The following is a 115343-nucleotide window of genomic DNA, read 5'->3' as shown; positions in this document are numbered from 1 at the left end:
CGCTCAAAATACAGGGAAAGTGTTTTTCCTCCTACTCCCTCTGCATCAAGCGAGGGATATCCAATTTGATTTCTAAATCGAGTACTTGCATCAAGTTACGGCCTGCATCTAAAATCGATTAGCTACAATCAGATATGGACGCATGGCAGACCTCACACCCAATTCCAGTTTTAGTTTAACCATTCGCCTCGAAATTCCCAATCGGGTGGGAATGTTGGCAAGTGTCACCCAAGCGATCGCAACTAGTGGTGGTAATCTTGGCCAAATTGATTTAATTGAGCAAACCAGAAATATTTCCGTGCGGGATGTGACAGTTGATGCTTCCAGTACAGAACATGCGGAGATGATTGTGGAAGCGGTGAAGGCTTTACCACATATCCATGTGAAACAGGTTTATGACCGTACTTTCAATTTACACCGAGGTGGCAAAATCAGCATTTGCAGTCGGATTCACCTCAAGAGTGTGTCGGATTTAGCAATGGCCTATACTCCGGGTGTAGGTAGAATTTGTAAAGCGATCGCTCAAGACCCAGAGGAAGTTTATAATCTGACAATTAAACAAAATACGGTGGCTATTGTTACTGATGGTAGTGCGGTTTTGGGTCTGGGTAATTTAGGTCCAGAAGCTGCTTTACCAGTCATGGAAGGGAAGGCAATGCTATTTAAGGAGTTTGCCGGAATTGATGCGTTCCCCATTTGTTTAGCTACCCAGGATACGGATGAAATTGTCCGTACCATCAAAAATTTAGCTCCCGTATTTGGAGGGGTGAATCTGGAAGATATCGCTGCACCCCGTTGTTTTGAAATTGAACAGCGATTACGCCAAGAGCTAGATATTCCCGTCTTCCACGATGACCAGCACGGAACAGCCATTGTCACCCTTGCAGCCTTATTTAACGCTTTGAAGGTGGTTCATAAACCTATGGAGAAAATCCGGATTGTGATTAATGGTGCAGGTGCTGCGGGAGTTGCGATCGCCCGTTTATTACGTAAAGCGGGTGCAGAAACCATTATCATGTGCGACTCGAAGGGGATTCTGTCTACCCAGCGTACCGATTTAACTGAGGAAAAGCAAGAATTTGCCGTCAAAGCCCAAGGTTCCCTTGCTGGTGCGGTTCAAGGTGCAGATGTGTTTATTGGAGTCAGCGCTCCGGGGGTATTAACGCCGGAAATGGTAAAATCAATGGCAAAGGATGCCATAGTGTTTGCAATGGCGAACCCCATACCGGAAATTCAACCGGAATTAGTGAGGGATGATGTAGCAGTTATTGCTACTGGACGCAGTGATTACCCTAATCAAATTAACAACGTATTGGCTTTTCCAGGGGTGTTTCGTGGTGCATTAGACTGCCGTGCCCAAACGATTACAGCTTCCATGTATCTAGAAGCTGCTAGTGCGATCGCATCTCTAGTTAAACCCTCTGATTTAGATAAGGAACACATTATTCCCTCCGTATTTGACGAACGTGTATCCACCGCAGTTGCAGCTGCAGTTCAACGTGCAGCACGTCAAGATGGTGTTGCTCGAATTTAAATCGATTTTGGATTACCCTTCGGTCAATCCGCTAGCCTAAAGGCATGGCTTTCACCAACGCGTCTATGGATTTTAGATTTTGGATTATTATTCCGGGACTTGCAAATCATAAAATCCTCCATTTATGGGGTCGGTTGAAACCACTATCCGTAACCCACCATTGTTTATGAGGTAATTTGTTTCTTGGTGTTCTATGAACACAGTTAATTAACGTGAGTTCGATGATTTATAAAGCCTGAAACTCCTGTCCAGTAACATTCGTAGAAAATAGAAGTTTTTAAAAACCTCCAAGTATGATGTTGAGAATAAAATCATTAAACCTGGAATCAGTCATTTATTGACTTTGTTCTCAACTAATGGATGAGGTTACTTTAAACTTTAACTTTCAAAATCATTGATTCACAGGGATTGTAGCGTTTATAATTCGTCGAATTCACGTTAATTAAGGGGGTATAAATATTTATCACTTGTTTGTAGTTGCGTGCATAGCGCTATAACATAAGCGTTCACCCGCTTTTGCAGGAAGCAAGCTACGTAAAGTAGTGCAACTACATTCATCAACTTTTAGCAATGCGACATCTTCTTTTGTGGTGATAAAACTAAAAAAATATCCGCCTTCAACTAAGTTGAATATGATAGATTTTAAATGATGGGAGAGAATACAATAAATTTTACCAATGGTACAGATAAAATTCACCCAAATCGAAGTTCCAACTGGACAATCTGTATTATTTCATAATATTAGCTGGACGGACTTTGAAAAGATTTTGGAAGAGTTAGGAGAACATAGAGGAACTAGAATCACATATAACCAAGGTACTTTAGAAATCATGGCTCCCCTTCCTGAACATGAATTTGATAAAGAGTTACTCAGTGATTTTGTCAAAATTATTTTAGAAGAATTAGATTTAGAACGAGAATGTTTTGGTTCCACAACTTTTAAAAACCAATCAATGGCTCAAGGAATAGAACCAGATCAATGCTTTTATATCAAAAATCATTTATTGATGAGGGGAAAAACTAGAGTTGATTTAACCGTAGATCCCCCACCTGATTTAGCAATTGAGATTGATTTAGCATCGAAAACGCAAATTTCCACCTATGCAGCTTTAGGTGTACCAGAATTATGGATTTATGAAAAAAATCAGTTGCAAATATATACCCTACAGGATGGAAAATATATTCAATCCGTGATGAGTCCCAATTTTCCTGATTTACCTATAGTCGAAGTTATTCCCGAATATATACAACGTAGCAAAACTGAAGGTGCAAGCGCGACATTGAAAAGATTTCGACAGTGGTTAAGGAAACAAATTCATGACAAAAATTATATCTAAACTAAACAGGATTTACGCAAGAACAAAGCAAACACCGTCAGATGATAGTATTGCGATCGCTACACCATCTGTGCAATCAACTCAAGTCACCCTAACGATTCCAGAAACCATTAAGGAAAGGTATTTAGAAGTGCGTCGAGTAGAAACCAAAGAGGTAATCACTGCAATTGAAATTTTATCTCCTAAAAATAAACGTATTATCTTCTCGACTTCCACCAATTCCAAATAAATTTAATCCCCTTCACCAGTTTAGCTTCTAACCATGCCATTAATTTATCTAACCATTCCAATAGCTGTTCTAGGGGATGTTTTTCATAACTAACGGTACTAGCGTTGATTTCAATCCAGTCTGTAAATAGGTCAAATTCATCATCATTCCCTGAAATATTCATATTATCTAATTGCTTACTAAATTCGTTAGAAGCACGGTGGGTATCTTGAATTTTACTTGTACCAAAAAGGGAGATGGGTGTGAGGCTTTTTTCCCTTTGGGGACGACGGGAGGAAAGGATTTTTCTGCTAGTGGGAATTTGGGAAACTGATGGGGTAGAATTTGCAGATTTAACGATTGCGGTTGATTGCTGGGATTGAAGTAATTTATCTGCTGTTGGTTGTCCGTTAATTTGCGGGGTTGGTGCTGATTGTTCAAGCGATTCGACGATTCTGGTGGTTTCGACTGGAATCACTTCTCCAAATAATTCATGGACTGTCAACCACGGGTCTTCTATGGTTTCATCTGCTGCTAATACCTTTTGGTTGCTATGGTTAAATCTTTTCTGGGGGGATGGATTACCGTTGAGATGATGGTTAATATCACCTTGATGATTAATCTGAGAATTCCCAGTTCTACCAAAAAAGTAATGAATTGCTGCGAGAATAATCTGTTTAATCGGGTTTGTGTCTGTTTGAATTTGCTGATTAACTGTAATATTTTGATTGTTTTGATTTTCCCAAGTTGCTAAATTAGTGTTAGTAGTATTAGTATCTGTATTGTGATGATTGCCATATACGAAAATCTGGATTTTTTCCGCGATTTTGTGAATCAAGGAAGTTGTTGTTTCCGCAACCGGAACTATGGCTGTATTCTCAAATTTGGCTAGAGCTGCATCAATCAACTCTAAAGAATGGGGAGATAAGGGGATTTTTGGGCGATTTTCGGCTGGTTTTTCCGCAATTGTGGTGCTATTTTGGTCTTTAGTATTACCAGAATTACCAGTTAATTTTCCTAATATCTGGTCAATTTCTGCTAAAGTACATTGGTGCTGTTGAATTCTGGCTTCAAATTCACGCCGTGCAGCTTGATAATCAGTGGTTTCGCTGATAATTTTATCTAGTAACTTTTGTTGCTCTTGAGGTGTTAGTATATTTAAAATTTCGTTCACAGAATTAACCAATACTAATGCTCTATCTGTCAACTGACAGGCAATTCCTCGCAGATGAGGAACGTACTGGATCGAAGCTGCTGTAGTTTGTGTCACCATACCCGTTGCTCGCGCATGGTGTTTGTAACTAGGGAAGGTTCTGGCATTACCTAAAACATTGGCAATCGGTATATCCACATCTGGGACAATTTCATCACTGTTTCCATGTAACTGTCGGCTATTTGTTTGACTGGGTTCACCAGCAATTTGTTTACCTACGTTTTGCAGTGCTTTTTGGATTGGTGCAAGAATTGTAAACAGCAAAGTTTGTAAAGACCAACCTGCGGAAACTTTGACATGACGTAAAGTTTCACCCATGCGATCGCTCAAACGTTGTGATTGGCGATAGATAAAGTTAAATAAACGACTTTGATAACGTCCTGATGCCGGTGGCATGATATTTTGGGGTTACTAAAGGATGTTTTGAGGGAAAAGTATTTACAGAGTTAAATACTATTTGTGTTCGCTAATCTGAAGCCTTACACCAAGAGGTAAGGTCGCGAAAGCGCAAAATGGTAAAGGTGTAAAGAGCCATTTTATTATTTTTTATGATTTTGGTAAAAAGTGTGAATTTATACTCTCGGAACACCTAATATTTCCTAAATATTTATTGGTCCATCTCTGCTATCTCCTGTATCCTGTATTCTGACGACCGTATCCTATCTCCTACAAAATCTTAGCGAAAATATGACTGAGCAATTGTCTCTCAACGATACAAAATCCATTGTGGATGCAATTAATACTTTGCGTGGTTATGTACAGGTGGATCTTCAGTCGGGTTGGAGGTTAACCACGGAAGATATTCTGATTACAGAGATTATCCCTGATATGATGTCAACTTGGCCAAAGGGGGAAAAAAATGACAAGGGACATTTGGCTTGGGGTAGTGGTCGGGAGGTGAGGATTTTTGCCCAGGTGATTAAAATTCCCACTGATTTGCAAGGGTATCAGCTAAGGGGGCTAATTGCACGGGTGGGTTTGGTATGGTGGGCGGATAGTGCCCAAGTTTATGTTAATGGAAAATTGGCCGCAGAGGGAGATTTATTTGATTTTGCACCACGGATATTGTTAACGGAGAATGCTATCCCTGGGGAGGAATTTTGGGTGGTGGTGCGGTTGGTGAGTCCGGGTCATGATGGGGGGGCTTTAATGCGATCGCAATTAATTTTTGAGTCTGCTGACCCTCGGTCTCCGGAACCGAGTTTGATCGCGACGGAAGTGGCGGTTTTGCAAGGATATTTACAACAGTTTGCTCCCCATCTATTGCCAAGTTTAGCTAGTGCCATTACAGGTTTTGATTTAGATCCCACCAGTGGCTTTTTTCCCCAAACCCTACGGGAGCTACGCAATTCCCTGATTCCCTACAAAATTGAGCCGATGGATGGGAAAATATATTTGACGGGTCATGCCCATCTAGATATGGCTTGGTTATGGCAGGTGGCAGAAACTTGGCGAGCTGCCGAAAATACTTTTAAATCGGTTTTGGCTTTACAGCAGGATTATCCCAATTTAATATTTTCCCATTCTACACCAGCTTTATATGCTTGGATCGAACAAAATCGTCCCGATTTATTTATCCAAATTCAAACCCAGGTAAAAGAAGGAAAATGGGAGGTGACGGGGGGATTTTGGGTGGAACCGGAATTAAATATAATTGCCGGTGAGTCGATTGTGCGGCAATTGTTGTACGGACAGAAATATACCCAAGCCAAATTTGGTCACATAGCCACCGTTGTTTGGGTTCCCGATAGTTTTGGCTTTTGTTGGACTCTACCCCAATTCATGGTGCAAGCAGGGGTGGAATTTTTCGTCACCCAAAAGCTGCGTTGGAACGACACAACTAAGTTTCCCTACGGTATATTTAAATGGCGATCGCCAGATGGTAGCGAAATCACTAGCTACATGTCTGCACCCATTGGGGAAGGGATTGAACCGGTCAAATTAGCTGCTTATCACCGGGAATGGCAAACCCAAACTGGGATCAAAGATGCTTTGTGGTTAACTGGTATTGGCGACCACGGGGGTGGACCAACCCGTGATATGTTGGAAGTGGCTGCAAGGTGGAACAATTCCCCTGTGTTTCCAGAGATGACATTTACCACGGTGGAAAATTACCTGCGGCAAATCCTTTCTCAACCAACAACATCCCCTCTCCCAGTTTGGAATGACGAAATTTACCTGGAATTCCATCGTGGTTGCTACACAACCCATGCAGACCAGAAACGCTTAAATCGACGTTGCGAAACCCTGTTATTTACAGCAGAATTATTTGCCTCCCTCAGCACCATTCTCACCTCCAGCGATTATCCCCAAACTCCACTGGAAACCGCTTGGAAAAAGCTATTATTTAACCAATTCCACGATATCTTACCCGGTTCATCCATCCCCGAAGTTTACAGCGATGCGGAACCGGAATGGGAAGCAATTCAAAGCATTGGCAATCAAGTTTTACATCAAGCCTTACACCAACTTTACCATCATATTCCCCTCCCCCCACCTCCAACAACCGATGCGATCGCCATAATTGTGTTTAATCCCCTCAACTGGACTCGCTCCGAAGTGGTGGAAATTTCCCTTCCTAACCACATTCACCATCCCTGTATCTCCACCACCGACGGTCAAACCCTACCAATTCAACAGCAAAATCCCCACCAAGTCCATTTTATCGCCCCAGATATCCCCCCCATAGGTTACAAAATCCTTTGGCTATCCCCCGGTCAACCCCCAACCACCATCTCCCCACCCTCAGAATTCATCCTGGAAAACTCCTATCTACGGGTAACTGTTGACCCAGAAACAGGAGACCTCACCAGTATATTCGACCTAGTCAACCACCAAGAAATCCTCTCCGCACCCGGAAACCAACTACAAGCCTTTGTCGATGCAGGACAATATTGGGATGCATGGAATATCGACCCCAATTACCATCACCATCCCCTTCCCCCACCCCAACTCCAATCAATCAGTTGGTCTGCATGGGGAGCAGTGCAAAATACAATTCGCGTCATCCGCAAAATTGGGACATCAGAATTTTGTCAAGATTACACCCTTCCAGCCAACTCTCCCATTCTGAAAATTCACACCACCGTAGATTGGAAAGAACGTCATGTCCTCGTCAAAGCTGCATTTCCCCTCACCATCAGTAACAATTTTGCCACCTACGAAATCCCCTGCGGTACAATTCAACGCTCCACCAATCCCCAAACTCCCCAAGAACAAGCAAAATGGGAAGTTCCAACCCTACGCTGGGCAGATATTAGCCAAACCAATTACGGTGTCAGCCTCCTGAACGATTGTAAATATGGCTACGATGCCACACCTAACCAACTGAGAATCACCCTCCTACGGGGTTCAACTTGGCCTAATCCCCATGCAGACCTGGGTTTACATGAATTTACCTACGCCATCTATCCCCATCTTCATAGTTGGGAACAAGCCAACACCGTCCACCGTAGTTATGAATTGAACACACCTTTATCCGTCCTTGTCGGAGAAACACCTTCATTCCATCCTCCGGATTCAATCACAAACACACCACCAGATAGCCAAAGCTTCATCCAGCTATCGGCAGAAAATATCATCATCATGGCATTTAAAGCAGCCGATTCTGCTGTGGATACCACACAAGACCCAGCCCATCAAAACACCTTTATACTACGTTGCTACGAATGCCACAACCAAACCAGCAACTTCAAAATCACCAATAACCTCGGCTTAACCTGTACTCAAACTGTGGATATTTTGGAGCGTCCCACATCCATACCAGAATTTTCATCCGTGCAACAAAATTTAACCATTCAACCAGGAAAAATCTACAGCTTGAAATTACAGGGGAAACCATCACCAAATTTAAAGAGGAGATAAATATTTTCGCTGATGAATCAAAAAACACTTGTCACAAACCCGATTCCGTATTATAGGATGTACAGAGTGTTGCAAGGCGTGGAAATTCTATGGCTCGGTATACCTGTTCATTTGTCCTTTCTATTTCTTTAGATGACCTGCAACCTGCACTTGTAGACCTGTTGTACAATTGTGGGTTAGATGTGAAATATCATACCATTGATTACATTATGGCACGGGAGATTCCCGGCAATGTACCCTTTTCCAAATTGGTGACAGTTGAAGCCTTAATTGATAAAACAACTGCAACTGAGTCCGAAACACGCATGACGATTGTGATTAAAAATGAAGAGTTACCACTCCAGATTGACAATCACTGCCGACAAGTGTTTGATTTTATTAAGCAAGAGATTGAAGTTAGTCGTTACTGGAATTTAATTGAAAGCATCGCTGGTTGATGTGATATTTTTCACAACTAAGCAAAAAGGAATTTAGTACAGACGACCCGTAGACACGTGCAGCATGACTTTTCGTAGAGATGGGTCGTTTATGCTGGGGTGAGGGCATATATATTCAGGTAGTCCGTGTCCAAAAATGCGATCGCATTTTTCACTCTAACACTTGACATACTCCCCGTAATAGAATTGCGGGGATTCTGGGGTCAAACAGCGATAGCAGGTACTGTCCGTCTGACATCACCTAACCCAACAGTTGAAATGTTAGATTTGTAGAAGTTCAAACATTTATCAACCAAGGGAGAAGTTAAGTTGTTTGGATGCCTGATGCAAGAATCTGCGTCTATGCATGGGTACAGAGTGTCAACAGGAAATACTCCAATTCAGGTGTTTGATATAATTTTAATGGGATGCAAAGTCTAACCGGATAATGGAATGAAATCAAATTTGATCACCGAGTTACCCAAAATCAATGCCTTAAAAACTCCCACCAGTTCTGCGTGGGTTGAACAAGCCATATCCAACCTAGACACCATACTCCTCGACCATGCTCAATGTGAACGCAAAGCTGCTGGAGTTGCACTCAACCTGATTTTCCGCTACCCTTCCAATGCCAAAATGGTACGGGAATTAACGAAAATCGCTCGTGAAGAGCTGGAACACTTTGAACTGGTTAATCAATGGTTAGACCGACGTAACATCCCCATGCGTCCCCTCCAACCACCTCCCTACGGTGCTGGTTTAAAGGCACAAATCCGTTCCCAAGAACCCCAGCGTTTCTTAGATTCTTTGTTGGTCAGTGGGTTAATTGAAGCTCGCAGTCACGAAAGGTTGGGATTAATCGCAAATTATTGTCCAGAACCAGAATTAGCCAAATTTTATCACAGTTTGATGGCTTCGGAAGCACGTCATTTTGGGGTTTACTGGATACTCGCTGATACCTATTTTGACCGAGAATTATTCCTCAGTCGGTTGGATGAATTAGCCGTGGTTGAGAGCGAATTGCTCGCTCATTTACATCCGGAACCACGGGTACATAGTTAAACGAAAACCGATCGCAGTCCGAGCAGGAGTTTTAAAATCTTATATGTAGGGTTGTTGACTGTTAACGGTTGACAGTAAACAGCCATAGACGCATACAACCGTAGCGCGACTTCTCTAGGAGAAGATTTCCCGTGGGGTACAGCCAAACCAATATTTTTCACTATGTAAATCCGATGGACATAACATAAATTCTGTACAGTTAACAGTCAAGGGTTAACTGTCATTCGCCACATTATCAGTGAATATAAACTCCTATCAACAAGCATAAATACTAGTTGTTGATGTAGATTTTATGAAAAGAGGTAAATTCCTCAATATAGTTATTAAAAATAATTAACACATCTTCATCTCAACTTGAATATTTACTAACTAATGAGCCAAAAATCCAGACGAAACAAGGATTAGAGCAATAAACAATAGATAAGTACACAGCGAAAATCAAATATTTTCTCAGCAGAAAATCCAAAAGCATATACCCACTCACAAAAAATAGTGCGATAATAGGAATGTGAGGAAAATAACGGAATAGGGGGTAAAACATATGTTGAAAAAACTATTGGTTGCATTAACCCTGGCGACTCCCTTGGTTTTGGCTGCTAGTGTGGCAAATGCCCAAAACCCAGAACATATTCGACAGCTACTAGAAACTCGTGAATGTATGGGTTGTAATTTAGCTGGAGCGAATTTAAGCGGGATGCACTTGATTGGTGCAGATTTACGTAATGCGAACCTTCAAGGTGCAAATTTACAAGGAGTTAATTTAGAAGGTGCAGATTTGACCGGTGCAAATCTCAAGGGTGCAAATCTCACGGAGGCATTCTTAACAAATGTAAATATGAAAGCCGCTAATTTAGATCGTGCAAACCTATCACGTGCAACGATTCACGATTCTAACGTCTACCAGGCTTCCATGAAAGACATGAATATTACTGATGCTGATATTTTCTATACAGGAATCGGTATCGGTGGTGATAGTGCTGAAATTCCTGATTGGGATTAAGTAATAAATTCAATACTTGTTTCAGACTTTTGTTAAATATTGCAGTTGCGAAGTCAATTTAAATTAACTCAGCTAGGGACGGGTGGGTTTCCCATTCGTCATCTTTTTTGATTTTTATCCTTTAGTTTCAAACAAATTTTGAATATTCAAATTGGATTCCTATATAGCTGATACTGTTTCACAAAAATTTTGATACATTCCCACTCCCTACTCCCTATTTTCCAGTGACAAAACATGGTGTCAACATGAAAATAGTAACCCTATATTTGATATTCCATACATCATCAGGATTAGGAAATAGCCTCTATTAATCATTCTATAGATAGTCCTTATTTTCATAATTATTTATCACAATGGAGGTAATAGGATGACAAGGAAATTAATAGAGAAATATGCAGAAAAAATCTTGGAATTACACTCATACTTTACTAAGTTTTGTAACTATCATCGCAGTTGGTAGTGCCTTACCAGTTCGTGCAGAAACAATTAATTCTACTACTGCAAATACACCTACTTCTACATCTGATTTAGAAATTAAAACAGCATCTACACAGATAGCTCAAAGCTTCCAACCAGGAAGAGCAACCCGTTCTGGTTCCAGCTATATCGGTGTGGGTGGTAATCTTGGTCTAACTGGCAATACGAGAGTTGGTGAAGGTTCATTTGCGGTATTTAGTAAGGTAGGACTGACCCGCAATTTGTCTGCACGTCCTGCTGCTTTAGTGGGAGATAATACGGTATTTTTGGTTCCCCTAACCATCGATTTTCCCCAGGAAAATCTGGAAATTACCCAGTTGAGTGTAGCACCCTATATTGGGGGAGGTGTGGCAATTTCTACAGGTCGAGATAGCACTGTCGGTGCATTAATTACTGGTGGTGTAGACGTTCCCCTATCATCACAAATTACCGCAACTGGTGGAGTGAATGTTAGTTTTATTGATGAGACTGATGTGGGAATTCTTTTAGGTATTGGCTACAATTTCTAGATTCCTATTTATCCCATATCGATGCAAAAAACGGTTCTATATAGCTTCACCGTAAATGTTTGCAATATGTTCAGAATATAGCAGTCCTAAATGATACGTGAGAATAGATCAAGGTGAGAATGCTTGTAGACTGAGGATTTTTCTTTGAGTGTTTTCTCACGAATGCTTCTGGATTGCTATATGAGAACAGTACTCTTGAGTTCTGCTTCCTGATTTGAGGCAGTAGCCCTCGTGAAATGCGTCCCTACGCGGAGCATAGGGACGAGATAATCATAAAAACTGTGTGTCCCCACGCGGAGCATAGGGACGAGATAATCACAAAAACTGTATGAACTAAATGTGGGTAAATTCCCACAAAATCAACAGCCTAGTTCTATACTAATCTAAGACTAATACCCGGAAGGATAATCCCTTTGGGGTGGAATACCAGCGCTACCTGCTTCCACAAATCCACCAGCCGAACCAGCTTCTTTTAAGAATCCACTGTAGGCTTCCATACCGTGTTCGCCAATGTCCAATCCTTCCAGTTCTTCCTCTGGAGTTACACGGATGCCAAGGGTGAATTTAAGTACATACCAAAAGATTGTACTGACTAAAACGGTCATTCCCCCAACGCTAATCACACCGATAAATTGGTTGATTAACTGTTCGATACCACCACCAGCAAGTAAGCCTTTAAGAGGACCAGCACCTTCACCGTACCAGGAATAGACACCTGGACCAGCTGAAAATAGACCAACAGCGAGGGTTCCCCAGATACCACAAACTAGGTGAACTGAACTTGCACCTACTGGGTCGTCGATTCCCAAGCGGTCAATAAAGGTGACAGAAAAGACTACGAGAATACCCGCAATTAAGCCAATCAGAAAGGCGTGACCGAGGGAAACGTAGGCACAACCGGCGGTAATTCCCACTAACCCCGCAAGGATACCGTTGATAATCATGGAAAGGTCTGGTTTGCCTAGGTAAAACCAAGCGGTAAATGTGGCGGCAGTTCCACCTGCTGCTGCTGCGATGTTAGTTGTGAGGGCTACATGGGCAATTCCCTGGGGATCTGCTGCCATGAAGGAACCGGGGTTAAATCCAAACCAGCCTAACCAGAGAATTAAACAACCAAGGGTGGCAATACTCATATTGTGTCCTGGTAGTGCCACGGGTTGGCCGTCTTGATATTTACCGAGACGGGGACCGAGAATCGCTGCACCCATTAGAGCTGCCCAACCACCAACGGAGTGGACAACCGTTGAACCGGCAAAGTCCCAAAACCCTCTTTTTGCGAGCCAACCTCCACCCCAAACCCAGTGTCCGGTGATGGGGTAGGCAATACCGACGAGTAATAAGCTAAAAATCAAAAAGTCAATAAACTTGATCCGTTCGGCAACTGCACCGGAGACAATTGTGGCCGCAGTTCCAGCAAAGGCAAGTTGGAATAAGAATTTGGCACTCAAAGGTACATTAGCCCATTTTAAGGAGCTAAATACTCCTTGATATTCCTTGGCTGCTCCGGTTGCTACTTCCAGAGTGTTATCTGCTCCTTGCAATAAAAATCCGTTCAAGCCAATAAAACTATTCCCGTCACCAAACATAAAACCAAATCCAACCACCCAAAAGGCGATTGTTGCTAACGCAAAGACGATGAGGTTTTTTGACAAAATGTTGACTGCGTTTTTCTGACGACAAAACCCTGTCTCCAACATTCCGAAACCCGCGTTCATGAAAATCACTAAAAACGCCGCGATCGCAACCCACAATGTATCTAGGGCTATCTTTAATTCAATGTTGCTAGGTCCGGTTGGTGCTTGAGCAAATGCAGCATAACCCCATGCTAATACAATTAAACTTGCTAGGGGTATGGAAGCTTGCCAACTTGGTGTCAACTGCTTGATACCTGCAAAGATTCGCGCCATGAGTGAAGCGTTGATCGATGACTTGACCTGTCGCCGATTTCTTCCTCTCGATTTCCTGTTTGGTTTCAGTTTCAATTTCATTGCAATCTAGACCATATGAAACAATAAAAAACGCGTCAAATCAACATCCTCACGCCATGATACTAATCACAGGAATCATGGACAATGGCAGTTTGATGGGTTTAAACTTGTCAATATATTTGTTTTGACTGCTTTTAGCCCCTTACCTCCCTACCACATTGACTGAGGATATTTACTGACAATTTGTGGTTTTTTCTGTGTGTGTGTCAATTTCCGCCCTAACCCAAATTGTTAATGACCCGTTGGTTAATCAACTGTTGGAACTACCTCTTCAAAGTAATCAAATCTTAAACTTTAATTATTATGTAGTTTGAACAACAGTCAAGCTCCTTCACAAAGTTTTTAACATTTACTTGGGCTAGCAATCACATCGATACTTTCTTGTCTATGTGACCGCAATCTCACTCAAAACAAGTGATGCAATTTTGTCAACAATTGCCTATAAAATTCTGTAACAATTAATACCGTTTGCCAGAGGAATGGTCAAAATTTTTCCTTTGAGGATAGCTTTTGTCCCATTATTGGTAGGGGTTTAGGCAAAATCAGTTTTTACTTGTAGAATGATTTACCTTCATAAATTTAAACTCTATCAAGTGATGATTTTATGGTATGATTGTTAATATTTTTGCTGTTTATTTCCGAGTAGACATTCGTATACTTTGCACAGCAATAAACTGAGTTTTTACTTAGGTAAAGTAGGGAAGTGTTAACTGTTGACTGTACAACCGTCAATAAACCTAAAGGGGAATATATTACCGTGGGAAGTATAAACTGTTTTACTAGGTTGAAACCTACAAAAAAAATAACAGCTATCAAGAAATAACAAGTTTGGTCATATGTAGAGATTGTGTTACATTTTTTAGCAAGTTAAATGAGAGGTTGTTTAAAAAGTTATTTTTAATACTTGAATTATTGTTGTTGGGAGCAGGAAGAGACGCGACATGTCACGTCTGTACGGCAATAGGGAGAGATGCGACATGTTGCGTCTGTACTCTCGAAGGAAAAATCTGCTTTATAACCCCATGTCCAGAGTCAGGACGGTAGTCAAAATTAGTGGTAATTAATACTTGGCAAACATCCTCTGAGGTTGATTGCTAACCCATTTGTTGGAGGTATTGACTATAACCTAATGTTTCCAGACTTTCTTGCTTTTTCATTACCATATCTTGAAGATTTTGACGATATTGTTCTACCTTTTCCAGTAACTTCGGGTCATGGCTAGCCAAGATACGGACTGCAAGTAAACCAGCATTTTTCGCATTGCCAATTGCCACAGTGGCGACGGGTATACCCGCAGGCATCTGTACAATGGAGTAGAGAGAATCCACTCCGTGTAATTGACGAGTGGAGACAGGTACACCGATGACCGGAAGGGGGGTCAGGGAAGCCACCATCCCTGGTAAATGGGCTGCACCTCCAGCACCAGCGATAATGACGCGAATCCCGCGATGGTGGGCGGTTTTAGCGTATTCAAACATCCGTTCGGGGGTACGATGGGCACTGACGATTTGGACTTCGTGGGGAACAGCGAAATCCTCACAGACAGCGATCGCATCTTGCATGGTTGGTAAGTCGGAATCGCTACCCATGATGATACCGATGAGGGGATTACTAGGCATGGGAGGAAGATTGGGGGAGGGTGATATTCAGGATTATCATACAATAATTCGTAATTCGTAATTTGTAATTCGTAATTCGTAATTTGTGATTAAATTGGGTTTTCGGGTGGGATAAACACTACTTCCTACTCCCTATTTCCTACTCCCTCGTTTAAACAAATGTCTACCAATCTAATTAGTCTCATTAATGCTCGTATTCCTGGGAAAAATGGTTTATACCGTTTGCTGATTGATAAATGTGGCCTATTGGTTGATGTCTCTGAGGTGTCGGTGGAGATTGATTCACACATTATTGATGCCAACACGATTGATTTGGCTGGTGATTGGATTTCTAGTGGTGGTGTGGATTTGCAGATTAATGGTGGTTTGGGTTTGGCGTTTCCTGATTTAACTGCTGATAATGCATATATGTGCGCCAATATTTGTAAATATTTGTGGAGTTGTGGTGTGGATGGATTTACACCGACTCTGGTGACAACTAGTGTAGAGAAGATTCAGTCAACTTTGGCTGTAATTGCAGCATATATGGATCATGCTACTTCCGATGGTGATCAAGAGTCTGCGCAAATTTTGGGGGTGCATTTAGAAGGGCCTTTTTTAAACCCCCAAAAACGGGGAGCGCATCCAGAGGAATATCTTTTACCTCTGACGCAAGCTAATATCCAACGGGTTTTGGGTGATTATGCTCACATTGTCAAAATTATGACCCTGGCTCCGGAAATGGATGAAACTGGAGATGCGATCGCCTATTTACGTTCCTTGGGTATTACGGTCAGTTTAGGTCATTCCTTGGCGACTGCGGAACAAGCAATGACAGCCTTTGACCAAGGAGCAACAATGGTGACCCACGCTTTTAACGCTATGCCGAGTTTACACCATCGTCAACCAGGTTTATTGGCAGCAGCGATTACCCATCCCCAGGTGATGTGTGGATTTATTGCTGATGGGGAGCATGTGGTACCGATGATGGTAGATGTATTATTACGAGCAAGTAATTATCAAGGGGGTTTATTTTTAGTTAGTGATGCTTTAGCTCCTTTAGGTTTGGGTGATGGCATTTATCCCTGGGATGAACGCCAAATTGAAGTTAAAAATGGTACAGCCCGTCTGCTGGATGGTACATTGTCAGGAACTACTTTACCTTTGCTGGTGGGGGTCGAAAATTTAGTCAAATGGGGGATTTGTAGTCCAGAACAGGCGATTTTGATGGCAACGGTTGCTCCCCGACGGGCAATTGGTTTGCCAGAAATGGTCATTAATCATATTTCTGCTCATAATTTGTTGCGTTGGCATTACGATGCAGATACCCAGGAAATAAGCTGGCAAAGATTGGTGCGTAATTTATCGGTTTGAATCGGTATTTAGTGGGGAAATGGGTGGAGAGGGAATTTAATGCATATCGTAGAGAAGACCCGACAAGTCGTCTCTACCCCTTCCCCGCTCCTGTATCCTGTATTCTGAAAATTATATGAAATTAATTGATGTTTTCTGGGCTTATATAATTATTGGGATTTTAATACTGGTAGGAAGGTTGATTCGTCAGCGTATTTGGGTTGTGCGATCGCTGTATATTCCCAGTTCCGTGGTGGCAGGTATTATTGGTTTATTACTGGGACCAAGTGCTTTCGGAGCGGTGGTGAAAGCGAGTAATCCCACCTCTGCTTTGGCTAATGGGATATTTGCACCGAATATTATCGATGTTTGGAAACAATCGCCTAGTATTTTTATTAACATTGTGTTTGCGACTATTTTTATTGGTCAAAGTATTCCCAGTTTGCAGATGGTATGGCGAAAAGCTGCACCACAAGCGGCGTTTGGGCAAATACTGGGTTGGGGTCAGTATGTGATTGGTCTATTACTCGCTCTTACCGTGTTAGTACCGGTGTTTAAGTTACCGATGATATCTGGGTGTTTAATTGAAGTCGCCTTTGAAGGTGGCCATGGAACAGCAGCAGGGATGGCAAAAACCTTTGAGGAATTACAATTTCCGGCTGGAGCCGATTTATCATTAGCATTAGCAACGGTAGGATTGATATCGGGTGTAGTCGCTGGAACCGCGATTATCAATTGGGGATATCGAAGTGGTAATTTACAGGTGATCCGCGAACTCAAGGATGAGCGCAAACAAGACCAATCAGCAGAACCATCAACGGAAGAAACACCAGAAATTCAAGCTGCACGAGCGAACTTATTGCGCGATTTATTAATCGATCCCCTGTCATTTAACTTTGGTTTTGTGGGATTAGCGATCGCATTTGGTTGGTTGCTTTTGGAAGGTTTGCGTGCATTGGAAGCCGCAACTTGGGGGGTAAACGGGTTAAAGTTAATGACCTATGTACCCCTATTTCCGATGGCATTAATTGGCGGTGCAATTGTCCAAATTATCATTGAACGCACTCGACGCAGATATTTAATTAGTCGAGCTTTAATTGAAAATATCGGCGGTTTAGCCCTGGATGTGACAATTGTCACGGCAATGGCAACAATTTCTTTGGCTGCGATTGGTGATAATTTGATTCCCTTTCTATTATTAAGTGCTGCGGGAATTATTTGGAATGTTTGCGCCTTTATTTTCTTTGCACCGCGTATTTTTCCGACTTTTTGGATTGAGCGGGGTATCGGTGATATGGGACAATCTATGGGGGTGACAGCGACGGGAATTCTTTTAATGCGCATGGCTGATCCCGATAACCATTCCGGTGCATTTGAGGCTTTCGCTTACAAACAGCTATTTTTTGAACCCATATTAGGGGGAGGTTTATTTACTGCTGCTGCACCACCGTTAGTTGTGAGGTTTGGTGCTGTACCGGTTTTATTCTCTGCATTGGTAATTGTGCTACTTTGGTCAGTATTTGGAATTATTAATTGTCGTCGGATTAAGTCTGCTGATTTTAGATTTTAGATTTTGGATTATTGGGATTTTAGATTTTAGATTTTGGATTTTGGATTTTCCTTCATGCGATCGCAATCTCCTGTAGCTTAGGTCGGTTGGGAAACCAATACGTTCGCGGGTTAAACCGCTTGAAGTTAAGTAGGGTTGGAAGACAGTGGAACTTACGAATTTCATGGTTTTCAGTTCTAGCAGGACTACATGGTAGAAGTACGACGCTTCTCTACCACAAGTCGCGCTACGCACGTCTACAAAGCTTAGAGTCAACCCTTTGAAATCACGGGTTTAAATGCGATCGCAATTCTCGTGGCATCAGCTTTAGGAGTCCGTTTGCTAGTGCAGATTAAAATCGGAGCAGGGGAAAAAGCCCCAACTTTGTATACAATTTTCGAGAAAAATATCTTAGTCTTAGCTCCCAAGGTTAATCCCTTGAATGGCTCACTGTTATTTGCAACAATAACTTTACTAATTTGGTTAATGGTAGCTTGGGTAATGTATCGTCAGCGTTAGTTTACTAAAATCAAGAAAATCCGATTCTGGGATTTTTACTGGTTTGGGTGCGAACCAGGGGGTGTAAAAATAGAATGAAGGATTTTTTAGCTAAAAATGCTTACTGGATAAGGGTTTCCCGGCTTGGGAACCAAAAGGAGGTTCGCACCATTCTTGAAAACCTTACTATGAATGGTTTTGAGCGTTTTTTCTCTGCCTTCCCCTTGACAAGTCAGTGGCTGAAAGAGTATTTTAAAGGAGGTTCGCACCTCAGCACCTTGAAAATCAGATATACTAACGATTCCAGCTCTGGGCGTTACAATTTCAAATAATCCCTATTAGGGATTGAAACAAGGAATCCGGAAGCAAGATATCAAGGGAAGCCTTGGAGTTACAATTTCAAATAATCCCTATTAGGGATTGAAACTAATTAAATAAAACCTCTCACACACAATAATCAATAGAGTTGAATTCAGACCACAACAAGTAAACTTTTTCATAAAATAATTTTTACTGCCTATTCCCTACTCCCTATTCTCGCTTACCGATAAATAATTTTGTGAATGTGTTCTGCTTCTGCGAGGACTTTTTCCATTCCTGCATCTGTAATTCCTTTGACGTAATTAATTTTGATTTCTTCGAGCATATCAATCAATAAAGATTGTATTTCTTGGATATTATGGGTTTTTCGTAATTCCGTTTCTAGAGCATCACGAAAGTTGGTGATTAAACGGGAAGTTAATTCACCACCCACCGGATCGGAAATTGCTTGTGCAAGCTGATCGGATACTGATTGGGAGAGGTCACGGGCTAATTTTTCCGTAAGTTGCTGGGGTAAATTCCCTAAACCAGGTAAATTCTGGATTTGTTGGTAAAGGGGAGATTGATTCAGGGTGCTGGTGAGACTATGGTGTACCCAAGCTTCTAAATCAGGTTGGATTTTTGGTAAAACATCATAAACACTGACGTTAACTAGACGTGTGGCGATCGCTTTGACTTCGTTAGTTCCGTTGACTTGAATGTAGGGTTTGCGACTTTCTGGATGAAGTAACCACCGGGTTAAATCACCTTTGCGAATGGCGTTCTGCAATTGGTCAATTACTTGGATACCAACCATTTCTGTGATTTCCCCAGCAAAATTCACCGCGAAATCGTGGTTCAGTTGCGATCGCAATGGTTGCAGGTTGAGTAATTGGGTTTGGTAAAGACGAATACTCAGGGGGATGATACGTAACCATCGCCAAAAAGGAAGTAACAAAAATAGGTCATACCAACGTTTGAGTATGGCTTCTAACCAATTTAAATCGGGACGATGACGACTGATATAATAGGTGCGTGCGAGAAATTCCAGGGCAAAAATTGCGATAAAGGGCAGATCGATTAACCAAAACCAGTCAATAAAGTTACCAAATCTACCAATATCACGGTAATAGTTACTATGAATTAGGGGTCGAATTTGGGTATTAAAAAAGCTAATTTCCGATTGCCAACCCCTCTGGGATAGGTAATCTTGACTCCAAAAGGTATTAAAGGCTGCTCTTGCTGATGTTTGATTGGTACGTAGACGTACTTCATGTTTGATTTTCGCTAGTGTTCCACTTTTATTGGCGACATCAAAGGGATTATCGCCAATCATTTGATTACTTAATAATCGCAGTTTATCTAATAAATTTGCGACAGAATCTGATTTTAAACCAGTCTGCAACACCTGCTCTTCTAACTGGTTAACTATGCGCAGATAATTTTGGGTTTCTGGATGGGGTGTGATACCTTTAACGGGGTCATAAACTTGGGTAATCTTGGGCAATACTTGTAAATAAAAATCACGACCAGGTATATAACTCAAATCAAATAAGACTAAGGCAAAATTAAGTAGGGCAATTAGGGCAATTAATCGTTCAAACCAATAATTGCGACGTACTGTTTTTTTTACTTCTATGTTGGAGACCATGCTATTTTGGGTATGACACTATACAACTTCTCCTCCGACTACGACATTGCGGATGCGTAAACTAGGACCACCACAACCGACGGGTAAACCGTTTTGTCCACCTTTTCCGCAACCTCCCGATTCATCCCAGTAAAAATCATCGCCGATTGCTTCAATATCAGCCAAGGTTTGAAACACATTTCCCGATAGGGTGACATCTTTGACTGGTTCGGCAATGCGACCGTTACGAATCATCCATGCTTCCCCCGCACTAAAGGTAAACATTTCCCCGTTGGTCATTCCTCCTAACCAATTACGGGCATAGACACCCTCTTTGATGTCGGTAAATAAATCATAAACCGGAGTGGAACCCCTTTCAATCCAGGTATTGGTCATCCTGACAATGGGTGAATAATGGTAGTTGAGACAACGAGCATTTCCAGTCGGTGCTTCCCCTAATTTACCTGCTGTTTCTCGGGAGTGTAAGCGACCAACCAGGATACCATCTTGAATTAGTTGGGTTGTCGTTGCAGGTGTACCTTCATCATCGTAAAAGTAACTACCACGGTGTCCGGATAGTGCAGCACCGTCAAAGATTTGTAATTCTTTACAGCCAAAACTGCGACCAATGGTCATCACCGCTAATAAATCGGGATTTTCATAGGCCATATCGGCTTCGGAAAGGTGTCCAAAGGCTTCATGCACGAATAAACCTGTTAAAATAGGGTCAATGACGACGGTGTAGGTATCGCCGCGAACAGAAGGTAGGGAAAGGGCTGAGACCGCGCGTTTAGCTGCACCTTGAACTTGTTCATCCAGTTTGATCAAATCCTCATAGCCGTTGCGGGAACCGATTGTTTCTCTTCCTGTTTGTACTGTTTCTCCGTTGCGAGCTGTTGCTGCAAACCGCATTTCCATATCTACCCAACTTTGCTCAATATCGGTTCCCTCATTGGTGAGAATGATTACCTGTTGACTACTATCACCATACCGCACTGATGTGGTGGTAATTTGCGGATGGGTGCTTTTGAGTAAATCCCTATAGCGATCGCATAATTCTTTTTTCTGTGCAAGGGGAATTTGCCGTGGATCTGTACCCACTAAGGGTAAATGACATTGGGTCTGGATCGGTTCAATCTCTGCTAACATGGTTTTTTCTTCCCCAACCATACGCGCAGCACTAATGGCTTCGGTAAATCGTTCGGGAATGGTTTGCACGTCGTTAAAACAGCTTACCCCCCATCCACCTTTGTAACACGCACGTACATGACCGCCAATGGATATGACTTCGCTAAGACTTTCCAGTTTATCACCCCTAATCAGTATATTTGTACTTTGAGATACTTCTAAGCGAATCATCAGGTAATCAACATGGTGACTATGTTTGCGAATTAAGTCAGAGGCTAAATTTTTAATATCAGTTGATAGAGTTGTCATTGGGTAATTTCGATGGGAGTTGATATGAATGCAAATGAATATTTTATCTGTCTGTGGGTTAAATTGGATTTTGGTCAGCAATGATTTGGGCGATCGCTGTTTACGGTTAAACCTGGATTTCTCACGAGTAAGTTATGAGTCTTGGGTGACAGATTGATTTGCCTTCTACGGACTATCCCTACTCCCTTTAAGTTTTAGGGTTTTGTGAGAAATGCGGTTAAAGTTAAAATGGCATCACTTTTAGTCCCACCTTCCTTTACCCATGTGAATCCATGAGACAAACCACCCTTGGGTCTGCTAACTTGATTTTGATGGATATTTAGTACTGGAAGCATCCTACCCGCGTTGGAGTCTTCACCCTGAATATATCCGTCATTGTGATTTTGACAAGACCAATTAGGACCAATTTTATAGTATAAGTATACTAAAAAGATAACTAGGACAATGGATGTGAAAGTGGAAGCACGGGTGAAGGAATTGCGCAAATTGTTGCAGCAGGCTAGTTATGCCTACTATGTCCTCGATTGTCCCATCATGGAGGATGCGGTTTATGACCAATTGTATCGGGAGTTACAGAATTTAGAAAATCAATACCCCCAGTTGATTACCAGTGACAGTCCGACTCAACGGGTAGGGGAAAAACCAGCAACCCAGTTTTTTTCAGTACGCCATCACGTTCCCCTCTACAGTTTAGAAAATGCCTTTAGTGTGGAAGAACTGAAGGCTTGGGAGGGTCGCTGGTTGCGTCAGTTGGGAAGTGAGGTGGAAAGGGAATATGTGTGTGAGTTAAAAATTGACGGTAATGCTTTAGCCCTCACCTACGAAAAAGGTGTGTTGGTGCGGGGAGCAACGCGGGGTGATGGGATAATGGGGGAGGATATTACCCAGAATGTGCGCACAATTCGTTCTATTCCCCTGCGTTTGAATTTGGAGGGTTTGGAGACCTGGGAACGGATTGAAGTGAGGGGGGAGGCTTTTTTACCCTTGGATGTGTTTGCACAAATCAATGGCGAGAGGGAAAAAAATGGTGAAACACCCTTTGCTAACCCTCGGAATGCAGCAGCTGGGACTCTGCGTCAACTGGATTCCCGTATTGTCGATAAACGTCGTCTGGATTTTTTTGCCTATACCTTGCACATTCCCGGACAGGATGATGCAATGATTGCCAATACCCAGTGGGAAGCTCTAGAATTGCTGTCAAAATTAGGTTTCAAGGTTAATCCCCATCGTCGGCTTTGTGTTTCCATTCAAGAGGTGGCTGACTACTATCGGTATTGGGATACAGAGCGGCTAAATTTAGCCTATATGACCGATGGAGTTGTGGTCAAGCTCAATTCCTTCAAATTGCAAGAACAACTCGGTTTTACGCAAAAATTCCCCCGTTGGGCGGTAGCATTAAAATATGCTGCGGAGGAAGCACCAACGGTGGTGGAAAATATTTCCGTCAATGTGGGGAGAACAGGAGCATTAACGCCCTTAGCAGAAATGCGTCCCGTGCAGCTAGCGGGGACGACTGTATCAAGAGCGACATTACATAATAGCGATCGCATTGCCCAGTTGGATATTCGGATTGGGGATACGGTGATTGTGCGCAAAGCGGGGGAGATTATTCCAGAGGTAGTGCGTGTACTGAAGGAACTACGTCCAGAAATCACTACACCCTTTGTGATGCCGACCCATTGTCCAGTGTGTGGACAACCAGTGGTGAAGGAAAGGGATGAAGCGGTGAGTCGGTGTGTAAATATTTCCTGTCCAGCGATTCTTAAGGGTGCAATTGAACATTGGGTGAGTCGGGATGCGTTGGATATTCGGGGAGTCGGGGAAAAACTGGTTCATCAGTTGGTTGATCGGGGATTAGTGCATTCGGTTGCGGATTTATACGAATTAACTGTAAGTCAGATTGCAGGTTTGGAACGGATGGGACAAAAATCCGCCGAAAAATTAGTAGCTGCGATCGCCCAATCAAAAAATCAACCTTGGAGTCGGGTATTATATGGTTTAGGAATCCGTCATGTTGGTAACGTCACAGCCCAAATATTGACGGAAAAATTTCCCACGGTGGCGGATTTGAGTCAGGCTTCAACGGCAAAAATATCGGCAATTTACGGAATTGGGGCAGAAATTGCTGATAGTATCTATAATTGGTTTCAAGTCGATTCCAATCAGCGATTAATCGCTCGTTTACAAGCTTTAGGATTACAATTAGCAAACACTCAAGAGGAGTTAGCAACAAATACTACAAATCAAGTTTTGAGTGGTAAAATCTTTGTGATTACCGGCACTTTACCCAGTTTAAAAAGGGATGAAGCTAAGGCTTTAATTCAAAAAGCTGGCGGGAAAGTTACGGATTCTGTGAGTAAAAATACAGATTTTCTTGTAGCTGGAAGTGAAGCCGGTTCTAAATTAAAAAAAGCTGAATCTTTAGGAATTAAAATTATTGATGAAGCTCAATTACTGGCAATGCTACCAGATAGGAATTAAAGTCGTGGGATTGAAGAAAATTTTGGATTTTGGATTATTCTAGTTTGTTTACACTCTCCACTCCCCTTTAACGTGAGTTCGATGAGTTATAAAGCCTAAAACTATTGTCCAGTATCATTCGTAGGAAATGGAAGTTTTTAAAAACCTCCTATGTTGAGAATAAAATCATGAAATCTGGAATCAGTCAGTTATTGACTTTGTTCTCAACTAATGGATGAGGTTGCTTTAAACTTTAACTTTCAAAATCATTGATTCATAGAAATTGTAGTGTTTACAATCCGTTGAATTCACGTTATTTTATCTGGATTTTATCTGGTGACTATGCTCTGCGTAGTCATCCAGTGCGTGAAGGCTCCGCCTTCATTCACGAGGTTTTAGCCCCCTTGAGTTCCTACGCGGAGCGGGAGCTAGGGACTCCCGACTCCCATTCCCCACTCCCTATCTCACCGTATTTATCTTGAAAGCGTTGTCGGTAGGCTTCGTATACCATTAATGCAGTCGCGATCGCAACGTTGAGGGATTCGACTTGGTTCGCTAGGGGTATATTGACTGCCATATCTGCGGTCGTTGACAGCTGATTAGATAAACCAGCTCCTTCGTTCCCTAGGAGAATTAAACTGGGTTTACGCCAATCCACTTCCCAGAAGGTTTTTTCAGCTGTGGGTAAGGTAGAAATGACTTGCATTCCCGCAGTTTTAGCCTGATTGACCGTTGTCAGCAAATCGGGACTTACCTGCATTGGTAAACGAAACCATTGTCCAGCACTTGCTCGCATGACCTTGGGATGGTCTAAATCAACGCTATCCTGACTAATCCATAATCCAGATACATCTGCTGCTGCTGCGGTTCGGATAATTGTCCCTAAATTTCCAGGGTCTTGGATGGTTTCTAGAACTAAGACTATACCTGTAAAAGGTATCTTGTGTGTGACAACAGATCGGGATGCGATCGCCACAACTCCATCTGGATTAATTGTAGTGGCGATCGCGCTGATGATTTCCTCACTGACTAATTCGGTTCGACATTGCTGAGATAACTGATTCCACAAGGATAGATGATTTTTCTGCCAACGTTCCGTACAACATACTGTTTGCAAAGGGAAAGCGACTGCAACTGCTTCTGTGACTAGGTTGGTTCCTTCTAGTAAAAATAACCCCTGTTTATGCCGTTCTTTAGCTGTATGTAGCTTCCGGAACTGCTTTACTAGAGGATTTTGCAAACTTGTAAGCACAGATTTTTCCCTACATTCTTTCCCTATACCCAATTATACTTTCCACCTTCATCAACTCAGCTTTTTGTTTCGACTGTTAATCCTCCATTGGGAGCAAATCTCTAAAGTTAAAAGGGAGTTGGGAGTTGGGAGTAGTAAGAGGATGTTGGGAGTTGGGAGTAGTAAGCTCGACTTTATCCATTAGGCAACATAGCAAAGCAGCTCTAAGCAAGTCTCGACGATCTTGCTAGGGACTTTAACAGAGGTGGGGTCTGAATCCGATATCAGAAAATAGTAAATAGTATGGCTTCCTACAACTAATGCGATCGCAGATTCCCAAACTGGCTTGGAAAATGCAGCCGCAAACGGTAGCATGAAAACAAGAAGTTCTTCCCGTAGCAAGTTCATCAGAAACATTCCAAACTATCTTATTTCTGATCTTGCTACCATTTCCTCTTCAATAAAATGGATAAAGTCGAGCGGAGATGGGAGTGTTTTTTCTTACTCCATACCTACTTTCAAGTCAAGGAAAAAAATATTTGGATTTGTGCCCACACAGATTGTATCTTAAGTGATTATACGGGATATCAACTAATTAGTATAGGATGAAGTGCTTGTTGTTCTCAGCTAGCGATGCTGATTGGGTTGCCTAATTGAATCCCATTAACTGGGAATCAACGAAAAATCAAAACTGGTTCACTGTAAATCCTATGCTTTACTTGTGACTCCTTTACCCTTTAATCTAACCCTATTGGGATTGAATTCCCCTTCCCGAAGTAAAATCAAAACCGCGTTTACCGTGAAATCTAGAGTTTTCAGCAAACAGGTTAAATAATACCATTAACTCTGCTGAATTCCGAAAACTCCTGCTTTCCATCCAGACAAGGTTGAATATTTATACTTTACACGCTCAATCAGTGGGCTTTTCGTAATTCGTAATACCCGCTACGCGGGAAGCAAGCTACGTAATAGCCTGCGGCAACGCTTCGCGTACGTAATACCCGCTACGCGGGAAGCAAGCTACGTAATTCGTAAGTAGCAATGCTACGCTTACACTGTCAACTGTCAACAAACCAAAGGGCAAATATATCATTGTGTAAAGTATCACTCACAATACCAATTTTTTATTTTTATCTTTAATTTTTATTTGACAACACCCAATGAATCCGTTTTACTGTTCTAAAGGTCACGAAAACCCAACTGGTAGTAAATTTTGCCTTCACTGTGGGGAAAAATTGGACATGTTTGGCAATGTTCCTAGTATCCAACCTGGTTTGACCCTGGGGGAAAGATATCTAATTGTACGTCAACTCGGACAGGGTGGGTTCGGACGCACCTATTTGGCTGAAGATATTAACCGATTTCGAGAGTTATGTGTTCTCAAGGAGTTTTCTCCCCAAGTTCAAACAGCCTACGTACTACAAAAAGCCGAGGAATTATTCCAAAGGGAAGCAACGGTTCTCTACCAACTCCAACATCCCCAAATACCCCGTTTTCGTGAGCTTTTTCGCACTAAACAAGCTGATAAGGAATATCTATTTTTAGTCCAGGATTTTGTTGAGGGACAAACCTACAATACCCTATTACGTCAACGTCTGAGTCAGGGATTGCGGTTTTCCGAAGCCGAAGTGAAACAATTATTACAACAAATTTTACCCGTACTCGAATATATTCATGGAGTGGGAGTAATTCACCGCGATATCTCCCCCGACAATTTAATCCTACGTTCCAGTGACCAATTACCCGTCCTCATCGACTTTGGTGGAGTGAAACAAGTTGCAGCTACCGTCGTTGCTCTCCAAAACGCCAACCCCGATGGTAGCGTTTCCTCCTCCCCCGGCACTCGCCTAGGTAAAATTGGCTACGCACCCCCAGAACAAATGCAAACAGGGATTGCGGAACCCCACAGTGATTTGTATGCCCTAGCGGCAACGGTGTTAGTATTACTGACTGGTAAGTCTCCTCAAGAACTAATTGATACCTACAATCTGCGGTGGCAATGGCATAATATCATCGATTTAAGTCCGAGTTTCACGGCAATTCTCGACCGGATGCTATCCCCCATCCCCACTGACAGGTTTCAATCAGCACGTCAAGTCATCCAAGCCCTAAATACACCCCTGACCTCTCAACCGGTTGCACCCACCCAAGCTGTCAACCCTTCTCCACTGCCAATTCCCACCCAACCAGCCTACCCACCAGTTACCAACCCACCATCACCAGTCAGTTTACCTTCAACCTCTCCCTCCTGGACAGCAGGTAAAATTGCTCTATTTGTATTAGGTGTTGGTTGTGCGACAGGTATTGGTATCTGGGGTCTGAGCAGTATTCTGTCCGCCAACAAAATTGACGATGCCAATCCCATTGGTTCAGTCACCGAATCACCCACACCCGTTCCCACCCAAACCCAACCGACCGACCCCTTGGCAAATTACTCACCAGTGGAAAGAGCACGCAAGGAAAGATTACGGGAACGCCGTCAGCAATTAGGTGTCGATTTTAACTTTTACGTAAATTTAGTTAACCAAATATTTTGGGATAAAAACCCTAGTTTCCGGGGAAGAAGTTTAAGTGATGGTTCAGCAGATGAAACAGCACGGGCTGAATGGGATGCAACAGCTGCGGAAGTTCTGGAAAAATTATCCCTACTGAGTAATGAATCCCGTCGTCGTTTAGGTAATTATACATCCGCAGACCGCGATCGCTGGAAAGTTCAGGTCAATAATATTAACGTTGGTAGCCGTTCTTTATTTGATTTGGGAGATGCAGCTTTTTTTCATCACTTTCCCGAACAACGTGGTAAAAACTTTATTGACCAACCCATCGGTCAGGTGTGGCATGGATTTGTTAATGATAGACTAGTTGCCATCCTGGGAGGAACAGCTTTCCGTCGCTTAGAATTTTCCCCAGGAGCAACGGGAGTCACCACAAGAGGAGTCCTCAAACCCGGTGATGGCATGGTTTTTATCGCTAGGTTAAGCGAGGGTCAAGACATGCAAGTCAAACTCACCGCCAACAACAAGGTTTTATTATCCATCTACTCCCCCAGTGGCAAATTGAGATTTCTGGAGGATTCCACCCAACGGGAGTTTTTCCTCAACCTACCCGAAACCGGTTTCTACGAATTCGTCATTGCCGCAACTGGAAACAGTGACTATAACTACACTTTAGAAATAACAGCCACCAACCCCACACCGACACCCACAGAAACACCCACACCCACCCCAACACCGACACCCACAGAAACACCCACACCCACCCCAACAGCAACACCAACGGAAACACCCACACCCTAAAAATCAGTTGTAGACGCAATATATCACGTCTCTACATTTCAATGTATATCTGGATGCAGCAACACCCATTTTTTTATACATTTCTAATACCAGCCCCAGTATAATCTTTGAGAAAAACCCGGCTTTTTATCCAGAAATTAAATTTTTACTCGTATATTTATACACTTTGACCTACTGCCCTTGACCTCCAGCCTTTTGTAAATAAAATTCGACCCGCGATCGCAATTCTGGTATGGTTAAATTCTGGGTGAGGTATTCCACATAGGCATGACCGAAAGCAGCAGCATTTTCATCGGGGGAAGCGGGATTTTCGGTAATAATTCCCCATAAACTTAGTAAATCAAATTTGCGGGAACTGTCATTATTTAACAAAGAAAATAAATCATAACCCATTTGGATTTTACCAATCACCACTGGTAATTGTTCCACGGGGATTTTTTCTGCTAGGATTTTCGCTAGGGCTGGTGAACCTGTGGAGAGGGTGGAAATAAACTGTAGTATCGGACTTTTGAGTAATGCCGTTAATCCCTGGGTCGTGGTCATTTGGAATGTATAATGGTCTATGACCTTGGCTGCGGCGATCGCTTTTGTATCTAAATCCCGTAAAAATCTAGCCAAGCGCAGTTGTTTCGCAGGATTAATTTCCCCATATAAGGCGATCGCTAGTTCATCCACCCCCCATTTCTGTCTACCCGTTTGTCCATCTTCGGTGACAACGGGAATCACGGCATGGCATAATTCCCCCAGTACCTGCACACGGTATTCACAAGCAGCACGAATTGCTACCTCCTTGGGACGTTCCCCCCATTCCCAATCGTAGGGTGGTTCCCACTCCCGCAATGGTCGGAGTTTATCCACCTGGGTAACCACTGCTAAACAGGGTAAATCTGGATTTTCGGCTTTAATTTCCTGCAAGAAATCCACATCCATTTGCAAGGCTGGATCGAGTGCAGGTGTCACTAATACCAATAAATCGGCGGTACGAGCATAATTTAACACTTGCTCCCGTAAATCGCTCCGCTTTACCTGTTCGTATCCCGGTGTATCCCACAGGTTTAAAGCTTCCATTCCCTGACTTTGCCAGTGATAACACTGGATAACATCCGTAGAAGGTAACACATCTACTGCTGCTAAATCGGCTTGGAACAGGGTATTAATTAAACTACTTTTACCTGCACCTGTACGTCCTACCAATAACAAATTCACAGGCTTTGCTTCGACAGTGGTGAGGGGTTCGGCTGCGGTGAGAATATCCCGCAGAGTTTGGGTTTTTACAGATGTCGCAGCATTGCTATCCGTCACCAAATTAAAGCTTGCAGGGAGGGTATTACCACTGTACAAGATTGCCGCTTGTCGAGACAAGTTACGCAGGGTTACTTCCCGCAACAATTGGCTGAGATTGATCAGAAGTTGCTGATTAGCCCTTTCACTGTAACGCTGGGTAGTTGTGTTGGCGATCGCAGCTACAGGGTTGAGTAACCACTGGGCTAAATTTAAGGCTTTTAATAGTTTACGGGCTGAAGGTTCTAATTTTTGATAAATTTCGTAGGCTTCATACACCTGACCAATACTAACTTGATTAAGTACGGGTGATATTTTTTGCATCCATTGGTCAACATCGTCAACCGTTCCCCGCATCAATCCGTAGGCTTGGGGTATATAAATGTTGAGTAGGGGATATTTAACTTCTGGGTGATAAATACGGGCAATTTCTGTCACCAAACTTTGACAGCGTTGCCAAAAGGTTTGTAAATCTTCCCAGATGGGTGCATCCTGTTGGGAATCGTGCAAAATCTGCTGTAAAGCAGCTTCCACCCGACTTGCGGTATCTGGAGGTAGGGAAGTTACCGATGTCAAGGAATCCTGGGAAGCTTCTAATTCCCGTTGTACCTCCTCCACCACCGCATTTACCTGTTGTAAGGTCGGTTGGGTCCAACGTACCAATAACCAACGCCAACCCAAAAATACGAGGGTAAATACAGCCCAAATCCAATTTAAACCCCAAGCATGGATTTGACTGGCAGCCGCCACCAGCATAAAACCAACTATAGCAGCAAAGGGTAGAATTAAAACCAGCGATCGCCAACTTTGCCAACGCACCATCATTTTTACCCAAGTGGAATTATAGCTTGAAAAATATTCCTGTACAGACACGACATGTCGCGTCTCTTTTCCGCAAACCCTAAATACATATACAATTGTGCTGTAGATTAATGGGAAACGGACAGGAAGAAATACAAAAAAGCGTTGCTGAATTTGGGTATGAATTATGATTATTTACATTTTGTATTGAAACCACAATCGTCTCTTCGAGAAGCCACGCTACGCGCGTCTACGTAGAGACGTAGCGATGCTACATCTCTACACTACGTCAAATTTTCAATTCATATTTGTATTCAGCAACGCCTACAAAAAAGACCAGTTGGAAAAGCCTGGCCTCGTTTCTGTTGTCTCTGTTTAACTATCTTCTCTATTTGGTTACTTCCAAACTGTGCCTTCCGAATACACAATTTGTCATAAATCTTAATACGTCTATTGTAGCAGCAAACACAAAATTTTCAGCAGCATTCACAAAAAAATATTATGTGCCGCTTAAATAAGTCTTATGGAAGGGAGTCGGGAATTGGGAGTCGGGAATTGGGAGTCGGCGAAAAATAACCAAAATCCAAAATTAAATTATTCCCTCGTGTCAGACAAGGCTGTATATACACATGAAGAAAATCCAAAATCCACAGACGCACGTAGTGCGGTTTCTCGAAGAGTAATCCAAAATCTAAAATCAAATCATTCTTCCAGCCAAATACCATGAAAACCGTAGGGAACCCGTTGAGGTAGAATAACCCTGGCAACAGGTTCACCAGTCATATCTTGAGCATTAACCACCAATAATTCCGAACAATCTTGATGGGAATCGTAAACAAAAGTAATTAACCATCCTTCATCCTCCTGGGTTGCACCGGGACGGGGAGCAAACACAGCCTCACCACCAAACCGTCCGGAACCAAACTCATGGATATACTGACGATTTTGCTGCAAATCATGTTTAATAATACCAGTAAATAAGGGAAGGCGATCGCCTGCCATCTTGCTAGTATAACCATAACGATTTGGTCGTCCTAACCAGTTTTCATTAATCCGGGGAAATTCGGAAACATGGTCATCCAATGGTTCTTCCTGGGTTGTACCACTAGGTAGATGAAAACGCCAACGGTGTAAACGGGGGATATCCCCTTGGGGGTCAGAACTTTCACCGAGGACGCTGGTGGAACTCATCCGACAAGCAATCAAAATCACCTCATCACCCTGTTCGTAGGCATTGAGGGTATGGAAAATATAACAGGATGGAGCTTCAAACCAACGAATGCTGCGATTATCCCCGTGTCGAGGCATAATCCCGAATCGACTCGGTTTATCCGCTTCAAACATCATCATCGGTTCACCCCGTTGTATTCTTTCCATACTGAAGGTCAAGGGTAAATCCAGAAAAATTGTATAATTGGCAGTGATGGCAAAATCATGCATCATCACCCCCATCGGTAAATCAATCGGGATAGTGCGTTGAATTTGACCTTGAGATGAAACCACACTTGATTGCAAATAGGGTGGGGAAAAAGAATAACCAAAAAACATCATTTCCCCAGTCACAGGATCAACCTTGGGATGGGCTGTAAATGCAGATTTTAACTGCTGATTGTAAGTGTATTCACCGATGGTATCCAATTCCGGAACTTGAATCGCGTGGGGTACACCACCCTCCCACAAAGCCAATAATTGACCAGCGTGCCATACTAAAGCCGTATTGGCAACATTTTTGTAGGGACCATAGGGATTATTAATTTGGGGAGGTTCTAGTAACCCAGACCAAATAGCTTTCCCCTCCTTACGTTCTATTTCAAATCCTTGGGTACGGATATAGCGGTTGCGATAACTAGCTTGACCACCTTGGATACGCACACCATGTAACATTCCATCTCCATCAAACCAGTGGTATGCACCGATGGGGGGAAACTGGGGATTCGGACCATTACGAACAAACATACCCGATAAATCGGGGGGTAATTCACCGATTATTGACTGAATCTCTGTGGTAACTTCCTCCTGTACAGGGGCAAAATTACCATCCAGATAGGGATTTATCCCAGTCGTCACCATCTGAAGTTATTCCTTTTGATTACAGGCAAATATACTCACCCATCATAGGCGAAATGCGGTAAAAAACATCTTTGCTTAATTCCGCAAAAGTTAAAACAGCAAAAGGTTGAATCATACCAGCTAGGGAAATGGGAAATTTTGTCGCGGATTGGACCACCATACCCCATTACCATAATATCAGCAATAGTGCGATCGCCTACATGGAAGATGGTTATTTATCCCACGCAGGATGGGCAAACAAGGCTGCAATTACCCGCACACCTCGCAATTGATTCGACAAAGGCAAATGACCCTTGGGTGCAGTTAAATCCCAAGTAAACCCATTGGGATAACGCGTCCAATTATTGCCGTTTTTCCAGCCGATCTTCGCCCACAGATTATCCCAGTTCTTACCCAAACCCAACCATAATTCCCGTTGTACCGAAAATCCAAATTTGCCCTCGGAATACACTACCCACAAATTATTGATAGTTTGTAAATCGGTTACAGGAAAACTATCCACCTCTGTAAAATACAACCATTTCCGTTGTATAGCCGCTTCACCTGCCAACTCACACATTTTCTGCATCGTCAAGCGATCGGCAGCTTCAAAATCCTGATTGACCAATAATTCCTGTAAAGGTTGGTAATCAATCCCCACCTCACTCAACAACGGCACCACACCCTGGGGAAAATGGGTTTGTAAAAAAGCCTTGACCCGTTCAGAATTGGCAGTGCGGAGAATTTGGTACACTTTACCATCAATCCACTTCGGTGGATTGCCACTGCGCTTTAAGAGAAATTCCATGAAAATATCATCCCCAGCCTCACCTAAGCCAGTAATTTGCGGTAGTAGCTGTTGTTGGACTCGTTCAGACCCATCGATTAGCTGGACGCGAACAGCATCGAGTTCATTTGCATTGCCTGATAATGTCATAGGGTCTGTCATGATGATCAATGTGGATTCACTAACTAAGTTAATTTAAAGGGAATTTAAGTCGGATTTTTCTGTTTCACATTTTAGATTAACCCATACAAGCCATTGATATCAAAACCCGAATCGAAAATTACCCATTTTCCCGTCTGCGTCTATTGGTCTGACACCATTTCACAAAAATGTTGATACATTTTCTGACACCGCATCCCCTGTTTGCTTTCCCCCGTCCGAATTGAGTTGACAAACCACTATTCCCTCTGCATCCAGATTCCTATATAATGCTTTCAGGCTGTAAAAAGTATCTTAAACCATACGTTTGCTGCCACTGGGCGATATCTCTGCGCTTCATGGCTGTGTCAAATGGGAATTTGGCAAGTTTCACTTGGGCAAAATCAATCTCAAACTCTACTGCGAGTGGTTAGCTATACCCTGACGGGAAGACTTGCGTTAATAGCTACATAGCCCAATCTCACAGTGATTATTACCAAGATGATTGAGATACAATTTCTTAGCTCCCACGTGCCAACGATTTGGGAAAATTTTGTGTTGCAGCGAAAATATTAGGAGCATAGTTAATGTACGAAAAAATTACTCCCCCGACGACGGGTGCAAAAATCACCTTTGAAAATGGTGAGCCTGTAGTTCCCGATAACCCCATTATCCCCTTTATTCGCGGAGATGGTACAGGTATAGATATTTGGCCAGCAACACAAAAGGTGTTAGATGCAGCGGTGGCAACTGCCTACCCAGGTAAACGACAAATTCACTGGTTTAAGGTTTATGCTGGGGATGAGGCTTGCGAGTTGTATGGAACCTACCAGTATTTGCCCCAGGATACCTTGACGGCAATTGAAGAGTATGGTGTGGCCATCAAAGGTCCCCTGACGACTCCCGTGGGAGGGGGAATTCGTTCTTTGAATGTGGCTTTACGACAAATTTTTGATTTATACGCCTGTGTGCGTCCCTGTCGTTATTATGCTGGCACTCCTTCTCCCCATAAATCACCGGAAAAACTGGATGTGATCGTCTATCGGGAAAATACGGAAGATATTTATTTGGGGATTGAGTGGAAACAGGGTAGTGAGGTGGGCGATCGCTTAATTAAGTTGCTGAATGAGGAATTAATTCCCGCGACTCCAGAACATGGTAAAAAACAAATTCCCCGAGATGCGGGAATCGGCATTAAACCCATTAGTAAAACTGGTTCGCAACGCTTGGTACGACGGGCAATTAAACATGCTTTAACTTTACCTAAAGCCAAGCAAATGGTCACTTTGGTGCATAAAGGTAATATCATGAAGTACACCGAAGGGGCTTTTCGGGACTGGGGTTACGAATTGGCGACGACGGAGTTCCGCAATGAGTGTGTGACGGAGCGGGAATCCTGGATTTTAGCTAACAAGGAAAAAAATCCCGATTTAACTGCTTTGGAAAATGCGCGGATGATTGATCCGGGTTTTGATAACCTTACCCCCGAAAAACAACAGCAAATTGTCCAAGAAGTGGAAACCGTTTTACAAACAATTTGGACAAGCCACGGGGATGGTCAATGGCAAAATAAAATCATGGTCAATGACCGGATTGCCGATAGTATTTTCCAACAAATTCAAACCCGTCCCGATGAATATTCCATTTTGGCCACCATGAATTTGAATGGGGATTATTTATCGGATGCAGCTGCGGCAATTGTCGGTGGTTTGGGTATGGGACCAGGTGCAAACATTGGCGATCGCTGTGCAATTTTTGAAGCTACCCACGGCACTGCTCCGAAACATGCTGGTTTGGACAAGGTTAACCCCGGTTCGGTCATCCTCTCTGGTGTGATGATGTTAGAGTACCTCGGTTGGCAAGAAGCGGCTGACTTGATTAAACAAGGTTTAGCTAGTGCGATCGCTAAAGGTCAAGTTACCTACGATTTAGCCCGTCTTATGGAACCACCAGTCCCCCCATTGAAGTGTTCTGAGTTCGCCAACGCGATTATTCAGGGTTTTGTCCAGTCCTAATTAGGGTCTGCAGAAAAAGAGAGACGCGACATGTTGTGTCTGTACAGGGAATAGTTTTAAAGTCAAAATTCCACTTTTGCTTGGCTCTAAAAAATTACAAATGCAAGGTTTTTGAGTTCCATACACCTATTTGATTGAAAAGCACTTTTTGCGACTAAAATCCCCTCTAAATTCTTGTGATATATCGAGACGCGATATATCGCGTCTTTACTATTTTTCAGCAAGCCCTAATTACGCTTGTTTGTGAGGACTTAATACCATTTTAGATTTTGGATTTTAGATTTTGGATTACCCACCCAAGGCTCAAGTTACATACCTAGCTGTTTCCTACCTAACTATTACGTACGCGAAGCGTTGCCGCAGGCTATTACGTAGCTTGCTTCTTGCATAGCGAGTATTACAAATTACGAATTACACTATTTACCCATTTTGCGTTTTAATTGTTCCAACTCATCATCAGTTTCCAAGCGTCGAAACTGTTCTTCTAACTCATCAACACCACTATTAAAGCTGGTGGTGGGACTCCACCAACCTTGACTTTCAATTCGTTGTTGTTTCTGTTGGGTTTGAGCGCGTGTACGTTGTGCTTCTGCGGCTTTAGCTTGAACTTCTTGACGACGCACTTGAATTTTTTGTAACAATTCTTGAGCTTTGACAATCCGTTCCTTGACACCTTGCATCTGTCCCCATTGTTGATTACCTTGACGTAGGAGAGATGCTTCCCGTTCTTGAGCAGCATTGGCTAAATCCTGTCTTCCCGATGCTTGAGCTTTTTCGACCCGTACATGCCATTTTTGGATTTCTTGAGCGGTAGCAAGTACATCATCTTGACAGCGTTTTTCCTGTAATTTGAGTTCGGCAATCAGTTTGAGGGTGTCTTCTTCTTGTTGACGTAACTGTTCGAGAATCGCTTCTAATTCGAGATGCGGGTTATTACGCAGAAATTCCTCTAAGCGGTTTTCTAAAAACCGACTAAAATCGTCAAATAAGCCCACGCGGTAAACTCCCAGGAAACATCTTCTCCATTGTATTCCTTTTCTAGAGGAGCAGGGGAAGAGAATCCGATTTGAATTTTCGTGAAATTACTAAAAAACAGGGTCTAGAGTAAAGTTATAGTCGATGGGAATTGATTTGCCAAATTCGTTCTAAATAGGCACGTTGACGAGCGATCGCAGTTGTGTGAATATGGTGATGCAGTTTCGATGCGATCGCAATTGTTAAGGTGACAGCTAGAGGTAAACCTGTAATCAAAAATGGTAAAGTCAAAAACCAGTTTGCACCTACAGGATAGTTAGATATACCTATTTCCGTGCGGATTTGTGCAGGAGATGGGGACGGGGAATTGGGATATAGAGGAATGGATCGCATAGGAGTGTTCGGAGCATATACGAAAGCTTTATAAACCACACAAACTCTAACTTATGCAGTTGCTCATCTCTCCAATTTAAAGAAAAATTTACCTTCCCGTTGTTAATTGGTAACAATTGAGACGCGATATATTGGTAACAATTAGAGACGCGATATATCGCGTCTCTACCTCCTCATCATCTCTCCCGTATCCTGTATTCTGTCTCCTATTTTACATTTTCCGTTTTAGGCTATCAATCGCATCACCTAAAGCCGTTGTTAAACTTTGACGAGTTTGAGCGTGACTTTCTTGTTCATGTTTGAGTGCATGTTGCAAGCGATCGCATTCCTTCATCACTGCTAGTAATTTTTTCTTGACCGCCTCAATGGAATTTAACTTTTCTATCTCCGTATTCATACTTAAATTAGTATCGGCATCGGGAAGCAAACCATCTTGGATACCTTTTAACTCCTTAACTTCACGCTTCAGCTTCTCAATACTTTGCTGTGCCATTTGAATATCACTGCGTCGCTGTTCGCACTCCGTGTTATAGAGTTTACGCCACTTTTCAGCACTTTCCCAAGCGCGATCGCGTTCTTGCTGTACCTGTGCAAGTTGCTCCTGTAGGGTTTGGATTTCACCTAACCATTTTTGGGTTAAATCTTCGGTCATATTTTTGACTGAAAAACAATCTTCGATTTTAGAGCATGTTTGCTAGTTAGAAAATAGGGAATAGGGAACGGGGAATAGACAATAGGAAAAACACAAACACTAGATGTCGGCTATTCTCTATCTACGCAAGCCATTTTCAGATCCAAATTGGATGGCGACAAAATAGGCGATCGCAAAAATCAAAAATTAAAGATATCCTGATTATTACAGACCCCTCAACAACAAAAATTTTTCCCACCTACCAACTTATGTACGCTGTCATCTCCCGTCAACAAATTCAACTCCCCCCCGGAACCGTAGTCAGAATGCCCGGAACCTGGCAAGATTATTGTACGCTACGGGATAGCCGTGGTGATGGTTCTATTCCCAGGGTTAAGTATCGTCATGGTGAAATTTTACTGATGAGTCCCTTACCCAGACATGGCCGTGAAGCCCATTTACTTGCAAGAATTGTCGAAACCCTTTTAGATAGCGAATCCCGTAACTATGAAGCTTTCACCCCCATTACAATGGAGATTCCGGAAGCAGGTGGAATTGAACCAGATTACTGTTTTTATATCGATAATTGGCAAACTGCGGTCGGGAAAGACCGAATTAATTGGCAAATTGATCCACCACCCGATTTAGTTATCGAAATTGATGTGACTTCCTATACTGCTGCTGAGGATTTTTTACCTTATAAAGTTCCAGAAGTTTGGTTATTCAAAAAAAGCGGTTTAAGCATCTATAGTTTATTAGAAGATAATTATCAAGAACAATCCTTTAGTCGCTATTTTCCGAATATCGATGTCCGTCAAATGATTGATAATGTACTGCAAATTGCATCAGCACAAGGTACTGGAGCAGCAATCAGGAATTTACGTCAACAGTTGAGTTAGTCATAAATTTCATTGAGATGGCTATTCCTGGAGAAAAAAATAACTACCGCACTCAGGAACGATAGTTATCAATTTGAATGAAATTCCGCCATTAAAAATTAAGTTGCTTTCTTGTTGTCACAATTACCAACAATCTACTTTTTGGAGATATTTATCTACGCTCAACAATGTTATCCTCCACTGCGAACACAAACAAGTGAAATCAAAAACAAAAACTAGCGATTTTACCACTCTTAAATCCAATCCCTGGAAATTTGATTCTGAATTCACACTTTTCTCTGCATATCCAGATGGCTGATTAATTGTCGTTTGGCAATATCAAACGCATCATGGAGTGCTACATATAGATTTGTATGACTTTGGTTTTGCGATGGATTCCGATTGATTACAAGCTCACCCTGCGGAACTGTTAAATCAATTTGAACATGGTAGAGTTTGCCTTTATTTTGATTGCGGTGGGGTAAATCCACGACGACTCGACAACTTGTAATTCGATTGTATAGTTTGTTGAGTTTTTCCACATATTCACGAATTTTTGATTCAACAGTTGCTGATGACTGCACGTTGCGAAAAGTCACTTGCAGGGGAGTTTGCATACATCCTCCTTACTGTCCTCGAATTGGTTTTCTATACCTTCCAAAATACAACAACAATTGTGAGGAAGTTGTGAGGATATATTTTTACCTCCGTGTGGAGCAAATTCATCAAACTTGCTCCTCAGTGGTCTACATGTACTACTTCCCCATTCTCTACTCACTCTATATTACGAGTGGACGATCGCATGATTAAACCAACTTCAGCCAAAAAAATCCACAGACCCTATTTACTGTATCCTGATCCTATCTCCCTTATTCTCCCGTTATGACCATCTCCCACCCAGACCTATCCCTCCAATTACCTGCAAATTTGCTGCAATGGGGAATTCTCATCCTCCCCTTTTATCCAACTGTTGGTGCAATCATCCTGGGTTTCGCTGCGCTATTAGCATGGTTACGCAAATATCCCATCCTTATCCATCGTCCCTTAAATTGGGGATTTGCTGTTTTCAGTATTTTCCTGATTATTAGTGCCATATTTGCGTGGCAAAAACAGGATGCTGTTTTCGGTCTTTTCAATCTGATTCCATTTTTCTGGTTGTTTGCAGCGACCAGCATCATTGTCCAAACACCAACCCAATTACGTCGAATTGCACAAATTCTGGTTTATGTATCCCTACCAGTTTGTCTACTCGGCTTTTTACAACTTTTTTTGCAACTGCAAACACCACCGATTTGGGAACAAATTTTTGGCTGGTCAATTATAGCTGGTGGAAATCCTACTGGTCGGATGTCATCTCTATTTATCTATGCAAATATTTTTGCTGGTTATACCGTAACTGTATTTATTTTCGGATTGGGATTATGGATTGAACTGTATCACAAAATCCGTTGTCGCTCGATCCAACCTAATTTAAATTTTATCCTCCTCACCCTGATAGTTATGATTAATTTTGCATCTTTAATTCTCAGCAATTCCCGCAATGCTTGGCTAATTGCAATTCTCACCTGTATCGCCTATGCACTATACCAGGGTTGGCGAATAATAGTAAGCGTCACCCTTGGTATTGGTACAAGTATGCTATTAGCAGCCTATGCACCCCTATCCATTGCCAATTTTTTTCGACGCTTTGTTCCGGAATTTTTTTGGTCAAGATTAAACGATCAGCAATTTCGCGATCGCCCTGTGGTGACTATGCGTAAAACCCAATGGGATTTTGTCTGGGGAATGATGCGCGATCGCCCGTTGACTGGGTGGGGATTACGTAATTTTACACCATTGTATGAAAAGAATACTGGTGTTTGGCTGGGACATCCCCACAATTTATACCTGATGTTGGCTGGTGAGGTGGGAATTCCAGCAACTTTACTGTTTATTACCCTACTCATGGGGATTTTGATTAGTAGTATTCAAGCTCTGCGGATAGGCAAAAATCTGTTTTCGGAAGATGATATGATTATTTTTACCTACATCCTTGGGTTTCTCGGTTTCCTCCTATTTAATACTTTTGATGTCACCCTCTTCGATTTTCGTTTAAATGTGCTTTTTTGGACTATAATGGGGGCATTAACCGGAAATATTTACTACCTCAAATCCCTTGACAAAAAATCCCTTCACAACTGATTTGGAAACCTCCCAGTTTTGAGTCACTCCTCCCTTTGAAAGTATTTTTATTGTGAATAAATATTAAATCTATTGACGTATTTAATTAGTGGATATACACTATCGGATGTGTGTGAGGAGCGAACCAGTGAGAGTACCGAGACGAAACACGGCCAGTCGTCGGTACTCTTTCTGATTTTTATGGTATTGGAATTGTCAGTATGGCGATCGCGCGAATCAACAGAAGAGGTTTTATGGGCGATAAAGTATTACCAGCAACCTAAATAAGTAGGGAGTAGGGACAGACGCGACATGTCGTGTCTGTACAGGGAATAATTTTAGCCCAAAAATTCTACTTTTTATTGACTCCTAAAAATTGCAGATGCAGGTTTTTTCGCTCCGTGCGCCTATTGGTGATGAGAGTAATTAGTGATACACTGCAATTAGTTCAACAGTAAAAACTTTTCAATAGCGATCGCAACTCCATCTTCTTCAACGCTAGGTGCAACCCAATCAGCTCTTTGTTGGACTTCCGGTGGTGCATCCCCCATTGCCACTCCAATACCCGCATATGCAATCATTTCCACATCATTAAAATTATCGCCAATAGCCATGACATTTTCCGGTCGCAGTTGCAAAATTTCCTCAGCTAAATAACGTACTGCTCCCCCCTTATTCACCTGGGGATGAGCAGCTTCAAAAAAGGTGGAAACGGATTTGGTTAAATAAAGTTGACTGGGATGATAGCGATCGCGCAATGATTTGAGGAGGTAATCTGTGATTTTCGGGTCGGGTGTCAAAGCGAGAATTTTCGTCGGTTCGATTTCCATCACTTGACGCAAATCCCCAACTGCTATGGGTTTAATTCCCGAACGTTCGGCGTACATTTCTGTATCTTTGGTAATTTGCCGCACGTAAAGTTCATCATTAATGTAAAAATGCACCGACAACAGAGACAGTAAATCCGGTTGTTCCAGATAGTCCAGGACTTCCTCAACCATTTGTCTTTCCACAGGTAAATGACGATGTCTGTGCTGACTAATTGGGTCTTGTATCCACGCTCCCTGATAGGCAATAATCGGTAACTGGGAAGCAATTTGTTGATGGAAACGAAGGGCTGAACGATACATTCTCCCCGTCGCTACAGCAACTTGAATTCCCTGAGCTTGAACTTGTTTGATTGCAGTTTGGACTGCTTCGCTCACAGTATTGTCATGACCAGCAATGGTTCCATCTATATCGACAACCAACAACTTGATGTCCATCGATGGGGGTAGGGAAGGATTTTGCATGGGGATTAACTATCGGTATGCAGTATTAAGTACCTATAGTGAACATAAATATCAAACAACACACCCACAAAGCTACAGGTCAGACAAATAATACCTATACCCCATATAGGTGTACCACTTCCAAAGGTGGTCAAAAACGCCATAATCCCATCTGCGATCGCCCCACTCAAGTTAGCCAATCCCGGTAGATAACCGATTAAAGTTGCCACACCCAGCACCAGCCCAAAAAATAATAACGGCGCTAGGGCACAGAAAACAACCGTCAACACTAACGAGCGCAGAAAATTCGTAAATACACTCATCCGAAACTCCGTTAGGATTCGATATTAACGCCCTATATTTTGATTATTACTTTCCACAATAAGCGCAATAATCCATTAATATACATTTTGTCAAAAATCTTAAGTTTTTATTAAAGCACATTTGGAGGTTAATTAGAAACTTTTATCAATAAAATTCTAGGAATTTACAATGAAAGCACATCTGGGAGTCAAAGCGGAGTATACTCCTGACGAAGAATGCTAGTCAACCCAGAGTAATCCAAAATTTATGAGTAATGATACCCAATTTACTTTAGCTAACTTAATCAAGCAGCAGATTCGACAAAATCCTCGACAACGGATTACCTTTGCGGAATTTATGGAGATGGCCCTATATCACCCCGAATTGGGTTACTATTCAAGCCGAGCCGGAAATTTGGGGAAAGAGGGAGATTTTTTTACTTCGGTGCATTTAGGGGCAGATTTTGGGGAAATGATTGCCAATCAATTACTGGAGATGTGGGAAATTCTCCAACGACCTGCAAATTTTACACTAGTGGAAATCGGAGCTGGACAGGGTTTATTGGCGTTGGATATTCTGAAGTATTTACAAGCCAAACATGAAGACTGTTTTGCAGCAACAAAGTATACAATCATCGAACAATCACCCAAATTGCAACGGGAGCAGCAACAGCGTTTGCAGGGTTGGTCTGTGACTTGGTGTGATTTAGGGGAAATACCGGAAAATAGTTTGGTGGGGTGTATTTTTTCCAACGAGTTAGTGGATGCTTTACCGGTGCATCAATTTGCGATCGCCTCTGGTGAAGTTCAGGAAATTTTTGTCAGCGTTAGAGAAAATCCTGGGGTGAAGGGGGGTTTTGAGTTCGTAGAGGTGATGGATGATCCTTCCACCCCGGAGTTAGTTAATTATCTACAATCTTTTGGTTTTGATATTAGTAATTTTCCGGATGGATACAGGAGTGAAATTAACCTTGCTGCACGGGATTGGTTAGGGAACGTCAGCAGATGTTTACAACAGGGTTATGTGATCACAATTGATTATGGCTACCCTGGACACCGCTACTATAACCCACGACGAACAACGGGGACATTACAATGCTATTTTCGCCACCAACGTCACAATAACCCCTATATTAACGTGGGATACCAAGATATAACCAGCCACGTCAACTTTACAGCCTTGGAAAAATGGGGTGAACAGTACCAATTGCAAACATTAGGCTTTACCCAACAGGCCTTATTTTTAATGGCATTGGGATTAGGTGATCGCCTAGTCCAATTACCCTACACAAATCTTCCCACAATGGAGGTGCTTCAACGACGGGATTATCTCCAGCAACTCATCGATCCGATGGGTTTAGGTGGATTTGGTGTATTGATTCAAGGTAAAAATGTCCCCAACCAGTTACCCACGGGATTAAAGCAACCTTCAAACCCTTGATTCTAAACTTGTAGAGGGTGCTGGAAAAGATTGGGGTCTACTCCAGTCTGGACGGAGGTTAGCCGCATTACGTAAATAAATGTGATGGATTGGCATATTCACAGGTAAATAGGCATGGATCAAAAACCGAATACATCGTTTTAAACTACCTTGCACATGCATTTGTTGTACATCCAACATGGGAACCGAATCCCACAAAGGTCGTTTGCGAGCGATCGCCGCAGGGAAAATCGCATCTAAATCGTTAGTCACCGAAAACATTACGCTGACGAAATCATGGGGATTTAGTTGATTGCGGTTTTCCAACTCATCTAACAATTCCATCACTGCTTCATGCATGGCATCAACTGTATTTTCTGATACTGTCGTTGCACCACGAATTGCCCGCATCCGCCACTCTGCATCCACAAAAATTCTCCTAATTATAGATTATTTACCACTTTTGATTCTATTTTTACTCTAAAATCAACTGATTTTAATGTTTTGATATTGCTTTTAATGTATTTGGTTTTGTTGATAATTAACTGCGATCGCATTAGAGAATAAAGGATACAGGAGAAATCAGTCATAGGTCTACTTAATATTTTCCTTGGGTTTTGTTGACGGTTAAGGGATAACTGTTTTTGAGTCGGAGAAAAAAGTGTAATAGTTGGGTTGGAACTATTCCCTCCCACTAAAACCCAGATTTCTCACAGGTGAACGGTAAACCTGAAATAACGGCTGAATTTTCTTTCTACTCCCTAATCCCTTCACGGACTATTCCCTCAAAGTTGGGGGGATTTGTGAGAAATCCGGGTAAAAGACTTTTTCCGCCAATCCTAGTAGAGACGTAGCAATTCTACGTCCCTACAACACAACGTCAAATTTTCAATTCATATTTGTATTCGGCAACGCCTCCAATGGATAATACAAAAACTAGGGACGATATAGCCATAGCGGTAAACCACTGGTGGAGACTTCAAATTCTAGCCAATCAATTCCGCTCGCTATGATATTTTTATTGGTATTGTTCCCCGGTAAAATCCGACTAATGAGGGATTTTGGTTCTTCAAAGGTAAAACACTTGGTTTTTTCCGGGTCTAATTCTACCAATTCACAAGCCCAGCGTCGTGCATCTTCTTCCGTACCCAAACGATCGACAACACCCAATTCTAAAGCCTGTTGTCCAGTGAAAATCCGACCATCGGCAAAACTTTTCACGGTTTCCACTGGAAGGGAACGACCTTCAGCAACGGTTTGGACAAATTGCTGATAACTAGTATCTATTAATTCTTGCAAAATAGTTTGTTCTGGGGGGGTCAATTCCCGGTCAAAAGCCAAAATATCTTTGTAGGGACCTGACTTAATTACCTTGAAAGACACTCCGATTTTTTCTAACAATCGTTCCAAATTATTGCCGCGCAAAATCACACCAATGCTTCCGGTAATCGTTCCCGGATTGGCTACGATATACTGCGCACCCATACCAATATAGACACCACCAGATGCAGAAATATTCCCAAAACTAGCAATTATTTTCACCTTGTCCCGCAATCGCTTGAGAGCTGCATAAATTTCCTGGGAATCTCCCACCGTTCCCCCAGGACTATCAATGCGTAACAACAAAGCAGGGAATTTCCTCTCTTCAACCGTTTTCAGCGCTTCCAATACCCGCTTTCGCGTAGCACTTGCGATCGCACCCGTAATTTCGATTCGAGCAATCTGTTTGCGGAATTTCGACTGAAAAGGCCAAACCATGAGCAATAAAATAACCTTAATGAATTTTTTGATCTCAATATCAATACTAAACTATGAAGGGTGAGGGAGCGAGAGAGCAGTAAATCCAAAATCTCAAATCCACCTGGGAAAGTTTTCTGGATTGGTTTCCCCCGGTTATAGTAGGTGATGTGGTGGAGTCGGTTTTTCGCCAAAGTTTGTCAGAAGAATAAATCTTCCCTCAACTTTCCGCAAAATCCACAAGACCCACGTAGTGCGGATCAACCGAAGAGTAATCCGAAATCCAAAATCCACAATCACATTACTCCCAAAGAATAAATCTTCCCTCAACTTTCCGCAAAATCAACAGATCCACCTAGTGCGGATCAACCGAAGAGGAATCCAAAATCTAAACTCACATTACAAGAAGCTCGGTTGAAAGCCCTTGTCTTTTAAGCAGGGTATGAAAACGCACTGCGGGATTAATGCCGCCAGTATCTTACAGAGTTTGTAAAATACACTTAGATAATAACCCAGGTTGCGGGTTACTTGAGAACGCGATCGCTTCCATCAGTAAAATCCCCTCCAGGAACAAAAACGGAGGGGATTATGCTAAATGAAATAATTACTGTCTATTCGTCACTATCACTATATTGAAACCGTATTTAGCCCTATTGCTAGTATGTATCCAAAATCAATTCATGCTGTGACTTACGAAGGATTTTTACTTAAGTTACAAGCATTTATTTTTGTGTTTACTGTAAAACAAGCATTTATGTAGCTAGTATCGTTTGGCACTTGCAATGATTAGTATCTATTTCGGTTACTTACTGTGTAACCGAAGTCTTTTTTCGTGCGATCGCATAGCTCTCCGGGTGCTTCGCACCCGGAGTCGCGTAACCCGCAACTTGGGTTATTAGGAGGCTCCGCCTCGTGGTAATCTGGAGGCAGAGCCTCGAGGTCGGGATTCCCCCGCAGAGCAGGGGAACTAGAGGCTAGGAAGGATTGGCAATCTTCCAACAACAACAACAGGATCAAGGCTGTGGATTTTCCAGAACCGGGACGACCAGTTAATAAAGTTAATAAAACGTGTTCTGGTGCATATTTCCGCAATCCTTCCAGTACGTTTAATATTTCCCATTTTTCCCCTGCTGTGGATAACAGTTCTCTGTCGGATTGAATTTTTAAGGTCTGTAATTCTATCAATAGGACTTTTGCTGCTGGTTTGTCGCGATTTTTACTCACCACATCGATGATGGTGTAGCTATCCCACCATTGAGCGTATTTATGGCAAATTGATTGCAGATAGGGTTCCCAGTCAATCACCGCAATTATCCAGGCACGAAAATACTTAGAAACTAATATAGCGTAGCGGTTTGTATTTGGTGGATTTACTTAATCAAAACACAGGTTCGCTAAATTTCTACATATTTACATACTCGACATCACATACCGCAGTCCTATAATCTGTTGTGAAATCTTACATGTAGGATTGTTAATCGTTGACAATTGACAGTTGACGGTTAACATTCACCAGTCATCAGTCAACGGCACGCTATTTTAATCGGATTGCTATAATTTAGCCTGAAGAAAGATGAAATATTCGGAACTGGAGATATACACCCTGATAATTTTATTCTCCATCCTTCCGCTAGAATAACACTTTTAGAGTAATTTTACTCAAAAAAATCTTGGAAATAAAAATATTCTGTCTCATTCACGCGCAAAAAACCTACTAGTACAAGTCGCCGGAAATACGCCTATCATTTTCCTAGCTCCCATGCTCCGCGTGGTCACCAGATAAAAAATCTTGGAAATAAAAATATTCTGTCTCATTCGCCCGCAAAAAACCTACTACTATTGGTCTGTCCCATTAATTTTGATGAGTAAAAAAAGGCACGTATTAGCGCTAGTCTACGACAACCCTGCGGGTATAGCGCCTTTATCATAAAGCTTTTTCGAGGCTAAAGCCACTACAATTCAAGGTTCAAAGCTCTAATGGAACCGTATTGTGTTATAAGTTCCTTGTCTCATTAAAGTTTTCAAGGATACTAACATGTCAATGATTTTAATCAAGGGTACATACCGTATCCTCAATACTGCACCGGATGGGGATTCCATTCGTTTTTATCCCCACAATCCCGAATTGTGGAAAAAGTTACCAAGACGAGTCCGTAGTAACTTTGCAGGTGGTGCTCAGTTACGCTTAGATAGTATCGATGCACTGGAAACCCATTATCAACCACAAGGTAATATTACCGGAATGGTTCATCAACCCCTAGAATATGCCCATGCAGCAACAGATGAACTGTTGAAATTTCTCGGTTTTCAAGAGTTTACCCGTAATAACAAGGAAGTCATTACCGCAGTGACACCAGAACAGGTTCCGGGTTATATTTTGACTCGTTCTGCGGATGTATACGGTCGATGTGTCGCTTTTGTGTTTGCAGGTGACATTGACCGCGAAGATGGTGACAGCATCTTTTTTGATGGGGAATTATTACAAAAAAGTGCTAACTACCATCTAATTCAAACAGGGTTGACCTACCCAACTTTTTACTCTAAGCTTTACCCAGACATTCGCAAAGAGTTAATTATTGCTACCCAAACAGCACGTCAAGCAGGGAAGGGGTTATGGTCATTGGATCAAACGACGGTTGGTTTTGAATTGGAAAATTTGCAAACCCTTACGGAGCAAGTTGTTATTTTACCGAAATTATTTCGTCGTTTGTTAAGTTATTTAGCAATTAATGACGGTAGTTACTCCCTAGATGGATTTATGGATTTTTTAGAATCGCAAAATGACCGATTAATTATTCTTCCGGAAGGACATGTAACGGGATTTGATTTTGTCGTCACCGTCGAATCTCAAAGGGTGAAAATGAATTATTCACCGGAGGATTTAGTATTTATGGAAAAATGATGCGATTTTGGATTTTAGATTTAATCTGCTCGCTTGTAAATCGGGTGAGTCGGGAGTACAGACGACCCGATGGGTCGTCTGTACAGGGAGTGGGAATGAGTTATTTGTAAATCGGGTGAGTCCGGGTCGTCTGTACAGGGAGTGGGAATGGGTTATGTGTAAATCGGGTGAGTCGGGAGCGGGGAAAATCACTTTCATCTCAATAGAGAAGTTGCGCTACATGCATCTACGGTTCTGGTGTACGTAATTTATGTTGACTACTCCCTATTCCCATACAGACGCGACATGTCGCGTCTCTTCCTACTCCCTATTCACAAGCAAGGGATTATTAAGAAATTTCGGTATATTTTCCCTACCGGAATACTTAGGTAATTGGTCATCTTAAGAATTGTCTTGACAAATTATCGATACCATATTCAATTCCTATGATACCTCCAGCTAGTTCCTCCTCGGCTTCCCTACCCCACATTGCTGGTTATACCCTGTTTGAGGAAATTTATTCTGGTTCCCGTACCTGTGTGTATCGAGGGTGGGATAATCAGACCCAGGGTCGGGTGGTAATTAAGCTGTTGCGACGGGGATATCCTAGTTTTGAGGAATTGGTACAGTTTCGGAATCAGTATGCGATTACGAGAAATTTGCCGATTCCTGGAATTATCAAACCGGTGAGTTTGCTATCTGTGGGGAATGGTTATGCTTTGGTAATGGAGGATTGGGTAGAGGAATTGGGTGATGGGATATACCCGGTGGCTTTAAATCGATATCTGCGGGAAAATGGTTCTTTGCCGGTGGGGGAAGTATTAGAGATTGGGATGCAGTTGACGGATATTCTCCACGGTTTAGGTCAGTGTCGGGTGATTCACAAGGATATTAAGCCGGGGAATATTTTGATACATCCGGTGACGAAGCAGGTGAGGTTGATCGATTTTAGTATTGCTTCGTTGTTACCGAAGGATTGTCAGGAAATTCAGAGTCCCAATGTGTTGGAGGGGACTTTGGCTTATTTGGCTCCGGAACAAACTGGGAGGATGAACAGAGGTATCGATTATCGCACTGATTTTTACAGTTTAGGTGTAACTCTGTATGAGTTGTTGACGGGGAGATTACCGTTTGTTTGTGATGACCCTTTGGAATTGGTGCATTGTCACATTGCGAAAATCCCTCCTGCTATGAGTAATGGGGAAATTCCTGGGGTTGTGGATGGGATTATCCACAAGTTAATGGCGAAAAATGCGGAGGATCGATATCAAAGTGCTTTGGGATTAAAGTATGATTTGGAGAAGTGTTTAAATGAGTTAAGGGAGACGGGGACGATTAAATCTTTCCCTATTGGACAACGGGATATTTGTGACAGGTTTATTATTCCGGAAAAGTTGTATGGTCGAGAACGGGAAGTTGGGGAATTACTGACAGTATTTGCAAGGGTGTCCCAGGGAAGTTGTGAGTTGATGTTGGTTGCTGGTTTTTCTGGGATTGGTAAAACTGCGGTGGTAAATGAGGTGCATAAACCCATTGTTAAACAACGGGGTTATTTTATCAAGGGTAAGTTTGACCAGTTTAACCGGGATATACCTTTTTCGGCTTTTGTACAAGCGCTGCGGGATTTGATGACACAATTATTATCGGAGTCGGATGCGCAGCTGGCAAGATGGCGTAAGGAAATATTAGCAGCAGTAGGGGAAAATGGACAGGTTTTAATTGAGGTGATTCCGGAGTTGGAAGCAATTATCGGTTCCCAACCCCCCGTTGCAGAATTATCGGGGAGTGCGTTACAAAATCGGTTTCAGGTGGTATTTCAACGGTTTATTAGTGTATTTACTACCCCAGACCATCCTTTGGTGATATTTCTCGATGATTTGCAATGGGTTGATGCCGCTTCCCTAGAATTGCTAAAGTTGTTGATGGATAGTCATGGTTATTTATTAATTTTGGCAGCCTATCGGGATAATGAGGTATCTCCCATCCATCCTTTTATTTTGACAGTAGGAGAACTGAAAAAATCTCAAGTGATGGTTAATGGTATTACTTTGACACCTTTAAAGTTTGCGGATGTGAATGATTTGGTGGCAGATACTTTACATTGTCCAGGGGAATTAGCCCAACCGTTAACAGAATTAATCTTTCGCAAAACCCAAGGAAATCCCTTTTTTACCACTCAGTTTTTGAAAGCACTACAGGAAGATGGATATATTCGCTTTAATATCCAACGGGGTTATTGGGAATGTGATATTACCCAGGTAAATGCACTGTCACTCACCAATGATGTGGTGGAATTTATGACATGGCAGTTGCAAAAGTTACCGCCACAAACCCAACGTGTACTGAAGTTCGCCGCTTGTGTTGGGAATCAGTTTGATTTAGAAACTTTAGGGGTTATTTGTGAAGAGACAGCAACAGAAGTTGCAACAGCACTGTGGAAAGCGCTACAGGAAGGGTTGATTTTACCCACAACTCAAGTTTATAAGTTTTTTCAGGATATCGATTCCGTTGCCGCAGAAATTCCCAACCCCCAATATCGATTTTTGCACGATCGCGTTCAACAAGCTGCCTATTGTTTAATTCCGGAGGGGGAAAAACAAACCACCCATCTGCAAATTGGTCAGTTACTGCAAAGAAATCTTTCCGATAGTGTAAGGGAAGAAAAATTATTTGAGATAGTCGGTCATTGGAATTTAGCTGCGGATTTGATTACCGATCTTCAGGAAAGGGAAAACTTGGTGCGATTAAATCTTGCTGCTGGGAAAAAAGCCAGAAATTCCGCAGCTTACGCAAGTGCAAGAAACTTCTTCCAAACCGGGATTAAATTACTATCTGGTGATTGTTGGGATAATCAGTATGAATTAACACTGGATTTATATATATCGGCTGCGGAATCTGCCTATTTGAATGCAGATATCGCAGAAATGGAATTAATGGCTAATCAGGTGTTAAATTCAGCTCGTACCCCTCTGGATCGGGTGAAAATATATGAAATCCAAATTAACGTCCTGACAGCACAGGGTCGGATGTTAGAGGCGATCGCAACGGGTAGGGATATTTTAGCCCAGTTGGGGGTGGAGTTTGCTACCACATCGGATCAAAGTTTGCTAAATCAGATTTTACAAACCCTCTCGCAGCAGTTACATGGTAAACAAGTGGAGGAACTGGCAAATTTACCATTGATGGAGGAACCCCGAGTCATTGCAGCTATCGACATTTTAAGTAAATTGTTTCCACCCACAATTCAGGGAGCGCCCCATTTACTTCCCCTGTTAGCATTAACGATGGTAAACCTATCGGTGCAATTTGGCAATACATACCTTTCTGTGGTTGGGTACGTGCTTTATGGTTTGGTATTATCTGCCTTTAACAGGGAGGTGGAAACGGGTTATCGATTTGGTAAATTGGCATTGACCCTGTTGGAGCGATTTCATCAAAAGACAGCTAGTGCAGCAGTTTTATCAATTTTTGGGTTCTTTATCCAACATCATAAGGAACACCTACGAACGACCATATCCATCTTTCAACAAGGCTATCAAGCAGGGATGGAAACGGGGGATTTCGTTTATGTCAGTTATAATATTCTGAGTTACTTTGATTGCAAACTATTTGCCGGTGTAGAATTAGATAGTTGGTATGGGGAAATTGCTGCTTATCAGCAAGTTTTAAGGGAGGTCAAACAAGATTTAGCCCTAGCTCATTTAGGTATGAGGGTACAGACCGCTAATAACTTGCTGCACCTGGTTAAACAACCCGATTGTCTACGGGGTGAAGCCTATGATGAAACCGTGATGATTCCTAAATCTCGGCAGAATCAAGAACTAACCGCGATCGCTTTTGTTTACACTTTTAAATTATACCTTGCCTATCTCTGGGGTAATTATTCTGCCGCCGTTGAATATATTACTCAAGTTCAGCAGTACATACAAGCCATATCCGGGATGGTCTTTGTTCCTGTCTTCCATTGCTATGCAGCTTTGACGTACTTGGGAATGATTTTGGAACATCCCCCAACAGACTTTGAAGAAATACTGGGGAAAGTGGAAAGCCATGCAGAAGCGCTTGCAGAATGGGCAAAACATGCTCCCATGAACCACCAACATAAACTCGACCTGGTTACAGCACAAAAAAGCTGGATATTAGGGGAAAAAGCAGCAGCTATTGAATTATACGACAAAGCGATCGCAGGTGCAAAGGCGAATGCATATCTGCACGAGGAAGCTTTAGCCAATGAACTTGCAGCCAAATTCTACCTGGATTGGGGTAAGGAAAAAATTGCTGCTGATTATATGCAACAAGCCTACTATTGCTATGCACGGTGGGGTGCAAAGGCAAAAATTTACCATTTGGAACACAATTATCCCCAGTTACTGATACCGATTTTACAATCCCAAGCTGTATCCATATCAGCGACGGAAACCGTTTTAAGTACAAATACCCTCAGTCAAGTCAGTGGAAGATTAACAGGAGAAGATACCCTATACCCTTCCACTTCCGCTAGTAGCAGTATTTCCGCAACCCTAGATTTAACCACAGTCCTTAAGGTATCCCAAATTCTTTCCCAGGAAATTGAACTGGATCGGTTACTTGCAACCCTATTACAAACGGTTTTTAAAAACGCAGGAGCGGATCGGGGAGTTTTACTCATGTTCCAGGACGGACAATGGTTTGTGGAAGCAACTGCAACCCTAGACACTTCACCAGAGATTGCATCCATACCCCTGGATAACTATCCCCATATTCCCCATTCCCTCATTCACAGGGTCAAACGCACCTCCCAACCCGTCGTCATTGATAACGTCCAACTAGATGTAAATTTACAACAGCAAATCCCCCACCCACCCAAAAGTGTATTATGTACTCCCCTTTGCCAACAAGGAGAACTAGTAGGCATATTATACCTGGAAAACCATGCAGCCATCGGCGCATTTACCAGCGATCGCGTCCAGTTAATTAATTTTCTCTGCACCCAAGCAGCGATTTCCCTGAAAAATGCTCGCCTTTACCAAACTTTACAACAAAAAGAATTATTCCTGCGTAGTATCTACGAAGGTGTAAACGAGGGTATCTGCGTCATTGATGTCACCGAATCGGGAGATTTTTTGTATGCAGGATGGAATCCAAGTCTAGATCGATTGGTTGGTATTTCCAGTTGTGATGTTGCTGGTAAAACACCGGAAGAAGTGTTTGGAGTGGTTCAAGGTGGAATACTACGACAAAATTACCAATCCTGCTTAAACTGCGCTACAACTATTTCTTATGAGGAATTTATCCCCATCCAAGGTCAAGATTTCTGGTGGTTTACAACCCTCAATCCCCTCCAAGATGACACTGGACGCATTCATCGTATTATTCTGACAACCATTGAAATTAGCGATCGCAAACAAGCAGAAATCGCTCTGCAAGCGAGTCAAAGTCAATTACAAAACTTAGCCAATAATATCCCCGGAGTTATCTCCAGATATCAAACAGATACCCAGGGAAAAACCATCTGTTTATATATTAGCGATCGCTCCACAGATATTTTCGGTTTCCCACCCGCTCAAATTCAAGCAAGTGAAGATTGTATATTCAGACATATCGATCCAGCAGATCAAGAATCCTTCCAAATAGCTGTGACTCAATCCATCCAAACCCTCCAACCCCTCATCTGGTCTGGACGCTACAACCTCCCCACCGGAGAACAAAAATGGATCGAATCCAATTTTATCCCCACCCCCCAAGCAGATGGTTCCGTCATCTGGGATGGTTTTACCCTTGATATTACCCAACGCAAAATTGCAGAACGGGAACAGCAAAAACTCCTCACCATCATCAATGCTACATCTGACATTGTGGGAATTGCTGATGCCCAAGGGAATAACCTCTATATTAACCCAGCAGGGCAAACCCTATTCGGACTTACAGACCCACAGGCAGAATTTAATATTGCCACAGTTCATCCCCCCCATATTCACGAAAAAATGTTTCACCAAGCCATACCAACAGCTATCCAACAGGGTATCTGGATGGGAGAATCTATGATTGTGAATTCCCAAGGGGAAGAAATACCCATCTCCCAGTCCATTATGGTACACAAAGATCCATCTGGCAATGTTGAGTACTTCTCCACCATTATCCGGGATATTCGTGACATTAAAATAGCAGAAAAATTAATTCAAGAAAAAAATCAAGTTCTAGAGCAAACCCTAATCCAACTGCAAAAAAGTCAAGCCCAGGTGGTACAATCAGAAAAGATGTCCGCACTAGGTAATCTCGTCGCTGGAGTTGCCCACGAAATCAATAACCCCATCGGCTTTATCAACGGCAGTATCAACAACGGCAAAGACTACGTGCAGGACTTACTTTCTCACCTCGACCTTTACCAACAATACTATCCCCAACCCGTTACAGCCATTAGCGACCACGCAGAAGACATCGACTTGGAATTCCTACGGGAAGACTTACCAAAACTACTCGATGGGATGAAAGCAGCAAGCGATCGCATTAAATCCATCAGCACCAGTTTACGCACCTTCTCCCGTGCTGACACCGAAAACAAAATAGCTGCTAACATCCACGAAGGTATGGATAGTACCCTCCTAATTTTAAAATACCGCCTCAAAGGCAACGAAAATCGACCAGCCATTGAAGTCATCCAAAACTACGGTAATATCCCAGCCATTCTCTGCTTCCCCGGACAACTTAACCAAGTATTCATGAACATTCTCGCCAACGCCATCGATGTCTTCGACGAAGCAGCACAGGAATCAACCTTTACCGAACTCAAAGCCAAACCTCAACAAATTACCATTCAAACCACCCTCATAAATCCCAATCAAATCCAAATCCGTATCCGTGACAACGGTAAAGGAATGTCCCCAGAAACCCAAGCACGCATCTTCGACCACCTATTTACCACCAAAGCCGTCGGTAAAGGAACCGGACTAGGACTAGCCATTGCTCGGCAAATCATCGTTGATAAACACAATGGTACCATCGAAGTGCGATCGCAATTAGGGAAAGGAACTGAATTTTGTATTTGTCTACCCGTGAATGGATAATTTGTTAACAAACACAGAATGTTTTTTGCAAAACATCCAACGTCATATCATCTAGAGACGTAATATATAACGCAATATTATGTAGAGACGTAATATATTACGTCTCTACGATTGTTCTAAATGAATATTCTGCTACCATCAAGTAGCTAGAATCATCTCACCATCATGCAATTTAGACATAGGTTGATACACAAGTTCTTACCATTACTTCTTTTCCCTATTTGCTGCGGTTTGTCATTACTTGCTTGTCAATCGCAACCAGAAATTGCAACTAGACGGGAAAATCAACCATTATCAACTCCCCAATCAACTCCGACTCCCCCACCCCTTTTTCAAACCTCCCCACCACAAGACCCAAACTATTTCATGGATGATCAAATTTGGGGGAAACCTGGAGACAAACAAAATTTGATTGCAGCAATCGACCATAGTTTAAGCTACTTACAGAGACCAACCGCAAAGAAAGCTTACGAAAATTATATTATCCCCGAAATTACCCATGCTAGAGTGGAAAAAAGCCTGAAAAGATTTCGAGAATTGCTCATCAAATCTCAAAATCCCCAGGAATTACAAACTGCTGTCAATCAAGAATTTGTATTTTATAAATCTATTGGCTCTGATAAAAAAGGTTCCGTTTTATTCACAGGTTACTATAAACCAATCTATCTCGCTAGTCGTCAACCAACAAACGAATATCCCTACCCCGTCTATCGCTTACCGGATGATTTTCAAACCTGGAGTAAACCCCATCCAACCCGTGTGGAATTAGAAGGAATAGATGGTCTCCAAGCTGCTCAAGGTAAACTCAAAGGTTTAGAATTATTTTGGTTAAAATCGCGGATAGATGCTTTTATTGCCCAAGTTCAAGGCTCTGCCGTCCTGAAATTTCCCGATGGCACAACCACAACAATTAATTATGCTGGAAATACCGACCATGATTATGTCAGTTTAGGTAAGGAATTAATTAAAGACGGTAAATTACCCTCAGAGGGAATCACCCTTGAAAAAGTTATTAACTACCTCGAAAAAAACCCCGAAAGCCAAAATATTTACTTACCCAGAAACCCCCGTTTTATCTTTTTTAAAGATACGAAAAATGCTCCTGCAAGTGGTAGCATCAGTGTCCCCGTCACCCCCGAAAGGTCAATCGCCACAGATAAATCCCTAATGCCTCCCGGTGCATTAGCCATTATTCGCGCTCCCTTGCCATTTGTCAATCAAGGTAAAATCGAACAGCGTCTTGTCAGTCGCTACGTCCTTGACCAAGATACAGGGGGTGCAATTAAAACCCCAGGTCGAGTGGATTACTACATAGGTGTTGGCAAAGAAGCAGGCGATCGCGCAGGTGCTATCGTTAATCAAGGTGAGTTATACTATCTGCTGTTGAAAGATTAGAGGTTGCTGATGGAAATGAATTCTATATTTCCCCAAAATCGATTTAAAAACCACATTTAATATCAATTTGCCAAAAAAATACAACAGAATTTTGTTTGTAGTAGAGACGTAATATATTACGTCTCTACAAACAAAAAATACCCCCGGTATCCCGGAGGGCATTTTCGCTATTTACCTAACTTGTAGCTAAATCCAAACCAAAACCTGGAATTAACCGTTGATTGCAGGTGCGCTCAATGCAACAGGTGCAGCTTCACCAGCAGCCAAGTCGAGGGGGAAGTTGTGAGCATTACGCTCGTGCATTACTTCCATACCCAAGTTGGCACGGTTGATGATGTCTGCCCAAGTGTTGATTACACGACCTTGGCTGTCAATCACAGACTGGTTGAAGTTGAACCCGTTCAAGTTGAACGCCATGGTGCTGATTCCCAATGCGGTGAACCAAATTCCTACTACTGGCCATGCTGCTAAGAAGAAGTGCAATGCACGGCTGTTGTTGAAGGATGCGTATTGGAAAATCAAACGACCGAAGTATCCGTGTGCTGCCACGATGTTGTAGGTTTCTTCCTCTTGACCGAATTTGTAGCCGTAGTTTTGGCTTTCGTTTTCGGTTGTCTCACGTACTAGAGAGGAAGTTACCAAGCTTCCGTGCATTGCACAGAATAAGCTTCCACCGAATACTGCTGCTACTCCCAATTGGTGGAAGGGGTGCATCAGAATGTTGTGTTCTGCTTGGAATACCAACATGAAGTTGAAGGTTCCGGAGATTCCCAAGGGCATTCCGTCGGAGAAGGAACCTTGTCCAATGGGGTAAATCAAGAATACTGCGGTTGCTGATGCTAATGGTGCAGAGTAAGCAACACAAATCCAAGGACGCATTCCTAAGCGGTAGGATAATTCCCACTGACGACCTAGGTAGCAGAAGCATCCAATTAGGAAGTGGAAGATTACTAATTGGTATGGACCGCCGTTGTATAACCACTCATCTAAGGATGCTGCTTCCCAGATGGGGTAGAAGTGGAGTCCGATGGCGTTGGAGGAGGGTACTACTGCTCCGGAGATGATGTTGTTTCCGTAGATTAAGGAACCTGCTACTGGTTCGCGGATTCCGTCGATGTCTACTGGGGGTGCTGCGATGAAGGCGATGATGAAGCAGGTGGTTGCTGCTAACAGGGTGGGAATCATCAATACGCCGAACCAGCCGATGTATAACCGGTTGTCGGTGCTGGTGATCCACTCGCAGAACCGCTCCCATACGTTTGCGCTTTCGCGACGTTGTAAGGTTGTGGTCATGATTTTATGAGTGCAGTTAATGAATGATTGAATGAAATAATGCAGGGTTTTGTTTTCCCTTATTTACAAATATACATGATTACTTTCAGAAAATGAGCATTTACTCTCATATTTTTTAAATATTATTAATATAATAAAAAATTATATAAGAGTGGGAGTAGGGAGTAGTGTTGATCGGCGCATCGTAACCAGTCCTGCGATCGCACTTGAGGGAGTAGGGAGTAGTGTTGATAGGATTTCTGATTTTTGGATTTTAGATTTTGGATGAGGTTTATAAGCGGTTAGATCGATTCCCTTGTACTTTAGAACTAAATGAAACTACCATAATTAATGGTTGCAGTTCTTAAATATGTAGCGACCATTGGCGTAGACGATATTACAGTGCATAAGGCGAATCATATTGCCGTTTATTAATTCGGTGTACCTACACTCAACCTAGAATTTCGGAGTTTTCAGTTCTAACAGGACTATATTTTATATATTTTATAGGACGTTTCTCTACGATCGACCGTGCTACGCAGGTCTACAAAGCTTGAAGTCAAAGGTTTGAATAAAAAAGGGGTTTAAATGCGATCGCAACACAGGAGTAGAGAGGGGAACTTACTGGCGCTGACGAGTTTGAATGAAAAAGGGGTTTAAATGCAATCGCAATTTTCGTGGCATCAGCTTTATTTCAATGCTGATATTTTGGCTGATTTGGGTGCGAACCAGGGGGTGTAAAAATCGGATGAAGGATTTCTTCGCTGGAAATGCTTGCTGGATGAGGTGCGAGGGATAATACCCTCCATCGACCCAACCAGCGGCTTTACCATTTATTTTTAATCTATTCTTTCGTTACTATTCCAAATAATCCCTATTAGGGATTGAAACGATAAATTCTGACTCGATATCCACACCTTCAACCTTCTACTATTCCAAATAATCCCTATTAGGGATTGAAATACGTAGATTAACAAGACAGTGAAAAAGTCTCGGTCACGAGTTACTATTTCAAAAAATATTCGCTTATTACCTATCGCATACAGAATTACTTCCTGGTTCAAAAGGCGATCGCAAGACCCAAAATTTAAATTTAATGATGGCGATCGCCCTTGCGTTTGAACACAGTCGCGACAATTATCTACTTTAAGCAGTGTGAGTATACATTGCAGCTATTTATAAATTACGTATATAACTAAAATTTTGGTTGGAAATTCACGCCTGAAGTCCTTACTAGATAAGCAAAAAAACTCTCCTCCTTCACTACCAGTACGTTAATTACTTTTTACTTTAATTTCCTACTTTTCTCATTGCGTAAGTCAGTAATTACCGAGGTAGTTGAAAAAAATGTCATTTCGTTTTTCCAACAAAACAGTCTAACGTGATTATTTATACTTTTCAGTCTTTGCACAAAAATCAAATACCTGTTATTTGAAAAGCTTACTAGTAAAGCATCACAGCTATTGCAGGTTGACAAAATTGGGGGTTTTATGTTTGATAATAATAACCATTATCATGAAAAGGGAAATAAGAATGGGCAAAACCCTATGGGAAGAAATATAACTTATCCCCAAATTGACAACAATAAAACTGAAACTTTTCGTAACAATTATTGTAAATGTATCACCGTTACTTGAAAACACCTGCCAATTAATCCCAAGATAACTTTCGGTTAACGCAGGACTTGACTACAGACTAGCTTGTAAATGAGGAGTGGAAGGGGGGAAACATTCACGAGGTAGGAGCGGCTGATTCTGCTTCCACGTGGAGCATAGGAGGGAGGGAACAGGAGTATATCCATCAAAATCGTCCTGTCTCCATTTCAATCCAAAACCCATAGTAGACAGGGTTTCCAACGCTGCTCCAAATAGTAGAGACGACCCGATGGGAAAATTAATAGTAGAGACGACCTGACGGGTCGTCTCTACGGTAATCCAAAATCCAAAATCCTGTGAGGAGGGAACAATGTTGAACTGGAACAAATATTTACTTATTAGTCCAATTATGGCTCTGGGTAGCTTTGTGGGGACAGCATCGGCAGAGCAAACTATTGCCCAGGAACCACTTCACCAACAAGCTAGTCCGACCTATCAACTGGACGCAAGCAAAACTCAAGAAAATACAGAAAACCCGTCGGGTAGTTTTTCCCTAGCCCAGGTGACATCCGTATCCCAGTTATCAGACGTTCAACCCACCGATTGGGCATTCCAGGCATTGCAATCTCTAGTGGAAAGATATGGTTGTATTGCTGGATATCCCAATGGAACCTATCGGGGGAATCGAGCCATGACCCGGTATGAGTTTGCCGCCGGGTTGAATGCTTGTTTAGAAAGGGTGAATGAGTTAATTCGGGTGGCGAGTCAAGATTTGGTGACAAAGGAAGATTTAGCAACTTTGCAGCGTTTACAGAAGGAATTTAGCGCTGAATTAGCGACACTGCGAGGACGTGTAGACCGGCTGGAAGCGAAAACAGCCGAATTGGAAGCGAATCAGTTTTCCACCACAACAAAACTCCAGGGGGAAGTGGTGATGGTAGTTTCTGGAGTTGCTGGGGGTGAAACGGTGAATGATGTAAATATCAAAGATAATAACGTCACCTTGGGAGCCAGAGCGCGGGTAGAATTAGTCACTAGTTTTACTGGAAAGGATACCCTATTTACCCGGATTCAGGGAAATAGTATTTTGGGACCAGAAATTGGCACACCGGAAGGAAGTTTATTTTTTGCTGGGGAAACAGGTAACTTGAATGCCGAATTAGATGCGCTGTGGTACAAATTTCCCCTTGGTCGGAGTACGGAAGTGATTGCGATCGCCAGTGGAGGTGCGGCAGATGATGTCGCCGAAACGATTAATTTGTTTGATGGGGATGGGGGTTCAGGAGCGATTTCCACCTTTGGGACACGCAATCCGATTTATTACAAGATGGATGGAGCGGGTTTGGGGATTACCCAGAATTTTGGGGATAGATTGGCTTTGCATTTAGCATATTTAGCTGGTGATGCCAATAATCCCAATCGCAAAAATGGTTTGTTTGATGGCAGTTACGGAGCCTTAGCCCAATTAACATTTAAACCCAGTGATGCGATCGCGGTGGGTTTGACCTACATTAATGCCTATAATCAGGAGTTGGGGACGGGTAGTAGTTTAGCGAATCCGAAATCCTTTTTGAATGATAGCTTGGGGGTAGATACGCCTTTTAGTAGTAATTCCTACGGGATACAGGCATCCATTGGGTTAAGTGAAAGGTTTGTTATTGGTGGTTGGGCTGGTTATACAAATGCTCGCAACCTATCTACGGCTGGTGGTAGTATCGATCGAGGTAGTGTGGATATTTGGAATTGGGCTGTCACCTTGGGTTTCCCTGACCTGGGTAAAAAAGGTAATTTGGCAGGGATTATTGTGGGGATGGAGCCAAAGGTGACTAATTCCAGCATTAATGAAATAGCTAAGGATAGGGATACTTCTTACCATATTGAGGCTTTTTACCAGTATCAGGTCAACGATAATATTGCAATTACTCCGGGAATTATTTGGTTAACAGCACCCGACCATAACAGCAATAACAAGGATGCGGTGATTGGTGCATTACGGACTACCTTTAGTTTTTGATTGCTTCCCTTGATGCAGAGGGAGTGGGGAGTAGTGAGTAAGGAGTGGGAATGAAGCTCTGTTCCTGTTTGGTTGTGTCGCAATGAGATGGGGATCTACTTGTCATCGGGAAGGAAGTCAAGCGATCGCCATATACCTGGTGACTCTCTGGGTAAACAAATTCTGGATTTTGGATTTTCCTGGTGTCGAAGACAAACACGAAAATCACAAATATGTTGCTGATTTTCATGGGTTTTCGGCGTTCTTTAGCGATAAATTGATTCGCCTTTGTCTTTCCTTCGTGAAGAATTTACCGTAATTACACCGTAATTAGATTGACTTAATTCTGGCTGTGTAAGAACATAGTCAGCGTCTTCTATTTTTTAATTTTACTTGAATGTACCAACTAGTTATTTTTCTCCTGACAATTAGTCAAAAAATATACAAAAATACCTAACCTCAACCGATTATCCGGTGCAGAGCATCAAATACTTGAATCCCGGATTTCTCAAAAACTCCTAAAACTTTTAGGAAGTAGGGAACAGTCCGTGACGAGAGTAGTAGGAAAATTAACCCGTTACTCAACACCTATGGATCACTTGTTCAAAGTGTAGGGAATGTTTACTTCAATATTTGGAAGGGAAGTAGCAATATTAATATTCTCACTAAATCCTAACGTTCTTCGGTGTCTATTATGTTAAATCGATTGAAGACAATCCTGAAAGGCTTGTGAGTTCTAGGAAGTCATATTTATTCTCCAGAGACAATGGTTGATGTTCACCCTTTTCTTCTGACTTGAAAGCGTAGACACACAAGCGACAAGACAAGAGGCTGTAGGGGAAAAACTAACTGCTTTCATTCATCGGTTTTTGGTGTTAGAGCAGTACATGTAGACTATTCCCTATACCCTTCCCCAGGCTGTGAATTTGGCATAACAAGTACGGTGCGACGATACAGATAAACATTATCTCAAATCCAGAATCGAAAACCCTTGCGAGGAAATATTGACAGATGGAATCATTTATTCAAGCTTTTATTTTAGGTCTAGTTCAAGGAATTACCGAGTTCTTACCCATTAGCAGTACCGCACATTTAATTATTTTTCGCGATATTTTAGGTTGGGGTCAAAATTGGCCGAAAGAGTCCATTGACGCGATTCAATTTGGTAGCGTAATTGCGGTAATTATTTATTTTTGGAAGGATTTACAAACAATTTTTAGTGGTGCCTATGCTGCTTTGATGGCGAAGGATTGGCAGCGTGAGGAGTGGAAAATATTTTTGGGGATTGGAATTGGAGCAATTCCTGCTTTATTGGGTGGTTTGATATTTAAAATTTTGAAAGTAGACTTAGAAAGTCCGATGATGATTGCCATCGTTGCTATCGTCATGGCAATTTTGCTGGGTTTAGCGGAGAAATTCGGTCAGCGTAAGCGGGGTTTTGATGAGTTAGAAATCAAAGATGGGATTATTGTCGGTTTAGGACAAATGATTGCTTTGTTTCCCGGTGCTTCTCGTTCCGGTTCCACAATGACCACCGCCTTATTTATGGGGTTGGAACGTCAAACTGCTGCCAGATTTTCCTTCTTACTTGGTTTACCAACCTTGACAATTGCGACTTTAGTGCAAGCTAAGGATGTTGCTGTTCAAGCAGATATATTTGCACCCTTGGTGGTGGGAATCATTTCAACCTTTATTTTTTCCTACCTTTCCATTGCTTGGCTACTTCGCTTCCTTCAGCGTAATACAAATTGGGTTTTCGTTTGGTATCGTCTCGCTTTCGGTGTAATGATTCTAGCTTTGATTGGTGGTAATCTGTTTAAATCCGGTAATTAAAGTAATTAAATATACTTATATTCACTATATATCCCCTGGAAAGATAAGTAACCATGCGGATAGTACTGAAGTATATCAGTATATTTTTGGTATAGGTTGATGTGGGGTGTGACACCCCACCCTGGGTTGGCATATCGGGAATAAGATTAATTCATCCGGAAAAATATAAACAATATCAATAAAATTGCTTCAGCCAATATTTACCTCTGGAAAAAGCCGCGTGGAGCGGGTCTACAGGGTTCATCTATAATTAGTTTGGAAAGCTTATTGTCATGATTAGCATCATCGATCCCCAACCAAGCGTAAGTACAGCGAAATCCACTGCTACTTCTACAGTTCCCTTCCGCATCCTCTCGCGGGCAATTACGGGTAATCCTGGAGACTTTTCGTTGGTGCTGGTCTGTTGTAATTCTCCTGGCGATCGCGATAATATTTTTAGCCTGGTGAAGGAAATAATTTCGGCGCAAATCGATGATGTCAATGTACCATCTACAACCAGAAATCTGTTAACGGTGATTGAAAAGAGCTTGGGAAGGAAAAAACCGGAAGCAGTGATGGTGAGGGGTTTGGAAACGGTCAAGGATATTAATCAATTGATTATCTCTACGAATCTGATGCGGGATGAGTTTCGTAAGCGGTTTTCTTTCCCATTGGTATTGTGGGTGAATGATGATATTTTGCGAAAGTTGGTGAAGTTAGCACCAGATTTAAAAGATTGGGCAGCTGTGACGATTCGTTTTGACCAAGGTGCAAATCAGTTGGTTGCACCCAGGGTGATGTCGGCTTAGAATTTTGCTCCCTTGTAAGTAAATTGGGTCTGCGGGAAAAGTCTTTTTGTGAGGGTAGGGAATAGGAAATGGGGAGTAGGGAGTAGTTTGAACCCGATAATTCCACTTTTGATTAGCTTCAAAAAACTGCATATGCAGGGTTTTTGAGCTTCTATGCACCTATTGGGAAAGCACTTTCTGGAACTAAAATAACGTGAGTTCGATGAGTTATAAAGCCTGAAACTGTTGTTCAGTATCATTCCTAGGAAATAGAAGTTTTTAAAAACCTCCTTGGATTTTGAGAATAAAATCATTAAATCTGGAATCAGTCAGTTATTGACTTTGTTCTCAACTAATGAATGAGGTTACTTTAAACCTTAACTTTCAATATCATTGATTCACAGAGATAGATGAAGTTGCTCTGTACCACGGTTATTTTTTTTGCCTAATTCAGTTAATCAAGGGAATTCATCTCAACGACAGCATCACAGGAGCGATCGCAGGTTAATTTTAGCCAGTAAATAGTGCTAATTCCCCAGATAAAATTGAAGAAAGTCACTAATACTGGTGTTAATCTCCCTAATTCCACACCCATAATCCCCTTTTTCGCTTGTAGTGGAAAGATGATCAACAGTTGTACTAGTGTGGGAAACAAACTACCCATGAGTCCACGGTAGAAATATTTCTTTTTCCAGATAGGTAAGAGAAAAAGCAATCCCCATAATCCCCCCCAGACAATTCGCTGATATAGCCAAGTCGAGGTGAGGTGAGGAGCGATCGCAACTCCGAATAATTGAGTGATGCCAACAGTACCTGATAACCAGACAATCATACTATTGATGATTCCTCCAAAGCACCCTGATGCAAAGGTGAGGGACATGTTTCTCATGAGATATTTCATATTATGACTGCTTTAGAACCATTGACTGATTGATAAATAGTGTTAAGTAGGTAGGTGCAATTAAACATAAAACCGCAACGTGACCGAGCATTTGGCTTCACGACTATTTTCACCACCCACCTACTTAATTCTTGATTTTGAATCAAAAGTATTAAAAATATATGAATCTGTTGGTAGAAGAAAATCTTTTCTGAATTCATCGTTTTTTAATATCTTGATCGCATCCTGGGAAATGAACAAGCAATAGTTGAATGGCTTAGTTACTATGTTGATTTTTTCTCAGGGTTTAATCAGTAATATCAGAAATATCAAACTCAATCCAAATTTTCACTTGAGATGGTACTGTTTATTAGTTAGTTTGTTGTTGGTGAATTTAGGTGCGGATTTCACGAGGGTGTCTGCACAGCAGACTGTAAATAATATGACTCCGTTTCAGATTTCACCCCATCAATTAGTATTTCTAGCCTATCGAGGATATTTCCTGAATCAAGGCATTTCTAGCTATACAGCTTTAATCGATGATTATATCTGGGGAAGAATTACATCCAAGGATTTGGTTAATGCAGCAATCAAAACTAATATACTTCCCGCAAATTTCCAAACAGATTCAGGTTATTTAAACAGTGTGGATGCTTTTTTAAAGGACTTAAATCATAATTGATGATCCAAATATGCTTCCCACGCTGATATATGTATTTTGCGACCTTTAAGCGTTAACCCTCTCAACAAAAAGCTCAGTTTATGAATGTGAAAAGTACACGATGGTGTCTGCTTTCCAGTCTCTATCCTGCATTTTGAACAAGTGAGCAATAAGCGTTGAAGAATGAGTTGATTTTTCTGCTACTCCCTATTCCCTACTCCCTAAAAATTTTAGGAGTTGGTGGTAAATCCGGATATATGTGGGAGAGCATCCCATAACTAGTACGATAGAGACAAAATCCAAATACACTGGAAACCAATGTTAAATCCAACCACGGTTTTAGTTATTGAAGATGATACCAGTCTTGTAGAGACTATCAGACTTTACATTGAACGGGAACAAATGGGGTGTTTAACTGCCAATAATGGAAGTGATGGAATCGGGATTTTGCAACGTTATCGACCAGATTTAGTCATTCTGGATATTATGCTACCTGACTTCAGTGGGTTTGAACTTTGCCAACAGGTACGTTCTGCTCAATGTTTTGTACCTATTCTCATGTTAACCGCTCGCGTTCAAGAAAGCGATCGCATCCAAGGATTAACTGTTGGTGCAGATGACTATTTGACGAAGCCTTTTAGTGCAAAAGAACTAATTGCCCGCATCAAATCCCTGTTACGACGGAATTACCAAAAGGGTTATTGCGATGTCAAAAGGGGTCGTGGTGTGTTAATTGATTTTGAATGTCATCAGGCTTACTTCAATTGATTTACGTACTCCCTTAGCTACGTTGCGATTGGGATTAGAAGCAGTTATGGATGGTGTGGTGACTGGAGATAAGGCGGAGGAATATATTCAGCGTGCTTGTCGCGAAACGGATTACATTTCCAAGTTGGTTGAGCAGTTGTTACTTTTAGCACAGGCAGATGCTGGACAATTGGCAATTCATCCCCAGTTAGTGTGTGCAGTGGCGATCGCTCAGGAATGTATTTATCGAATGCAACCGAGTGCAACTCAAGGGGGTTTAGAATTATTGTTATCAGCAAATTCAAAAATCACTAACGTTTATGTAGATCCGGAACTAACGGGACAGGTAATTATTAACTTAATCGATAATGCGATTAAATATGCACCGAATTCTCAAACCATTCATTTACATATCCTCTCACCTATCGTCATTGATGGGTTTGAATATATTCCTGTACAAGTTCAAGACCAGGGTCCAGGAATGACGGAAGATGTAATCCAACGGGTGACGGAGAGATTTTATCGTCACAATCATGCTAGACCTAGGGGGGATTAGGTTTAGGGTTAGCGATCGCTTCTGAAGTTTGCCAACTACATGGTGGTTTTTTAAAAGTAGAAAGTACACTCAAAAAAGGGACAACCATCACCCTTTATCTTCCGACTATAACAGCATTTCTCACAAAGTCCCCAAACCACAAGGAGTAGAAGGAATCGGTTAACTGCTAACCGTGAACACATTAAATATCTAATTTGGTCGCTGAATAATCGTTTCCATCACACGACGTTTAGCTTTTGGGTCGATTCCCACTAAACGCACATATTCGTCTGCGTAATCAGCCAAACAGGATTCAATAGTATTAATCGCTTCATTGGGACTAGTAATATTACCTGTTTGACAACTATGCCAAGCACCGGTACGGAAGCGACGGGAATCCGCGTGTTCAATGCCAATTTTATAACCCTGGGCAAAAATTTGCTCAATTCGCGATCGCACTTCTGGGTTAATTGGTTTTTTCCCGTTTCCTGGGGATGGTTGGTCAGCGTAGTTAATCTGGTATATCGTTGTCTTTTCTGGGGAATTGGGTGTTGCTGGGGAGTTATTTGGTTTGCGGGAATATAAACCGCGATTGTATGCATCAACCAGATTGGATTCGCTAACCCGTTTTTGTTCACTTACCATCAAGTTACCCATTTCGATGAGATGGGACAAACTAAAATCAGGTTTTCTAAATTGGGGTGGTGCTTCGGTACTGTTGACGATCCGTTGGGAGACATTTTCCAAACCGATATCATAGATAAACTGGCGAATTTGTTCATCGTAAATCCGCGATCGCAAAGCACTAAAAAAGTCGATGGATTGGTCTAGGAAGGTATCGACAAATTGTTCCACTTCCCGTCGTGATAAACCATCTTCAGCGAAAATCCCCTCCACAATCCCCACTTTATCATCCCGGTTGGGTTGCCAATAGAATTTTTCCATCCGTCCATCCCGAATCAAAGGTGCATACAGGGTAGAAAAATCGTTACCTGTGACGATAATGGGAACGCGACGGATGGGATTGGCATCGTAGCTACCAGGTAATTGCACGTCGGTAGGATTATCGGCAATATTCATCAGGGTGGCATTTACCAACTGGGTATTTACTGTATACTGGGTTCCTTCATCAAATCTTCCCGCACCCGCATCGATATCATTAATCATCAGTACACACATTTTACCACGTACTTTAATTAACTCCGCAGTTTCCCGATAACGCAGACGAATCAATCGCGCAGGGTCTCCAGCATCGGGACTTTCCAATTCACCCCCGGAAATTAAGGTACATTCAACCCCCATCCGTTCAAATACCAGTTCACATTGGAAGGATTTTCCTTCACCTTTACGTCCGTGGATACCTAAAATCAAAGGAACACGCACACCGGGTATATTTAAAAAGTTTTTCGTAATATGAACAGCCAGTTTATCGAGAAAACGAGGTGCAATGTAGTAACCCATGATCTGCGGATAGTTAGAATACGGTCATCAGAATCCAGGATACAGGAAAAGGGAATTGATGGGACAGACCACTAGGAGGTTTTTAGAAACTTCCACTTCCTACGAATTATGCTGGACAAGAGTTTCAGGCTTTATCCTGTATTTCTCACAAATTCCTCAAGCTTACAGGGAGTAGAAGGAAAATTTATTCGTCACTCAATACTTATAAATTATATCAATTCTCTTGTACTTTGCAATAAATGCAACTAGAATAATCAACGGTTACAGCCCTGATATGTAGCAAGCATTCGCGTAAACGATATTACATTACTTGTGAGAAATCCGGGTTTATAACTCATCGTAGATAGCTCTCTGCGAAGGAGTACTCACGTTGTATTAATGTGGTCGAGTACTATTTACCATCTGACTAACCGATGAAAGTGATTTTTCCCTGACTCCCTACTCCCCACTCCCGACTCACTTTCAAATTAGTGATTTTAAGTATCTGGAATTACCCTGAATCAGTTTGTAGCTCAAATTATCAAACAGAAAGGTTCTGTTTTTACACGATTAACTGATGAGTAAATAAAGGGATATAAAAATGTTCAATCGATATTTAGCTCTGGGTTTAATTACTGCCATAACTATGATTACATCCCCAGTCTTCGCGGAAAATCAAACCCAAGGAAATTCCGGTACTAATAATATTAATGCGACTAATGTTGGTAAGGGAAATCGCATCCGTGTTATCAATCGAACCTATGTAATTCAATCTCAAAGACGGGCAAAAAAAATACTTTGTCAATCCCCGAATTCGACTAATCAAACCCAGGGAAATATGACAAATAATACAATTACTGCAACTAATATTGGCAGACGCAATCGCATCAAAATTACTAATACTAACTACATTGTTCAAGGTCAGTCGGTGGAATGTCCTGCTCAGTAGTTATTCAATCACAGCAGTGGTGGTTTGGGGAGTGGTATCGGTTTGGGTGTCTTGTAGGAAGGGATTGGGTAAGTAAAAGTAGCGTAAATAATAGCCAGTTGCAACGAAAATCAGGATGAATAATCCGCCGATACCTAAACCATTGGGAAGCCAAAATACGACTTCTATATGGTTGAGGGTACCGGGAACTAGATGCCAAACTAATTTTTTCCCGTTTTGTTCTGGAGCGATCGCATTTTCGTTGCTGGGGATATTTTTCGCTCCCCAGGGGGTTTTCAGGCTAAAGTCTAAATCGAGAATGGCGCTGGTATTGGTGAGGGTATTACCGTTACTGGAAATTAAAGCCAGCGATCGCAAGTCTAAATCATAAATTAATCGATTACGTACAAGCAAGAGAAAATTGTTTTGAAATAGGAGTAAATTCGATTCGATTTTCGGTAAATCTTGCTCCGATTCGGGATTTTGGTTTTTCACAGTTTCCTGGGGATGGAAAAACTGATTAAATTTAGTTTGTAATTCTTGACCACTATTAAAGGGTATTGTCGCAATTAATTCCGATTGAGAAATCCTTTGGCTTTTCCCTTCCAATTGACGGGTACGACGCTCAATACTATTTAGCCATTCATAGACTGGTTCGCTGCTAAAGCTGGTCAATTTTTCCCCTAGACGAATATGTTGCACAAATTCACCTCGGTTTGCACCGTCAAATTTGACACCAACATCGTACTCAACACAACCAGATAATAGCATTGCGATCGCGGCTATCAACACAACTAAACGCCGACGGATCAAACTTTGCCAAAGTAATTTTATCAGGGCTACTACTTTTGTTAATCTCATGGGAATTTCTAATCGGAGATAGGAGAGAGGATACGGGAGGAATTATAATTATATATATCTGAGTTTTAAGGTAAGTCAGCGAGAAAAAATCAAACTATAATCCACGTGAGCGGATCGATCGCAGGGTAATCTCAAATCCAATTGAGGATATTAGCCGTTTCCTGTGAAAAAAAATTCGGGAAACCGCAACCCACTTCCCATACCCAAATATAAAACCATCAGCGCGATCGCAATTAGTGCCAAAATCAAAAAACGGTTTTCGTGGTCATTGATTGAAGTCAAATCCTCTGGTTCGGGTGGTTGGATTGACTGGGAAATTGGCGATTTCGCTTTGTGTGCGGAAAATTTGACAGTGGCATCATTTTCATCTAAACCAGCAAAATCAGGGATTTTTGTCATCCATTCCTGGGGACGTTGAAGCTTAGGAGCTTGCCAAATGTATTGTAAACGTTTTGCTTGTTGGTTCACCTCCCCGTGGGGATGTCGTTTCAATTGTTCACATAATGCGATCGCATCAGAGTTTCTTCCCGATGCTTCATAGGCTGTTGCGAGCCAAATTTGTACCTCACCTCCGAATTTCGTATTCTTTACCAACAAAGCCACGGCTTTTTCCAATTCATCCACTGCTTGGCGATATTTACCACATTCAAAGGCTGTTTTGCCATTTTGGTAAAATTTCGTCGCAATTTCTAATCCTTCGTTACTCATAGGGGAATCCGGTTTAGTTTTCAAATCAGGAAGTAGAGACGATACCAGGACTTACGCAAGGACAACGTAAACAGCGTCATTGCACTTCTTTGCGTAGCAGATCGATCGTAGGGTCGTGAGAATCCCAAACACCTAATTTCTCGTCGCGGGTGCGTAATTCCTGAATACTATCGACATATTCAAAGGTATTTCTGGTAATTTGACTCCTGTCTCCTATCCCTCTAGTTTAAATTTTTTGTGAATTAGCTTTACCCCACAAATAAACCTTCTATATTTATATTTAAGTAGATAATTCCGTAAAATCCTCAGTTTACAAACCAGCAAAAACAGAGCGAAGGCAATTTTCCCCCTTTGCTTCAGTATTGATACTGATAAAACCCCATCCACACCCTAGATTCATGAAAACCTTACAACCTGGTTTAATTACCCTCAGTGCGATCGCTGGCTTATTTACCTTATCACCAGCTTCTGCCCAAACCACGATTATCATTGAACACGGTGGTTATACCCAAACCATTCCCACAGACACAAAAAGCAGTGTAATTTACTACAATTCCCACCCCTCAATTCAATTCCGTTCTACCACAGTTTCCAGTCCCAACTACGCAGGGGGTTCGATACGCCATTTTTATTCCTATCCCCATGTCAACCACCCAATCCACCAACCCTATCGAAGAGTAGAAAGAAGTCAATTTACGAGAACCCGACCCGTATTTATCTATCCCCACTCCCGTAATTCCACGGTGATTATCAAACCAATCTTAACAAATGATTCATGGCATCACCGCGTCCCCTTCCGGAGTAATTCGCGGGTAATTATTGTCCCCCGATAGGGTTCAATACTCCCCTGGAGACGACCCACCAGATGACCCACCAGACGACCCACCGGGTCGTCTCTACTGCGGACTCCCTATTTCCAGGGAGGTTTTAAAAAACCGAACCCACAATCATGGTACCAATACCCACATCGGTGAAAATTTCCAGTAACAGAGCGTGGGGAATACGACCATCGATAATATGCGCTGCGCGAACACCTTGAGCTAGCGATCGCACACAACAATTGACTTTGGGAATCATTCCTCCAGCGACAACACCGGTAGCAATTAAATCCCGTGCTTGGGGGATATCAATTTTGGGAATCAGGGTTTCCGGGTTGTGATAATCTTTGAGAATTCCCCGTGTATCGGTTAACAGGATCAATTTTTCCGCACCCAAAGCTGCGGCAATTTCACCAGCGACAATATCAGCATTAATATTGTAAGCTTGACCATGTTCATCGGCTGCAACGCTGGAAACGATGGGGATATAACCACTTTCCACTAAGGTGGTAAGGATTTTGGTATCCACACCACAAACCTCCCCGACAAACCCAATTCCTTCCTCACCGTGGGGACGTGCTTTAATCAGGTTGCCATCTTTTCCACACAACCCCACCGCTTGACCACCAGCTTGATTGATCAGGGAGACAATTTCCTTATTTACCCTTCCCACCAACACCATTTCCACCACATCCATCGTGGGTGCGTCAGTTACCCGTAAACCGTTTTTAAATTGTGCAGCAATTCCCAATTTATCCAACCAGCTGTTGATTTCCGGACCTCCACCGTGAACCACAATCGGACGCAATCCGACACAGGAAAGAAAGACAATATCCCGAATTACCTGGTCTTTGAGGGTGCTATCTTTCATCGCAGCTCCTCCATATTTAACCACCACGGTTCGACCAGCAAATTGCTGAATGTAGGGTAAGGCTTCACTAAGAACTTTGACGCGGGTAGCTTCTGTTTGACGGATATATTCTGTGTCGTTAGCAGTCATGGGTGCAGATGCTTAGTTGCTGTGTAAACTGTGAATAGTTTACTTGACAGGCAAGAATTTTTACAAGCCATGATGCTCAGTTGATTTTGATCAATATCGTAAATATAGCAATCCGGAAGCATTAATTGGAAAATATTTAGCACCCTAATTTTCAGCCATCAAAATTAATGTGGTCGAATAGTAGGAATTTGATTGGGGGATTACTAAATTTGGGCATGAGTTGTAATTGTTTACATTTTGTATTCAAACCTAAACCACTCTAGAAAGCTGGCAATGCTACCTCTTTCAAGTTCCAGATTCTATATAAATCCCCATAAAATCCTGTGCGAACAAGTATATAAATGCAATTATCTATTTAAACCCTATATTCGATTATTTTCTGCAAATTTTGCCCTGTTTACTATGTGGACAATTTTAATCAATGTCTATACAATACATTTGTTCTATTAGATAAACAAAGAAATGGCTACTATACAACCAATACCCCCAGGATATCATACTGCGACACCTTATCTCATCGTCAAAGGAGCAGAAAGCCTAATCGAGTTTCTTTGTTCTGGATTTGCAGCCAAGGAAACCTGTCGTGTTATGCATCCCGATGGTGGCATTATGCACGCAGAGGTGAAAATTGGCGATTCCTTCATTATGATTGGTGAAGCTAGGGAGGATTGTCTGGCAATGCCAAGTATGATTCACCTGTATGTGGAGAATGCGGATGCAACCTATAAGCGTGCGATCGCAGCTGGTGCGACTTCAGTCATGGAACCAAAGGATGAATTCTATGGAGATAGAGCAGGGGGAGTGAAAGACCCGACAGGGAATTGTTGGTGGATTGCGACCCATCAGGAAGACGTTTCAATGGAAGAAATCAACAGACGAATAAAAGAGTTATAAGGAGGTCTAACTGAAAACCCTTGAGAAGTAAGTCGGGCTTTTTCACTTTCAAGATTTTTGGAAAAACCCGACTTACAAGCCGATACTATGTGGTCTAATGCATTAATGGATGGGGAATTCAAGTAGCTCTGGGCTGGAAAAAGGGTTAATATCAAGCGCTAGAGCGCCACTACGTGCTTTTTTTCACCCATCCAAATTCATGTGGTCAAATACTAGTTACCACCAGTAATATTACCCAAGAAGTCTTCAACTTGCTCCTTCACAGTAGTTGCATCCTGGGAGTTGCTGGGACGATACATTTTATCTTTGTCAGCATCAGCTTGAACTTCATTTAAACCTTTTTGTGACCGAGCTTGGGTTTGTTCACGGTTAAGGGGTGCAGAAGCAGCTACTCGATCGGTTTGCTTTTGAATACCAGTTAATTGGTCTGTAGCTTCAGTTTTAGCGCTGTTGCTGCTACCGTAGCTAGAGACCGCTAGGGATGGTGAAGCGTGGGAGAATGCTAAAGTCAGGCAAAGAGCGATCGCAGTTACGGAACGAGTGATGGTTGCGAATAAACGACGGAAGTTCATGATTAATTCTTCTCCACAATTGAACGACAGATAGATTTTTTGTTGATTTGTTGGAGTGTTACTCCTGTTGTCATTAACTTGCAAAAACGAATCTTTGATAGTTAATTCATCGGGAAATTTATCGTGAATTGATAGCAAAGCTCAAAAACTAATTTTAAACCTGGCAATCAATTATTTACATTTACAGCTTCCAGACTTCCAGATACAATGAGTCCAATAAAAGGTTATAAAACACCTATTTATAAACTTTTTCTGCCCAACACATATTCATCGCAATTTGACTGTAATGTACTGCTGATAGTCGCCAACTCACTCTCAACAAACAACCCCATCAAAGAGTATGAATTAATTGTGTAGTAGCTGATTCCCTGACACTGCTAAAGCTGCTGTAATAGCTTTATTTATAAAATAAGATTCACAGTGAAAACATCGCCCTTACGGCAAAATTTAGATATCTCCAAGGAAGTTCAAAGCGATAAATATGCTCTACCTAGGGATATAATCCTTGTGAATCAGTGATTGTGGAATTTCAGGTTAAAAGCAACCTCTAATACCGTTTTACTTTGAAGTTTATACATTTAGGAGAGCAGGGGATGCAGGGGGAGAAAATGTATCAAAATTTTCGTGAAATGGTATAAGTTTAGTTGAGAACATACTCAATAACTGGCTGATTCCAGGTTTAGACAAGGAGGTTTTTAAAAACTTTTATTTCCCACAAATAATCCTGGGTGGGTTTCAGACTTTAATGACTCATCGTCGCAAACTTCCCAGTAGGAATACTCACGTTATACCGTTTTACTTTGGATTTGATACCTGACGGGGAGCAGGGTCAGAAAATGTGTCAAAATTTTCGTCAAACGTGATTAATCCAGAATTAATTAGTAATTTTTCCAGCTATTCATAACATCACAAAACCAGTAGAGACATCGCATGGCGATGTCTCCAGAATTACCTATTCTGCATTTTTCACAAATTAAGGGTAAGGCTGTCTATTCCCTACTCCCCATAAGTTTGAGGGATTTGTGAGCAATTCAGGCTATGATATATAACTCAACGTATCAGACCTGTCATCATTTCCCAAAACCGATTGCAACGCATACATCGCCGCATATCGACCACCTAACCGCATTAATTGTTGGTGAGTACCCTGTTCTAAAATTTCCCCAGCTTCAATATAAACTATCAAATCTGCATCCTGGACAGCTTTCAAGTTATGGGATACCACAAACGTCGTCTTTCCCTCCGTCAATCTATCCAAAGCCTGATTGACAATATGTTCGTTTTCCTGGTCTAAGCCAGTGGTCGGTTCATCTAAAATCACAATTGGAGACTGACGAATTGCTGCACGAGCGATCGCAATCCGTTGTCTTTGTCCCCCGGAAAGGGTCGCTCCCCGTTCTCCTAAAATAGTATCGTAACCCAGGGGCAATCGTACAATAAAATCATGGGCATTTGCTAGTTTTGCTGCGGCTTCAATTTCAGTATCGGAGGCATGTAAATTCCCGTAGACGATGTTATCTCTCACACTTGCAGCGAACAACACGCTTTCCTGTAATACTACGCTAATTTGCCGACGCAAGGATTGTAATTTATACTCTCGTAAATCATGCCCATCAATAAAAATTCCGCCACTAGTTGGGTCGTATAAACGCAGTAGTAAACTTGTCAGAGTAGACTTTCCACCTCCGGAAGCCCCCACCAAAGCCACGCGCTGACCCGGCATGACTGTAAAATTAATGTTTTTCAGGATACTTTGTTCCGGTGTATAGGCAAAACTGACATTTTTAAATTGGATGTGTCCACGAAAACTAGGAGCCTCCCGCGACCAACGGGTGTCCTGAATATCAGGTACAGTATCCAGGATATCAAGAATGCGATCGCCGGATGCGGTTGCTTTAGCAATTTGTCCCACGTATTTGGCTAATAAGCGCATCGGTTTAAAGGCAATTCGGAAGTAATTCACAAACACCAGCAAGTCTCCAGGAGTAATATGATTACCCATAACCAAATGCACCCCTCGCCATAATACCAAAGCTGTGGCAACCCCCACCAACAATTCCACCATTCTTTCCATTCCCGCAGCTAATTTTTGTGCATTAGTACTTTCCTGGAAACTTTGACGATTTTGGTTCGCGAAAATATCTTCTAACATCGATTGTAGGGACAGCGCTTGCACAACTTTAATTGCACCAATCGATTCTGCTGTCACATCCGCTAATAAACCTTCCCGTTGACGTTGGGATTTGACTACCCCTCGAATTTTTTGGGTTAACCGTGCTGTTGCGAAAACGAATATAGGAAATATGGCTAAAGCAAACACCGCTAATTCCCAATGCACCCAAAACATGACTACAATCATGCCAAAAATAGTACAGGAATTAGCAATTAAGGGTAATAAAGCCATCACAATCACTTCCCGTAATTTAGAAATATCGGAAGTAACACGAGCTATCAAATCACCACTTTTAACTCGGTGATGGAAGGAAAGAGAAAGATTTTGGATGTGGCTATAAAGTTCTGCCCGAATTTCTGTCAAAATATTACTCGCAGCTAAGGACATTCCATAGATACTAAAATAGGCTGCACAAGCACGTAGGGTAGTTATTATAATTAGAGTAATTGCGAAAATAGCCACTAAGGTAAATGGGTCTAATCCTTGAAATAGGGAAAATCCTGAGATTTTTTCTTTAAAGTTAGGAACAAGAATATAATCAAAAATAAACTTCAATGGCCACGGTTCTAACAGGTGAAGAAATATCTCTGCAACTAAAGCTAGAAAAGAAGTAATCAATATACCTTTTTGCTGATTAATTTGTGGTGAAAAACGCTGCCAAATCCTCATCATTACTGACAAAGCATTTTGAATACTTTTTGCTTTTTTCTCTTTCATATTCCTAGTTTATATTTCCGAGTAAATATAGAAACCCGGATTTTGCAGGGGTTTGAAAATGTTCTGAGAAATCCGGGGATTGCTGTACAGACGAGACATATCGCGTCTCTTAAGTATTAAAATTGACTTTTAAAACATCCTCTAAAACCTATCGACTAGAAACTAATTCCCTTTCCTGAATATTACTTGTCAACGATGCTTTGTAATGTGAAGGTAAGCTTTTTGCATAATTATCAGTAATCATCTTGTTAACTTTTCGCTCCAGATTAATCGCCCAGTTCTGTAACCATAAAGGATTCCAATCAACAGTAATAAACTTCAAAAACGGAATCAAAAAACCCTTGTGTCTTCGATGTCCCATCCGTTGATAGCGCTTCTCAAAATACCTATCTTTTGTTGCAAGATTCCACTTCTTCGCAAAATGCTCTAAACTTGCAATTTCCCAAGCATTGCTCCACCGTATCATAAAAAATTCTAACTCAGGTAATTCCCATTTTAAACCAGGAACATAGGTGACAACAGAAGCTGGTTCACAATAAAAACTACCACCCGCATTATTAACTGTCATACAAAAATCAATATGTTCACGAGTACTGAGTAAACCCTCATCCAGCAATCCCACTTTTGAGAAAATTTCCGTTCTCACCAGCATACAATGAAATTCCGCAAACTCACATTTTTGTCGCTTTAATTCATGTTGAATTTCTGCCACCTTGCGATTAACAAAATAATGCTTCTCATGCACCTTCCGTTTAATTGTTCCATCTTCTTTCAGTTTTTCAACAATATGAGCTTCCCCACCTGCTAAATGCACAGTTTCCCCAAAATTTTTACCAATACAAGTCAAAGGACAAACCACGGTCGCATGGGTTTCTTCCTCACACTGCAACAAATATTCTAACCAATTAGGACTGACCAAAACATCATTATCTACAAATAACAAATACTCTGTATCGACAAAGGGAATAGCTAAATTTCGTGCTTGGTTAGGGGAGAGATAATAATTCTTACGAATTAAGTGAAAGTTTCTCTCTTGAGACTGTTCTTCTAAATACTTTTGTACCTTAGTTGGAGAATTTCCATCTACATAAATTAACTTGAACGGTACAGTCGTATGTTGGTAGATACTTTCCAAAGATTCACGAGTGAAACTGAAACGTTCCCGTTGAGATACAACAATAGTTACCTGTGGTTTATTCATGATTAATCACCAATAATTATTGATAAATTTTCAATCAAACAACTGTTAACATGGTGTGATGAGAGAATATCTAAATTCATTCTCCAAACCAAACCTGTTTGAAAATGACGAAACCTATGTTTTGAGGAAGGGAGTGATAAACTTTGAGTTATGGGTTGATTTTCCTACTACTTCCCACTCCCTACTCCCTGAAAAAGTAATTTATGAGAAATCATTACTACACAAATTACACAATTCTCACACGATTTGTCAGCAAAGAATCAGTAGACATCAAAACACGTTGATAAATATTCAACCAATTTCCCTGTTCAATCGCAGGTGTTAATTTCAAGAGTGCTTTTTCCCGTGCTGCAACACCTAGCTTGTGTCGCAATTCCGGTTTGTCAGCTAAATATTTCAAAGCAGCAGCTAATTCTGCACTACTACCAGGATTCACTAGCAAACCACTAATATTATCCTCAATAATTTCCCCAATCGCATCGACATTTGTTCCCACGATTGTACAACCAGCTAACATTGCTTCCAACAAAGCATTCGGACAGCCATCGCTTAAAGAAGGAATCGCAAAAATATCCAAGTAGGGTAAATAAGCTAATGCTTCTTCCCGACTTAAAATTCCTGTAATTTTGAGTTTATCCCCCAAGCTACATTGCCGCAATTCATGTTGCCAATAATTTTTTTCCTTGTCAACAAAATCACCAACCAATAACAGGGTTATATCAATTTCTCGACTTAATTTACTACAAGCATCCAGCAAAAACTCAATCCCCTTTTTGTCACGGAATCGACCTGTAGAACCAATAATTAAACCTGATAATTCATCAATTAAAGCTGGTTTCGGAAGACTTGTAAAATCAATCGGGATAATCGAGTTCCAAAACACAGAGGACTGATATTTAATGCTGGGAACTAAAACTTGAGCGCGTTTTTGCAAATCCCAACTCACAAAAGTTGTCCAAGCTGAATTTTCTAAAACCCAAGCAATTTGACCGTAATTTTTCGGGTTAAATATATGTTTATGCAGGTCTGCACCACGCACACTATTAATCACAGGAATGTCATTTTCTTTAGCTAACATGGTGGTGACATAACCAGTTTCCACCAAAAAAAATGCATGAAATAAATCAAATTTATAGGTTTGGTGCAGACACTTCAATTGAAAATAGATATCAGCTAAAAAATCTGTAACCTCCGTCACTTCATCACGAGCTGCTGATTTAATTCGATGCACATATATATTATCTTGTACAGTTGTTTTACAACTAGCACGTCTATAGATATTATTCTCTACTAGACGTTGTTTAGAACGAAACACAGCTACATGTACTTCGTAACCGACATCCGTCAACATTTTAGAAATCCGTTTGACAGATTCCCCGACTCCACCGACATCGGGGGGATATTCTAGGGTGGTGATGCAGATTTTTTTAGTCATAGTTTTACTCGCTTTTCATATTTTAAAAAACAGAGGATTGATCAAGTTAATTAAATTAAGCTAGTTGTGGTTGAAGAAGAAGACTTTTTAATGCTAAGGTGGTATTCTCTACACCGTTAAAATCAAATTTGATTCTGTTATGTTCCTGTTGCAGATAGTTAACTATTTTGTCAGTTAAGATTTCTGGTTGTAGTTCTTGTGGTTGTATCATTTTTACCACACCCAATTTTTCCAGTTTTTCTGCACGCATTTTCTGTTCTTGGTCATCGTTACCCATAAAGGGTAATATCATAGCTTTCGCTCCTGTGGTCATGATATTTAAAGTTGTATTATAGCCAGACATACTAATTGATAAATCGGCTTTTTGCATATAACTGAGTAGATTTATAGTGTAGCGACTAACACTGATATTTTTTTGGGTTGCTGTCAGATTTTGCCAGTTATGTAATTTTTCTGGTGGGATAAATGGACCTGTGAATACTTGAATATGATGGGGGATTTTTTCAGCTAGTATTGGTGCTGACTCGACTATACAATCAATTAACTCATGACCAAATCTTCCACCACCAACACTTACTAAAATCAGGGGATTTTCTGAGGTAATTACAGCTTCATCTTCTGGAGTTAGGGTAGGATGAAGTGACGGTTTTTGGACTACAAAGCCAGTATAGTTCATTTGACATTTGATGTCTTGTAAACGAGTGAAAGTTTCTGATAATGGATAGAATTTTGGGTCGCCATGAATTAGGAGTAAATCAAAGTATTTATTCATTAATTTACAAACTTTTTCTTCGTATTCGATGCGATTGGTTTTGGTGACAACTATATCACGTAAGCTGCAAACTATTTTGACAGACTTTTGAGTAAGTTTAGCTTGTTCCAACAGAGGAATTAATTCAAATTTAAACTTTCCTCGACCAAAGGGAAATAGTTCAATCATGAAGATATCTGGTTGAAATCGCTGGAAAATTTCCAAAAGTTGATTTTTACGAACTTCTTGGACTTCAGCTAAAGTTAGGGATGGATCAACAACCTGAAGGGTTTTAAATTCTGCATCTGTTTTAATCGCAGGTAAATTAATTACTTCCACTCCATCAGGTAGGGGAAACTCCTGGATAACTTCTCCACCGTTGACAAAGCAAACTTGAAATTCCGGTATCAATCCCCGAATAATTTCCATACTACGGACTAAATGTCCCATTCCTAGTATGTGTTGACAGTAAAACATTAATTTTTTCATACTTTTACCTGTTTTGTGGTTTTAATTAAGTTTGGAGTGAAAATAGTAGTATTGAGAAAGAGAGTGGGAGAGACGCGACATGTCCCGTCTGTACGGTAGTTGGGAGTAGGATTTAGTTCCGTATTTCTGAAAAATTTCTCAAGCTGGAAGGGATTAGGGAGTAGAAAGAAAATGAAATAGCGACTCCAGCTTTGTAACTTAATCATGAGCAACCTAAGTTAATGGTATGATTTGACCCGTTATCATTTGCATCACATGGAATACTACATTGATGAGATTTTCCGACTTACTCAAAATCTAAAATACCTTTATATTGGACAAAATTCCTGAGATTGGTAACTAAAAAATTCTGATGTAGTAGTAAATTTATCAGCGAGAAGATTTCTGAGTTGACGTGCGATTCGAGATAAACCTCCTAAATCAATCTTAGGAGTTGAATAGGGTGTGATTAAGATGTGGGTTAACTCATGAATCAAAGTCTCAGGTGTAAAATCATCGGGATGTATAGCTTGTAATAAACCCTGTTTTTCCATCCGAAAAGCGCGAATTAATTGTTCCTGGGAAGGTTTAAAACGGGGGATAATAATTGCTGGTGTCTTTGCTGATAAAATCTCACAGGTCGTATTATAACCACCCATCGCTACTACCGCATCTGCCGCTTGGATATAACTCATTAAATCATCAGTAAATTCCTCCATGATTACCTGGGGATTGTTCACTGTAATCTGTTCCAGTGCTTGTTTATGGTGTAATGGCATTTCTGGACCACAGATAATTAAACTTTTGAGGTTATGATTTTTTGGTAATATTTCTAAAGCTTGTAAATAAGTATGGATTAACTGATAACCATCCTCTCCTCCACCGGGAGTGACCAGGATTAACTTTTCTGTTGATTGTACCTGTAATTCTTGACTAATAATTTCTCGCTTTTTGCAACCTGATGGACGACGAATATAACCGCAAAATCTAACTTTTTTGGCTATTTTGGCAGGAAGTTGATATTCGTGAGTAAAATCAAATATGTCCTGAGTTCCCACTACTAATAATAAATCATAATACTCATCAATGGCTTGGTAATAATTATTTTTTTGCCATTCCCGAATAGTTTTTTCAGGAGTATCCAGAATATCGCGAAATAATAATACTAACTTAGTATCGGGAAGACTTTTATGTAAATAGCGCACCGTAGGAAACAACTCATCCTTGATTCCGTAGGCTTTTTTATCCACCAAAAATAAATCCGGTTGAAAATTAATAGCAGATGACAGAATGATGTGCGATCGCAATCTAATCACATCCTCCACATCCATCCCCAAATACTTCGCACTCACCTCCCCCATCTCCCCGCGATTTACGCAGGGAAGTTTAATATAATCCAGTCCTGGAGGTAAGCGAAATCCCTGCAACATCGGTGAACCTGATAGTAATAAAATCGACACTCCAGGAATTTCCTGGAGTAGATGTTCACATATCGCTAACATTCTGCGAATATTACCAAGACCGAATGCGTCATGGGAATATACCATCAGTCTAATCATGAAAAAACTCCAATCTTGATAATTTGAGGTTTGAAATTCTAAACTAATCTCACAGCTATTAGCTACCTATTTCTGAAGGATTTGGAATGATTCCCAGGGAATAGATTTGCTGGGAGAATCTCTCCTTGGGATATGTCTATGGTTAGAGAGATACAGCAAATTACAGGTTTTAAGAGGTATTTTATTCTGGGTTCCCAGGCTAACTTAAAACTTCTTTTCTGACCGTTTACTGTATAACGCTACGTCAACCATACTGGGAATATTGAGAAAATATCTATTCTTTCCCTTGAATCTTCTAGCAGGGGTGATTCAAACTATTTCTAACACAGGAAATTGATTTATATTTTTCGTCATGATTTGATTTGTCATCCCAACATAACTGTAATTAGGACGACCAATACCAATATAATGAAAACCTACTTCTGCCAAAATTTGTGGATTCAAGAAATTTCTTCCATCCACAATAATCGGTGTCACCATTAAACTTGCAAGTCGATGATAATCCAATTCTCGGAAGATTTGCCAATCCGTAACCAACACTAAAGCGTCACAATTTTCAGCTAATTCCTCCGGATTATTTGCTAAAATCAATTGAGCAAGATTAGAATGGGAATTTCTAGAGGAAATAATTGGGTCATAACCTTTGACCTTTGCACCTAAACGGGTCAAATTCGTAATTAAATCCAACGCAGGAGCATCCCGCAAATCATCAGTATCAGGTTTAAAAGTTAATCCCAATAAACCAATAGTTTTACCCTTAAGAATCTTTAATACCTGCTGCAATTTCTCTAACGCAACTAAACGTTGAGTTTGATTAGTTGCAACTGCTGCATTTAACAACCGTGTTTCGTAACCATAATCCCTAGCAGTGTGAATCAATGCAGACACATCCTTGGGAAAACAGGAACCACCCCAACCAATCCCTGCTTGCAAAAATTTATTCCCAATCCGCGAATCTAAACCGATTCCTGTCGCTACCTGAGTTACATCTGCACCCACTCTGTCACAGATATTGGCAACTTCGTTAATAAAACTAATCTTTGTCGCTAAAAAAGCATTAGCTGCATACTTAATCATCTCTGCCGATGTAATATCTGTCACCACCACCGGAACTGCAGGTAAAGATTTATCCTCCGCAAACTCTCGACTCACAATCGGTGCATACAAATCCTTCATCATTGCGATCGCTCTATCGCTATTACTTCCCAAAACAATTCTGTCGGGATTGAAAGTATCATAGACAGCTGAACCTTCCCGTAAAAACTCTGGATTACTCACCACATCAAATCCAGCAATCCTCTCCTGACGTTCCGCGACTCCATCCAACACAATCCTGCGAACCCAATCACCAGAACCAATGGGAACGGTGGACTTGTTCACAATAACTTTATATCCCCCATTCAAATGGGAACCAATACCCCGTGCGACCGCTTCTACATACTGAGTATCACTTTCCCCTGTTGGTAGCGCCGGAGTACCTACCGCAATAAATAGGATATCACCATGCGCAACACCCGCAGCCAAATCAGTACTAAACTGCAATCTTCCTGCTTCCATTCCCGACTGCATAATTTCATCTAAACCAGGTTCAAAAATTGGAGACCTTCCAGATTGCATTAGTGCCACCTTTTCTGCATTATTATCAATGCAGATGACGTGGTGTCCAATTTTTGCGAGACAAGCACCTGTAACCAAGCCAACATATCCCGTACCGATAACGCAAACTCGCATGGTGATAACCTCTATCTCAGGAAATAATTTCCGCAAAACAGCCGATGTGTTTGCTGGTATATATCCTTATAGAGCAGGATGAAAATTTGATGAATTTTCCATGAGAAAATTCTCATCAATACTCAATATCGACTGGAAATCTCGATTTATACTTAATCATCAGTATCTAGAAAATAGGGAGTAGTCAACATGTAATGCTGACATCACAATTAATGAAAGTTTTTTCTACTCCCAACTCCCCTACAGACGGGACATGTTGCGTCTCTCCCACTTCCTCCTCACAAGTAAATTTTATTTTTTATTAAACTATTGTTACTTAATAACTTATTTCTTAAACAAAGCTAGTAGTGCAAGTCTAAGTGTTTTCACATTTATTATCTGTTTTTCCTATAACCTGTTGTTAGAATACGAGGCGTGAGTATAAATTACATAGGTATACTTTGCAATTAGTTTGTTGACAGATGACAGTTGAGCTGGAAGCATTAGCTATCTAAAAAAAGCTCACTGATTGACCCTGTAAACGATGAGATAGGAGTTTTTCCTACTCCCAGACAGACTTTCATCTATAGTGAAGGCAGTACATTAAGGCTACTAAATATTATTTGAACTTATCTCAAATTCCCAATCATCCTGAATATTGCAGGAGTACAATCAATGACCAGTGTTTTACAGCAGGAAAACCGGGAATGGATGCAACTCAAAGATGCACCAATCCATCTTTACGATGAAATTCAACCACACGGTGTACTTTTGGTATTGCAAGAACCGGAATTAACGATTTTACAAGTTAGTAGTAACGTCCATACTCATTTTGGGATTGCACCGGAAGCGGTATTGGGAATGAAACTAGAGGACTTACTGGATACCTATCAAATTGGACAAATTCAACAGGGTTTAAGCGCAGAAAGTCTGGATTTTATTAATCCCAGTAAGGTCTGGATTCGCAAATCTGGTGATGATTATAGTGTGTTTGATGCGGTTTTCCATCGTAACCAAGAGGGCTTTTTAGTTTTAGAACTGGAACCAGCGTTATCACAGGAAAATATTCCTTTCTTGAGTTTTTATCACCTAGCTAGAGCTTCCATTAACCAGCTTTCAGCCAATAGTAGTAACCATGATTTTTGTCAAATAATTGTGCAAGAGGTGCGCAAGATTACCGGATTTGATCGGGTAATGCTTTACAAATTTGATGAAGATGGACATGGTTCGGTCATTGGGGAAGAAAAACTGAGTCATTTAGAATCCTATTTAGGTTTACACTATCCCGAATCCGATATTCCCAAACCTGCTCGCAAACTGTTTACTTCAAATTGGATTCGGATTATTCCCAATACCCATGTAGAGCCAGTCAAAATTATTCCAGCAATCAATCCGATTAGCAAAACGGCGACAAATTTAACTAACTCTATTTTGCGGAGTGCATCTCCCTGTCATATTGAATATTTGCACAATATGGGTGTGGGTGCATCCTTAACAATTTCCTTGATTAAGGAAGGTAAATTGTGGGGATTAATCGCTTGTCACCACCAAACACCTAAATATGTATCCTATGAATTGCGAAAAGCCTGTGAATTTTTAGGAAGGGTGGTATTTGCAGAAATTTCCGCACGGGAAGAGACAGAAGATTACGATTATCGCATGCAGTTAGCCCATGTTCAATCTGCATTAGTTGAACAAATGTCCCAGGAGGAAAACTTTATTGATGGCTTAGTCCAAGTTGATCAACCAAATATATTAGATTTAGTCAATGCACAAGGTGCGGCAATTTGTTTTGCTGGTAATTATACTTTGATTGGGAAAACACCTAGTGAAGAGGATTTAAATTACTTGCTGCAATGGCTACGCTCAAACGTGAATGAGGAGGTGTTTTATACAGATTCTCTACCCAAAATTTATCCGGATGCGGAAAAATATAAACATGTAGCCAGTGGATTATTAGCAATACCGATATCCAAGCGAAACTATGTGCTGTGGTTCCGTCCAGAGGTCATCCAAACCGTCAATTGGGGTGGTGATCCCAATAATGCTTTTGCTTTGACACAAAGCGATGGTAATTTACGTTTACGTCCACGTAAATCCTTTGAACTGTGGAAAGAAACTGTTCAATTAACCTCTTTAAATTGGAAGCATGTCGAGATTAAAGCAGCATTAGAATTGCGCAAAGCGATTGTGAATATTGTGCTAAAACAAGCCGATGAATTAGCTCAATTAGCTCATGATTTAGAACTTTCTAATGCCGAGTTGAAAAAATTCGCCTATGTTGCTTCCCATGATTTACAAGAACCATTAAATCAGGTTGCTAACTATGTGCAACTGTTGGAAATGCGCTATCAAAATCAACTAGATGAAGATGCAAACGAATTCATCAGTTATGTCGTGGAAGGTGTCAGCTTAATGCAAACCTTAATTGATGATGTGTTAGCATATTCCAAGGTTGATATGCAAGCGGTGGAATTTCAACTAACAGATGTTAATCTAGCTTTAGAGCGAGCATTAGGGAATTTACGTCAACGCATTAACGAAACCAAAGCAACCATTACCCATGACGATTTACCAACAGTCATGGCAGATAGTACGCAAATTATGCAACTATTTCAAAACCTAGTGGGTAATGCGATTAAATTCCGCAGCGACAAACCACCAGTGATTCATATTGGTGCAACTCGACTAGAAGAAGAATGGTTGTTTTCTGTGAGCGATAACGGAATTGGATTAGATCCCAAATTTAGCGATCGCATTTTCGTCATCTTCCAACGTTTACATACCCGTGACGAATATCATGGAACGGGTATGGGTTTAGCGATTTGTAAAAAAATTATTGAATGTCATCGAGGAAGAATTTGGGTCGAATCCCAACCAGGGGAAGGTGCTACTTTCTACTTTACACTTCCATTGGGAGGAAGCGAACGTGAACGAGTCAAACGACGTAAAGTCAAGGCAAATATTTTTGGTCGAGGATAATAAAGCCGATATTCGTCTGATTCTCGAAGCGCTGAAACATAGTTCCCTTCCTCATGAAGTGGTGACAGTCCGCGACGGTATGGATGCGATGGCTTACCTGCGTCGGGAAGGGGAGTATGAAAACGCACCTCGACCAGACCTAATCTTACTTGACCTGAATTTACCAAAAAAAGATGGCAGAGAAGTCTTAGCAGAAATCAAAGCTGACCCCAACCTCCGGAGAATACCCGTAGTTGTACTGACTACTTCCCGGAATGAAGAAGATATTTTTCATAGCTATGACCTCCACGTCAATTGCTACATTACCAAATCTCGCAACCTCAGCGAACTTTTTCAAATCGTCAAAGGAATCGAGGATTTTTGGTTATCAACAGTAACTTTACCCCTGGAATAGGACAACAGGGAACCCAGGGGAGAAGAAACTTTCATCATACTTCAGATACTTAGAGATATATTAGTATCCGGTCTCCCCCGCTTTCCTTCTTCCTCTCTCCTTTGATCCCCTCTCCCACTCCCTCTCGATTATGGTAACTTTAGTCAAAATCCTATTAATAGAGGATAACTTGGCAGAAGCAAGGTTATTAAGGGAATTGTTGACAGCATCACCCACCTACGAGATAAGTTTGCTACACTGCCAACGTTTAGGTGATGCACTGCAACATTTGATGCAATTACAAATTCAGGGTATGGTTTGTCCCTTTGATGTGATTTTGTTGGATTTAACCTTACCTGACAGCACAGGGTTAAATTCCCTACCTCCTTTGATGCACCTAGCTCCCAGTATTCCAATTGTGGTGCTAACTAATACCAATGATGATGATTTAGCGGTAGAAGCAGTACGTCAAGGAGCGCAAGATTACCTAGTCAAGCGAGAAATTCATCAAGAAAACGGCGTACTGTTATTGCGATCGCTACGATATGCGATTGAGCGCAAACATGCTCTCGAACATCTACGCACCCTTAACAAATCCCTAGAAACTTGTGTGGAAGAAAGGACAAGCGAATTGCTCAAAGCACAAGAGATTAATCAATTTAAATCGGAATTTGTCTCGATGCTGTCCCATGATATTCGTAATCCTTTAAACACAATTTTATTAGCTGCGGGGTTATTACAAAATAGTGATGGGAAAGTTTCTCCAGAGAAAAAACAATCCCACTATCAATTAATCCGCTCGGCAATTAAATCAATGGCACAATTATTAGATGAGGCTTCTTTCATTGGCAAAGCAGATACGGGGAAAATCCCCTGTGATTTGGAGGTGATTGACTTAGGGCAGTTTTGTCACCAGCTATTAGAAGAATATCAACTAGCAGCAGCAGAAAAAAATATAAAAATTTTCTTAAAAATCTGTGGGGCATTTCATCAAGGTGCATTATGGGATGAAACCTTACTCAGACATATTATTGGAAATTTACTGAATAATGCGATTAAATATTCCCTTCCTCCCAGTCAAATTAACTGGGAATTATTGAATCAGAAAAATCGTGTAATTATCCAAATTCAAGACTCTGGAATTGGCATTCCTCCAGCCGATTTACCCCGTATTTTCCAACCCTTCCATCGTGCTGATAACGTAGGGAAAATTACTGGAACAGGTTTAGGATTAGCAATTGTGAAGAAATGTGTGGACGCTCATGGGGGTGAAATTTCCGTTTGGAGTCAAGTTGGAATTGGAACTACTTTTACTGTGATTTTACCTGTAACTTATCATGAGGGTATTTCTGATTCAAGTTAATTATATTTATTCATGTCCAGTCAAATTAAATCATTTGCAGATTATCAGCAAGATGCACATAAGTTAGTGGGGAATATTATCCAGATATTCTTCAAAGTGCTTGTCAACTTTATGAACCAGTTTTAATTTTGTTCGGTCAATTATTAAAATCATCTGAGTCTTCTGTTCGATTGCTGATGCAAATTTCTGAAGTTCCTAATCAATGGATGAGAGTACAACTAGCAAGAATTTTTCGGAAATATGTTAGTCCAGATACTCCGGTTGAAATGCTGAAAAGAAAACAGAAGGTTCAAGAAATCTGCGATCGCTTTGGTTACAGTTTTAGAGCAATTCCACTTGTACAAGCTGCTTCTGACGTTGGGGATTTAGTTTTAGATTGTTTTTCTGGTTCAGGTACAACTTTAGCTGTCGCTTCCGAATTAAAACGTAAATGGATTGGAATCGATAATAGTTTGGAAGCGATCGCCACAACTTTAAGACGTTTCTCTGATGGTTGTCAACCAATGGGTGACTTCGTGAATACAAATAAAACTAGTAAGCAGGAGTGTAAAACAAAATTAGCACAACTATCATTATTTGATGTCGATGAAATTGAACAAAGCAGTCAGTCAACTTCAAAACATCATCAAAATCAAGTCAGTAATTTCTCCTTGTATGCAGATGAATTATTGGTGGAGGATTTGAAAAATCTGTTAAATCAACTTGAATTCGAGGGGGAATCCTCAATGACTATTTGAGACAAGGATTTTTTTCGGGTTAGGAGTTGAGGAAAGAAACTGGTGGCAATATTCTAGAATGGGGATATTGGGTTAATAACAAGAATATGCCTGGTATACTTTCCCGTGCTGAAGCCAGTTTAATCGCAAGACAGCAATGGACTCAAGGTTTTAAACGAACACGCATCCGTCCGAGTTACGATGGATTGGGTTTGGCAAATGTTCCGGCTTTGATTTTACAATGGCTAGGAGCTGATAAAGATGGGTTTGCTGCTACTACCTTACCTCCCCTGCAACCGCAGCTACTGGGTGATGAGTTGGTGACCAAGGCTTGGGAACAGTGGTTAAATGCTGGAGCAATTAATCATGTGATTTTTCTGATTTTGGATGGTTTGGGGTACGACCAACTCCGGGATTTAATCGCAAATGGGGATACACCTAATCTTGCTCAAGCCTGCTCTAGTCCCCAGGCTTTTTTTATGCCCATTACTTCCGTATTTCCCAGTACAACTACGGTGGCTCTGACTTCGGCAGCAACGGCTACGAGTCCGGCTCAACACGGAATTTTAGCTACTAGCATGTATCTGCGGGAACTAGGTAGTATTGTGGATTTTATTGCTTGGCGACCGAAAATATCGCCGACAAATGCGCCTTTGTTAGATACCCAACTCAATCCGGATACATTTGTCCCTGTAGCAAATATTTATCTGCGTTTAGAACAGGCAGGGGTAAATACGGAAATTGTGAATTACCATGCCTTCAAGCAATCTAGTATTAGTCGTTATACCAGTGTTGGTAGTAAAGCAGGGAAGGATGGTTTTCACGGTTATTTGACACCGCAACAGGGATTTGTTCAACTATGCGATCGCATTTCTAACCAGGTCAGTCCGAAAAGTTTTACCTATATGTACGTACCCAATGTTGATGCTAGTGCCCATCGACACGCTCCCTTAAGTCCTCACTACCGAGCCGAAATCAGTGGGATTGACTTTGCTTTACAACGGGAAATTTTGCAACCACTCCAAGGTCGTGAGGATACCGTATTAATTTTAATTGCCGACCACGGACAACGGGTGACAAATAAAGAGCAAATTCTCTGGTTAAATGACCATCCAGGTATCACTGACCATTTGTTTGTTCCTCCGACTGGAAGCAGTCAAGCTCGATACCTACACGTGAAACACCATCGCGAAGCTCAGGTAATTAAATATATTGAAAATTACCTGGATGATGATTTTATGGTGATTTCCACGGACACTGCTTGTCAACTAGGTTTATTTGGACTAGCAGACATTCCCCCTTATTCCCGCGATCGCATTGGTGATTTAATTGTACTTCCCCGCGACGAATGGAGTTGTTTCCATTCCTTCCAACCTGTGTCCCCGGAGGATCGGAAAAATGTGAATGCTGGTTTACATGGAGGTTTAGGTCGTGCGGAAATGCTCATTCCATTTTTAGCCTATCGTTTTTAATTGTGGGGAATAGGGAGTAGGAAAAAACGGCGTTGCTGAATACAAATATGAATTGAAAATTTGACGTTGTGTAGAGACGTAGCGATGCTACGTCTCTACGTAGACGCAGGTAGCGCGGATCGACCGAAGAGACGGTTGTGGTTTCAATACAAAATGTAAATAATCATAATTCATACCCAAATTCAGCAACGCCGAAAAAACTACTGTTGTAGTTTCTGGTGTACATAGTTCATTTAATCCCTAAATTTCCACATCACGAAGGAACTATTCTCTTTTGCGAAATCATACCCAAGCCGATTGTAGTTAGTTGCATAGATTACTTAATTTCACACTTTACAATCGGAGCGTAATATGCCAGTTCTTTCCACCACTGTTCAATCTTTCGTCAAAAATGCTCGCTTCAACTGCGGGGAAATGGCTCAATTAGAAAGACTTAGCAATAACCGTCTAGATGCGGAGATGATTGCTACCCGCTATGTTGATACCCTAGAAGCAGGTGTCGGTAGCTGGTTAAATCAACTACTTCAACGTCTCGGTAGTCGAGTCCGTGTCGGAACTGCGATCGCAAATCTCAGCAGTGAAGCTGATTTATTAGCAGGACGGGTGTTACTTCCGGATGCGGGACGGAAACATCCTTCTGTATTAGCAGTACAAAAGGCTTTAATCGCTTTAGCAAGTCGGACAAAAAATTTGAGTTACATGTTGTTAGAATTTGGTGCAGACGGTGACTATGGAGATGAAACCGTCAAAGCCGTGAGGGAATTTCAACGTCAAAACGGATTGGTTGTTGATGGTAAAGTTGGTCAAAAAACTGCTCAGGCTTTAGACCGGGAATTACGCAGAACCCGTGTACCAGGAATTACCCAAGCGACTTTACAAGATATTGTGAGTGCAGCGAATGAACTGTGTACACCAGAATTTGCCAAAAATTATGATTTCTCAGAACCTTGGGTGAATCTTGACCCCAGACATAATGCACCTGTCGGTGTACCCATTGGTGTGTTGCGTAATGTGTTTAAATGTAATTTATTTGGTGGTAATGTTTTACGCAAAGGTGGGTTTGAACCTCCTTACTATCGTAACAATAATAATAGTAATAGGGGTGAATATGCCAATGCTAATCAATGGTACAAATGGAGCGATCGCTATGCAGCAAGTCACGGTAATCCCGTTCGCTTTAAACTGGTAGATGAAGTCAAAGTCACATCCATTGCGAATCAAGACCAACAACTACAACGAATCCGTCAGTTACTAGCACAGGTGAAACCAGGGGAATTTGTCATGGTTGGTTATCCCGGTGATACCGTGATTAATGGTGGACACACCCGTGTTTGCGTCTCTAATGAATTTTCGAGCAATGGAACTGTTTCCTTCGCTCAAGCGAGTTCCCACCCTGCATTAGTGCGTCATGAAGGTGCAGATGTCTTTTTGGGTGTTGAAACTGTGTGGTTATTACGTCCAAATACACCGATGTAATGTAATACAGGACTGATGAAAGGACAATGTAAACACTGTCATCGCACTTCTTCCCGTAGCAGATCGACCGTAGGGTAATAGGGTAGACCCACAGAGGTTTCTTGCTTGCGTAGCCATCCCAAACACCTGATTTCTCACAACGAGTGCGTAGGTTCTGATATTAGTATCTTAACATGCACACTGATATACCTTTTGGTTTGTTGACGGTTGACCTTCAAGGATTAACCATCTAAACAAAAAGCACACTTATTGACCGTATAGATTTTACTTGTTTGACCTATCAGTTTTGTTGGGTTCCACTGCGTTCCAACACCACTTACTTTAACGCGGGAAACCTGTGCAACGTAGTGGTTTCCCAACCGACAATTATCCCTGACTACTAATTTGTTCCAGTCATAGCACACCCCACAGACAACAGATATCTACATCTACTTCCTCCCAGATTTTGATCAACACCCTCTAAGTCTCTACTACTATATTTACTTGAGAAAAGAAAATTTAGCTGCAAATCTTTCCAGGTTCTTGACTTTTGTTCTTTATCTTGAGACTTGTAAACGAATTGAAACGGTCTCAAGGAGAGAACGAAAGTATGAGAAACACTACTAAAACAATTTTCGCAGCAGCATTAATGGGTATAATCGGTTTTGGTGCAATATCTTCAAGCGCGATCGCTGCAACGAAACACGGTACAAACTCTGCTCAAACTAGTAGTGTAGTGACACCGAAAAAGGCTGTGACTGCGTCAGTAAAATCAACTGTTCACAAATACCACGGAAAACAGTATCACAAAAAAACAAATCTCAAATCCCAACCATCTACTCCAGTAAAAGCAGGGTTGAGAGCAGTACCTCTTAAATCGAGCAATGTCAAAAAATAAACGAATTCAGAATCAACCTAGAAATTCATTGTAGCAATTGTATTAGTTAGCCCGAAGTCGTTTTTCATTACCTGTAATTTCCACAATCTTCAAACTAAAGGTAGACAAATCATGCTCAAAACAAAAAACACAATCTTAGCGGCAACATTAATGGGTATAATCGGTTTTGGTGCAATATCTTCAAGTGCGATCGCTACAACGAAACACGCTACAAACTCTGCTCAAACTAGTAGTGTAGTGACACCAAAAAAAACTGTGGCTGTATCTAAAAAAGCAATCCAAAAAACAAAATTATTCAAACAGAAACACCACAGAAAGTACCACCACAGACAAAATTTCCCACGGAAATAAAATTATCAGTTCACAGTCATCAGTGATAAATCCTACCTCATCTATTTCCGGAAATTTAGTTTAGTTAAGCCTAGTATATACCAGGTTGAATTGCAAGTTTAAACAAAGACGAACGAGTTACATTTAGCAAATAATAGACCTGAGACTCTTCCCACATATAGTTGATGAATATAGGCTTAATTCCGTCAGGACAATTAAGCCTATTTTTGTAGTAGTAATTCTTTTGATTAATACAAAATAATTTGCTTATGATAATGGTAAATAGACTGTAAAACAACTACCCACACCCAACTGACTACTAAGGGTAATCCAACCATTATGATTTTGAGCGATCGCTTTCGCAATTGCTAGTCCTAAACCCGATCCACCACCATGGTAATGACGAGAAGTATCTGCACGCCATAATCGCTCAAAGACCCGTTCTATATTGTCCGGAGCGATACCAATTCCTGTATCTTGAATTTGGATAGAAATATATTTGAAATGTCGATTCGGAATAATCACAATACTTCCACTACAAAGACTAATTCCATCGAGTTTTGGTAACATTAAATCGAGCAGAATTAAATCATATTCTGTTGCTTGAGCATATTCCCAAGCTTCAATTCCGTCAAAAGTAATATCGACAACATAGTTTTGATGCTTTAAATCCTCTGCAAGCGGTTTAGCAATTCGCTGGTCATCTTCGACAATTAAAATTCGCATCCAATTCATCCTTCTTGCTTGATTTAACTATTCTAATTTAGCTGTTTTCGAGAGAGAAGATTCCTTTTTTATTTAAATTTAAGTATTTGCGATCGCATGACCAATACTCTTACCAAGTCAGTTGAAGCAAGCCAATCAGAATTCACATCTGTTTCTGATTTACCAAACAGGAATCAAGCGAAAGCCAAATAAAAACTATCAACGAAATGAAAATCAATAAAAAATAGATTTTTAATCATCCAGCTATTGACGAATTGCATCAAAACAAACTAGCATGTGTAACTGAAAATCCGGATCCGAAATATTCATCTTCAGGGTGTAACCGCAGAAACAAAGTATTCTGCACGTCTTGTCAATCTACACTGCTTCGAGCTAAAACTTAATTTGTTCAATTGTTAGTGGATTCTATTCATTATTTTGGCTGAGGCGATTATCCAAATATTATCTAGTTAACTCAATCAGGATAACGGCTAAATTTGTCATATAAATCTCAGTTCGCTGATAAATGCTTTGGATTTTTTCATTTTTTCTTTCACTCACACCTTCTCTATCAAATTCATGAAATTAACCCATCTCCTATCTTCTACTATTGGTAGCACCATTTGGATTTTATCATCGGTACAATTAACTTTCGCAAACACCACACCTCTCCCACCATTACCAGGAATAAGATTTATACCTCCTCAATCAGAAGAAACAAATCCCTTTAATCCTGATGTCAATAGCAATTTGAACCAACCGAATAATCAATACCCCCCATCCGAACCCCTCAAATTTGGAAAACCAGTATCATTATTGGACACGCAAATTCGTCAGTTGATGAATCGTTACAAATCCCTCTCACCGGGGATGTTTTTTGTTGATTTACAAACCGGGGATTATTTAGATATTAACGGCGATCGCATATTCTCCGCAGCGAGTACAATTAAATTCCCGATTCTAGTTGCTCTGTTTGAAGAAATCGAAGCAGGTCGTATCCGTCTTGATGAATTATTAGTCGAAAGAGCAGATTTAAAGGTTGGTGGTTCGGGAGACTTGCAATATAAACCAGCAGGAAGCAAATTTACAGTGCTAGAAACTGCAACCAAAATGATGACAATTAGCGATAACGTTGCTACCAACATGATTATTGACCGCTTAGGTGGTAAAAATGTTTTGAATAAGCGGTTTCGTCATTGGGGATTACAACAAACCCAAATTAATCATTTACTTGTCGATGAATACGGAACAAACAAAACTAGCGCTAAGGATTTAGTGAAACTTGCGGCTTTGGTGGTAAATAATCAATTAATTAATGAAAATAGCCGCACCCATATTTACAATATGATGGGAAATTGTCACAATCAAAGTCTTCTACCTAAAGGTTTAGGAACAGGTGCAAAAATTTATCATAAAACAGGTACTTTGCGGTTTGTTTTAGGTGATGCGGGAATCGTCAAAACAGCAAGTGGGAAAGTCTATTTAGCAGGAATTATCGTCCAGCGACCCAACCATGATGAAAGCGCAATCCGCTTTATCCGTGAAGTTTCTCGACTTGTATACAATTATTTTGAAAGTCCACAAAATTTGACATTAAAGTCGATATAAATTGGTGGTAAATATGTTAAAAATAACCCCCTAATCATCGGGATTAATATTCAATTCACGCAACTTTGCTGCTAATCTTTCAGCTTCTTCTTCCGGTGTCGGCACTAATTTCCCTTCTCTGGTAAAAAAGCGCACCTGATTCTGATAAATTCCCAGATACAAACCCAATTGTTGACTCCATAGATGTCCTAAATCATTTGGTTTTAGGGATTGGTAAGTACCATCAACTAAGTGGAAACCAGCAAATTCTAAGGTATCTGGGTCAAACCAAAAATAATCATGGGTGCGAAAAATATCTTGATAAATTTGTTTTTTGAAATTTTTATCAACTTCAGCCGTTTTAGGAGATAGTATTTCCACAATCACATTGGGATATTTTCCATCCTCCTCCCAGACCACCCAACTTTTACGAGGTTTGCGATCGCATCCTAAAACCACAAAAAAATCAGGTCCGCGAAAATCCTCTGATTTGCGTTGACGGGGACTGTAATAAATGGTTAAATTACCAGCAGCATAAAAATCATTTCTATCTCGCCATAACCATTTGAGACATTTAAGGAAAAGCATGATTTGCTCTAGGTGTAATTCCGTTTCCACAGGTGGTTCATCGCTATATAAATCTCCCTGGGGAAAAATTATAGCCGCTGATGGGTCTGGAATTATTTCTACTTCTTTTTCTTGAGCGAGGGACATGAGTAAAAGTTGCAGAAGGTTATTTGCGATCCGTATGGGTTTATTGTAGCGCCGTCTAACTTCTTCTAGTTGCCAATTTTGCGACAAACTCTTGATGGGCTTTAGTTGTGACTCCCTGCTGCACCACAGTCAATACCTGAGCTAGATTATCTGCCAATAATGCAGTTACATCCAAATTTAACCCAGGAAAAACCTGACTGTAAATAATCCCAGCATCATCAGGAACTAACTGCTGATATTCTCCAGCTTGTAACCAAAACCAACTAACTTTTTGTTCCCCCACTTGCCAAACAATATATTCCAACACCCCATTGCGACGATATGCCTTCAATTTATCATGTAAATCATAGGATGCACTGCTTGCAGCCACTTCCACAATTAACTCCGGAGCTCCTTCCACATAATCATCCTCACTAATGGACGATTGTCCCCCACAAGCAGACTCAATTCGCAACAAAGCATCCGGTTGGGGTTCATTATCCAAATCCAAACGGACTGTGGCATTATCAGCCAATTCTACACCCGGTGTTGCCGCCTCGTAAACCGCCAACCAACCAATAATCCGACTATGGGGTTTTCCGTGTTGACGATATCTTAGGGGTGAAGCCACGTAAACAACTCCTTCAATTAATTCAGCCTTTTTCAAGTTAGGCATAGCCATGTAGCGACGTTCAAACTCAAATCGAGTTAAGCGATCGCCATTTTCCAAATAGGGAATGCAAACATCAGGCTTGTTAACGATGGTCATGTTCCACCTCCTACATTCAGCCACCCCCATCTTACCAACAATCATGTAGAGACGTAGCATTGCTATGTCTCTACAACATAATATTAATTACACCTCGATTCTGCCACGTAATTGTTCCTAATTAAACGGCACTTGATACCCAGCAAATTTCCTCGTCTCAGCCAGAATCGAAGCACCATTTTCATCCTGAGATGCAAGAATTAAAGTTGACCAAAACCCTTTTTCTTCTTATCTTTTTTCGGTTTGGATTTTTTGCCACCAGGATTCCCACCTCCAGGATATCCTCGCCAACCCGGAGCGGTCTGACGGTTTCCACCACCAAACATTCCTCCACCACCACCGAACATTCCTCCACCTCCCGGCATACCCGGAAAGTTCCCTTGTCCCATTTGTTGCATTAAACTACGCATTCGTTGAAAGTCGCTCACGAGTTTACTCACATCGGGTTCCTTGTAACCTGAGCCTTTAGCGACACGACGACGACGACTGGGGGAACTAGCAAGTAAATCGGGATCCCGTCGTTCCTGGGGGGTCATGGAATTAATCATGGCTTCGCAGCGTTTGAGTTGGGTTTCCCCCTGACGCAGTTGATCGTCGGAGAGTTTACCCATACCAGGGATGAGTTTCATTATCCCACCCAGGGAACCCATATTTTTCAGTAAGCGTAACTGTTTGAGGAAGTCGGTAAAATCAAACTTGGCAGACAGGATTTTTTCCTGCATTTTTTCCGCGTCTGCTAAATCGATCTCTTCCTGGGCTTTTTCTACTAGGGTGAGTACGTCACCCATCCCCAAAATCCGCGAAGCCATCCGCTCTGGGTAGAATGGTTGCAGTGCTTCAACTTTTTCCCCTACCCCGATAAACTTAATCGGTTGTCCGGAAATTCGCCGTACAGACAAGGCTGCACCACCTCGGCTATCACCGTCCATTTTCGTCAGGATTGCTCCGGTAATCCCAATTTGTTCGTGGAAAGTGCGGGTTAAATTGGCTGCTTCTTGACCGGTCATGGCATCGACAACCAGCAGGGTTTCATCGGGTTGTACGGTTTCTTTGATGCGAGCCAATTCCGCCATCATGCTGTCATCGATTTGCAAGCGTCCGGCGGTATCAATAATAACCGTATCTATCCCTTCAGCCCTAGCCCGTTCTACCCCTTGACGGGCGATTTCCACTGGGTTAGCATCACTGCCTAACTCAAATACGGGTACGTCAATTTGTTTACCTAGGGTAATTAGCTGGTCAATGGCAGCAGGACGATACACGTCAGTGGCAACCATCATACAGGAGCGTTCCAGTTTGCGCAGGTGTAGAGCCAATTTTGCGGTGGCGGTGGTTTTACCCGTACCTTGCAATCCCGCCATCAGGACGACTGTGGGTGCAGTTGCGGAGTGAGCGAGGGGAACATTTTCTTCCCCCATGACTTTGACAAGTTCATCGTGAACTATTTTAATAAATTGTTGGGCGGGGCGAACACCACTAATTACCTCTGCCCCCATTGCCTTGGTTTCAACTTCGGTAATAAAATCCTTAACTACCTGAAGGTTTACATCTGCTTCTAGCAAGGCGCGGCGCACTTCTCGCAGGGCATCTTGAATATTTGATTGGGAGATTTTATCTTGTCCCCGCAGTTTTTTCCAGGCAGATTCTAAACGGTCAGCTAATGCATCAAACATAGTTGTGTTCTACAGGTAGTTCGTCCGCGAAACTAAGGATAGTTTACTTTGATTTTCCCATTAACTCTACATTTTCAGGGAGAGGACTGCTCCTAATTATATCCTACATTCCTGACCCTAGACCAAACAAGGCAAAATTAATAATGGTGAAGGAGTAAACGTCTGTTTACTCCCTGGGGGGAGACGTTCTATCTATAGAAGTCGAGAAACCCACCTAACCGGCTCCTAGTAGTTTTATTATGGGGAACTTTGATATTTTGGTCAACATACCTGTAGATTTAAAAATCTGCAAAAAACCGTGATCGAAAACATCGTTTTTTCGGTTATCGATAAGCAGAGCTTAACGCCAAAGGCGTATCGCCTAACTTTTATTTTCATTATTCATATTTGCAGTGAATCCTCAGTAAGAAGACTAATTTGATACCTTACTTGCTGCCAACTTTTCAGTATAATTCTGAATTGATAACATGAATGTTATCTTAAATCGTCACATAGTGTATGGGGAATCATTTTTATAAACCGTGGCACTTTTTGTAGTTCAATACTTTCTCTGGGAAAAAACCTGTAGTTTTCCGAAATTCGTAGTATCGGGTTAGTAATTAAAGTTACGAATAAAAATCAAGCTTGAATTCGTGCTGAGAGATGATATTTTACTTACTCATTCTAGGAATTTACAGATGAAACGTTTTTTTATTGGCGGCGTATCGGCATTATTAATGGTGACTGGAGGTATATTAGTTCCAACAATTCCAGCCTCTGCCCAGCTTGCAAATGTGAAGCACCATCTCAATTCTTTACCAACAACTCGCGTCGCCTTTGTCCGGGGAACAAATAGTAAAAATATTACTGGCGCAGACAATCGCATTTACATTTTGAGAGCGAGAAAGGGACAAAATTTAACTCTAAAAATCAATAGTTTGGGTGCCCGTGCTAGTGTGACATTGTATGGAAATAATGGTAAAGCCATTAGTCCGGTATTTTCTGGTTTAGGTGGTGGTGAAGGTAAATCATTAACCGTGAAATTACCGGTGACGGGTGATTACTATATAGTTGGTGGCGGTGGTCCATCATTTCATTTATACGATTTTACCGTCACAATTAAATAGGGTCGGCGGTAGTAGAGACTTAGCATTGCTACGTCTCTACGTAGACGCCCATAGCGCGGCTTCTCGAAGAGATAATTTTGGTTTTAATACAAAATGTAAATAATTGTAATTCATGGTCAAATTCAGCAACACCTGTTTTGCTATATTTCTGTCGGCTGACCCCTTCCCTATAGTTAACTTTACCCTTACGCTTATTGATGATGGGTGATTGTGTACGGGAATGACTGGTAATACAACTGATGAGTTGCTGCTGTTAGCGGCACAAAGTGGTAACTTGGGGAAGGTGAAGGCGCTGTTAGCTGTTGGTGCTGCACCGGATGGGGCACAACAGAATGGGACGACAGGATTGATGTATGCTGCTAATTATGGGTATACGGAAATTGTTCGTACTTTGATTGCGGCGGGTGCAAATGTAAATTTCCGTCGTCAGCAATATGGTATCACACCCCTAATGGTGGCTGCGGCTGCGCAAAAACTGGATGTGGTTAAGTTATTAATTCAAAATCATGCAGATGTGAATGCTACTAATGAAGATGGGAGTACAGCTTTAATGGTGGCATCCCAGAAAGGGAATCGGGAGATTGTGGAGGTTTTGCTGCAAGCTGGAGCGGATGTGAATATTTGCGATCGCGATCGCGATACCAGTTTAAGATTAGCGATCGCCGGTGGTCATCGTTCGATTGTTGAATTATTAGTTGGTGCAGGTGCGGATGTCAATACTCCTGATGCAACAGGGGAAACCCCTTTGATGATGGCTGTGGATGCAGGGGATGGGGAAATGGTTCAATTATTGCTCAATGGTGGAGCAAATGTGAATCAACACAATTTGAGTCAAGAAACTGCACTGATGGCTGCTGCGGCTTTAGGACATAGTGCGATCGCGGCTCTATTATTAAATTATGGGGCAGATGTCAATGCCCAAAATCTGGATGGGGATACGGCGCTACATATTGCGACTGTGGAAGGACATTTAGATTTTGTGACGGTGTTGCTCAATCGCGATGCCAATGTAAATCTACGTAATAAGTTGGGTGATACCCCCTTACTCCTCGCAACTTTGCAGGGTCATAAACAAATTGTGGAAGCTTTACTCAAAAGAGATGCACAGGTCAATGGGAGTAATTTGGGGGAGACGGCATTAAGTTTGGCAGTTTGTCAACAGCATGAGGAAATAGTCCAGTTATTATTGGATTATCACGCTGACGCAAATTTTTGTAACTCCCAGGGTAAGAGTTTATTGCTACTGGCTGCGGAACAAAACCATACTACCATTGTTAAATATTTAGCAGCATCCGGCGCTAACGTCAATTTCCAAGACCAGGTTGGTGCAACTGCTCTCATGTGGTCTGCTTCCCACGGTAATGCACCATTGGCACAAATTTTATTAGATGCTGGAGCCGATTTGGATTTACGTAATCAAGGTGGATATACGGCTTTAATGTTAGCTGAGTTTAATCAGTATACTGATGTTGTGGAGGTGTTGACTAGAGGTCGAGAGTAGAAGACACAGGGGTAGTCTAATAAAGCCCTATGAGCGCAACTACGTACCTTTCTTTACTTATCAAAATTAATGCGATCGACCTGTAGGCTACTCCCTATTTCCCTGAATTTTTAAGAATTTGTCAGCAATCCTAGTAATGATTCCATTGTGTCTGGATGGGTTTTTAAAAGGTTTTGAATTTGCATTTCTGTTGCGCTGATAGAGTAATTCCGGGAGAAATTATTTTCCCCTGTTGATTTAGTTTCCAATTCCTGCCATTGGATATTTTCTATGTTTAATAGTTGCGTGATACTCCACAGGAGTCGCTGCGCGATCGCATTGGTTCCTGCTTTATACTTAAATATTAATTGCCGTGCCTTTATCTCTCCTTCTGTAAAGCTTGTTAATGATGTTTGTGATGGGGTTTTAACTTCTGGAATGTTCTCTTTTTCCCATACCGGAACCCAATTGGCAAATCCTTGTAATTGCTGGGGATAGGTATTTGCTGCTTCTTTAATCAGGTTTTGCAGAATTTCCCGGTGGGGACGCAAGCGTAAAATTAAATTGGGTAGCCACGGTAACAGGGTATGGTCGGGGACGGAACCGAATAATTGAGCAAGTAACTCGACGACAAAACGGTTGATTCGGGGTGCGAAACCCAGGGACAGGAGAAAACCGTTCAGATAATCGGGAAGGGTACGGATTAACATTTCATTCCTCAAAACATGGTGGAAAAATTCCCGCATTTGGGGAATTGTTCGCAATCCCAATAACCATTCCGTTGTCCAGAGTAAACCTAGTTTGGCTGGGTCTGGTTGTTCACTTGCTGCTTGTTTAACACTTATTAATAATTGAGCGCGATCGCATCCCAGGGATAATGCTAAACTTTCTAGAGTAAAGATAAAATTGAGCATCCCGGCTATTTGTTCCGGTTTTGTTCCCCTGTCACTAAAGGCTTTGGGTAGAAGGGTAGTGTAGTGGCGATAACCGATAGTAACAAAGTTTTCAATCCAGGTCGGTAATCCCGTGGGGGTGGTGCGGTAATAATGGACTAAGCGTCGGATAATGGTAAATATTTCTGGTGCATCTGTAGCTCCGGTTTCCCGCACTAATAGGGATATGGCGTGTTCCCCTAATTTACTGGTGAGACGGGGACTGTGCAAGTATAAAATACTATCTTCTGCTGTTTGTAAGGCGGTTTTCGCTGTCCCTTGGGAATCGAAGGCGGTTTTTTGTAGGCGTTGTTCTATTACCTGTTCCAGGGTGACACCTTCATAACCCAACATGATTAATTGACGCTGGTATTTGCCGATGCGAATCTCCCAGGATTCCTGAATCGGTTTAAATCCGAGACGACGTTCCCCCATAATCGGTTGCACAATATGGGAACCTAATAAATAATACAGTCGCCATAACACATCAGAACAGGGCAATAATTGGGGTTCCCGTTTAAAATCCATTAAAGCACGTTGATTGGTCTGCCCTTGCAAATTCACATTCAAAGGTGCAAGCCGATCATACACATTTTGCGCCAAGGGAGGGAGAGATGCATAACCCACTAATCCGACGCGATCGCCACCGAGTAAAATTTGACAAAGCTGGAAAATATTGCGTTTTTTCGGAGTACGGTCTTTTTCTAAGCAGGTAATTGCTGCATCCTGAAAGTCATAGGGAGTAGGATGTAAACGGTTACGCATCCCCGCAAGTAGGAGGGATGTTTGGTAAATCGCAATCGAATCGGCGGTACTGGCTAAGTAACCATTTTTACGCGCTAATCCGACAATATCGGCACACCATTGTAGTAATTGTTCGGTATCTGCTGCAACTTGTTCCGGGGGACGGGTGAGGAAGGATGTAAGAATGGTTGCAGTGGCAGGGTTTTGGGGTGTATGGTTAGTATTTTTTGGCTTTTGAGTTTTCTTTTGTTCACCCAAACTAAAGGGCTTGAGATTGGCTGCTTTTAAATTCTTTTTCCAACTTGCTTCTGCCATTGCTACCGTACCCGGTGGATGGGAAAACTGGTATTCAATTGCGGCAAAACTGGAGGGAATTAACCCGTACATCCACGTAGTTTGACTCAAATTGGGAATTTCCCAAACCGTACTATTACCAACACCAAACTCCGGGACATCACTAGCAGCATGGGCTGCACCACAGATATAAATAGCTTCCTCTGGTTGAATTCCCCTTCCTTGCAGATGCTGCTTAATTCTCGTCCACATGTACCTTTCCCGCAAGCGGTCAGTTGCAATTTCCTGCTGACGAGTACCTAAGCGACGCAACAAACTACCGATCAAAAACATCACCTGACGGTAGGTGTGGTAATCAGTATTAATTATAGCCTGCTCCACATACTGCTCCCACCATTCAGCAAAATGACGGGTTTGAGAATTTTTGAGCAGAAACTGCAAAAACACATCAAAACTCGGCGTTAAACCCCCAATTTCCAATCCAATCGCCGTTCCATGCATTTTCGCTTCATCTGTAACCTCCTCCTCTAACCGTTCCTGGGGACGTTCCTCCCACTGAAACACATAATCCACAGCTCGATCAACAAACACCAACTCCGTCCCTGGATGCTCCAGCGCAAATGCGATCGCTTGGTATTCTGCGGAAGCTTCTGTGATGGGTGCAACTACACTTAATGGCATATCCTGGGGTGAAAAAGTTACAGATTCAGTAGCAAAAGCTTGTAAAGCCACGGGAAACTTACAATCCCGCAAATTTTCCACGATTGGCAGTAAATCCTCACACATTTCCAGATAAATCACCCGTGGAGGATGATGCTGCAACCGTCGCACCATTTGTAAAGCAGAAGCAGGTGAATGGTGACACACCGGGAAAATTTCTAAGGGTTCACTGGTAGCTTTGTCCACATCAGCAACCAAAGCAGCAAGTAACTCACCCAAGGGTTGGGCATTAGTAGCAAATTTTTCAGCAGCACCCAGTAATTGTGCTTGGAGAGGGTGGAAGGATTCGGGTAGGTTCATGGTGGGAATTAGGAGTTGGTGAGAAGTTGGGTTTTATACCAATTTGAGAAAAGAATGCGACGGATGAATTTTGTAGAGACGTAGCGATGCTACGTCTCATATTCTGGGTATATTGCAAACATTTTTGGAATCGGTATTAGTTCGATTTCCATAATTCGGTTTTCTTCAAATGACATAGGAATGTTGAAAAATAATTAGTTTTTGTCAGGAAATCAATGCTCAAATTTACTTCCTGTATGAAGTTTGCAGATTGCATTTGATTTTTAGTTTTCCAGAATGATAAATCAGGATTATTTTTAAAAACCTCTTTCATTCATTAATTGGTGTACACAGTTGATCACAACTACTCCCCAATCCAAAATCACTTCAGTCCCATAGCTTCCTTACCTCCTTGGAGAAACTCATTCCATTCCGATGTTTTCGCTTCCTGAGTGCGTTTTTCGACCACACTATGCCAAAACTGGTTAATTACCGAAATATCCTCCGGTAAACGACGTACCAAAGTTCCCACCAGCGATCGCGCGAGGGTTCCTGCTTCTAAACTTGTTGATCCAAAGTAACGACTGTGTAAAATCGCATCTTCTAAAACACCAATCTGTTCAGCTGTAGATAAAGCCGATTCCAGCTTTTGCTCATCAGAAGTCGCAGCATTACTGGTTTCCCGTAAATCTGCAAAGGTTTGTAATAATACATCCAACAATGTCGGAGGAACCTCCACTTCAAAACCATGACGGTTCATTAACTCCTTCGTCCGGAACAGAATAATCTCCTTCTCCTGCTTCCTATTCGTTACCACCGGCATATGTACAAAATTAAACCGTCGCTTCAGTGCTGACGACAATTCATTCACACCGCGATCGCGACTGTTAGCTGTGGCAATTATATTAAATCCTGGTTGGGCAAACACCACATTATCATCTTTTAATTCTGGTATGGAAATATACTTTTCGCTGAGTATAGAAATTAACGCATCCTGGACATCAGAAGTACACCGGGTCAACTCTTCAAATCGACCCATAGCTCCGTTTTGCATTGCCGCCATCATGGGGGAAGGAATCAGGGAATCCCGCGATTGACCAGCAGCAATTACCATCGCCACATTCCAAGAATACTTAATTTGGTCTTCCGTAGTTCCCGCAGTTCCTTGGACAACATAGGTAGAATTACCACAAATAGCTGCTGCTAAAAGTTCCGCTAACCAACTTTTACCAGTACCAGGGTCTCCAATCAATAGCAACCCCCGATCGGAAGCAAGAGTGACGATTGCTCGTTCAGCGATCGCGCGATCGCCATACCATTTTTGTTCAATTACTCGTTCTAGTTTCTGGGAAGGTGTACTTCCTAACACAAAAGTTCGTACCATTTGCGGTGACAATTTCCAATTAAAGGGTTTTGTCCCGTCATCAATGGATGCTAAATAATCCAACTCTTCCCGATATTTTAATTCCGCAGGTTGACGTAGGATTACATCTTGTTGAGCAGCTTGATTGTTATTTTCTGGGATTGCTTTCACAGTATTATTTTTAGTTCTAGGCATTTAATTGAACTCCTTTTTTTCGAGAATACAGGATAGAGGATAATCTAGTGAGAATTAGGTTAGATTTTCAGCATATTTTTTGATATTTTTCTGCAATCATTTTATGTAATCATATATATACATTATTTTCGACACATCCAGAATGTGAGACGTAATATATTACGTCTCTACTAAACAATCACCTTCTTCAACTCCTGAATCAACTTTTTCGGACTTCCCGTTAAAATTGGTGTACCCAACTCCTTTAATTTATCCCGAAACCATTGATTCACACTAAAATAACCACTACTCATCACCGCACCCACCGGAATAAAATGTACACCCGACTCCTTCAAGGATTTAATATAATCAAATAAAACCTGGTCGCTACCTCCTTCATAGAAATCAGAAATCAAAACCAAAGCTGTATTTTGTGGAGATAAAATTTTCTGTGCAGCTTCTTGTAATGCACTATAAATATAAGTCCCACCACCCAAGTTAGTCCGTAACAACACCTCAAATGGATCATTCACCCAAGGGGTTAAATCAATAACTTGAGTATCAAAAGCAATTAAATGCACATCCACATTGGGAAGACCAGCAAAAATTGAAGCCAAAATCGTACATTGCACCATCGCATCCACCATAGAACCCGATTGATCCACAACCACAATCATTCGTGTTGGTATCTTCTTTTTAGAAGCATGACGATAGTAAAGTCGGTCTACATATAACCTTTGTTCATCCGGATTCCAATTCGTTAAATTTTTCCAAATTGTGCGTTTTAAATCCAAATTCCGAAACACCCGTTTTGGAGGGACAGAATAATCCAATTTACCCGTTACCGTTTGTGCAACCTGTAACCGTAATACCTCTGCAAGTTGGTCAATATACTCCTTAATTAATCGTTTTGCATTTTTCAAAGCAGTTCCTGACAAATTACCCTTATCTCGTAAAAGCTGTTCAACTATAGCCATTGAAGGAGTAATTTGACTAGCGAGATGGTTATCCTGAAGAACCTCCCGTAAAGCCATTTTTTGAATTAATTCCCCTTCCAAAGCTGTTAAAGTTTCCCGCAGTTGTTCTTCAGTAATATTGAAACCAGAACCTTTTCCTAAACTAGCACTACTTCCCCCAGTTCCATTTTGAGCTTGACCAGTTTTTCCACTTTTTTGAAAATGACCGGAATCACCAGAGTTACCAGCTAATTTTGAATTACCTTGTCCCGAAGCGATAGAAGGTGCTTGTCCTCTTAAATTACAACCAAGCGCTCTTTCCAAATATCCCACATCTTTCAGCCATTGGGAATATTGTTGTGCTGTTACTTGATTGGTTTGGGTATTTGGTCCAAATGCATTTAAAAGCATTTTAGAAAAAACTAACCCCCGTCGCAAACTATACTTTTCTGTTGCTGCTAATTCTTGATTTTGTGAGTTTTCCTCTAATCCTTCTATCACCTCTTCCGGAATAATCCTCTGTTGAAAATCTGGAACTAATTCCGGATGGCGACGCAATAAATCATCAATACTAATATCGGGGTCAAGAATTAACTGTGGTAAACCTAATTCATCCACAATTTCAGCAGACATCCGATGAAAATTTTCACCCTGTTCATCCAAACTAAACATTGCCGTTAATAATCGCCAATAAATCACTTGACGACGTTGAATAATTGCTGATTCCATCTTGGGATTTTAGATTTTAGATTTTGATATATTAGTCATAGAATAAAGCTTGTAGTAGCGCTTTAGCACCAAATATATAACACCCCTATTTACTTTTCCTTAACAACCGACTAGCACGTTCCTGTAAAATTTCCACCGTATTTGTTTTCGGTTTACCCTGAATAAACTTAGCTACATTCTGTCCAGTATAAATCACCTTTTTGTTTACATTCACAGCCAAAGGTTGGACACTCCAGCAACAATTATCAAATCGCATCAATCCAAATATTTCACTGGATGCAAGCAAATTGTCAGCCGTAATATCCGAAAAACTCCCCATGCGATCGCAATCTATTTTCAAACTCCCGCTATCCTCCCAATCCAGGATAATTTCCCCCTCTTGTTGATTAATTTGATAATTACTTAAATATACAGGTTCACCAATATGAATTGGATGACGACTATCTGGTGTCAGATAAAAACTACTAATTTTTGCTTCCTCCGTAGCAGATTGAACTTGAAAATATTCTTTTGCAACTTCCATCAATTTATACTTATCCCCCAATACCCCTTCCCCTTTCCAAATTAAATCCCCCGTCGGTGACAGGGGGATATTTTCCAACTTTAATATTTGTTGATTACCAAAAGCTTCTAAAATAGGTTTTGCTTGGGGAAATAGCAACCAAATATCTTGATGGGAAATAGCATCCACCTTATAAGCGGATTGATTAATTTTTGCCACCTGAGTTATACAATCACCCATTAATAAACCATAAATTGTCCAACTAACGAAATTTGCATGACTTTTGATATCCATCCCCAAACCCATAAAATCTCCAGAAATTATTTTTGGAGTTGGATGTACAACCTTTCGTAAACCACCCATCATCCCCTGTGACCATAAATCCACCCAACGAAATAGAGGAATAGTATTACTATCTGTCACGGGAACTTGATACATTAATTCATTCATATATCCAGTTAATAAAGCTGCTTGACGAATTAATAGTGGTTCCGATTGAATTTGTTCTAATGTAGAAATAAATGGTACTAGAGTAGATTTATCCAAACGATTAAAGCCGACTAAAGCTACTTCCATCAAGCATTGACGTATACTTTCTTGGTAAATGGGAATATGCGCAGGTGTTGAAACAGAATCAACTTCAAGTTGTATTTCTGAATTTTGTAAACGTCCCAAAACACCACAAATTTGATTTTGTAATCCATCATAAATCGCACCCTGTAAAGCAACCCTTGCTGCTGCTAAAGCTGTAAAATACTTTTCCTGAAACTCATTTGTAGTAATCCCTTGACAAGCATCATTTATCGGCTTTTCCAAAGGTGTTCCTATAAAAATTTTCTGCCAAGAATTCAAGGATTCTTGCTGCTTTGTTTCTAAATTCGCAAACCCCGTTAAAAAACATTGGTCAAATTCAGCAATTAAATCCAGTGTTGACTGAATTTCGTCGGGAAGATGGTTAAGAGTACCGGGAAAAGCCATAGGATAAGAATGTAGGGGACAGAATACAGGAGATGGGAGTGATATTTTTTGTTGATTCTAAGTTAGGAATTTTTGTTTTTGTTTTACTAATTGTAATTATTGGGGATTTTTATAACTTTTAAACAAACCAATTCATTTCTGGAATCGGTAAGCTAGAAGATTCCAACTCTAAATAACGTAAATAATTCAAAAAACGACTAAATACCTCATTCGCAGGTTCTTTCTGCACATGACCTGACTCAATTAAAACTTTTCTAATATCAGCTGCTTGTTCTGCATGATTACTAACTTTTAAATACTTAGCAACAGCTTCCACTCCATAACTATTAATTGCCTCTTCTAATAAGGCTTGAATATGATTACAAGGATAATAGGAGTTTAAACCACCACAAGGACGATTATTGTTGGTGCTACAATAATAATTAAATGTACCAGCTTCAATGAAAGATACATACACCCTTTCTATATCGGAACCACTGGAAATAACCCCTTGTAATCGGCCACTGAATAGTTCAACAAAGGGAATTTTTTTGACATTCTTACGAGTGACAGTAAAGGTATTGAATTGATGATAAAATGATGTTTTCTTAACAGCAGATAAATTCATGTTATTTACAAATTATGATGATTGGAATTAGGGATATTCATTTCCGTAGAACGATAATCTAAATACTGCTATTCAAGAATAACTAGTTTTTGTAATAATTTAAGACTACTACTTGACCCTACAACTCTAATTTTGAACAAACATAATTTTGATTTTTTAAGAGTTAAAACGATGACACAATGGCAATAGCTGTAGAGGAAAATCTATACACCTATCTAGACTCACTACTCATGGGTCTACATGAACAATTCTGAATCTTATAAATACAAGAACATCAAGAATTACGCAATCACAACGCAGTTAAGTCATTGCGTAGATGCGTAGCGGATCGACTGTAGGGTCGTAAGGAATCAATCTCAAAGTCTTGTTTTGTCGTGAATAAGTGACTAAGTCCTAAACATATACAAGTAAAATCAGACTTCATTAGACGTGCGCTCACAAAAAATAGGTAGGATATCTATAAATTACATTATAAATATCACTCACCATTGCATTATTACCTACAAGCCATTCACATTACATCGATATGTTTACGTAATTCTCTGGTATCTAATCTAAAATTCAGTAAATATATTCGTGGATTCACTGTCTTTCAAGATATTTTTTGATAAACAACTTTGCAAAACTTCAAACTCAAATCATGTTTACGTCTGGTGAATATATGCACACCTTTCCTGCTTCCTTACAGCAATCGGAGACGCAATATATTGCATCTCTACAAATACAAATTTATCTGTCGTCATTCTTTTTTTCAACTTCTGTGAATATTGATTTGGAGGATATGCTCTGGGTGTAAAATATAGAGGATGTACCTACCTAATCAATTCGACCCAACAGATTCCGTCCAGCGTTCTCTGCTGCTACCTGGGTACAGTAAACCTTATTGTCGCCAAATACTTCTCCACCCGTAGTAATAATTTGAAATTCCCAATCGTCACTTTGTTGGCAAAATACGGCTAAAGTGTAGTCACGGATACATGTAATTAGATGAATGCGACTTAATGGCATAGCTTTATATAAAGTAATTTTATAGTTTTTCCCTGAGACCTATATATAGATATAGAAAAAAGCAACGATAAACTATAGCTTTTTTATACATATTTATTTTTAAACGTCGAATGGATCTGGAAATCAGGATATTTTTTGTATAAAATTATGCTTTTTGTGGATAAGAAATAGCTTGAGAAAAAGTTCACATTCAGAATTGAGAGAATTTAGTTGGAATTTTTATAGAATAATAACCATCATGCGATCGCCTACCCTTCCTACCATTCGCGTACCACATTTTAGTCTAGAGGAAGTGGAAGCGACAGATATATGTCAATCCTCTCGATGGAATTTTGACCATATGTAAAATACATGAAAATTACATCAACTTTGTTTAAAAGCATACTTTGTAATTTTGTGCTGCACGAGTATACTACACATCGAGATGAGATATGTGCATTCATTTAGAAATCACCAGCAGTAATCAGTGATTCTTGTTGAGAAGGATTGCGATCGCGTTTTTTGTGTATCTATACAGAATATATTTTGTAATACATTTGACAATATCGACAGTGTTGTAGATATGTGTTATTGACATGTCAAGATAAGTCCTGTATGTAGGCCAATATGGGGTTAGCTCTCTCTGGCGGTAACGTGTTATTGACATGTCAAGATAAGTCCTGTATGTAGTAATCCTAAATGATTAGTGAACGCAGGAGCACCTGAAATCAATTCCTGGAAAGGGGTAGCATGTACAACTGACTTAGGATTGCTAGATGTCACAAAGATTTTTAGAATTGCTATCACCCAGATTTCTTACGAGTAGGTTATAAGTCTTGAGTGAAGGATTGATTTTCCTTCTACTCCCTGTAGGTTTTAGGAATTTGTGAGAAATACAGGTATCAGTATTGGGTTGGATAGTTTTGACGGTAGACAGAATAATTAATGATTTCCCAAGAGGTATAAAATTGGAAAAAAACAGCAAGAAAAAGTATCAAAGAAAAGACTTGTCTTCTAAGAAGAGAACTAAAAAAATTACAACATTCTTCAAAAAACTATCAAAAATAGTTTTGATTATTTCCCTCATTTTCTTAACAATTTTTTCGATTAGAGTGTTGAGTGATAAGCTTTTCTATAAATGCCAAAAAAATATGACATCATGGGAGTGTGAGAATTTACTACCGTATATAAGTAATAATATTTTTGATAAGATCGAACAGTTAAGCATTTTAACTGGTTTAATTATTTTTATTTTTAATCTTCCTGAGCAGCAAAAACGTAATCATTACGAAGCTTGGCAATTAATCAATTCAGCTGAAGGTCAGGGAGGAAGTGGTGGGAGAGTACAAGCACTTCAAGATTTAAACGAAGATGGAGTTAGTTTAGCTGGTTTAACAGCAACTAAAGGGGATTTATCAGAAATTAAATTACCAAATGCGGATTTATCCAGAGCTAATTTTAGTGGTACTAATTTGTCTAAATCCATCTTCAAATATGCCGATTTAAATCAAGCAAAACTAATTAAAGCACAACTTAAAGATGCCGATTTAAGTCAAGCAAATCTCTGCTATGCAGACCTGAGTTATGCAGACCTGAGTTATGCTAAATTAGTGGGTGCAAACTTAACAAATACTAAATTAGTAGGTACAAACCTAACCGAAGCGGATCTGAGTTATGCAGACCTGACTTTCGCAGACCTAAGTCAAGCAATCCTCAACCAGACAAATCTAGAAAATGCAGAACTTAGTTCTATTAACTTTCAAGAAACCTATCCTAGTAATACAAATTTTATTGGTACTAATCTCAGTGGTGTAAATCTGAGTCACCTAACTCTTAACGGTGTAGACTTTTCTGGAGCTATTTTTTTTGGTACAAATTTATATCAAACAAAGCTTTGTGGTGCGAACCTGAGTAGTGCAACTTTTCATAATATTAGTTTCCAAGATGTCGATTTAAGTGGTGCTAATTTTTTTGCTGCTGACTTAAGGGATGCCATACTGAGCAATTTGATTTTAGATATGATTAATTTTACTCAAGCTAAACTCAATAATGCACAGTTAGAAAATAGTAGCTTAGTCGATGTAGAACTGGTTGAAGCTGATTTAAGTGGTGCTAATTTATCTCATGCTAACTTGAAAGGAGCTAATCTTAGTCATGCAAAATTAAGTAGGGCTAATCTTAGTCATGCTAACTTAAAATCAGCAAATCTCAGGGGTGTAAAGTTTTTGAATGCTAACCTCATAGAAGTTAATTTTAGTGGTGCAAATTTTAAAGATGCAATCATCGACGCTCAGACACAAATTAGCGAAAAATGGCGTTTAGTTTGGCGAATTGTTAATTCACAAACAAAAAATCAAGACTTTCGTAATCAAGATTTTTCCTACGCAAATTTGAGGAAAGTTAATTTAATTGGTGCAGACCTCAGTAATAGTAATTTTACCCATGCTGATTTATCTGGAGCTAATCTGGAAAATGCAAATCTCGAAAATACAAAGTTAGACAATGTTAGCTTGAGTGAGACTAATTTGCAAAAAGTTAATTTTAAAGGTGCAGATTTTAGTGGAGCTTATATTCGAGGTGCAAACCTAGAGGGGGCTAAATTTATTGGAGCTATAAACCTGGTTCCCAAGCAAATTACTAGAAATAATAATTGGGAAAAAGCTATATATGATAAATCTTTTGCTGAGTTGCTAGGTTTATCTTGATTGTCATTCAATTACTATAAAAGTTGACTATCTAATCTCCAATTGCGATATCTATTGACTTCAACTTATCTCAAGTTATCTACCGTTTTAATTAAGTAAAATGACTTCAAATATTCCTTCTCAAGTATCATCTCGTAAAGCTTTAGTAGTAGGTATAAATAAGTATGAAAAGGGCAAAATATTTCCAGCATTGAAAGCACCTGACTACAATGCAAAACACATGAAGAGTATTTTAAAACAAAAATGTAGCTTTCTGGTCTCAGATTTTAGTAAACCGGATCGGAAACAGCTAAAGGACGAAATTATTAAACTTTTTCTTCCGAACGGTAATCCTCCCAAGATGGCTTTATTCTACTTCTCTGGATACATTTTAGTCAAAAATTCAGGTTTAACAGAAGTTTTTTTAACAACTAGTGATTCTAATCCAGCACAGGATGATTTAGGAATATCCTTACACTGGTTGAGAGAGGTTTTAAAATGCAGCAAAATCGAGCAACAAGTAGTGATTCTTGATTGTTGCCATTCTGAAGGTAATAACAAACTATTAAATCTAGATAATTTTATTTTAGATAACTATTTAAATATGAGTAGATTTTTAATTTTTTCCTTCCAGAAATCAAAACAAGAATTTCAACAAGATGGTGGTCGATGTAGTAGTTTAACCAAGTCTATGTTAATTGCATTAGATAATCAATATAAATATGGTAATGATAATGCAGAATTAGTAAAATATCTCAAAAGCAACGAAATGTTTTTAAGAAAACTAGGTGATTTTAAACGAATATATTTTGGAAAGATAGATAATTTAGCCATATCCAATAATAAAGCAGAAAGTAAATCAGGAGAACCTGACAACACCGTCAGTTCTCATCAATGCCCATATAAAGGACTATCTTATTTTGATAGTAACCCAGAAGACACTAGTAACTTTTATGGACGCGATCGCACAATAAATCAATTACTAGAAAAAATTAATAAAAATAATTTTCTCGCAGTTATTGGTACAGCTGGAGTTGGTAAATCTAGTGTCATCCGTGCTGGTCTAGTTTATCGATTGAAAGAGGGTTTACAGATATCTGGAAGTGATAACTGGTACATTCCTCCAGTGATTCAACCAGGAGAAAAACCCCTCAATA

88 protein-coding genes and 2 pseudogenes (1 of these 90 running past the window's edge) are annotated in these 115343 nt (G+C 41.0%); 47 read left to right on the top strand and 43 right to left on the bottom strand.

All coding sequences use genetic code 11. The features are described from left to right. Positions 1-142: 142 nt before the first annotated feature. The 3 genes from CDC37_RS06955 (at position 143) to CDC37_RS06945 (ending at position 3100) form a co-directional block, all read left to right on the top strand. Positions 143-1534 carry a malic enzyme-like NAD(P)-binding protein gene (locus tag CDC37_RS06955; protein WP_096621106.1) on the top strand — a complete coding sequence of 464 codons (1392 nt, stop codon included), beginning with the start codon at positions 143-145 and terminating at the stop codon, positions 1532-1534. 677 nt (positions 1535-2211) lie between these two features. Further along, complete coding sequence (locus CDC37_RS06950) at positions 2212-2871, top strand: Uma2 family endonuclease (RefSeq protein ID WP_096621105.1); 660 nt, start codon at positions 2212-2214, stop codon at positions 2869-2871. Next, on the top strand, positions 2852-3100 hold the full coding sequence (locus CDC37_RS06945) for a DUF4058 family protein (RefSeq protein ID WP_096621104.1): 249 nt from the start codon (positions 2852-2854) through the stop codon (positions 3098-3100). Before CDC37_RS06950 ends, CDC37_RS06945 begins: the two co-directional genes overlap by 20 nt. Here CDC37_RS06945 and CDC37_RS06940 read toward each other — a convergent pair. Beyond that, the gene (locus tag CDC37_RS06940) at positions 3069-4688 is read right to left on the bottom strand and encodes a hypothetical protein (protein ID WP_096621103.1); all 1620 of its coding nucleotides are present in this window, start codon (positions 4686-4688) and stop codon (positions 3069-3071) included. The two genes, CDC37_RS06945 and CDC37_RS06940, sit on opposite strands and share 32 nt — an antisense overlap. Before the next feature lie 291 nt (positions 4689-4979). On the opposite strand from CDC37_RS06940, the gene CDC37_RS06935 reads away from it, so the two are divergent. From CDC37_RS06935 to CDC37_RS06915, 5 genes are all read left to right on the top strand, one after another. After that, on the top strand, positions 4980-8156 hold the full coding sequence (locus CDC37_RS06935; protein WP_096621102.1) for an alpha-mannosidase: 3177 nt from the start codon (positions 4980-4982) through the stop codon (positions 8154-8156). A gap of 89 nt (positions 8157-8245) precedes the next feature. Continuing rightward, positions 8246-8593 (top strand): hypothetical protein, encoded by a 348-nt coding sequence (locus tag CDC37_RS06930; RefSeq protein ID WP_096621101.1) that lies wholly within the window; start codon positions 8246-8248, stop codon positions 8591-8593. A 432-nt stretch (positions 8594-9025) separates the two neighbouring features. Continuing rightward, a complete protein-coding gene (locus tag CDC37_RS06925) occupies positions 9026-9634 on the top strand; it encodes a tRNA-(ms[2]io[6]A)-hydroxylase (protein ID WP_096621100.1) in 609 nt (202 codons plus the stop codon). A gap of 541 nt (positions 9635-10175) precedes the next feature. After that, positions 10176-10634, top strand: a complete 459-nt coding sequence (locus tag CDC37_RS06920) for a pentapeptide repeat-containing protein (protein ID WP_096621099.1) — start codon at positions 10176-10178, stop codon at positions 10632-10634. Between the two features lie 392 nt (positions 10635-11026). Then, a complete protein-coding gene (locus CDC37_RS06915) occupies positions 11027-11620 on the top strand; it encodes a hypothetical protein (protein ID WP_096621098.1) in 594 nt (197 codons plus the stop codon). A gap of 389 nt (positions 11621-12009) precedes the next feature. Here the strand turns inward: CDC37_RS06915 and CDC37_RS06910 are convergent, their stop codons facing one another. Then, complete coding sequence (locus CDC37_RS06910) at positions 12010-13527, bottom strand: ammonium transporter (RefSeq protein WP_231943260.1); 1518 nt, start codon at positions 13525-13527, stop codon at positions 12010-12012. Positions 13528-14702: 1175 nt separating this feature from the next. Beyond that, on the bottom strand, positions 14703-15227 hold the full coding sequence (gene purE, locus CDC37_RS06905) for a 5-(carboxyamino)imidazole ribonucleotide mutase (protein ID WP_096621096.1): 525 nt from the start codon (positions 15225-15227) through the stop codon (positions 14703-14705). A 159-nt stretch (positions 15228-15386) separates the two neighbouring features. On the opposite strand from purE, the gene nagA reads away from it, so the two are divergent. From nagA to CDC37_RS06885, 4 genes are all read left to right on the top strand, one after another. Further along, positions 15387-16580 carry an N-acetylglucosamine-6-phosphate deacetylase gene (gene nagA / locus CDC37_RS06900; protein WP_096621095.1) on the top strand — a complete coding sequence of 398 codons (1194 nt, stop codon included), beginning with the start codon at positions 15387-15389 and terminating at the stop codon, positions 16578-16580. Between the two features lie 115 nt (positions 16581-16695). Next, positions 16696-18129, top strand: coding sequence for a sodium/glutamate symporter (locus CDC37_RS06895; protein WP_096621094.1), 1434 nt, complete (start codon positions 16696-16698; stop codon positions 18127-18129). Positions 18130-18423: 294 nt separating this feature from the next. Further along, on the top strand, positions 18424-18627 hold the full coding sequence (locus CDC37_RS06890; RefSeq protein ID WP_096621093.1) for a hypothetical protein: 204 nt from the start codon (positions 18424-18426) through the stop codon (positions 18625-18627). A 74-nt stretch (positions 18628-18701) separates the two neighbouring features. After that, on the top strand, positions 18702-18938 hold the full coding sequence (locus CDC37_RS06885) for a hypothetical protein (RefSeq protein ID WP_096621092.1): 237 nt from the start codon (positions 18702-18704) through the stop codon (positions 18936-18938). 209 nt (positions 18939-19147) lie between these two features. On the opposite strand, the gene CDC37_RS06880 is transcribed toward CDC37_RS06885, so the two are convergent. Both CDC37_RS06880 and CDC37_RS06875 read right to left on the bottom strand, forming a co-directional pair. Beyond that, complete coding sequence (locus CDC37_RS06880) at positions 19148-20557, bottom strand: hypothetical protein (protein WP_096621091.1); 1410 nt, start codon at positions 20555-20557, stop codon at positions 19148-19150. 18 nt (positions 20558-20575) lie between these two features. Continuing rightward, on the bottom strand, positions 20576-21973 hold the full coding sequence (locus CDC37_RS06875) for a TldD/PmbA family protein (protein WP_096621090.1): 1398 nt from the start codon (positions 21971-21973) through the stop codon (positions 20576-20578). A 34-nt stretch (positions 21974-22007) separates the two neighbouring features. Here CDC37_RS06875 and CDC37_RS25445 point away from each other — a divergent pair, with 34 nt between their 5' ends. Both CDC37_RS25445 and ligA read left to right on the top strand, forming a co-directional pair. Next, a complete protein-coding gene (locus tag CDC37_RS25445; RefSeq protein WP_255408905.1) occupies positions 22008-22130 on the top strand; it encodes a hypothetical protein in 123 nt (40 codons plus the stop codon). A gap of 287 nt (positions 22131-22417) precedes the next feature. Then, on the top strand, positions 22418-24454 hold the full coding sequence (gene ligA / locus CDC37_RS06870; RefSeq protein ID WP_096621089.1) for an NAD-dependent DNA ligase LigA: 2037 nt from the start codon (positions 22418-22420) through the stop codon (positions 24452-24454). A gap of 391 nt (positions 24455-24845) precedes the next feature. Here the strand turns inward: ligA and CDC37_RS06865 are convergent, their stop codons facing one another. Next, positions 24846-25685 (bottom strand): TrmH family RNA methyltransferase, encoded by an 840-nt coding sequence (locus CDC37_RS06865; RefSeq protein WP_096621088.1) that lies wholly within the window; start codon positions 25683-25685, stop codon positions 24846-24848. A 1139-nt stretch (positions 25686-26824) separates the two neighbouring features. Between CDC37_RS06865 and CDC37_RS06855 the strand changes: the two genes are divergently transcribed. Then, positions 26825-28960, top strand: coding sequence for a serine/threonine-protein kinase (locus CDC37_RS06855; protein ID WP_096621086.1), 2136 nt, complete (start codon positions 26825-26827; stop codon positions 28958-28960). Positions 28961-29131: 171 nt separating this feature from the next. On the opposite strand, the gene CDC37_RS06850 is transcribed toward CDC37_RS06855, so the two are convergent. The 4 genes from CDC37_RS06850 to CDC37_RS06840 form a co-directional block, all read right to left on the bottom strand. Next, entirely contained in the window at positions 29132-31063 is a 1932-nt protein-coding gene (locus tag CDC37_RS06850; RefSeq protein ID WP_096625980.1) for a GTPase family protein, read from the bottom strand. A 681-nt stretch (positions 31064-31744) separates the two neighbouring features. Then, positions 31745-33112 carry a carotenoid oxygenase family protein gene (locus CDC37_RS06845; protein ID WP_096621085.1) on the bottom strand — a complete coding sequence of 456 codons (1368 nt, stop codon included), beginning with the start codon at positions 33110-33112 and terminating at the stop codon, positions 31745-31747. A 19-nt stretch (positions 33113-33131) separates the two neighbouring features. Next, on the bottom strand, positions 33132-33272 hold the full coding sequence (locus CDC37_RS24060) for a hypothetical protein (protein ID WP_157780670.1): 141 nt from the start codon (positions 33270-33272) through the stop codon (positions 33132-33134). A gap of 51 nt (positions 33273-33323) precedes the next feature. Beyond that, positions 33324-34040, bottom strand: coding sequence for a GUN4 domain-containing protein (locus CDC37_RS06840; RefSeq protein WP_096621084.1), 717 nt, complete (start codon positions 34038-34040; stop codon positions 33324-33326). A 563-nt stretch (positions 34041-34603) separates the two neighbouring features. Between CDC37_RS06840 and CDC37_RS06835 the strand changes: the two genes are divergently transcribed. Beyond that, on the top strand, positions 34604-36031 hold the full coding sequence (locus CDC37_RS06835; RefSeq protein WP_096621083.1) for an NADP-dependent isocitrate dehydrogenase: 1428 nt from the start codon (positions 34604-34606) through the stop codon (positions 36029-36031). Positions 36032-36447: 416 nt separating this feature from the next. Here CDC37_RS06835 and CDC37_RS06830 read toward each other — a convergent pair whose 3' ends face one another. From CDC37_RS06830 to CDC37_RS06820, 3 genes are all read right to left on the bottom strand, one after another. Further along, a complete protein-coding gene (locus tag CDC37_RS06830; RefSeq protein WP_096621082.1) occupies positions 36448-37026 on the bottom strand; it encodes a TIGR04376 family protein in 579 nt (192 codons plus the stop codon). A gap of 115 nt (positions 37027-37141) precedes the next feature. Continuing rightward, complete coding sequence (locus CDC37_RS06825) at positions 37142-37399, bottom strand: hypothetical protein (RefSeq protein ID WP_096621081.1); 258 nt, start codon at positions 37397-37399, stop codon at positions 37142-37144. 211 nt (positions 37400-37610) lie between these two features. Next, positions 37611-38051 (bottom strand): hypothetical protein, encoded by a 441-nt coding sequence (locus tag CDC37_RS06820; RefSeq protein WP_096621080.1) that lies wholly within the window; start codon positions 38049-38051, stop codon positions 37611-37613. Between the two features lie 248 nt (positions 38052-38299). On the opposite strand from CDC37_RS06820, the gene CDC37_RS06815 reads away from it, so the two are divergent. After that, the gene (locus CDC37_RS06815) at positions 38300-38929 is read left to right on the top strand and encodes a Uma2 family endonuclease (RefSeq protein ID WP_096621079.1); all 630 of its coding nucleotides are present in this window, start codon (positions 38300-38302) and stop codon (positions 38927-38929) included. A gap of 266 nt (positions 38930-39195) precedes the next feature. On the opposite strand, the gene CDC37_RS06810 is transcribed toward CDC37_RS06815, so the two are convergent. Further along, the gene (locus CDC37_RS06810) at positions 39196-39525 is read right to left on the bottom strand and encodes an HPF/RaiA family ribosome-associated protein (RefSeq protein ID WP_096621078.1); all 330 of its coding nucleotides are present in this window, start codon (positions 39523-39525) and stop codon (positions 39196-39198) included. Positions 39526-39790: 265 nt separating this feature from the next. Between CDC37_RS06810 and CDC37_RS06805 the strand changes: the two genes are divergently transcribed. Continuing rightward, positions 39791-41089: an O-antigen ligase family protein gene (locus CDC37_RS06805; protein ID WP_096621077.1), complete on the top strand. Its 1299-nt coding sequence runs from the start codon at positions 39791-39793 to the stop codon at positions 41087-41089. Positions 41090-41511: 422 nt separating this feature from the next. Here the strand turns inward: CDC37_RS06805 and CDC37_RS06800 are convergent, their stop codons facing one another. Both CDC37_RS06800 and CDC37_RS06795 read right to left on the bottom strand, forming a co-directional pair. Further along, complete coding sequence (locus tag CDC37_RS06800; protein WP_096621076.1) at positions 41512-42360, bottom strand: Cof-type HAD-IIB family hydrolase; 849 nt, start codon at positions 42358-42360, stop codon at positions 41512-41514. Between the two features lie 5 nt (positions 42361-42365). Continuing rightward, entirely contained in the window at positions 42366-42662 is a 297-nt protein-coding gene (locus tag CDC37_RS06795) for a hypothetical protein (RefSeq protein ID WP_096621075.1), read from the bottom strand. Between the two features lie 247 nt (positions 42663-42909). On the opposite strand from CDC37_RS06795, the gene CDC37_RS06790 reads away from it, so the two are divergent. Beyond that, complete coding sequence (locus CDC37_RS06790) at positions 42910-44082, top strand: class I SAM-dependent methyltransferase (RefSeq protein ID WP_096621074.1); 1173 nt, start codon at positions 42910-42912, stop codon at positions 44080-44082. Here CDC37_RS06790 and aroH read toward each other — a convergent pair. Together aroH and sppA are read right to left on the bottom strand one after the other, a co-directional pair. Continuing rightward, complete coding sequence (gene aroH / locus CDC37_RS06785) at positions 44071-44472, bottom strand: chorismate mutase (protein WP_096625978.1); 402 nt, start codon at positions 44470-44472, stop codon at positions 44071-44073. The two genes, CDC37_RS06790 and aroH, sit on opposite strands and share 12 nt — an antisense overlap. Positions 44473-44997: 525 nt before the next feature. Then, positions 44998-45819, bottom strand: coding sequence for a signal peptide peptidase SppA (gene sppA / locus CDC37_RS06780; RefSeq protein ID WP_096621073.1), 822 nt, complete (start codon positions 45817-45819; stop codon positions 44998-45000). Positions 45820-46423: 604 nt separating this feature from the next. Here sppA and CDC37_RS25730 point away from each other — a divergent pair. Continuing rightward, a pseudogene (locus CDC37_RS25730) lies at positions 46424-46558 on the top strand (IS982 family transposase); the annotation flags it as partial. Positions 46559-46584: 26 nt separating this feature from the next. Here the strand turns inward: CDC37_RS25730 and CDC37_RS06775 are convergent. Then, positions 46585-47103, bottom strand: coding sequence for a hypothetical protein (locus CDC37_RS06775; protein ID WP_197707048.1), 519 nt, complete (start codon positions 47101-47103; stop codon positions 46585-46587). Positions 47104-47833: 730 nt separating this feature from the next. On the opposite strand from CDC37_RS06775, the gene CDC37_RS06770 reads away from it, so the two are divergent. From CDC37_RS06770 to mltA, 3 genes are all read left to right on the top strand, one after another. Further along, positions 47834-48700, top strand: coding sequence for a thermonuclease family protein (locus CDC37_RS06770; protein ID WP_096621072.1), 867 nt, complete (start codon positions 47834-47836; stop codon positions 48698-48700). 425 nt (positions 48701-49125) lie between these two features. Further along, positions 49126-55722, top strand: a complete 6597-nt coding sequence (locus CDC37_RS24875) for an AAA family ATPase (protein WP_096621071.1) — start codon at positions 49126-49128, stop codon at positions 55720-55722. A 165-nt stretch (positions 55723-55887) separates the two neighbouring features. Next, the gene (gene mltA, locus CDC37_RS06760; RefSeq protein ID WP_096621070.1) at positions 55888-57117 is read left to right on the top strand and encodes a murein transglycosylase A; all 1230 of its coding nucleotides are present in this window, start codon (positions 55888-55890) and stop codon (positions 57115-57117) included. A 210-nt stretch (positions 57118-57327) separates the two neighbouring features. Here the strand turns inward: mltA and psbA are convergent, their stop codons facing one another. Further along, positions 57328-58410, bottom strand: coding sequence for a photosystem II q(b) protein (gene psbA, locus CDC37_RS06755; protein ID WP_096621069.1), 1083 nt, complete (start codon positions 58408-58410; stop codon positions 57328-57330). Between the two features lie 1944 nt (positions 58411-60354). On the opposite strand from psbA, the gene CDC37_RS06750 reads away from it, so the two are divergent. The 4 genes from CDC37_RS06750 (at position 60355) to CDC37_RS06740 (ending at position 64598) form a co-directional block, all read left to right on the top strand. Further along, positions 60355-61998, top strand: a complete 1644-nt coding sequence (locus CDC37_RS06750; protein ID WP_096621068.1) for an iron uptake porin — start codon at positions 60355-60357, stop codon at positions 61996-61998. A gap of 82 nt (positions 61999-62080) precedes the next feature. Continuing rightward, positions 62081-62296, top strand: coding sequence for a hypothetical protein (locus tag CDC37_RS24055; RefSeq protein WP_157780669.1), 216 nt, complete (start codon positions 62081-62083; stop codon positions 62294-62296). 692 nt (positions 62297-62988) lie between these two features. Continuing rightward, on the top strand, positions 62989-63810 hold the full coding sequence (locus CDC37_RS06745; RefSeq protein WP_096621067.1) for an undecaprenyl-diphosphate phosphatase: 822 nt from the start codon (positions 62989-62991) through the stop codon (positions 63808-63810). A 272-nt stretch (positions 63811-64082) separates the two neighbouring features. Continuing rightward, positions 64083-64598 (top strand): hypothetical protein, encoded by a 516-nt coding sequence (locus CDC37_RS06740; protein ID WP_172892764.1) that lies wholly within the window; start codon positions 64083-64085, stop codon positions 64596-64598. Positions 64599-65031: 433 nt separating this feature from the next. On the opposite strand, the gene CDC37_RS06735 is transcribed toward CDC37_RS06740, so the two are convergent. Then, complete coding sequence (locus CDC37_RS06735; protein ID WP_096625974.1) at positions 65032-65466, bottom strand: hypothetical protein; 435 nt, start codon at positions 65464-65466, stop codon at positions 65032-65034. A gap of 277 nt (positions 65467-65743) precedes the next feature. Between CDC37_RS06735 and CDC37_RS06725 the strand changes: the two genes are divergently transcribed. From CDC37_RS06725 to CDC37_RS25725, 4 genes are all read left to right on the top strand, one after another. Then, positions 65744-66139, top strand: a complete 396-nt coding sequence (locus tag CDC37_RS06725; protein ID WP_096621065.1) for a hypothetical protein — start codon at positions 65744-65746, stop codon at positions 66137-66139. Positions 66140-66436: 297 nt separating this feature from the next. Beyond that, positions 66437-66886: a response regulator transcription factor gene (locus CDC37_RS06720; RefSeq protein ID WP_096621064.1), complete on the top strand. Its 450-nt coding sequence runs from the start codon at positions 66437-66439 to the stop codon at positions 66884-66886. Beyond that, complete coding sequence (locus CDC37_RS06715; RefSeq protein ID WP_255408903.1) at positions 66858-67421, top strand: sensor histidine kinase; 564 nt, start codon at positions 66858-66860, stop codon at positions 67419-67421. Before CDC37_RS06720 ends, CDC37_RS06715 begins: the two co-directional genes overlap by 29 nt. Before the next feature lie 14 nt (positions 67422-67435). Further along, positions 67436-67570 carry a hypothetical protein gene (locus CDC37_RS25725; protein ID WP_442861084.1) on the top strand — a complete coding sequence of 45 codons (135 nt, stop codon included), beginning with the start codon at positions 67436-67438 and terminating at the stop codon, positions 67568-67570. Between the two features lie 40 nt (positions 67571-67610). On the opposite strand, the gene CDC37_RS06710 is transcribed toward CDC37_RS25725, so the two are convergent. Continuing rightward, complete coding sequence (locus CDC37_RS06710; protein WP_096621063.1) at positions 67611-68861, bottom strand: ribulose bisphosphate carboxylase small subunit; 1251 nt, start codon at positions 68859-68861, stop codon at positions 67611-67613. A 580-nt stretch (positions 68862-69441) separates the two neighbouring features. On the opposite strand from CDC37_RS06710, the gene CDC37_RS06705 reads away from it, so the two are divergent. Next, on the top strand, positions 69442-69789 hold the full coding sequence (locus CDC37_RS06705; protein ID WP_096621062.1) for a hypothetical protein: 348 nt from the start codon (positions 69442-69444) through the stop codon (positions 69787-69789). Here the strand turns inward: CDC37_RS06705 and CDC37_RS06700 are convergent, their stop codons facing one another. Further along, the gene (locus CDC37_RS06700; RefSeq protein ID WP_096621061.1) at positions 69790-70629 is read right to left on the bottom strand and encodes a DUF3153 domain-containing protein; all 840 of its coding nucleotides are present in this window, start codon (positions 70627-70629) and stop codon (positions 69790-69792) included. It abuts the gene before it with no gap. A gap of 150 nt (positions 70630-70779) precedes the next feature. Further along, positions 70780-71337, bottom strand: a complete 558-nt coding sequence (locus CDC37_RS06695) for a tetratricopeptide repeat protein (RefSeq protein WP_096621060.1) — start codon at positions 71335-71337, stop codon at positions 70780-70782. Between the two features lie 398 nt (positions 71338-71735). Here CDC37_RS06695 and CDC37_RS06690 point away from each other — a divergent pair, with 398 nt between their 5' ends. Continuing rightward, complete coding sequence (locus CDC37_RS06690) at positions 71736-72170, top strand: hypothetical protein (RefSeq protein WP_096621059.1); 435 nt, start codon at positions 71736-71738, stop codon at positions 72168-72170. A gap of 94 nt (positions 72171-72264) precedes the next feature. Here the strand turns inward: CDC37_RS06690 and argB are convergent, their stop codons facing one another. Further along, positions 72265-73155 (bottom strand): acetylglutamate kinase, encoded by an 891-nt coding sequence (argB, locus tag CDC37_RS06685; protein ID WP_096621058.1) that lies wholly within the window; start codon positions 73153-73155, stop codon positions 72265-72267. 462 nt (positions 73156-73617) lie between these two features. Between argB and CDC37_RS06680 the strand changes: the two genes are divergently transcribed. Next, positions 73618-74049, top strand: a complete 432-nt coding sequence (locus tag CDC37_RS06680; RefSeq protein ID WP_096621057.1) for a VOC family protein — start codon at positions 73618-73620, stop codon at positions 74047-74049. Positions 74050-74261: 212 nt separating this feature from the next. On the opposite strand, the gene CDC37_RS06675 is transcribed toward CDC37_RS06680, so the two are convergent. From CDC37_RS06675 to CDC37_RS06645, 7 genes are all read right to left on the bottom strand, one after another. Then, positions 74262-74759: a hypothetical protein gene (locus tag CDC37_RS06675; RefSeq protein ID WP_231943259.1), complete on the bottom strand. Its 498-nt coding sequence runs from the start codon at positions 74757-74759 to the stop codon at positions 74262-74264. Positions 74760-75657: 898 nt separating this feature from the next. Further along, complete coding sequence (locus CDC37_RS06670; RefSeq protein ID WP_096621055.1) at positions 75658-77511, bottom strand: ABC transporter ATP-binding protein; 1854 nt, start codon at positions 77509-77511, stop codon at positions 75658-75660. Positions 77512-77659: 148 nt separating this feature from the next. Then, positions 77660-78712 carry a glycosyltransferase family 2 protein gene (locus CDC37_RS06665; RefSeq protein WP_096621054.1) on the bottom strand — a complete coding sequence of 351 codons (1053 nt, stop codon included), beginning with the start codon at positions 78710-78712 and terminating at the stop codon, positions 77660-77662. A 226-nt stretch (positions 78713-78938) separates the two neighbouring features. Next, positions 78939-80147: a glycosyltransferase gene (locus CDC37_RS06660; protein WP_096621053.1), complete on the bottom strand. Its 1209-nt coding sequence runs from the start codon at positions 80145-80147 to the stop codon at positions 78939-78941. A gap of 55 nt (positions 80148-80202) precedes the next feature. After that, positions 80203-81387, bottom strand: a complete 1185-nt coding sequence (locus CDC37_RS06655; protein WP_096621052.1) for a glycosyltransferase family protein — start codon at positions 81385-81387, stop codon at positions 80203-80205. A 308-nt stretch (positions 81388-81695) separates the two neighbouring features. Then, a complete protein-coding gene (locus tag CDC37_RS06650; RefSeq protein ID WP_442861068.1) occupies positions 81696-82925 on the bottom strand; it encodes a glycosyltransferase family protein in 1230 nt (409 codons plus the stop codon). A 309-nt stretch (positions 82926-83234) separates the two neighbouring features. Then, on the bottom strand, positions 83235-84656 hold the full coding sequence (locus CDC37_RS06645) for a UDP-glucose dehydrogenase family protein (RefSeq protein ID WP_096621051.1): 1422 nt from the start codon (positions 84654-84656) through the stop codon (positions 83235-83237). 654 nt (positions 84657-85310) lie between these two features. Here CDC37_RS06645 and CDC37_RS06640 point away from each other — a divergent pair. The 8 genes from CDC37_RS06640 to CDC37_RS06605 all read left to right on the top strand — a co-directional run bounded on the left by CDC37_RS06640 (position 85311) and on the right by CDC37_RS06605 (position 94245). Beyond that, positions 85311-87617: a sensor histidine kinase gene (locus CDC37_RS06640; protein ID WP_096621050.1), complete on the top strand. Its 2307-nt coding sequence runs from the start codon at positions 85311-85313 to the stop codon at positions 87615-87617. Further along, positions 87604-88011 carry a response regulator gene (locus CDC37_RS06635; protein ID WP_096621049.1) on the top strand — a complete coding sequence of 136 codons (408 nt, stop codon included), beginning with the start codon at positions 87604-87606 and terminating at the stop codon, positions 88009-88011. Before CDC37_RS06640 ends, CDC37_RS06635 begins: the two co-directional genes overlap by 14 nt. A 130-nt stretch (positions 88012-88141) precedes the next feature. Then, positions 88142-89353 (top strand): ATP-binding protein, encoded by a 1212-nt coding sequence (locus CDC37_RS06630; protein ID WP_442861067.1) that lies wholly within the window; start codon positions 88142-88144, stop codon positions 89351-89353. Between the two features lie 176 nt (positions 89354-89529). Further along, positions 89530-90090: a DNA methyltransferase gene (locus tag CDC37_RS06625; RefSeq protein WP_172892763.1), complete on the top strand. Its 561-nt coding sequence runs from the start codon at positions 89530-89532 to the stop codon at positions 90088-90090. Positions 90091-90176: 86 nt separating this feature from the next. Next, the gene (locus CDC37_RS06620; protein WP_096621047.1) at positions 90177-91541 is read left to right on the top strand and encodes an alkaline phosphatase family protein; all 1365 of its coding nucleotides are present in this window, start codon (positions 90177-90179) and stop codon (positions 91539-91541) included. Between the two features lie 351 nt (positions 91542-91892). Then, positions 91893-93017 carry a peptidoglycan-binding domain-containing protein gene (locus tag CDC37_RS06615; protein WP_096621046.1) on the top strand — a complete coding sequence of 375 codons (1125 nt, stop codon included), beginning with the start codon at positions 91893-91895 and terminating at the stop codon, positions 93015-93017. A 589-nt stretch (positions 93018-93606) separates the two neighbouring features. After that, positions 93607-93894 carry a hypothetical protein gene (locus CDC37_RS06610; RefSeq protein ID WP_096621045.1) on the top strand — a complete coding sequence of 96 codons (288 nt, stop codon included), beginning with the start codon at positions 93607-93609 and terminating at the stop codon, positions 93892-93894. A gap of 111 nt (positions 93895-94005) precedes the next feature. After that, on the top strand, positions 94006-94245 hold the full coding sequence (locus CDC37_RS06605; RefSeq protein WP_096621044.1) for a hypothetical protein: 240 nt from the start codon (positions 94006-94008) through the stop codon (positions 94243-94245). A gap of 246 nt (positions 94246-94491) precedes the next feature. On the opposite strand, the gene CDC37_RS25650 is transcribed toward CDC37_RS06605, so the two are convergent. Both CDC37_RS25650 and CDC37_RS25645 read right to left on the bottom strand, forming a co-directional pair. After that, positions 94492-94773, bottom strand: coding sequence for a sensor histidine kinase (locus CDC37_RS25650; RefSeq protein ID WP_442861083.1), 282 nt, complete (start codon positions 94771-94773; stop codon positions 94492-94494). Then, a pseudogene (locus tag CDC37_RS25645) lies at positions 94762-94950 on the bottom strand (response regulator); the annotation flags it as partial. The pseudogene CDC37_RS25645 and the gene CDC37_RS25650, both read right to left, overlap by 12 nt. 558 nt (positions 94951-95508) lie before the next feature. On the opposite strand from CDC37_RS25645, the gene CDC37_RS06595 reads away from it, so the two are divergent. Further along, positions 95509-96537: a serine hydrolase gene (locus CDC37_RS06595; protein ID WP_096621043.1), complete on the top strand. Its 1029-nt coding sequence runs from the start codon at positions 95509-95511 to the stop codon at positions 96535-96537. A 30-nt stretch (positions 96538-96567) separates the two neighbouring features. Here CDC37_RS06595 and CDC37_RS06590 read toward each other — a convergent pair whose 3' ends face one another. The 3 genes from CDC37_RS06590 to ffh form a co-directional block, all read right to left on the bottom strand. Further along, the gene (locus tag CDC37_RS06590) at positions 96568-97230 is read right to left on the bottom strand and encodes a Uma2 family endonuclease (protein ID WP_096621042.1); all 663 of its coding nucleotides are present in this window, start codon (positions 97228-97230) and stop codon (positions 96568-96570) included. 55 nt (positions 97231-97285) lie between these two features. Further along, the gene (locus tag CDC37_RS06585) at positions 97286-97978 is read right to left on the bottom strand and encodes a Uma2 family endonuclease (protein ID WP_096621041.1); all 693 of its coding nucleotides are present in this window, start codon (positions 97976-97978) and stop codon (positions 97286-97288) included. 200 nt (positions 97979-98178) lie between these two features. Next, positions 98179-99651: a signal recognition particle protein gene (gene ffh, locus CDC37_RS06580; RefSeq protein WP_096621040.1), complete on the bottom strand. Its 1473-nt coding sequence runs from the start codon at positions 99649-99651 to the stop codon at positions 98179-98181. Between the two features lie 677 nt (positions 99652-100328). Between ffh and CDC37_RS06575 the strand changes: the two genes are divergently transcribed. Both CDC37_RS06575 and CDC37_RS06570 read left to right on the top strand, forming a co-directional pair. Continuing rightward, a complete protein-coding gene (locus CDC37_RS06575; RefSeq protein WP_096621039.1) occupies positions 100329-100757 on the top strand; it encodes a hypothetical protein in 429 nt (142 codons plus the stop codon). Positions 100758-100977: 220 nt separating this feature from the next. Then, positions 100978-102258, top strand: a complete 1281-nt coding sequence (locus CDC37_RS06570) for an ankyrin repeat domain-containing protein (protein WP_096621038.1) — start codon at positions 100978-100980, stop codon at positions 102256-102258. Between the two features lie 110 nt (positions 102259-102368). On the opposite strand, the gene CDC37_RS06565 is transcribed toward CDC37_RS06570, so the two are convergent. The 6 genes from CDC37_RS06565 to CDC37_RS06540 all read right to left on the bottom strand — a co-directional run bounded on the left by CDC37_RS06565 (position 102369) and on the right by CDC37_RS06540 (position 111523). Further along, the gene (locus CDC37_RS06565; protein WP_096621037.1) at positions 102369-105227 is read right to left on the bottom strand and encodes a DUF5682 family protein; all 2859 of its coding nucleotides are present in this window, start codon (positions 105225-105227) and stop codon (positions 102369-102371) included. A gap of 361 nt (positions 105228-105588) precedes the next feature. Further along, the gene (locus CDC37_RS06560) at positions 105589-106764 is read right to left on the bottom strand and encodes an ATP-binding protein (RefSeq protein WP_096621036.1); all 1176 of its coding nucleotides are present in this window, start codon (positions 106762-106764) and stop codon (positions 105589-105591) included. 170 nt (positions 106765-106934) lie between these two features. Next, positions 106935-108428 carry a VWA domain-containing protein gene (locus CDC37_RS06555; protein ID WP_096621035.1) on the bottom strand — a complete coding sequence of 498 codons (1494 nt, stop codon included), beginning with the start codon at positions 108426-108428 and terminating at the stop codon, positions 106935-106937. Positions 108429-108513: 85 nt separating this feature from the next. Further along, positions 108514-109908: a hypothetical protein gene (locus CDC37_RS06550; RefSeq protein WP_096621034.1), complete on the bottom strand. Its 1395-nt coding sequence runs from the start codon at positions 109906-109908 to the stop codon at positions 108514-108516. A gap of 118 nt (positions 109909-110026) precedes the next feature. Then, complete coding sequence (locus CDC37_RS06545) at positions 110027-110515, bottom strand: hypothetical protein (protein ID WP_197707047.1); 489 nt, start codon at positions 110513-110515, stop codon at positions 110027-110029. Between the two features lie 816 nt (positions 110516-111331). After that, positions 111332-111523, bottom strand: coding sequence for a hypothetical protein (locus CDC37_RS06540; protein WP_096621033.1), 192 nt, complete (start codon positions 111521-111523; stop codon positions 111332-111334). 887 nt (positions 111524-112410) lie between these two features. Here CDC37_RS06540 and CDC37_RS06535 point away from each other — a divergent pair. Both CDC37_RS06535 and CDC37_RS06530 read left to right on the top strand, forming a co-directional pair. Then, positions 112411-114207: a pentapeptide repeat-containing protein gene (locus CDC37_RS06535; RefSeq protein WP_157780668.1), complete on the top strand. Its 1797-nt coding sequence runs from the start codon at positions 112411-112413 to the stop codon at positions 114205-114207. A gap of 100 nt (positions 114208-114307) precedes the next feature. Further along, positions 114308-115343, top strand: the beginning of a protein-coding gene (locus CDC37_RS06530; protein WP_096621031.1) for an nSTAND1 domain-containing NTPase. The gene runs 1322 nt beyond the window's last position; 1036 of the gene's 2358 nt are visible here — the first part of the coding sequence; the start codon lies at positions 114308-114310; its stop codon lies off the right edge, out of view.

Source organism: Calothrix sp. NIES-3974 (assembly GCF_002368395.1).
Taxonomy (GTDB): Bacteria; Cyanobacteriota; Cyanobacteriia; order Cyanobacteriales; family Nostocaceae; genus NIES-3974.
The sequence above is the reverse complement of the archived record's forward strand: the minus strand, read 5'-3'. Positions and strand labels throughout refer to the sequence as shown.

Bases quoted from the DNA above. Each gene is read 5' to 3' on its own strand.
- CDC37_RS06955 (WP_096621106.1), top strand. From the start codon at position 143: ATGGCAGACCTCACACCCAATTCCAGTTTTAGTTTAACCATTCGCCTC.
- CDC37_RS06950 (WP_096621105.1), top strand. From the start codon at position 2,212: ATGGTACAGATAAAATTCACCCAAATCGAAGTTCCAACTGGACAATCT.
- CDC37_RS06945 (WP_096621104.1), top strand. From the start codon at position 2,852: ATGACAAAAATTATATCTAAACTAAACAGGATTTACGCAAGAACAAAG.
- CDC37_RS06940 (WP_096621103.1), bottom strand. From the start codon at position 4,688: ATGCCACCGGCATCAGGACGTTATCAAAGTCGTTTATTTAACTTTATC.
- CDC37_RS06935 (WP_096621102.1), top strand. From the start codon at position 4,980: ATGACTGAGCAATTGTCTCTCAACGATACAAAATCCATTGTGGATGCA.
- CDC37_RS06930 (WP_096621101.1), top strand. From the start codon at position 8,246: ATGGCTCGGTATACCTGTTCATTTGTCCTTTCTATTTCTTTAGATGAC.
- CDC37_RS06925 (WP_096621100.1), top strand. From the start codon at position 9,026: ATGAAATCAAATTTGATCACCGAGTTACCCAAAATCAATGCCTTAAAA.
- CDC37_RS06920 (WP_096621099.1), top strand. From the start codon at position 10,176: ATGTTGAAAAAACTATTGGTTGCATTAACCCTGGCGACTCCCTTGGTT.
- CDC37_RS06915 (WP_096621098.1), top strand. From the start codon at position 11,027: ATGCAGAAAAAATCTTGGAATTACACTCATACTTTACTAAGTTTTGTA.
- CDC37_RS06910 (WP_231943260.1), bottom strand. From the start codon at position 13,527: ATGGCGCGAATCTTTGCAGGTATCAAGCAGTTGACACCAAGTTGGCAA.
- purE (WP_096621096.1), bottom strand. From the start codon at position 15,227: ATGCCTAGTAATCCCCTCATCGGTATCATCATGGGTAGCGATTCCGAC.
- nagA (WP_096621095.1), top strand. From the start codon at position 15,387: ATGTCTACCAATCTAATTAGTCTCATTAATGCTCGTATTCCTGGGAAA.
- CDC37_RS06895 (WP_096621094.1), top strand. From the start codon at position 16,696: ATGAAATTAATTGATGTTTTCTGGGCTTATATAATTATTGGGATTTTA.
- CDC37_RS06885 (WP_096621092.1), top strand. From the start codon at position 18,702: ATGAAGGATTTTTTAGCTAAAAATGCTTACTGGATAAGGGTTTCCCGG.
- CDC37_RS06880 (WP_096621091.1), bottom strand. From the start codon at position 20,557: ATGGTCTCCAACATAGAAGTAAAAAAAACAGTACGTCGCAATTATTGG.
- CDC37_RS06875 (WP_096621090.1), bottom strand. From the start codon at position 21,973: ATGACAACTCTATCAACTGATATTAAAAATTTAGCCTCTGACTTAATT.
- CDC37_RS25445 (WP_255408905.1), top strand. From the start codon at position 22,008: ATGAATATTTTATCTGTCTGTGGGTTAAATTGGATTTTGGTCAGCAAT.
- ligA (WP_096621089.1), top strand. From the start codon at position 22,418: ATGGATGTGAAAGTGGAAGCACGGGTGAAGGAATTGCGCAAATTGTTG.
- CDC37_RS06855 (WP_096621086.1), top strand. From the start codon at position 26,825: ATGAATCCGTTTTACTGTTCTAAAGGTCACGAAAACCCAACTGGTAGT.
- CDC37_RS06850 (WP_096625980.1), bottom strand. From the start codon at position 31,063: ATGGTGCGTTGGCAAAGTTGGCGATCGCTGGTTTTAATTCTACCCTTT.
- CDC37_RS06845 (WP_096621085.1), bottom strand. From the start codon at position 33,112: ATGGTGACGACTGGGATAAATCCCTATCTGGATGGTAATTTTGCCCCT.
- CDC37_RS24060 (WP_157780670.1), bottom strand. From the start codon at position 33,272: ATGGTGGTCCAATCCGCGACAAAATTTCCCATTTCCCTAGCTGGTATG.
- CDC37_RS06840 (WP_096621084.1), bottom strand. From the start codon at position 34,040: ATGACAGACCCTATGACATTATCAGGCAATGCAAATGAACTCGATGCT.
- CDC37_RS06835 (WP_096621083.1), top strand. From the start codon at position 34,604: ATGTACGAAAAAATTACTCCCCCGACGACGGGTGCAAAAATCACCTTT.
- CDC37_RS06825 (WP_096621081.1), bottom strand. From the start codon at position 37,399: ATGCGATCCATTCCTCTATATCCCAATTCCCCGTCCCCATCTCCTGCA.
- CDC37_RS06820 (WP_096621080.1), bottom strand. From the start codon at position 38,051: ATGACCGAAGATTTAACCCAAAAATGGTTAGGTGAAATCCAAACCCTA.
- CDC37_RS06815 (WP_096621079.1), top strand. From the start codon at position 38,300: ATGTACGCTGTCATCTCCCGTCAACAAATTCAACTCCCCCCCGGAACC.
- CDC37_RS06810 (WP_096621078.1), bottom strand. From the start codon at position 39,525: ATGCAAACTCCCCTGCAAGTGACTTTTCGCAACGTGCAGTCATCAGCA.
- CDC37_RS06805 (WP_096621077.1), top strand. From the start codon at position 39,791: ATGACCATCTCCCACCCAGACCTATCCCTCCAATTACCTGCAAATTTG.
- CDC37_RS06800 (WP_096621076.1), bottom strand. From the start codon at position 42,360: ATGCAAAATCCTTCCCTACCCCCATCGATGGACATCAAGTTGTTGGTT.
- CDC37_RS06795 (WP_096621075.1), bottom strand. From the start codon at position 42,662: ATGAGTGTATTTACGAATTTTCTGCGCTCGTTAGTGTTGACGGTTGTT.
- CDC37_RS06790 (WP_096621074.1), top strand. From the start codon at position 42,910: ATGAGTAATGATACCCAATTTACTTTAGCTAACTTAATCAAGCAGCAG.
- aroH (WP_096625978.1), bottom strand. From the start codon at position 44,472: ATGCGGGCAATTCGTGGTGCAACGACAGTATCAGAAAATACAGTTGAT.
- sppA (WP_096621073.1), bottom strand. From the start codon at position 45,819: ATGGTTTGGCCTTTTCAGTCGAAATTCCGCAAACAGATTGCTCGAATC.
- CDC37_RS06770 (WP_096621072.1), top strand. From the start codon at position 47,834: ATGTCAATGATTTTAATCAAGGGTACATACCGTATCCTCAATACTGCA.
- CDC37_RS24875 (WP_096621071.1), top strand. From the start codon at position 49,126: ATGATACCTCCAGCTAGTTCCTCCTCGGCTTCCCTACCCCACATTGCT.
- mltA (WP_096621070.1), top strand. From the start codon at position 55,888: ATGCAATTTAGACATAGGTTGATACACAAGTTCTTACCATTACTTCTT.
- psbA (WP_096621069.1), bottom strand. From the start codon at position 58,410: ATGACCACAACCTTACAACGTCGCGAAAGCGCAAACGTATGGGAGCGG.
- CDC37_RS06750 (WP_096621068.1), top strand. From the start codon at position 60,355: ATGTTGAACTGGAACAAATATTTACTTATTAGTCCAATTATGGCTCTG.
- CDC37_RS24055 (WP_157780669.1), top strand. From the start codon at position 62,081: ATGAGATGGGGATCTACTTGTCATCGGGAAGGAAGTCAAGCGATCGCC.
- CDC37_RS06745 (WP_096621067.1), top strand. From the start codon at position 62,989: ATGGAATCATTTATTCAAGCTTTTATTTTAGGTCTAGTTCAAGGAATT.
- CDC37_RS06740 (WP_172892764.1), top strand. From the start codon at position 64,083: ATGATTAGCATCATCGATCCCCAACCAAGCGTAAGTACAGCGAAATCC.
- CDC37_RS06735 (WP_096625974.1), bottom strand. From the start codon at position 65,466: ATGAGAAACATGTCCCTCACCTTTGCATCAGGGTGCTTTGGAGGAATC.
- CDC37_RS06725 (WP_096621065.1), top strand. From the start codon at position 65,744: ATGTTGATTTTTTCTCAGGGTTTAATCAGTAATATCAGAAATATCAAA.
- CDC37_RS06720 (WP_096621064.1), top strand. From the start codon at position 66,437: ATGTTAAATCCAACCACGGTTTTAGTTATTGAAGATGATACCAGTCTT.
- CDC37_RS06710 (WP_096621063.1), bottom strand. From the start codon at position 68,861: ATGGGTTACTACATTGCACCTCGTTTTCTCGATAAACTGGCTGTTCAT.
- CDC37_RS06705 (WP_096621062.1), top strand. From the start codon at position 69,442: ATGTTCAATCGATATTTAGCTCTGGGTTTAATTACTGCCATAACTATG.
- CDC37_RS06700 (WP_096621061.1), bottom strand. From the start codon at position 70,629: ATGAGATTAACAAAAGTAGTAGCCCTGATAAAATTACTTTGGCAAAGT.
- CDC37_RS06695 (WP_096621060.1), bottom strand. From the start codon at position 71,337: ATGAGTAACGAAGGATTAGAAATTGCGACGAAATTTTACCAAAATGGC.
- CDC37_RS06690 (WP_096621059.1), top strand. From the start codon at position 71,736: ATGAAAACCTTACAACCTGGTTTAATTACCCTCAGTGCGATCGCTGGC.
- argB (WP_096621058.1), bottom strand. From the start codon at position 73,155: ATGACTGCTAACGACACAGAATATATCCGTCAAACAGAAGCTACCCGC.
- CDC37_RS06680 (WP_096621057.1), top strand. From the start codon at position 73,618: ATGGCTACTATACAACCAATACCCCCAGGATATCATACTGCGACACCT.
- CDC37_RS06670 (WP_096621055.1), bottom strand. From the start codon at position 77,511: ATGAAAGAGAAAAAAGCAAAAAGTATTCAAAATGCTTTGTCAGTAATG.
- CDC37_RS06665 (WP_096621054.1), bottom strand. From the start codon at position 78,712: ATGAATAAACCACAGGTAACTATTGTTGTATCTCAACGGGAACGTTTC.
- CDC37_RS06660 (WP_096621053.1), bottom strand. From the start codon at position 80,147: ATGACTAAAAAAATCTGCATCACCACCCTAGAATATCCCCCCGATGTC.
- CDC37_RS06655 (WP_096621052.1), bottom strand. From the start codon at position 81,387: ATGAAAAAATTAATGTTTTACTGTCAACACATACTAGGAATGGGACAT.
- CDC37_RS06650 (WP_442861068.1), bottom strand. From the start codon at position 82,925: ATGATTAGACTGATGGTATATTCCCATGACGCATTCGGTCTTGGTAAT.
- CDC37_RS06645 (WP_096621051.1), bottom strand. From the start codon at position 84,656: ATGCGAGTTTGCGTTATCGGTACGGGATATGTTGGCTTGGTTACAGGT.
- CDC37_RS06640 (WP_096621050.1), top strand. From the start codon at position 85,311: ATGACCAGTGTTTTACAGCAGGAAAACCGGGAATGGATGCAACTCAAA.
- CDC37_RS06630 (WP_442861067.1), top strand. From the start codon at position 88,142: ATGGTAACTTTAGTCAAAATCCTATTAATAGAGGATAACTTGGCAGAA.
- CDC37_RS06625 (WP_172892763.1), top strand. From the start codon at position 89,530: ATGCAAATTTCTGAAGTTCCTAATCAATGGATGAGAGTACAACTAGCA.
- CDC37_RS06620 (WP_096621047.1), top strand. From the start codon at position 90,177: ATGCCTGGTATACTTTCCCGTGCTGAAGCCAGTTTAATCGCAAGACAG.
- CDC37_RS06615 (WP_096621046.1), top strand. From the start codon at position 91,893: ATGCCAGTTCTTTCCACCACTGTTCAATCTTTCGTCAAAAATGCTCGC.
- CDC37_RS06610 (WP_096621045.1), top strand. From the start codon at position 93,607: ATGAGAAACACTACTAAAACAATTTTCGCAGCAGCATTAATGGGTATA.
- CDC37_RS06605 (WP_096621044.1), top strand. From the start codon at position 94,006: ATGCTCAAAACAAAAAACACAATCTTAGCGGCAACATTAATGGGTATA.
- CDC37_RS06595 (WP_096621043.1), top strand. From the start codon at position 95,509: ATGAAATTAACCCATCTCCTATCTTCTACTATTGGTAGCACCATTTGG.
- CDC37_RS06590 (WP_096621042.1), bottom strand. From the start codon at position 97,230: ATGTCCCTCGCTCAAGAAAAAGAAGTAGAAATAATTCCAGACCCATCA.
- CDC37_RS06585 (WP_096621041.1), bottom strand. From the start codon at position 97,978: ATGACCATCGTTAACAAGCCTGATGTTTGCATTCCCTATTTGGAAAAT.
- ffh (WP_096621040.1), bottom strand. From the start codon at position 99,651: ATGTTTGATGCATTAGCTGACCGTTTAGAATCTGCCTGGAAAAAACTG.
- CDC37_RS06575 (WP_096621039.1), top strand. From the start codon at position 100,329: ATGAAACGTTTTTTTATTGGCGGCGTATCGGCATTATTAATGGTGACT.
- CDC37_RS06570 (WP_096621038.1), top strand. From the start codon at position 100,978: ATGACTGGTAATACAACTGATGAGTTGCTGCTGTTAGCGGCACAAAGT.
- CDC37_RS06565 (WP_096621037.1), bottom strand. From the start codon at position 105,227: ATGAACCTACCCGAATCCTTCCACCCTCTCCAAGCACAATTACTGGGT.
- CDC37_RS06560 (WP_096621036.1), bottom strand. From the start codon at position 106,764: ATGCCTAGAACTAAAAATAATACTGTGAAAGCAATCCCAGAAAATAAC.
- CDC37_RS06555 (WP_096621035.1), bottom strand. From the start codon at position 108,428: ATGGAATCAGCAATTATTCAACGTCGTCAAGTGATTTATTGGCGATTA.
- CDC37_RS06550 (WP_096621034.1), bottom strand. From the start codon at position 109,908: ATGGCTTTTCCCGGTACTCTTAACCATCTTCCCGACGAAATTCAGTCA.
- CDC37_RS06545 (WP_197707047.1), bottom strand. From the start codon at position 110,515: ATGAATTTATCTGCTGTTAAGAAAACATCATTTTATCATCAATTCAAT.
- CDC37_RS06540 (WP_096621033.1), bottom strand. From the start codon at position 111,523: ATGCCATTAAGTCGCATTCATCTAATTACATGTATCCGTGACTACACT.